106 protein-coding genes, 1 pseudogene and 1 riboswitch (2 of these 108 running past the window's edge) are annotated in these 112,556 nt (G+C 67.1%); of the genes and pseudogenes, 41 read left to right on the top strand and 66 right to left on the bottom strand.

What is annotated here, in order from left to right; genetic code table 11:
- Positions 1-484 carry the final stretch of a class I SAM-dependent methyltransferase gene (locus AXA74_RS07195; protein WP_032979203.1) on the top strand. The gene continues 689 nt to the left of window position 1, outside the view, so only the last 484 of its 1,173 coding nucleotides appear in the window; its start codon lies off the left edge, out of view; the stop codon is at positions 482-484.
- Here the strand turns inward: AXA74_RS07195 and AXA74_RS07190 are convergent.
- Complete coding sequence (locus AXA74_RS07190; protein WP_029579832.1) at positions 481-1,572, bottom strand: tRNA CCA-pyrophosphorylase; 1,092 nt, start codon at positions 1,570-1,572, stop codon at positions 481-483. The two genes, AXA74_RS07195 and AXA74_RS07190, sit on opposite strands and share 4 nt — an antisense overlap.
- Positions 1,569-3,686 (bottom strand): lytic transglycosylase domain-containing protein, encoded by a 2,118-nt coding sequence (locus AXA74_RS07185; RefSeq protein WP_029579833.1) that lies wholly within the window; start codon positions 3,684-3,686, stop codon positions 1,569-1,571. The genes AXA74_RS07190 and AXA74_RS07185 overlap by 4 nt, the downstream gene beginning before the upstream one ends.
- A gap of 57 nt (positions 3,687-3,743) precedes the next feature.
- Here AXA74_RS07185 and AXA74_RS07180 point away from each other — a divergent pair, with 57 nt between their 5' ends.
- The 5 genes from AXA74_RS07180 (at position 3,744) to AXA74_RS07160 (ending at position 8,653) form a co-directional block, all read left to right on the top strand.
- Positions 3,744-4,421 (top strand): 5-formyltetrahydrofolate cyclo-ligase, encoded by a 678-nt coding sequence (locus tag AXA74_RS07180; RefSeq protein ID WP_032973081.1) that lies wholly within the window; start codon positions 3,744-3,746, stop codon positions 4,419-4,421.
- Between the two features lie 152 nt (positions 4,422-4,573).
- Positions 4,574-5,998 (top strand): circularly permuted type 2 ATP-grasp protein, encoded by a 1,425-nt coding sequence (locus tag AXA74_RS07175; RefSeq protein ID WP_029579835.1) that lies wholly within the window; start codon positions 4,574-4,576, stop codon positions 5,996-5,998.
- A gap of 2 nt (positions 5,999-6,000) precedes the next feature.
- On the top strand, positions 6,001-6,933 hold the full coding sequence (locus AXA74_RS07170; RefSeq protein WP_029579836.1) for an alpha-E domain-containing protein: 933 nt from the start codon (positions 6,001-6,003) through the stop codon (positions 6,931-6,933).
- A gap of 13 nt (positions 6,934-6,946) precedes the next feature.
- On the top strand, positions 6,947-7,750 hold the full coding sequence (locus AXA74_RS07165) for a transglutaminase family protein (protein WP_029579837.1): 804 nt from the start codon (positions 6,947-6,949) through the stop codon (positions 7,748-7,750).
- A 39-nt stretch (positions 7,751-7,789) separates the two neighbouring features.
- The gene (locus AXA74_RS07160; RefSeq protein WP_029579838.1) at positions 7,790-8,653 is read left to right on the top strand and encodes a proteasome-type protease; all 864 of its coding nucleotides are present in this window, start codon (positions 7,790-7,792) and stop codon (positions 8,651-8,653) included.
- On the opposite strand, the gene AXA74_RS07155 is transcribed toward AXA74_RS07160, so the two are convergent.
- From AXA74_RS07155 to AXA74_RS07140, 4 genes are read right to left on the bottom strand one after another with little or no spacing between them, the layout of a single operon-like run.
- Positions 8,650-9,123, bottom strand: coding sequence for a DoxX family membrane protein (locus AXA74_RS07155; protein WP_032979204.1), 474 nt, complete (start codon positions 9,121-9,123; stop codon positions 8,650-8,652). The two genes, AXA74_RS07160 and AXA74_RS07155, sit on opposite strands and share 4 nt — an antisense overlap.
- A complete protein-coding gene (locus tag AXA74_RS07150) occupies positions 9,086-9,358 on the bottom strand; it encodes an HvfC/BufC family peptide modification chaperone (protein WP_029579840.1) in 273 nt (90 codons plus the stop codon). Before AXA74_RS07150 ends, AXA74_RS07155 begins: the two co-directional genes overlap by 38 nt.
- Positions 9,322-10,137, bottom strand: coding sequence for a DUF692 domain-containing protein (locus AXA74_RS07145; protein ID WP_032963166.1), 816 nt, complete (start codon positions 10,135-10,137; stop codon positions 9,322-9,324). Before AXA74_RS07145 ends, AXA74_RS07150 begins: the two co-directional genes overlap by 37 nt.
- A complete protein-coding gene (locus AXA74_RS07140; RefSeq protein WP_032979205.1) occupies positions 10,122-10,385 on the bottom strand; it encodes a hypothetical protein in 264 nt (87 codons plus the stop codon). The genes AXA74_RS07145 and AXA74_RS07140 overlap by 16 nt, the downstream gene beginning before the upstream one ends.
- A 273-nt stretch (positions 10,386-10,658) precedes the next feature.
- Here AXA74_RS07140 and AXA74_RS07135 point away from each other — a divergent pair, with 273 nt between their 5' ends.
- A complete protein-coding gene (locus tag AXA74_RS07135; protein WP_032963164.1) occupies positions 10,659-11,648 on the top strand; it encodes a tripartite tricarboxylate transporter substrate-binding protein in 990 nt (329 codons plus the stop codon).
- A 50-nt stretch (positions 11,649-11,698) separates the two neighbouring features.
- Here the strand turns inward: AXA74_RS07135 and metF are convergent, their stop codons facing one another.
- The 9 genes from metF to AXA74_RS07090 all read right to left on the bottom strand — a co-directional run bounded on the left by metF (position 11,699) and on the right by AXA74_RS07090 (position 19,996).
- Positions 11,699-12,541 carry a methylenetetrahydrofolate reductase [NAD(P)H] gene (metF, locus tag AXA74_RS07130; RefSeq protein ID WP_032958553.1) on the bottom strand — a complete coding sequence of 281 codons (843 nt, stop codon included), beginning with the start codon at positions 12,539-12,541 and terminating at the stop codon, positions 11,699-11,701.
- The gene (locus AXA74_RS07125; protein ID WP_032958555.1) at positions 12,541-12,876 is read right to left on the bottom strand and encodes a phage holin family protein; all 336 of its coding nucleotides are present in this window, start codon (positions 12,874-12,876) and stop codon (positions 12,541-12,543) included. Before AXA74_RS07125 ends, metF begins: the two co-directional genes overlap by 1 nt.
- Positions 12,877-12,937: 61 nt before the next feature.
- Positions 12,938-14,359 carry an adenosylhomocysteinase gene (ahcY, locus tag AXA74_RS07120; protein WP_029579845.1) on the bottom strand — a complete coding sequence of 474 codons (1,422 nt, stop codon included), beginning with the start codon at positions 14,357-14,359 and terminating at the stop codon, positions 12,938-12,940.
- A 96-nt stretch (positions 14,360-14,455) separates the two neighbouring features.
- Positions 14,456-14,566: riboswitch (S-adenosyl-L-homocysteine riboswitch) on the bottom strand.
- A 52-nt stretch (positions 14,567-14,618) separates the two neighbouring features.
- Positions 14,619-15,662, bottom strand: a complete 1,044-nt coding sequence (locus tag AXA74_RS07115) for a glycosyltransferase family 4 protein (protein WP_032958767.1) — start codon at positions 15,660-15,662, stop codon at positions 14,619-14,621.
- Between the two features lie 69 nt (positions 15,663-15,731).
- The gene (locus tag AXA74_RS07110) at positions 15,732-15,953 is read right to left on the bottom strand and encodes a DUF1289 domain-containing protein (protein WP_032958558.1); all 222 of its coding nucleotides are present in this window, start codon (positions 15,951-15,953) and stop codon (positions 15,732-15,734) included.
- A 61-nt stretch (positions 15,954-16,014) separates the two neighbouring features.
- The gene (locus AXA74_RS07105; protein ID WP_029579848.1) at positions 16,015-16,956 is read right to left on the bottom strand and encodes an alpha/beta hydrolase; all 942 of its coding nucleotides are present in this window, start codon (positions 16,954-16,956) and stop codon (positions 16,015-16,017) included.
- Positions 16,901-17,563: a 3-isopropylmalate dehydratase small subunit gene (gene leuD, locus AXA74_RS07100; RefSeq protein ID WP_029579849.1), complete on the bottom strand. Its 663-nt coding sequence runs from the start codon at positions 17,561-17,563 to the stop codon at positions 16,901-16,903. Before leuD ends, AXA74_RS07105 begins: the two co-directional genes overlap by 56 nt.
- Positions 17,560-18,975: a 3-isopropylmalate dehydratase large subunit gene (gene leuC, locus AXA74_RS07095; protein WP_032958568.1), complete on the bottom strand. Its 1,416-nt coding sequence runs from the start codon at positions 18,973-18,975 to the stop codon at positions 17,560-17,562. Before leuC ends, leuD begins: the two co-directional genes overlap by 4 nt.
- A 37-nt stretch (positions 18,976-19,012) precedes the next feature.
- Positions 19,013-19,996, bottom strand: a complete 984-nt coding sequence (locus AXA74_RS07090) for a Bug family tripartite tricarboxylate transporter substrate binding protein (protein WP_032963162.1) — start codon at positions 19,994-19,996, stop codon at positions 19,013-19,015.
- 122 nt (positions 19,997-20,118) lie between these two features.
- On the opposite strand from AXA74_RS07090, the gene AXA74_RS07085 reads away from it, so the two are divergent.
- Positions 20,119-21,042: a LysR substrate-binding domain-containing protein gene (locus AXA74_RS07085; protein WP_029579852.1), complete on the top strand. Its 924-nt coding sequence runs from the start codon at positions 20,119-20,121 to the stop codon at positions 21,040-21,042.
- Between the two features lie 66 nt (positions 21,043-21,108).
- Here AXA74_RS07085 and metK read toward each other — a convergent pair whose 3' ends face one another.
- Positions 21,109-22,272, bottom strand: coding sequence for a methionine adenosyltransferase (gene metK, locus AXA74_RS07080; RefSeq protein WP_029579853.1), 1,164 nt, complete (start codon positions 22,270-22,272; stop codon positions 21,109-21,111).
- A 276-nt stretch (positions 22,273-22,548) separates the two neighbouring features.
- On the opposite strand from metK, the gene AXA74_RS07075 reads away from it, so the two are divergent.
- Genes AXA74_RS07075 through xerC form a run of 5 tightly spaced genes read left to right on the top strand, consistent with a single transcriptional unit; the run spans position 22,549 to position 26,887 of the window.
- A complete protein-coding gene (locus AXA74_RS07075) occupies positions 22,549-23,403 on the top strand; it encodes a lysophospholipid acyltransferase family protein (protein ID WP_029579854.1) in 855 nt (284 codons plus the stop codon).
- Complete coding sequence (locus AXA74_RS07070; protein WP_029579855.1) at positions 23,400-24,293, top strand: lysophospholipid acyltransferase family protein; 894 nt, start codon at positions 23,400-23,402, stop codon at positions 24,291-24,293. Before AXA74_RS07075 ends, AXA74_RS07070 begins: the two co-directional genes overlap by 4 nt.
- 24 nt (positions 24,294-24,317) lie before the next feature.
- The gene (gene dapF, locus AXA74_RS07065) at positions 24,318-25,214 is read left to right on the top strand and encodes a diaminopimelate epimerase (protein WP_029579856.1); all 897 of its coding nucleotides are present in this window, start codon (positions 24,318-24,320) and stop codon (positions 25,212-25,214) included.
- Positions 25,215-25,238: 24 nt separating this feature from the next.
- On the top strand, positions 25,239-25,907 hold the full coding sequence (locus AXA74_RS07060; protein ID WP_029579857.1) for a DUF484 family protein: 669 nt from the start codon (positions 25,239-25,241) through the stop codon (positions 25,905-25,907).
- An 8-nt stretch (positions 25,908-25,915) separates the two neighbouring features.
- A complete protein-coding gene (gene xerC / locus AXA74_RS07055; RefSeq protein WP_032979206.1) occupies positions 25,916-26,887 on the top strand; it encodes a tyrosine recombinase XerC in 972 nt (323 codons plus the stop codon).
- A gap of 10 nt (positions 26,888-26,897) precedes the next feature.
- On the opposite strand, the gene AXA74_RS07050 is transcribed toward xerC, so the two are convergent.
- From AXA74_RS07050 to AXA74_RS07025, 6 genes are all read right to left on the bottom strand, one after another.
- On the bottom strand, positions 26,898-28,925 hold the full coding sequence (locus AXA74_RS07050; RefSeq protein WP_029579859.1) for a TonB-dependent receptor domain-containing protein: 2,028 nt from the start codon (positions 28,923-28,925) through the stop codon (positions 26,898-26,900).
- A gap of 87 nt (positions 28,926-29,012) precedes the next feature.
- On the bottom strand, positions 29,013-29,951 hold the full coding sequence (locus AXA74_RS07045; protein WP_032958585.1) for a nickel/cobalt transporter: 939 nt from the start codon (positions 29,949-29,951) through the stop codon (positions 29,013-29,015).
- Complete coding sequence (locus AXA74_RS07040; RefSeq protein ID WP_230584608.1) at positions 29,948-30,574, bottom strand: DUF1007 family protein; 627 nt, start codon at positions 30,572-30,574, stop codon at positions 29,948-29,950. The genes AXA74_RS07045 and AXA74_RS07040 overlap by 4 nt, the downstream gene beginning before the upstream one ends.
- Entirely contained in the window at positions 30,574-31,503 is a 930-nt protein-coding gene (locus tag AXA74_RS07035; RefSeq protein WP_080666568.1) for a metal ABC transporter substrate-binding protein, read from the bottom strand. Before AXA74_RS07035 ends, AXA74_RS07040 begins: the two co-directional genes overlap by 1 nt.
- 2 nt (positions 31,504-31,505) lie before the next feature.
- Positions 31,506-32,381, bottom strand: a complete 876-nt coding sequence (locus AXA74_RS07030; protein WP_029579863.1) for a metal ABC transporter permease — start codon at positions 32,379-32,381, stop codon at positions 31,506-31,508.
- A complete protein-coding gene (locus tag AXA74_RS07025) occupies positions 32,378-33,085 on the bottom strand; it encodes a metal ABC transporter ATP-binding protein (protein WP_172899598.1) in 708 nt (235 codons plus the stop codon). Before AXA74_RS07025 ends, AXA74_RS07030 begins: the two co-directional genes overlap by 4 nt.
- A 216-nt stretch (positions 33,086-33,301) precedes the next feature.
- Here AXA74_RS07025 and AXA74_RS07020 point away from each other — a divergent pair, with 216 nt between their 5' ends.
- The 5 genes from AXA74_RS07020 to hslU all read left to right on the top strand — a co-directional run bounded on the left by AXA74_RS07020 (position 33,302) and on the right by hslU (position 37,913).
- On the top strand, positions 33,302-33,799 hold the full coding sequence (locus AXA74_RS07020) for a Fur family transcriptional regulator (protein ID WP_029579865.1): 498 nt from the start codon (positions 33,302-33,304) through the stop codon (positions 33,797-33,799).
- Positions 33,800-34,160: 361 nt separating this feature from the next.
- Positions 34,161-35,276 carry a CobW family GTP-binding protein gene (locus AXA74_RS07015; protein ID WP_032958772.1) on the top strand — a complete coding sequence of 372 codons (1,116 nt, stop codon included), beginning with the start codon at positions 34,161-34,163 and terminating at the stop codon, positions 35,274-35,276.
- Positions 35,277-35,395: 119 nt separating this feature from the next.
- Positions 35,396-35,860, top strand: coding sequence for an RNA polymerase-binding protein DksA (gene dksA, locus AXA74_RS07010; RefSeq protein WP_005016992.1), 465 nt, complete (start codon positions 35,396-35,398; stop codon positions 35,858-35,860).
- A 152-nt stretch (positions 35,861-36,012) separates the two neighbouring features.
- Positions 36,013-36,552 carry an ATP-dependent protease subunit HslV gene (gene hslV / locus AXA74_RS07005; RefSeq protein WP_029579867.1) on the top strand — a complete coding sequence of 180 codons (540 nt, stop codon included), beginning with the start codon at positions 36,013-36,015 and terminating at the stop codon, positions 36,550-36,552.
- 26 nt (positions 36,553-36,578) lie between these two features.
- Positions 36,579-37,913, top strand: coding sequence for an ATP-dependent protease ATPase subunit HslU (gene hslU, locus AXA74_RS07000; RefSeq protein ID WP_029579868.1), 1,335 nt, complete (start codon positions 36,579-36,581; stop codon positions 37,911-37,913).
- A gap of 61 nt (positions 37,914-37,974) precedes the next feature.
- Here hslU and AXA74_RS06995 read toward each other — a convergent pair whose 3' ends face one another.
- Positions 37,975-38,280, bottom strand: coding sequence for a copper-binding protein (locus tag AXA74_RS06995; protein WP_032958598.1), 306 nt, complete (start codon positions 38,278-38,280; stop codon positions 37,975-37,977).
- A gap of 173 nt (positions 38,281-38,453) precedes the next feature.
- Here AXA74_RS06995 and AXA74_RS06990 point away from each other — a divergent pair, with 173 nt between their 5' ends.
- Complete coding sequence (locus AXA74_RS06990) at positions 38,454-39,017, top strand: cob(I)yrinic acid a,c-diamide adenosyltransferase (RefSeq protein WP_029579870.1); 564 nt, start codon at positions 38,454-38,456, stop codon at positions 39,015-39,017.
- A gap of 33 nt (positions 39,018-39,050) precedes the next feature.
- Here AXA74_RS06990 and lipA read toward each other — a convergent pair whose 3' ends face one another.
- The 10 genes from lipA to AXA74_RS06940 form a co-directional block, all read right to left on the bottom strand.
- Positions 39,051-40,046, bottom strand: a complete 996-nt coding sequence (gene lipA, locus AXA74_RS06985; RefSeq protein WP_032958600.1) for a lipoyl synthase — start codon at positions 40,044-40,046, stop codon at positions 39,051-39,053.
- A gap of 56 nt (positions 40,047-40,102) precedes the next feature.
- Positions 40,103-40,762 carry a lipoyl(octanoyl) transferase LipB gene (gene lipB, locus AXA74_RS06980; protein WP_032971713.1) on the bottom strand — a complete coding sequence of 220 codons (660 nt, stop codon included), beginning with the start codon at positions 40,760-40,762 and terminating at the stop codon, positions 40,103-40,105.
- Positions 40,763-40,771: 9 nt separating this feature from the next.
- Entirely contained in the window at positions 40,772-41,047 is a 276-nt protein-coding gene (locus AXA74_RS06975; RefSeq protein ID WP_029579873.1) for a YbeD family protein, read from the bottom strand.
- 54 nt (positions 41,048-41,101) lie between these two features.
- Positions 41,102-41,968, bottom strand: coding sequence for a D-amino acid aminotransferase (locus tag AXA74_RS06970; RefSeq protein WP_029579874.1), 867 nt, complete (start codon positions 41,966-41,968; stop codon positions 41,102-41,104).
- Between the two features lie 103 nt (positions 41,969-42,071).
- A complete protein-coding gene (locus AXA74_RS06965; RefSeq protein WP_029579875.1) occupies positions 42,072-43,343 on the bottom strand; it encodes a D-alanyl-D-alanine carboxypeptidase family protein in 1,272 nt (423 codons plus the stop codon).
- 132 nt (positions 43,344-43,475) lie between these two features.
- On the bottom strand, positions 43,476-44,123 hold the full coding sequence (locus AXA74_RS06960; RefSeq protein WP_029579876.1) for an alpha/beta hydrolase: 648 nt from the start codon (positions 44,121-44,123) through the stop codon (positions 43,476-43,478).
- A 32-nt stretch (positions 44,124-44,155) separates the two neighbouring features.
- Positions 44,156-44,746 (bottom strand): ABC-type transport auxiliary lipoprotein family protein, encoded by a 591-nt coding sequence (locus tag AXA74_RS06955; RefSeq protein WP_029579877.1) that lies wholly within the window; start codon positions 44,744-44,746, stop codon positions 44,156-44,158.
- A gap of 4 nt (positions 44,747-44,750) precedes the next feature.
- Positions 44,751-45,677, bottom strand: a complete 927-nt coding sequence (locus tag AXA74_RS06950) for an MlaD family protein (RefSeq protein ID WP_032979207.1) — start codon at positions 45,675-45,677, stop codon at positions 44,751-44,753.
- Entirely contained in the window at positions 45,664-46,491 is an 828-nt protein-coding gene (locus AXA74_RS06945; RefSeq protein WP_032958605.1) for an ABC transporter ATP-binding protein, read from the bottom strand. The genes AXA74_RS06950 and AXA74_RS06945 overlap by 14 nt, the downstream gene beginning before the upstream one ends.
- Positions 46,491-47,579 (bottom strand): MlaE family ABC transporter permease, encoded by a 1,089-nt coding sequence (locus AXA74_RS06940; protein WP_048939722.1) that lies wholly within the window; start codon positions 47,577-47,579, stop codon positions 46,491-46,493. Before AXA74_RS06940 ends, AXA74_RS06945 begins: the two co-directional genes overlap by 1 nt.
- Positions 47,580-47,711: 132 nt before the next feature.
- On the opposite strand from AXA74_RS06940, the gene AXA74_RS06935 reads away from it, so the two are divergent.
- The 3 genes from AXA74_RS06935 to AXA74_RS24465 are packed head-to-tail and all read left to right on the top strand — an operon-like array spanning position 47,712 to position 49,496.
- Positions 47,712-48,536, top strand: a complete 825-nt coding sequence (locus AXA74_RS06935; protein WP_032979208.1) for a biotin--[acetyl-CoA-carboxylase] ligase — start codon at positions 47,712-47,714, stop codon at positions 48,534-48,536.
- Complete coding sequence (locus AXA74_RS06930; protein WP_029579882.1) at positions 48,533-49,318, top strand: type III pantothenate kinase; 786 nt, start codon at positions 48,533-48,535, stop codon at positions 49,316-49,318. Before AXA74_RS06935 ends, AXA74_RS06930 begins: the two co-directional genes overlap by 4 nt.
- A 13-nt stretch (positions 49,319-49,331) precedes the next feature.
- On the top strand, positions 49,332-49,496 hold the full coding sequence (locus tag AXA74_RS24465) for a hypothetical protein (protein WP_095075224.1): 165 nt from the start codon (positions 49,332-49,334) through the stop codon (positions 49,494-49,496).
- Positions 49,497-49,500: 4 nt separating this feature from the next.
- On the opposite strand, the gene AXA74_RS06925 is transcribed toward AXA74_RS24465, so the two are convergent.
- From AXA74_RS06925 to rfbB, 6 genes are all read right to left on the bottom strand, one after another.
- Positions 49,501-50,712 carry a 3-deoxy-D-manno-octulosonic acid transferase gene (locus AXA74_RS06925; protein ID WP_032958780.1) on the bottom strand — a complete coding sequence of 404 codons (1,212 nt, stop codon included), beginning with the start codon at positions 50,710-50,712 and terminating at the stop codon, positions 49,501-49,503.
- A 72-nt stretch (positions 50,713-50,784) separates the two neighbouring features.
- The gene (waaC, locus tag AXA74_RS06920) at positions 50,785-51,789 is read right to left on the bottom strand and encodes a lipopolysaccharide heptosyltransferase I (RefSeq protein ID WP_029579884.1); all 1,005 of its coding nucleotides are present in this window, start codon (positions 51,787-51,789) and stop codon (positions 50,785-50,787) included.
- 78 nt (positions 51,790-51,867) lie between these two features.
- A complete protein-coding gene (rfbC, locus tag AXA74_RS06915) occupies positions 51,868-52,440 on the bottom strand; it encodes a dTDP-4-dehydrorhamnose 3,5-epimerase (protein WP_029579885.1) in 573 nt (190 codons plus the stop codon).
- Positions 52,437-53,318, bottom strand: coding sequence for a glucose-1-phosphate thymidylyltransferase RfbA (gene rfbA, locus AXA74_RS06910; RefSeq protein ID WP_029579886.1), 882 nt, complete (start codon positions 53,316-53,318; stop codon positions 52,437-52,439). The genes rfbC and rfbA overlap by 4 nt, the downstream gene beginning before the upstream one ends.
- The gene (rfbD, locus tag AXA74_RS06905) at positions 53,315-54,214 is read right to left on the bottom strand and encodes a dTDP-4-dehydrorhamnose reductase (RefSeq protein ID WP_032979209.1); all 900 of its coding nucleotides are present in this window, start codon (positions 54,212-54,214) and stop codon (positions 53,315-53,317) included. The genes rfbA and rfbD overlap by 4 nt, the downstream gene beginning before the upstream one ends.
- Positions 54,211-55,269 (bottom strand): dTDP-glucose 4,6-dehydratase, encoded by a 1,059-nt coding sequence (gene rfbB, locus AXA74_RS06900; protein WP_029579888.1) that lies wholly within the window; start codon positions 55,267-55,269, stop codon positions 54,211-54,213. The genes rfbD and rfbB overlap by 4 nt, the downstream gene beginning before the upstream one ends.
- A gap of 226 nt (positions 55,270-55,495) precedes the next feature.
- Between rfbB and AXA74_RS06895 the strand changes: the two genes are divergently transcribed.
- The 4 genes from AXA74_RS06895 (at position 55,496) to AXA74_RS06880 (ending at position 59,729) form a co-directional block, all read left to right on the top strand.
- On the top strand, positions 55,496-56,746 hold the full coding sequence (locus tag AXA74_RS06895) for an O-antigen ligase family protein (protein ID WP_029579889.1): 1,251 nt from the start codon (positions 55,496-55,498) through the stop codon (positions 56,744-56,746).
- Between the two features lie 90 nt (positions 56,747-56,836).
- The gene (locus AXA74_RS06890; protein WP_029579890.1) at positions 56,837-57,406 is read left to right on the top strand and encodes an SRPBCC family protein; all 570 of its coding nucleotides are present in this window, start codon (positions 56,837-56,839) and stop codon (positions 57,404-57,406) included.
- Positions 57,407-57,493: 87 nt separating this feature from the next.
- A complete protein-coding gene (locus AXA74_RS06885; protein WP_032979210.1) occupies positions 57,494-58,846 on the top strand; it encodes an MFS transporter in 1,353 nt (450 codons plus the stop codon).
- Between the two features lie 10 nt (positions 58,847-58,856).
- Complete coding sequence (locus tag AXA74_RS06880; protein ID WP_029579892.1) at positions 58,857-59,729, top strand: DMT family transporter; 873 nt, start codon at positions 58,857-58,859, stop codon at positions 59,727-59,729.
- A 6-nt stretch (positions 59,730-59,735) separates the two neighbouring features.
- On the opposite strand, the gene clsB is transcribed toward AXA74_RS06880, so the two are convergent.
- The 7 genes from clsB to AXA74_RS06845 all read right to left on the bottom strand — a co-directional run bounded on the left by clsB (position 59,736) and on the right by AXA74_RS06845 (position 67,916).
- Positions 59,736-60,947 carry a cardiolipin synthase ClsB gene (gene clsB, locus AXA74_RS06875; RefSeq protein ID WP_029579893.1) on the bottom strand — a complete coding sequence of 404 codons (1,212 nt, stop codon included), beginning with the start codon at positions 60,945-60,947 and terminating at the stop codon, positions 59,736-59,738.
- The gene (locus tag AXA74_RS06870; RefSeq protein WP_029579894.1) at positions 60,944-61,804 is read right to left on the bottom strand and encodes an endonuclease/exonuclease/phosphatase family protein; all 861 of its coding nucleotides are present in this window, start codon (positions 61,802-61,804) and stop codon (positions 60,944-60,946) included. The genes clsB and AXA74_RS06870 overlap by 4 nt, the downstream gene beginning before the upstream one ends.
- 111 nt (positions 61,805-61,915) lie before the next feature.
- Positions 61,916-63,706 carry an aspartate--tRNA ligase gene (aspS, locus tag AXA74_RS06865; protein ID WP_032963148.1) on the bottom strand — a complete coding sequence of 597 codons (1,791 nt, stop codon included), beginning with the start codon at positions 63,704-63,706 and terminating at the stop codon, positions 61,916-61,918.
- A 40-nt stretch (positions 63,707-63,746) separates the two neighbouring features.
- Positions 63,747-64,382 carry a DUF502 domain-containing protein gene (locus AXA74_RS06860; protein ID WP_032958616.1) on the bottom strand — a complete coding sequence of 212 codons (636 nt, stop codon included), beginning with the start codon at positions 64,380-64,382 and terminating at the stop codon, positions 63,747-63,749.
- 2 nt (positions 64,383-64,384) lie between these two features.
- Positions 64,385-64,699 (bottom strand): FmdB family zinc ribbon protein, encoded by a 315-nt coding sequence (locus tag AXA74_RS06855; protein ID WP_029579897.1) that lies wholly within the window; start codon positions 64,697-64,699, stop codon positions 64,385-64,387.
- A 172-nt stretch (positions 64,700-64,871) separates the two neighbouring features.
- Positions 64,872-66,152: a putative Na+/H+ antiporter gene (locus AXA74_RS06850; protein WP_032979211.1), complete on the bottom strand. Its 1,281-nt coding sequence runs from the start codon at positions 66,150-66,152 to the stop codon at positions 64,872-64,874.
- Between the two features lie 141 nt (positions 66,153-66,293).
- Entirely contained in the window at positions 66,294-67,916 is a 1,623-nt protein-coding gene (locus AXA74_RS06845; RefSeq protein ID WP_029579899.1) for a GMC family oxidoreductase, read from the bottom strand.
- Between the two features lie 202 nt (positions 67,917-68,118).
- Here AXA74_RS06845 and AXA74_RS06840 point away from each other — a divergent pair, with 202 nt between their 5' ends.
- Both AXA74_RS06840 and AXA74_RS06835 read left to right on the top strand, forming a co-directional pair.
- Positions 68,119-68,952 (top strand): 50S ribosomal protein L11 methyltransferase, encoded by an 834-nt coding sequence (locus AXA74_RS06840; RefSeq protein WP_032963147.1) that lies wholly within the window; start codon positions 68,119-68,121, stop codon positions 68,950-68,952.
- The gene (locus AXA74_RS06835) at positions 68,925-70,265 is read left to right on the top strand and encodes an APC family permease (RefSeq protein WP_032979212.1); all 1,341 of its coding nucleotides are present in this window, start codon (positions 68,925-68,927) and stop codon (positions 70,263-70,265) included. Before AXA74_RS06840 ends, AXA74_RS06835 begins: the two co-directional genes overlap by 28 nt.
- Here the strand turns inward: AXA74_RS06835 and dapA are convergent.
- A pseudogene (dapA, locus tag AXA74_RS23835) lies at positions 70,250-71,138 on the bottom strand (4-hydroxy-tetrahydrodipicolinate synthase). The gene AXA74_RS06835 and the pseudogene dapA sit on opposite strands and share 16 nt — an antisense overlap.
- A gap of 289 nt (positions 71,139-71,427) precedes the next feature.
- A complete protein-coding gene (locus tag AXA74_RS06825) occupies positions 71,428-71,937 on the bottom strand; it encodes a GAF domain-containing protein (protein ID WP_032979214.1) in 510 nt (169 codons plus the stop codon).
- Between the two features lie 134 nt (positions 71,938-72,071).
- On the opposite strand from AXA74_RS06825, the gene AXA74_RS06820 reads away from it, so the two are divergent.
- Positions 72,072-73,271, top strand: a complete 1,200-nt coding sequence (locus tag AXA74_RS06820; RefSeq protein ID WP_029579903.1) for an aminotransferase-like domain-containing protein — start codon at positions 72,072-72,074, stop codon at positions 73,269-73,271.
- 77 nt (positions 73,272-73,348) lie between these two features.
- A complete protein-coding gene (ubiA, locus tag AXA74_RS06815) occupies positions 73,349-74,266 on the top strand; it encodes a 4-hydroxybenzoate octaprenyltransferase (RefSeq protein WP_029579904.1) in 918 nt (305 codons plus the stop codon).
- A 56-nt stretch (positions 74,267-74,322) separates the two neighbouring features.
- Here ubiA and AXA74_RS06810 read toward each other — a convergent pair whose 3' ends face one another.
- The 6 genes from AXA74_RS06810 to AXA74_RS06785 form a co-directional block, all read right to left on the bottom strand.
- Positions 74,323-75,453, bottom strand: a complete 1,131-nt coding sequence (locus tag AXA74_RS06810; protein ID WP_029579905.1) for a zinc-dependent alcohol dehydrogenase family protein — start codon at positions 75,451-75,453, stop codon at positions 74,323-74,325.
- Positions 75,454-75,477: 24 nt separating this feature from the next.
- Positions 75,478-76,971: a sugar ABC transporter ATP-binding protein gene (locus tag AXA74_RS06805; protein ID WP_029579906.1), complete on the bottom strand. Its 1,494-nt coding sequence runs from the start codon at positions 76,969-76,971 to the stop codon at positions 75,478-75,480.
- Positions 76,971-78,017: a hypothetical protein gene (locus AXA74_RS06800; RefSeq protein WP_032979216.1), complete on the bottom strand. Its 1,047-nt coding sequence runs from the start codon at positions 78,015-78,017 to the stop codon at positions 76,971-76,973. The genes AXA74_RS06805 and AXA74_RS06800 overlap by 1 nt, the downstream gene beginning before the upstream one ends.
- Positions 78,014-80,128, bottom strand: a complete 2,115-nt coding sequence (locus tag AXA74_RS06795; RefSeq protein WP_029579908.1) for an ABC transporter permease — start codon at positions 80,126-80,128, stop codon at positions 78,014-78,016. The genes AXA74_RS06800 and AXA74_RS06795 overlap by 4 nt, the downstream gene beginning before the upstream one ends.
- An 81-nt stretch (positions 80,129-80,209) precedes the next feature.
- The gene (locus tag AXA74_RS06790; RefSeq protein WP_029579909.1) at positions 80,210-81,238 is read right to left on the bottom strand and encodes a sugar ABC transporter substrate-binding protein; all 1,029 of its coding nucleotides are present in this window, start codon (positions 81,236-81,238) and stop codon (positions 80,210-80,212) included.
- 52 nt (positions 81,239-81,290) lie between these two features.
- Positions 81,291-82,313, bottom strand: coding sequence for an ABC transporter permease (locus tag AXA74_RS06785; protein ID WP_029579910.1), 1,023 nt, complete (start codon positions 82,311-82,313; stop codon positions 81,291-81,293).
- Between the two features lie 339 nt (positions 82,314-82,652).
- Between AXA74_RS06785 and AXA74_RS06780 the strand changes: the two genes are divergently transcribed.
- Complete coding sequence (locus AXA74_RS06780; protein ID WP_080700319.1) at positions 82,653-83,033, top strand: DUF4148 domain-containing protein; 381 nt, start codon at positions 82,653-82,655, stop codon at positions 83,031-83,033.
- A 133-nt stretch (positions 83,034-83,166) separates the two neighbouring features.
- Here the strand turns inward: AXA74_RS06780 and glcC are convergent, their stop codons facing one another.
- Entirely contained in the window at positions 83,167-83,925 is a 759-nt protein-coding gene (gene glcC, locus AXA74_RS06775) for a transcriptional regulator GlcC (RefSeq protein ID WP_032958632.1), read from the bottom strand.
- A 210-nt stretch (positions 83,926-84,135) separates the two neighbouring features.
- On the opposite strand from glcC, the gene AXA74_RS06770 reads away from it, so the two are divergent.
- A complete protein-coding gene (locus AXA74_RS06770; RefSeq protein WP_032963196.1) occupies positions 84,136-86,307 on the top strand; it encodes a malate synthase G in 2,172 nt (723 codons plus the stop codon).
- 66 nt (positions 86,308-86,373) lie between these two features.
- Here AXA74_RS06770 and AXA74_RS06765 read toward each other — a convergent pair whose 3' ends face one another.
- From AXA74_RS06765 to AXA74_RS06740, 6 genes are all read right to left on the bottom strand, one after another.
- Positions 86,374-87,447 carry an ABC transporter ATP-binding protein gene (locus AXA74_RS06765; protein ID WP_029579914.1) on the bottom strand — a complete coding sequence of 358 codons (1,074 nt, stop codon included), beginning with the start codon at positions 87,445-87,447 and terminating at the stop codon, positions 86,374-86,376.
- The gene (locus AXA74_RS06760) at positions 87,440-89,209 is read right to left on the bottom strand and encodes an ABC transporter permease (RefSeq protein WP_029579915.1); all 1,770 of its coding nucleotides are present in this window, start codon (positions 89,207-89,209) and stop codon (positions 87,440-87,442) included. The genes AXA74_RS06765 and AXA74_RS06760 overlap by 8 nt, the downstream gene beginning before the upstream one ends.
- A 90-nt stretch (positions 89,210-89,299) precedes the next feature.
- Positions 89,300-90,394 carry an ABC transporter substrate-binding protein gene (locus AXA74_RS06755; protein ID WP_032958633.1) on the bottom strand — a complete coding sequence of 365 codons (1,095 nt, stop codon included), beginning with the start codon at positions 90,392-90,394 and terminating at the stop codon, positions 89,300-89,302.
- Between the two features lie 116 nt (positions 90,395-90,510).
- Positions 90,511-92,994 (bottom strand): sensor histidine kinase, encoded by a 2,484-nt coding sequence (locus AXA74_RS06750; protein WP_032979217.1) that lies wholly within the window; start codon positions 92,992-92,994, stop codon positions 90,511-90,513.
- A complete protein-coding gene (locus tag AXA74_RS06745; RefSeq protein ID WP_029579918.1) occupies positions 92,981-93,652 on the bottom strand; it encodes a response regulator transcription factor in 672 nt (223 codons plus the stop codon). The genes AXA74_RS06750 and AXA74_RS06745 overlap by 14 nt, the downstream gene beginning before the upstream one ends.
- A gap of 65 nt (positions 93,653-93,717) precedes the next feature.
- Complete coding sequence (locus AXA74_RS06740) at positions 93,718-96,456, bottom strand: cation-transporting P-type ATPase (RefSeq protein WP_029579919.1); 2,739 nt, start codon at positions 96,454-96,456, stop codon at positions 93,718-93,720.
- Between the two features lie 376 nt (positions 96,457-96,832).
- Here AXA74_RS06740 and AXA74_RS06735 point away from each other — a divergent pair, with 376 nt between their 5' ends.
- From AXA74_RS06735 to AXA74_RS06700, 8 genes are all read left to right on the top strand, one after another.
- Entirely contained in the window at positions 96,833-97,879 is a 1,047-nt protein-coding gene (locus AXA74_RS06735) for a Gfo/Idh/MocA family protein (RefSeq protein ID WP_029579920.1), read from the top strand.
- An 8-nt stretch (positions 97,880-97,887) separates the two neighbouring features.
- Entirely contained in the window at positions 97,888-98,457 is a 570-nt protein-coding gene (locus AXA74_RS06730) for an acyltransferase (protein ID WP_029579921.1), read from the top strand.
- A gap of 7 nt (positions 98,458-98,464) precedes the next feature.
- Positions 98,465-99,559 (top strand): DegT/DnrJ/EryC1/StrS family aminotransferase, encoded by a 1,095-nt coding sequence (locus AXA74_RS06725; RefSeq protein WP_029579922.1) that lies wholly within the window; start codon positions 98,465-98,467, stop codon positions 99,557-99,559.
- Complete coding sequence (gene wecB / locus AXA74_RS06720; protein WP_029579923.1) at positions 99,556-100,638, top strand: non-hydrolyzing UDP-N-acetylglucosamine 2-epimerase; 1,083 nt, start codon at positions 99,556-99,558, stop codon at positions 100,636-100,638. Before AXA74_RS06725 ends, wecB begins: the two co-directional genes overlap by 4 nt.
- A gap of 15 nt (positions 100,639-100,653) precedes the next feature.
- Positions 100,654-101,907 carry a glycosyltransferase family 4 protein gene (locus tag AXA74_RS06715; protein ID WP_032979218.1) on the top strand — a complete coding sequence of 418 codons (1,254 nt, stop codon included), beginning with the start codon at positions 100,654-100,656 and terminating at the stop codon, positions 101,905-101,907.
- A gap of 4 nt (positions 101,908-101,911) precedes the next feature.
- Positions 101,912-103,099 carry a DegT/DnrJ/EryC1/StrS family aminotransferase gene (locus AXA74_RS06710; RefSeq protein ID WP_032979219.1) on the top strand — a complete coding sequence of 396 codons (1,188 nt, stop codon included), beginning with the start codon at positions 101,912-101,914 and terminating at the stop codon, positions 103,097-103,099.
- Positions 103,096-103,689 (top strand): sugar transferase, encoded by a 594-nt coding sequence (locus tag AXA74_RS06705; protein WP_032958637.1) that lies wholly within the window; start codon positions 103,096-103,098, stop codon positions 103,687-103,689. The genes AXA74_RS06710 and AXA74_RS06705 overlap by 4 nt, the downstream gene beginning before the upstream one ends.
- Positions 103,690-103,889: 200 nt before the next feature.
- Entirely contained in the window at positions 103,890-105,776 is a 1,887-nt protein-coding gene (locus AXA74_RS06700; protein WP_032958639.1) for a polysaccharide biosynthesis protein, read from the top strand.
- A 10-nt stretch (positions 105,777-105,786) separates the two neighbouring features.
- Here the strand turns inward: AXA74_RS06700 and AXA74_RS06695 are convergent, their stop codons facing one another.
- Together AXA74_RS06695 and AXA74_RS06690 are read right to left on the bottom strand one after the other, a co-directional pair.
- Positions 105,787-106,989: a glycosyltransferase gene (locus AXA74_RS06695; RefSeq protein ID WP_230588836.1), complete on the bottom strand. Its 1,203-nt coding sequence runs from the start codon at positions 106,987-106,989 to the stop codon at positions 105,787-105,789.
- A gap of 7 nt (positions 106,990-106,996) precedes the next feature.
- On the bottom strand, positions 106,997-108,055 hold the full coding sequence (locus tag AXA74_RS06690) for a glycosyltransferase (RefSeq protein WP_032979240.1): 1,059 nt from the start codon (positions 108,053-108,055) through the stop codon (positions 106,997-106,999).
- A 111-nt stretch (positions 108,056-108,166) separates the two neighbouring features.
- On the opposite strand from AXA74_RS06690, the gene asnB reads away from it, so the two are divergent.
- Positions 108,167-110,035: an asparagine synthase (glutamine-hydrolyzing) gene (gene asnB / locus AXA74_RS06685; RefSeq protein ID WP_032979221.1), complete on the top strand. Its 1,869-nt coding sequence runs from the start codon at positions 108,167-108,169 to the stop codon at positions 110,033-110,035.
- Here the strand turns inward: asnB and AXA74_RS06680 are convergent.
- The 3 genes in view from AXA74_RS06680 to AXA74_RS06670 are tightly spaced (at most 8 nt apart) and all read right to left on the bottom strand, a layout consistent with a single transcriptional unit that may run on beyond the window.
- A complete protein-coding gene (locus tag AXA74_RS06680; protein WP_032979222.1) occupies positions 110,015-111,181 on the bottom strand; it encodes a glycosyltransferase family protein in 1,167 nt (388 codons plus the stop codon). The two genes, asnB and AXA74_RS06680, sit on opposite strands and share 21 nt — an antisense overlap.
- Entirely contained in the window at positions 111,174-112,415 is a 1,242-nt protein-coding gene (locus tag AXA74_RS06675) for a glycosyltransferase family protein (protein ID WP_048939712.1), read from the bottom strand. Before AXA74_RS06675 ends, AXA74_RS06680 begins: the two co-directional genes overlap by 8 nt.
- An 8-nt stretch (positions 112,416-112,423) precedes the next feature.
- A protein-coding gene (locus tag AXA74_RS06670; RefSeq protein WP_051593964.1) for an NAD-dependent epimerase/dehydratase family protein crosses the window boundary here: on the bottom strand, positions 112,424-112,556 show its final stretch. Its footprint extends 734 nt past the window's final position; 133 of the gene's 867 nt are visible here — the last part of the coding sequence; its start codon lies beyond the right edge, outside the window; its stop codon occupies positions 112,424-112,426.

The raw sequence follows: 112,556 nt of genomic DNA, 5'->3' as shown, positions 1-112,556 counted from the left end.
GGAAATCAACCTGCAGGCCGAGGCCTGGGTGCGCGAGATGGGCCGCTGGCTCAGGCGCGGCGCCGCCCTGCTGCTCGACTATGGTTTTCCCCGGCATGAGTACTATCACCCGCAGCGCGCGGGCGGCACGCTGATGTGCCACCTGCGCCATCATGCGCATGCCGATCCCTTCGTGGCGCCCGGCGTGCAGGACATCACGGCGCATGTGGATTTCACCGCCATGGCCGACGCCGCGCTCGAAGGCGGCCTGGATGTGCTGGGCTATACCTCGCAGGCGCGCTTCCTGATGAACGCCGGCCTGCTGGAACTGCTGGGCCGGCTGGACCCCGCCGACAGCCGGGCCTATGCGCAGGCGGCCGCACCGGTGCAGAAGCTCCTCTCCGAAGCCGAGATGGGCGAACTCTTCAAAGTGCTTGCCATCGGCCGCGGCGTGCCGGCCGGCCCGATGGGATTCACGCGCGGCGACCGCCGCGGCAGTCTCTAGGCCGCGGCCAGGGCCGCCAGGCGTGCCTGGCGCAAGGCCGGCTTGATGCGCGCGGGCTCGCCCGCGCATTGCCGCGCGATGGCGCCGGCATCGACGCCGCGCACCGCCTCCAGGTCGCCGCGCCATTGGCTGGCATCAACCTCGGCCACGACCGATGCTGTCTCGGCCAAGGCCAGGAAACGCTCGGGCTTGCGCAAGCCGTCGCAACGCTCGATGAGGTCCAGGCGCGCGGACACCGATGCCGCCGGCAAGGCTTGCAGCCACACGGGCAACAGGCGCGCCTGGTCAGCGCACTCGCCCGGCACGCGCAGGCGCGCGGCCAAGGCGTCGCGCCCGGGGCTCAGGCGGGTCAGCAAGGCATAGCGGCCGGGCAGCGGCAGCCCGCGCCGCGCCGCCTCGTCCAGGTCCGGCGCAATGGCTTCCCATTGCGCCAATTGCGGCATCACGCGGGACAGGGCGCCGCAGTCGTCCCAGATGCGCAGCATGCGCGAAGGCATGGCCTCCATGAGGCCGCGCGACAATTCCTTCCAGACGCGCTCGGGCACCAGCGCATCGACCTCGCCCTGGGCCACCATCTCCTGGCAGAGCGCCCGCGTTTCGGGCGCCACGCCGAAATCGGTGAAGCGGGCCGCAAAGCGGCCCAGCCGCAAGATGCGCACCGGGTCCTCGGCAAAGGCTTCGCCCACGTGGCGAAAGCGCCGCGCGCGCAAGTCGGCCTGGCCGCCCAGGGGGTCGACAAGCCGGCCATCCCGCGCGCGCGCGATGGCGTTGACGGTGAAATCGCGCCGACGCAGGTCCTGCTCCAGGCTGACGTCGGCGCCGGTGTAGAAGGTAAAGCCCTTGTAGCCGCGTCCCGATTTGCGCTCGGTGCGCGCCAGGGCGTACTCCTCCTTGCTCACCGGGTGCAGAAACACCGGGAAATCGCCGCCCACCGGGATGAAGCCGCGCCTGACCATCTCCTCGGGCGTCGCGCCCACCACCACCCAATCGCGGTCACCGGCTGGCAATCCCAGGAGCGCGTCGCGCACCGCGCCGCCGACGATGTAGACCTCCAGGCCCGCGGTGGCCGGATCCGGCGTGGCGCTCATGGCGACTTGGCCATGACGGCGGCCGGCGGCACCACATTGCCCAGCCGCTCCTTGAGCGACTGCGGCTGTCCCGTGAACATGGCCGCATAGTAGACGGCGTTGGACATCACATTCTTGACGTAGAGGCGCGTCTCGGTAAACGGGATGGTTTCCGCGAACACTGCGCCCTCGACCGGGTGGCTGAAGGTCGCGCGCCAGTTGCGCGGCCGGCCCGGGCCGGCGTTATAGCCGGCGCTGGCCAGCATCTGCGAGCCGTCCAGGTCGCGCAGCACCATGTTGAGGTATTGCGTGCCGAGTTCGGTGTTGACATCGAAATCGTTGACACTGCCCGGCGTGAAGTCGGTCATCCCTATCTTGCCGGCCACCCATTTGGCCGTGGCGGGCATGAGCTGCATCAGCCCCGAGGCGCCCACATGCGAACGGGCATCCATGATGAAACGCGACTCCTGGCGGATGAGGCCGTAGACCCAGGCCGGGTCCACGTCCAGCGCGCGCGCCTTGGCCGACACGCGGCCCTCGAAGGGCGCGATATAGCGTTGCGAAAAATCGAACTCGCGTTCGGTGCGCTCCGAGGTGTTGACCACGCGGTCATAAATACCCTCGGCCCGCGCCAGCTCGGCGGCAGCCAGCAGCTGGCGGTCATTCATGCCGCGCAGGGCGAAATTCCATTCGGGCACGGCTTCCGAGCGCCAGCCCAGGCGGAACATATGCACGGCGCGCACCAGCGCGGGATTGGCGCGGGCCTCACGCATTTCGGCGTCATTGACCGGCGCGGCCTGGGGTGGCAGCTGGATACGCTGGCCCAGCTCCTCGGTGGCAAGCTGGCCATAGAAATTGAACTGGCCGGCGATGCTGGCGTAGGCGCGCTGCGCCTCGGCGGTCTGGCCCAGCGCGGCCTGCCCGCGCGCTTTCCAATAGACCCAGACTTCTTCATTGCGCTGGGCAGGGGACATCTCGTCTATCGAGGCCACGACCCATTTCCAGTCCACGCGCTGCTGGCGCAGCGCGGCGCGGACTTTCCAGGCGTGGTTGTTGTCCGTCATGCGGATGTGGCCCGCCTCGCGATACCAATCATAGGCGCGCGGATCGAGCGCGACGGCGGCGGCCAGCGCATACTGCCCGCGTACCCAGGCCAGATGGGCACGGGGCAGATGCCGGGCCCATTCGCGCTCCAGATAGGAGTCGGCCACGCTGATATCCGAGCGCGCCAGGCGGGCCAGCGCCAAGGTGATCAGCTCCTTTTCATTGCGGCCCACCGGCGACTTGCCCTGGCGCACCAGCCACTTCATCGGGTCGCGCATCATCAGGTCGTAGGTCTTGACGTCCTGCGGCTCGAACAGATACTGCACCAGCTTGCGCGCGTCCGTGGTCCGGTTGTTTTCGATGGCATCGCGCAATTGCGGCAGGAGCTCATCCCAGCCGAGGATGCGGTCGGCGACCAATTGGTCATACAGCGCCCAGCAGGCCGAACCCGGCGCGAAGACCTTCAGCGCCTCTTCGGCCGTGGCGCGCTTGCCCGTCATGTGGCGCGCATCGAGCACCGCGCAAGCCACCTGGGCATTGCCGGCCTTGGCCGGCGCCAGGCGGCGCACCGTCTCGAAGTCCCCGCTGCGCGCGGCGGCCAGTATCCAGTCGGTGCGCAGCCGGTCTTCGAGGTAGCTGCCGGCGTTGGCGGCCAGGAATCGCGTGAGCTGGCTGTCGGGACGCACGCCATTGGGCGGCGCGGCCAGTTGATAGCGCAGCAGCCAATATTGCGGGTAGGCGCCCAGCACATCAGGTTCGGCCTGGGGCGCAAGCGCGCCCAGCACCGACCACTGCTTGCGCATCATGGCCTCGCGCGCCGCGACCACCGCTTGGCGGGCCGTCGAATCGGGCGACGCGGGCAGCCCGGCCAACACGGCGCGCGGCACGGCGATGGGCCGCGCAGCCTGCTCGGGCGCCAGCGAGGCCTGCAAGGCCAGCGCCGGCCCCGGCGAGGCGGCCGGCTCGGCGCGCTGCTGCGCGTCCACTGGCGCACAGCCCGCGGCCAGCAGGGCCAGCAGCGGCAGCAGGCGCCGCAGCCCGCCCGATGCCAAGGAATTCTGATACCGTTGGGATTGACGCCCCGCTTTCACCGTAGGCTTCATCGTCCGCCCCTTCACGCCTTACACCGCTAGACCAGGCCCGCCCGTATGCAGACCCAAAATACTGGAGAGAATACCGCAGTCGCGCTGCGCGCGCGATTGCGCCGCCAACGCGCCGAGCTGCCCGAAAATCAACGCAGCCGGGGTGCGCTGATGATGCGCGGCCGCCTCTTCACGTGGCTCAATATGGCGCGCGAACGGGCGGCCGGGCTGGGCCGGCCGCTGCAAAGCGTCGCGGCCTTCTGGCCCATGGCCGAAGAGCCGGACCTGCGGCCGCTGTTACAACAGTGGGCCGACGCCGGCATCACCGTCTGCCTGCCCGTGGTGCGCGACCGGGGAGCCGCCCTGGAATTCCGCCGCTGGACGCCGGATGCCCCCATGCAGGCGGGCGCCTATGGCATCGCCGAACCGCGGGATGGCGACCTCGTCGTTCCCGATGTGCTGCTGGTGCCCACCCTGGGGTATACAGCCGGCGCCGAGCGGCTGGGCTATGGTGGCGGCTACTACGACCGCACGCTGGCCGCCCTGACCGCGGCCGGCCATCCCCATACGGCTATCGGTATTGCCTGGGACGAAGGACTGTTGCCGGAAGACTACAAGCCGGCCCCGCATGACGTCCCCCTGGCCGCCGTGCTCACGCCCTCGGGGTGGGTGCCCGAGGCGCCGCTGGAAACCGGCGGCCTGCCGGCCGGCCGCGGCAGCGTGTTTTCGCACATTTTGCGCTAGACGCACCATCCTGAAGCACCGGCCGGCACCTCTTATGGTGCGCGCCGGCGTGCGCCCCGGGCGCCACCGTGCATGCCCAAGCTGGCATGGGGCTTGCTTGATCCTTCTGTAAATGGCGCCGCCAAGGTGGCCGCGCCACCGCAGGAGACAACATGAAGGACGGGCCCGCCATTGCCTTTGACGAGATGTTCGACGCCCAGGGCCGCGTCCGTCCCCACTATGAGGGCTATGCCTATTGGCTGGACGGCCAGCCCGCCGAAGCGATGGCGGCGCGCCAGATCGAGGCCGACCTGAGCTTCCGGCGCGTGGGCATCACCTTTTCCGTGGCGGGCGACGCGGCAGGCACCGAGCGCCTCATCCCCTTCGACCTCATCCCGCGCATCATCGCCGCGGCCGAGTGGCAGCGCCTGGATGCCGGCCTGAAGCAGCGCGTGCGCGCGCTCAACCGTTTCATCCACGATATCTATCACGACCACGATATCGTGCGCGCCGGCATCGTGCCGGCCGAACAAGTCTTTCTCAACGCGCAATACCGGCCGGAGATGCAAGACATCGACGTCGCCGAGGATATCTATTGTCACGTCGCGGGCGTGGACATCGTGCGCGCCGGCGCGGGCGAGTTCTATGTACTGGAGGACAATCTGCGCGTGCCCTCCGGTGTTTCCTACATGCTGGAAAACCGCAAGATGTCCATGCGCCTGATGCCAGACGCCTTCGGCAGCAACAAGGTCCGGCCCGTGGCGCACTATCCCGATCTGCTGTTGGACAATCTGCGCGAAGTCGCCCCGGGCGGCAATGACGATCCCACGGTGGTGGTGCTCACCCCGGGCATGTACAACTCGGCCTATTTCGAACATGCCTTCCTGGCCCAGCAAATGGGCGTCGAGCTGGTCGAAGGCCAGGATCTCTTCGTCGAGCAGAACACCGTCTATATGCGCACCACGCGCGGCCCGCGCCGCGTGGATGTGATCTACCGCCGGCTGGACGACGATTTTCTCGATCCCCTCTCGTTCCGGGCGGACTCGGCGCTGGGCGTGCCCGGCCTGCTGTCGGCCTATCGCGCCGGCCGCGTCACTCTGGCCAACGCCATCGGCACGGGCATCGCCGACGACAAGTCCACCTATCTCTATGTCCCGGAGATGATCCGCTTCTACCTGGGCGAAGAGCCGCTGCTGTCCAATGTGCCGACCTGGCAGTGCGCGCGGCCCGAGGAATGCTCGCATGTGCTGGCGCACATGCAGGACCTGGTCGTCAAAGAGGTCCACGGCGCCGGCGGCTACGGCATGCTGGTCGGCCCCTGCGCCAGCCGCCAGGAAGTGGAAGACTTCAAGCAGCGCGTGCTGGCCAATCCGGCCAACTACATCGCGCAGCCCACGCTGTCGCTGTCGACCATCCCCACCTATGTGGAATCCGGCGTGGCGCCGCGCCACGTGGACCTGCGCCCCTACGTCCTGTGCGGCAAGGATATCCGCACCGTGCCGGGCGGCCTGTGCCGCGTGGCCCTGACCGAGGGCTCGCTGGTGGTCAACAGCAGCCAGGGCGGGGGCACCAAGGACACCTGGGTACTGGAAGACTGACCATGCTGAGCCGAACCGCCGACCATCTTTTCTGGATGTGCCGCTACATCGAGCGCGCCGAAAGCACGGCGCGCATGCTGGATGTCAATCTGCAGATGTCGCTGCTGCCCCAGGATGCGCTTACCCGCGAGAACTCCTGGCGCGCCCTGCTGCGCATCTCGGAGCTGCACCGTCACTACGAGGCCCGGCACGACGCGCTCACCCCGGCCAGCGTGCTGCACTTCATGGTGCGCGATCCCGACAATCCCTCCTCCATCCATGCCTGCCTGCGCGCCGCGCGCGAAAACGCCCGCGCCGTGCGCGGCAGTCTCACCACCGAACTCTGGGAAACCTACAACAGCACCTGGCTGGAACTGCAAAAACACCTGCAATCCGGCCTGCTGGAACGCAATCCGGGCGAGTTCTTCGAATGGGTGAAATTCCGCTCGCACGTCGCGCGCGGCGTCACCCTGGGCACCATGCTCGAAGACGAGGCGCTGTGCTTTCTCCGCCTTGGCATGCACCTGGAGCGCGCCGACAACACCGCGCGCCTGCTGGACGTGAAATTCCATGAAGGCGAGCACGGCCCGCAGAACGAGTTCTACCGCTGGTCGGCCATCCTGAGCTCGGTCTCCGGCCTGGAGATCTATCGCAAGGTCTACCGCGACGTGGTCACGCCCGACCGCGTGGCCGAACTGCTCATCCTGCACGGCGACATGCCCCGCTCGCTGCTGGCCTCGACGCAGGCCGTGGCCGACAACCTGGCCAGGGTGGCCAATGAGCGCTCGGCCGAAACCGAACGCCGCGCCGGCAGGCTGAGCGCGGAACTGCGCTTCGGCCGTGTGGAGGACATCCTGCGCGGCGGCCTGCACGGCTTTCTGGAAAGCTTTCTCGAACGCATCAATGACCTGGGCAACCGCATCAGCCAGGATTTCCTGCTGCCGCTGTCGACCTGACCCCGGAGCCCGCATGAAGCACCTGATCCGCCACGTCACCCACTATCGTTACACCTCGCCGGTGAGCTACAGCATCCAGGTCCTGCGCCTGACGCCGCGCCAGGACGAGCACCAGCGCGCCCTGCGCTGGTTCATCGACGCGCCCGGCCCTCTGCAGGAACAGGTCGATGCCTTCGGCAACATCACCCACACCCTGACCATGACCCGGCCACATGATGAAATCGAACTGCGCGTCACCGGCCACATCGAGATCGACATGCTGCCCGAGGGACGGCTGCCTGACGAAGACCACCGCCTGCCCCTGCATGCCTTCTGCGTGCCCACGCCGTTGACGCATGCCGACGCCGCGGTGCGCGACTTCACTCGGGGCGCGCTGTCGCAAGGCATGAAGACCCCGCATGACGCCCTGACCCTGGCCGAAGCCATTTGCGATCGCGTGCATTACGAGCCCGGCGCCACCGATGTCGGCACGGCCGCCGGCGAAGTCCTGAAACTGGGCCATGGCGTCTGCCAAGACCACGCCCATCTCTTTCTGGCCTGCGCGCGCGGCCTGGGCGTGCCGGCGCGCTACGTCAGCGGCTACCTCTACACCGAAGCCGCCCACGCGGCCAGCCACGCCTGGGCCGATGTCTGGCTCGATGGCCAGGGCTGGGTCAGCGTGGACATCACCAACCGCCAGTTCGCCTCGGACTGCCATTGCCGGCTGGCCGTGGCCCGCGACTATGACTCGGCCTCGCCGGTGCGCGGTGTGCGCAACGGCGGCGGCGGCGAGGTCATGAGCGTTTCGGTGCAGGTCCAGGCCGCCCACCAGCAATAGACCGCATCCCCCACATCCTTCTTTCTTGCCGTCCGCGCCATGACCTACTGCATCGCAGCCCAGCTGAACCAGGGCCTGGTCTTCCTTTCCGACTCGCGCACCAATGCCGGCGTCGACCAGATCAGCATTTTCCGCAAGCTGCATGTCTTCGAGCTGCCGGGCGACCGTGTCATGGTGCTCATGACCTCCGGCAATCTGGCCATCAGCCAGGCCGTGCTTAATGTGCTGGCCCAGGAAAACGCCCAACGGCCCGATTCGATATGGCGCGTGCCCAATATGTTCGAGGCGGCCCGGCGTGTGGGACACGCCATACGGCTGGTCTATGAACGCGATGCGCAGGCGCTGCGCGAACAGGGCGTGGAATTCAATATCAACCTGATCTTCGGCGGCCAGATCGGCACCGCGGCCTGCCGCTTGTTCCAGGTCTATGCGGCGGGCAACTTCATCGAGGCCACACCCGAGTGCCCGTATTTCCAGATCGGCGAGGCCAAGTACGGCAAGCCCATCCTGGATCGCGTGCTGCGCCCGGATACGCCGCTGGACGAAGCCGCCAAATGCGCCCTCATCTCGATGGACTCCACGCTGCGATCCAACCTCTCGGTCGGCTTGCCGCTGGATCTGCTGGTGTATGAGGCCGACGCCCTGCGGGTGACGCATTTCTCCAGCATCGACGAGCACAACGAGTACTTCGCCATGATACGCGGCACCTGGGGGGAAAGGCTGCGCCAAGTCTTCGCCGAGATCCCCGATCCGCTATGGAGCCGGCCCGAAGACCCCGATTCGCTGGTGCCGGCGCACCGTGTGCACCAGCCCATGCGTATCCTGCCGGCCGGGATGGCCGGCAACCGCTATGCCGCGCCACAGCTGCTGGCCCAGGGCGGCGCGCCGACGCAGGCCAATTAGCCCGCTTTCCGCCGGCCCAGCATCAGCCTGTCCACGGAAAAGCTACCGGCACCGCAGGCAAACAAGGCGAACAACATCAAGGCCAGCATCAGGGGCACCTTGAAGCCCAGACCATCATCGGTGTCGATCTGGTTCCAGCCCTTCCAGCCCAAATCGAAATGCACCGCATAAACGGCCACGAAGACGATATAAAGCAACAGGCCGGCGGCCCAGCGCGTGCTCAGCCCGACGATAAGCGCCAGCCCCAGCAGCAACTCAAGAATCCCGGCGGCCAGCCAATTGACATCCGCCGGCAGCCAGGACTGGGGGATAGGCATGTCCAGGCCGCGAAACCAGGCGGGCGCCTGCATCCCCCCGCCCAGCTTGACCCATCCCGCCCGCGCGAACTCCCAGCCCGCCCAGAGGCGCAGCAAGAGCAAGGCCAGGGCCGGCTCATGCCGCCGCGCGCGAGACAAAATCCCGAAACTCATTCTGTAGATCTCCATAGAAGTGCGACGTCCAGGCGGACTGCCGCACAAAGCCCTCGATGAGGAGGCGCCAAGCCGCTTCGCCCATCCCGTCGCGCAGGCCCGGAAAACCCGCATCCACCATCTGGCTTGCGCCTAAATAGACCAGATGGCGGTAGACGCGCATGCCAGCCGCGCTATAGCCGGCCGGCACCTGCTCGCTCAGCCCCCGGACGTAGTCATAAAAGCCTGCAGGCATGCGAGCTCCTCGTTGATGGCCTCGGGTCCGGGCACGTCGTTGTCCCACTCCAGCAGCACAGCAAGCCCGTGCCGCTCGAGCAGATGCCTCGCCCATCGCGCTGTCTCCTCGCCTACCGGCCGGCTGTGGGTATCGATGTACATGCCGAAGCGGGTATCGAATTCATGGCCGGCAACATGGAGGTAGCTCACGCGCGACAGGTCGATGCGGCCCAGGAAAGACCCGATATCGTCGCCACCGTGGTTCTTGTGATTGACGTCGATGTTGTTCAGGTCGAGCACGATGGCGCAATCCGCGCGCTCGGCGATCTCGGCCAGAAACTCCGCCTCGCGCATTTCGCCCACATTGGTGTACCAGGTGCTGTTCTCTATGCCTATGGCCTGGCCCAGGATGTCCTGCGCCTGACGGATACGGTCGGCCACGCGCCGCACCTCGGGTCTCGTGAAGGGAATGGGAAAGAGATCGTAGAGCTGGTGGGCATCGCCGCTGGCGGCGAGATGGTCGGAATAGCGATCGCTGCCTAATTCGCGCATCAGCGCGGCGACCGATCGCAGGAAGCCCGCATCCACCGGCGCCTGGCCGCCAAGATTCAGTGAGACCCCATGCAAGGCTATGCCGCGACCGCTGGCCAGCAGGCGATGCAGGGGGGCGCGATCACGTCGCAACCAGTTCTCGGGGACGACTTCAAAAAAATCCGCCTGTATGGCGGACATGTCCCAAGCGGCCATTTCTCGGCGATAGCCCAGGCCGACCCCTGGCCCGCCTAGCGCTTGACGCATGCGGCATCCTTTTTGCCGCACCCCGCCTCGGGGACGTCGGACGTCGACGGCGCGGTCTCGCCGGGCTTTTTCTTGTCTTTTTTATTCACGTCGCCTGCATCGCGCTGAGGCTGGGAGGTTTCTTTCTTGCCGCAGGTGCCGGCGCCGCAAGCCTGGTCGGCGCCTTGGCCCGCCGTGGCGGCGGAAGCCAGCAGCGTGGCGGCCAGCGCGGCGGCGGCTTTCAGGGAAATGAATGTGGAATGGTGCATGGAGAGCCCCCTGGGTGAGATGTGCCTGGACAGACACAATGTGGAAGTGACGGCTTCATGCTCTCATCCGCCTGGGGAGGGCTCGGGGCGCCAAGCCGAATTTCAGACCGACGCTAGGGCAAATCCCCATTTGGCGCCGCCGAAGTGGGATTTCCGGAATCGCGAATAGCCAGGCCGCCCGCTCTCGCTCACACTAGCCAATCGCCGCCATCGGCCCGCTCGCCCACAAGGCGCGCCGGCGACGGCGGACCAGAAAAACGGAGTGAGACTTTGATGAAGCGTATCCCGATGAGCCGCCGCGCGGCCCTGTTGGCCCTGGGCGGACTGCTGTCCCTGAGCGCCCAGGCGCAAGACAAGAACTATCCCACGCACCCCTTGACCCTGGTCGTGCCCTTCGCGGCCGGAGGTCCCACCGATGTCGTGGCCCGCTCGCTGGGCGCCTCCATGAGCAAGACGCTGGGCCAGCCCATCGTGGTCGAAAACCGCACCGGCGCGGGCGGCACGCTGGGCCCGTCCTTCGTTTCGCGGGCCCATCCCGACGGCTACACGCTGCTCATCCACCACAATGGCATGGCGACGGCACCGGCGCTCTACAAAAAGCTGCCCTACGATCCGCTGAAGGACTTCGAATACATCGGGCAGGTGGCCGACGTGCCCATGACGCTGATGGGCCGCAAGAGCCTGCCGCCCAACGACATGCCGGCCTTCATCGCCTATGCGCGCGCCAACGGCAACAAGATCAACCTGGCCAACGCCGGTCCCGGCGCGGTGTCGCAGCTGTGCGGCACGCTGCTGCAGGATGCGCTGGGCACGCAGTTCACGGAAATCCCCTATGCCGGCACGGCGCCGGCCATGAGCGCGCTGCTGGGCGGCCAGGTCGATGTGTTGTGCGACCAGACTACCCAGACGCTGCCGCAGATCAAGGGCGGCAGCGTCAAGCTCTATGGCGTGACCACGCTGGAGCGCATCAAGGCCCTGCCCGATGCCCCCACCCTGCAAGAAAGCGGGCTGAAGGGCTTCGAAGTCATGGTCTGGCACGGCATCTATGCCCCCAAGGGCACGCCCAAGGCCACCATAGACCGCATCAACGAGGCGCTGCGCATCGCGCTGAAGGACCCCGCGTTCGCCACCAAGATGAACGAGCTGGGCGCCGAGATCGTCCCGCCGGCCAAGCAGACGCCCGAAGGCCTGCATACCTGGCTGCAATCGGAAACGACCAAGTGGGGCGGCATGATGAAAAAAGCCGGCATCGAACCGCAATAAGGTTCTGCCGGCGGGCGGGCGGCTCCCGGCGGGAGCCACCTTTTTTTGCCTTAGAGCTGCAGGTTCTTCCAGATGCCCAGGGTCGCTTCCGACTGGTTCAGGGTATAGAAGTGCAGACCGGGCACGCCATTGTCCAGCAAGGTCTGGCAGAGCTCGGTCACCACGTCCACGCCAAAGGCCCGGATCGAGGCCTTGTCGTCACCGAACTCGGCCAGGCGCAGGCGTATCCAGCGCGGCAGCTCCGCGCCGCACATCTCGGAAAAGCGCGAAAGCTGGCTATAGTTGGTGATGGGCATGATGCCCGGCACGATGGGGATGGCCACGCCACGCGCCTGCGCCCGGTCGACGAAGTCGAAATAGGCGTCGGCATTGAAGAAATATTGCGTGATCGCGGCATCCGCGCCGGCCTGGACCTTGGCCACGAAATGGTCGAGATCGGCCGTGGGGCTGGCGGCCTGCGGGTGCATCTCGGGATAGGCGGCCACTTCGATGTGGAACCAATCGCCGGTTTCCTCGCGGATGAAACGCACCAGGTCGCTGGCATAGCGCAACTCGCCGGCATCGCCCCCCATGCCCGAGGGCAGGTCGCCGCGCAAGGCCACCACGCGATGCACGCCGGCTTCGCGATAGTGGTTGAGGATCTCGCGCAGCTGCTCGCGCGAGGCGCCGATGCAGGACAGGTGCGGCGCCGCGTCGCAGCCGAGGTTGGTCAGCGTGCGCACGGTCTCTTCGGTGCCGGCGCGCGTGGAGCCGCCCGCGCCGAAGGTCACGCTCACATAGCGCGGGCGGATGGCCAGCATCTGCTTGGCCGCGCGCACCAGCCTTTCCTGCGCGGCGATGTCTCGCGGCGGGAAAAACTCCAGGCTGAGCGCGGGAGAGGTTGAGTCGGTCATCAGGGTATGAGTTTGGACAGCAGGCCCGAGATGATGCTGTAGAGAATCGCACCCGCCACGGCCCACCAGAAGCCATTGACCTGGAAGCCGCGCAGGATGGAGCCGGCCAGCCAGAACAACAAGGCGTTCAGGACAATCAGGAAGAGACCGAGCGTGACGATGGTGATGGGCAGCGTCAGCAGCACCAGGACGGGCTTGACCAGCATGTTCAGCAGGCCCAGCACCAGCGCGGCGACGAGCGCCGAGCCGAAACTGGCCACGGCGATGCCGGGCAAGAGATAGGCCACGGCCAACAGCGCCACGGCGTTCAGGATCCAGACCAGAATCAATGCCATATCGATCTCCTGTAAGAAGGGTGGCCACGAGGGCCACTCCTATTGTGCTACATCCCCCGGCTTAGTAGCGGTAATGACCCGGCTTGAACGGGCCATGGACGGGCACGCCGATGTACTGGGCCTGGGCGTCCGACAGCGTCGTGAGCTTGGCGCCGAGCTTTTTCAGGTGCAGGCGGGCGACTTTCTCGTCCAGGTGCTTGGGCAGCACATAGACCTGCCCACGGGTGTAGCTGTCATTGCGCGTGAACAGCTCGATCTGGGCGATGGTCTGGTTGGCGAAAGACGAGGACATCACGAACGAGGGGTGGCCGGTGGCGCAACCCAGGTTGACCAGACGGCCCTTGGCCAGCAGGATGATGCGCTTGCCGTCAGGGAAGATGACGTGATCGACCTGGGGCTTGATCTCTTCCCATTGGCAATCCTTCTCGATCGCGGCAACGTCGATCTCGTTGTCGAAGTGGCCGATGTTGCAGACGATGGCCTGGTCCTTCATGGCTTCCATGTGCGCGCGGGTGATCACATGGTAGTTGCCGGTGGCCGTCACGAAGATGTCGGCGTGGGGCGCGGCTTCTTCCATGGTCACGACCTTGTAGCCTTCCATCGCCGCCTGCAGGGCGCAGATCGGGTCGATCTCGGTCACCCAGACCTGGGCGCGCAGCGCGGCCAGGGCCTGGGCGCAGCCCTTGCCCACGTCGCCGTAGCCGGCCACCACGGCGATCTTGCCGGCGACCATCACATCGGTGGCGCGCTTGATGCCGTCGACCAGCGATTCGCGGCAGCCGTAGAGGTTGTCGAACTTGGACTTGGTGACCGAGTCGTTGACGTTGATGGCGGCAAAGGCCAGTTCGCCCTTCTGCGACATCTGGTAGAGGCGGTGCACGCCAGTGGTGGTTTCTTCGGTCACGCCCTTGATCTGGGCCAGGCGGGTCGAGTACCACTTGGGATCGCGCGCCAGCGTTTCCTTGATGGTGGCAAACAGCACGCGCTCTTCTTCGCTGCCGGGCTTGTCCAGCACCGAGATGTCGGCCTCGGCCTTGGTGCCCAGGTGCAGCAGCAGCGTGGCGTCGCCGCCGTCATCCAGGATCATGTTGGCGTGGCGGTCTTGCGGCCACTCGAAGATCTTGTGGGTGTATTGCCAGTATTCTTCCAGGGTCTCGCCCTTGATGGCGAAGACCGGGGTGCCGGTGGCGGCGATGGCGGCCGCGGCGTGGTCCTGGGTCGAGAAGATGTTGCACGACGCCCAGCGCACTTCGGCGCCCAGCGCCACCAGCGTTTCGATCAGCACGCCGGTCTGGATGGTCATGTGCAGGCTGCCGGCGATGCGCGCGCCCTTGAGCGGCTGGGTGGCGGCGTACTCTTCGCGGATGGCCATCAGGCCGGGCATCTCGGTCTCGGCGATGGCCAGCTCGCGGCGGCCCCAGCCGGCCAGGCCCATGTCGGCGACGATGTAATCGGAAAAGGCTTTGTCGGACACTGCGTTCACGGTGTAGATCTCCACGTAAAGATGAACGGCGCACACTGGGCCGGCCGGCGTGAAGAACCATGAAGACACGGCGCCACCACCTTGCCGGCCTAGCGGCTAAGGTGAGCGCCGTTGCATAGGCGCCGCGCGAGACGCGGCGCCTGGACAAGGATTCCTGAGCCTGGCGAGCCGTCGTGTCCGGCTTTCGTCGCAGCGCTCCTCAGGGATAGCCGGCATTGTAGCGGGTCGGCCGAGTCCGCGGAAACCCCTGCCGGCCGGATCAGACACCCAACGCCTGCTTGCGCGCGCTTTCGGGGGCCGGACCATCGATGGGCACCAGGGCCGAGAGCAGATCCTGGGCGATGGCGTCCCAGCTGCGCGTCAAGGCCCACTCGCGCACGGGGCGCCGGTCCAGCTGGCGCGCGGCCAGGCAGGCGCGTCCCAGATCGTCGTCCAGCGCGCCGGTGACGCCCTGGCTCACCACCGCCATCGGCGCCTCGCTGCGAAACGCCGCCACCGGCGTGCCGCAGGCCATGGCCTCCAGCATCACCAGGCCAAAGGTGTCGGTCCGGCTGGGAAACACGAACACATCGGCCGCGCTATAGAGCGCCGGCAGTTGGGCATCGCCCTGCCCGCCCAGGAAATGCGCGGCGGGAAACTGGCGGCGCAAGCGGGCCAGGTCCGGCCCCGCGCCGGCCACCACCTTGCTGCCGGGCAACTCCAGCGACAGGAAGGCATCCAGATTCTTCTCCCGGGCCACGCGGCCGACCGACAACCAGATGGGGCGCGGCAGATGCGCCAAAACCTCGGAGGCCACCGGCTGGAAGTGCGTGGCGTCCACCCCGCGGGACCAGATCTTCAGTTGGCCGATGCCGCGCGCGGCCACGATGCCGGCCACGGTGGGGGTGGGCACCAGCACACGCTGGGACGGCCGGTGGAACCAGCGCATATAGCGCCAGGGCAGCCCGGCGGGTATGCCCATGCGCGCCTGCAGGTAGTCCGGAAACAGAGTGTGGAACGACGTCGTGAACCGCCATCCCCGCTTGATCGCCATGCGCCGCGCGGCCAGGCCCAGCGGCCCTTCTGTGGCGATATGCAGGGCCTCGGGCACCCAGTCGCCCAGCCGGCGCCGCAGCTGGCGCCCCGGGGTCAGGCACAGGCGCAGGTCCGGCTCGGACGGCGCGGGCACGCTGCGGCTGCCCTCGGGGCTGATGACCCGGACCTCGTGGCCCCATTCGGCCAACAGACGGCACATGGCGGTCCAGGTCCGGACAACGCCATTGACCTGCGGATGCCAGGCATCGGTCACGAGCGCGATACGCATGGTGGGCCCCCATGGAGACAATGGGGTCGATTAGGCCCGCCGCGTATGACAGGGCGAAGACAGGGAACCTCAGGTATTGCGCCGCGGATAGCCCTGGACGCGGATGCGCGCCCAGACTTCGCGTTTTTCTTCCTCGGTCATGAAGACCCAGTTGGCGACTTCCATGGCCGTGCGCCCGCAACCCCGGCAGATATCATCGAACAACGTGGAACAAACGGCCACGCAGGGGGAGTCGCTGGCGGCGAATGCACCGGTCGCGGCGGGTTCGATGGGGTCTTCACGGCTACTCATGGGCGCAAGCTTAGCACCCGGCCTACGTCCCTTTTTGCATAGCCCTATCGGCGGCCGGCGATTACTTGACGGCCAGGAAATCCAGCGCCTCCTCCAATACCGTGGCGGCCGCCTCTTCGGGCAGATAATGGGCGGCGTCTATCGCCCGGCCGTCGACCTGGGCGGCCACCGCGCGCCAAAGCGTCAAAACATCGAAATTGCGTCCGACCGCCCCGCGCTCGCCCCACAGCACGCGCAAGGGCATGGCCAGGCGCTGGCCGGCCTGCCGCGAGGCGCGATCGTGCTCGAGATCGATCGTGGCCGAAGCCCGGTAGTCCTCGCAAACGCCGGTCGCCCAACCGGGCAGGCGCGCGCAGCGCTCGTATTCGGCCAGCGCCCGCGGCGAGAAATGCGCCAGGCCTCCGGGGCGCCCGCCCATGACGCCGCGGACATAGAACGCCGGGTCGCGGGCGATCATGGTCTCGGGCAACGGTGCGGGCTGTATCAGCCAGAACCAGTGGTAGTAGGCCTGGGCGAAGGCCCGGGTCGTCCCTTCGTACATATCCAGCGTGGGCGCGATGTCCAGCAGCATCATGCGTTGGACGTGGTCCGGATGGTCCAGGCCCAGGCGGTGCGCCACGCGCGCGCCCCGGTCGTGCGCCAGCACCGAGAACCGGGGCAATCCCAGGGCCTGCATCAGGGCCAGCATGTCGGCGGCCATCACGCGCTTGGAATGCGCGACATGGCCGGGGCTGGCGGGCGGCTTGTCGCTGTCGCCATAGCCGCGCAGGTCGGCGGCCACACAGGTGAAGTGGCGAGTGAGGGCCGGCCAGAGACGATGCCAGATCGCCTGCGTCTGTGGATGGCCGTGCAGCAGGAGCAAGGCCGGTCCCCGGCCGGCCACGCGGGCGGCCAGCGCGATATCGCCCACGGCGATGCGCCGCGGGGGCAACTCGAAAAAGGCGTCGTCACTCACGATGATGTCCTTGTCGGTCCAGGCGCTGGCGCACCTGGCGCGCCACATCCTTCATCCAGGGCAGGCGCTGCCAGTGCCGCGCCTCGAAACGCGCCACCGCGTCCAGCTGCCGCAACGAGGCGGCCACCATGTCCAGGCCCTCGACGAAACGCAGCCGGTGACGCGGCGACAAAGCGAAATCGTAACGCCTGCCGCCTGCGTCATGCAGCCGGCCCGCCGCCACGTCCACGGTCAGCGCGGCCTGCGCGGGGTCGCTGACCTGGCGCAGGAGGGACTGCACCTGCTCCTCGGGCAAGGTCACCAGCAACAGGCCGTTGTTCATGGCGTTGGAGAAGAAGATCTCGCCGAAGCTGGGCGCGATCACGGCACGGATGCCGAACTGCTGCAAGCCCCATACCGCATGCTCGCGGCTGGACCCGCAGCCGAAGTTGGGGCCCGCCACCAGAAAGCGGGCGCCCGCGTAGCCGGGCTGGTTCAGGACACAATCGGGCCGTGGCCGGCCCTGGGCGTCAAAGCGCAGGTCGTAGAGCAATCCCCGATCCAGGCCGGCCTTGTCGATGATGCGCAGGAACTGCTTGGGCATGATCTGGTCGGTGTCGAGGTTGCTGTAGGGCAGGGGCGCGGCAATGCCGCTCAGAATGGCGTTGGCGTTCATGCCTGGATCTCCCGGCGAATGTCCACGATATGGCCGGCCAGCGCGGCCGCCGCGGCCATGGCCGGGCTCATCAAATGCGTCCGGCCGCCGCGGCCCTGGCGGCCCTCGAAATTACGGTTGGTGGTCGATGCGCAGCGCTCGCCCGGACGCAATACATCGTCGTTCATGGCCAGGCACATGGAGCAGCCGGGCTGGCGCCATTCGAAGCCCGCCTCGATCAGCACGCGCGCCAAGCCTTCGGCCTCGGCCTGGTCCCGCACCGCCCCCGAGCCGGGCACCACCATGGCGCGCACGCCCGCGGCCACGCGGCGGCCACGCACCAGCCCGGCCACCACGCGCAGGTCTTCGATGCGCGCATTGGTGCACGAGCCGATGAAGACCCGGTCTATCGGCAGGCCCTCCAGGCGCGCGCCGGGCGCCAGGCCGATATAGGCCAGCGCCTGGCGGGCCGCCTCGCGGGCCAGCTCGTCCAGCCCATCGAGCGCCGGCACGGGCGCGTCCACCGGCACCGCCTGGTCGGGACTGGTGCCCCAGGTCACATAGGGCGCGATCTCGCGCGCATCAAAGCCATGCTCCGCGTCGAAACAGGCGTCTTCGTCGCTGCGCAGCGTGGCCCAGTGGGCGCGCGCGGCTTGCCAGTGCCGCGCGCGCAGTTGCGGCGCATGCTCGCCCACGTAGGCCTCGGTGGTGGCATCCGGCGCGATCAGGGCCGCGCGCGCGCCGGCCTCCACCATCATGTTGCACACCGTCATGCGGCCCTCGGCCGACAGCGAGGCGACCGTGCTGCCGCACAGCTCCACGGCATAGCCGCGCGCACCCTGCGCGCCCAGGCGATGCACCAGGAAAATCACCAGGTCCTTGGCCGATACGCCGGCGCCCAGCTCGCCATCGACGCGGATGCGCATGGTGCGCGCCAGACGGTAGACCAGGGTCTGCGTGGCCAGGATGTGCTCGACCTCGGAAGTGCCGATGCCGAAGCCGAGCGCGCCCAGGGCGCCGTAGGTCGTCGTGTGGCTGTCGCCGCACAGGACCACCATGCCCGGCAGGATCATGCCGTGCTCGGGCGCGATCACATGCTCGATGCCCTGCAGAGGATCCCGCGTGTCGAACAGGGCGATGCCCTGGCTGTCGCAGTTGCGCTTGAGATTGCGCGCCTGCAGGGCCGCGTCCGGCTGGGCGATCTCGCGCGCCTTGCTGGGCACGGGGTGCGTGGGGATGACATGGTCGACCACGGCCATCTGCTGCCCGGGGCGCAACACCTGCCGCCCCCGGGCAGCCAGGCCGCTGAAAGCCTGCGGACTGGTGTACTCGTTCATGATGTGCAGATCGACGTAGAGCAGCACGTGCTCCTCGTCCAAGGTCTCGACCACATGGCTTTGCACCAGTTTGTCGTAGAGCGTCAGGCCTGGCATGAGAAAACCCTTTGGCCGGCACGCTGCCGGCGCGTCATCAATTGGCGGAAATGCCCGCCGTCTTCACGATATCGGCCCAGCGTTTGACCTCGGAGGCCACCATGGCATCGGTCTGCTGGGGGGTGGAAATCAAGGGATCGAAACCCTCCCGGCTCATGCGCTCGCTGATCGCGGGCGAACGCAAGGCCTCGGCCAGCGAGGTGTTCAGGCGCTGCACCACTGCCTCGGGCGTGCCCGCCGGCGCGCTGACCACGAACCAGGTTTCAAAGACATAGCCGGGCAGGCCGGATTCCGCGACCGTGGGCACATCCGGCAAGAGCGCCGAACGCTTGGCGCCCGTCACGCCCAGGGCGCGCAGCTTACCGCCGTCGACCTGCGGCTTGGCGGCCGAGAGCACCGGAAAACTCATCTGCACCTGGCCGCTGATGGTGTCCAGCATGGCCGGGCCGCCCCCCTTGTAGGGCACATGCAGGATCTGGGTGCCCGATACCGACTTGAACAGCTCGGCGGCCATATGGAAGGTACTGCCCGTTCCGGCCGAACCGAAGCTCAGTTCATTGGCCGGGCGGGCGCGCACATAGGCCAGCAACGCCTTGACGTCACGCACGGGCAGGTCATTGTTGACCGTCAGCACATGCTGCGACGTGCCGATGGTGCCCACGGAGCGCAAATCCTTTTCGGTGTCGAAGGGCATGGCGGGAAACAGCGCCGGATTGATGGCCAGCGACATGGTATTGACCGCCAGCGTATAGCCGTCCGGCCTGGCTCGCGCCACGGCTGCCATGCCGATATTGCCCGACGCGCCGGCCTTGTTCTCGACCACGATGGACTGGCCCAGGGCCTTGCCCCAGGCATCGGCCACCAGGCGCGCGGCGATGTCCACGCTGCCGCCGGGCGCGAAAGGCGCCACCAGCGTGATCGGCCGGCTGGGGAATTCCTCGGCCATGGCGGGCGAAGCCGCCAGGGCCAGGCAACAGCTCCCTCGGGCCACAAGCGCGGCAAGCACGGAAAAACGTTGCATGGTTGTCTCCTGTTATGGACCGTCGAGCGCGGCCGTTGTCATGGTCCCGCCAGTGTAAATACCAAGTTAAAACATATAATTAATGTGTTTTAAAACCTTTATTAAATTCAATTTAATAATCCATGGACGGTATCTCGGATCTGGCTTTCTTCGGCCTCCTGGTCAGGCAGGGAAACCTGTCGGCGGCGGCGCGAGAACTCGGCATCACACCGGCCGCGGTCAGCACGCGCCTGGCCAACCTCGAGCGCAGGCTCGGCGTGCGGCTGCTCAACCGGACCACGCGCCGCATACATGTCACCCAGGAAGGCGAGCTCTATCTGGCCGAAGGCGCCCGCATCCTGGCGGATCTGGACTCGTTGGAGCGGCGGGTGACCAATACGCGCGAGCAGCCCCAGGGCCTGCTGCGCGTGAACGCCACCTTCGGGTTCGGCCGCGCCCATGTGGCGCCGGCCATCTCCGCCTTCGCCAATCGCTACCCCGATGTCGAGGTGCAGCTGCATCTGAGCGACCGCGGCGCCAACCTGCTGGAAGACGGTTTCGACCTGGCGGTGCGCTTTGGCGAGATGCCCGATGCGCGGCTCACGGCGCGCAAGCTGGCGTCCAACCGGCGCCTGCTCTGCGCGGCGCCCGCCTATCTCAGCCGCCATGGCGAGCCGCGCGCGCCGGCCGAACTGCCGCGCCACCGTTGCATCGTCATCCGCGAAAGCGAGCTGGCCTATGGCACGTGGCACCTGCGCGCCGGCCAGCGCAGCGAGACCATCAAGGTGCGCGGCCCCCTGAGCGCCAACGACGGCGAATGCGCGCTGCAATGGGCCCTGGACGGCCAAGGCATCGTGATGCGTTCGGAATGGGAAGCCATGCCCTATCTGCGTTCGGGCCGGCTACGCCAGATTCTGCCGCAATGGCAGACCCCGCCGGCCGACATCTACGCCCTGTATCCCCAGCGCCTGCACCTGCCCGCCAAGACCCGCGCCCTGGTCGATTTCCTTGCCGAACGCTTCGCGCCGCGCCTGCGCCCCCCGGGCGCCGAAGACGCGGTCTGGTGAGCCGCCCCGCCCGCGGGCGAAAAAAAACCCTGGCATCGGCTGCCAGGGTTTTTGCCTTGCGGAATATCAGGCCGATTTCTTGAGCGCCTGGACCTTGTCGGTGGCTTCCCAGGAAAATTCCGGCTCCGAGCGGCCGAAATGGCCATAGGCGGCCGTCTTGGTGTAGATCGGGCGCAGCAGGTCCAGCATGTTGACGATGCCCTTGGGACGCAGGTCGAAGTGCTCGCGCACCAGCTTGGCGATCTGGTCGTCGGGGATGACGCCCGTGCCTTCGGTGTAGACCGTGATGTTGATGGGCTCGGCCACCCCGATGGCATAGCTCACCTGCACCTGGCACTGGCGCGCCAGGCCGGCGGCCACGACGTTCTTGGCCACATAGCGGGCGGCATAGGCGGCCGAGCGGTCCACCTTGGACGGATCCTTGCCCGAGAACGCGCCGCCGCCATGGGGGCAGGCGCCGCCATAGGTGTCGACGATGATCTTGCGGCCGGTCAGGCCGCAATCGCCCTGCGGGCCGCCGATGACGAAGCGGCCGGTCGGGTTGACCAGGAACTTGGTCTGCGGGGTGATCAGGCCGTCGGGAAAGCAGGGCTTGATGATGTCCTCGATGACCGCTTCGCGGATCGAGGATTGCGAAATCTCGGGCGCATGCTGGGTCGACAGCACCACGGTGTCGACCTCGACCGGACGGCCGTCGACATAGCGGAAGGTGACCTGCGACTTGGCGTCCGGGCGCAGCCACGGCAGGCGGCCATCCTTGCGCAGTTCGCTCTGGCGCTGCACCAGGCGGTGCGCATACCAGATGGGCGCGGGCATCAGGTCGGGGGTTTCATCGCAGGCGTAACCGAACATCAGGCCCTGGTCGCCGGCGCCCTGGTTGAGGTAGTCCTCGGAGCTGCGGTCCACGCCCTGGGCGATATCGGGCGATTGCTTGTCGTAGGCGACCAGCACCGCGCAGCCCTTGTAGTCGATGCCGTACTCGGTGTTGTCGTAGCCGATGCGGCGGATGGTATCGCGCGCGACTTGGATGTAGTCGACGTTGGCGCTGGTGGTGATTTCACCGGCCAGCACGACCAGGCCCGTGTTGCACAGCGTCTCGGCCGCCACGCGCGCATTGGGGTCCTGCGTGAAGATGGCGTCGAGAATGGCGTCGGAGATCTGGTCCGCGACCTTGTCGGGGTGGCCTTCCGAGACGGACTCGGAGGTGAAGAGAAAATCGTTGTTAGCCACGATGCGTCCTTACGTACATGTCCGGCGGGAGCCGGCCCTCAAGTTGAACGAGGCGCGTTGCGCCCCGGATCGTCCTTGCAAGGAGGGCATCTGGGCGCGACGCTTTAGCGGATTTGAAGCGGCAGATGCCGCGACGTCGCTCCGCAAGTTGTCGGTTAACTCAGCGACTTCGGGCATTTTAGGCGAAAATGAGCGCCCGGGCGAAGCAACCCTGCCGGCCGTGTCGTTTTTACGGACGGATCCGCGGCCGGTCTCGCCACCCTTTATCCCGAATACATGCTGCTCGCCTTTTTCCGCTTTCTTGCCGTCCTGCCCCTGCCGCTGCTGCAGGCACTTGGACGGGGCCTGGGCAGGCTGGCCTATGCCTGGCCGGGGAAATACCGCCAGCGACTGCGGGCCAATGCCGCCCAGGCAGGCTATCCGGCCCCGGCCTTCGCCCGGCGCGCGGCCGGCGAGATCGGCGCCATGGTCCTCGAATCGCCCTGGATCTGGTTCCGCGAGGCCGAAAGCCTGCGCAAGGCCCGGGTAGACGAGGCCAATGCCGCGGTCGTCGACACGGCGCTCGCCGAAGGGCGCGGCATCCTCTTTCTCACGCCTCACCTCGGCGGCTTCGAGATCACGGCCCGCTACCTGGCGCGCAAAATGCCGCTGACCGTCATGTTCCGTCCGCCGCGCAAGGCCATCCTCGGCCCCCTGCTGGAGACAGCACGCAACAACTCCGCCATGCACGCCGTGCCGGCCAATATGCAGGGCGTGCGCGAATTCGTGCGCGCCCTGCGCCGCGGCGAGGCGGTGGGCCTGCTGCCCGACCAGGCGCCCGGCGTGGGCGAAGGCGTGTGGGCGCCTTTCTTCGGGCGCATGGCATACACCGTGACTCTGCCCGGCAAACTCGCCACCCAGGCCCGCGTGCCCATCATTCTGTGCGCGGCCCGGCGCCTGCCGCGGGGCCAGGGCTGGCAGCTGGACTTCATGCGCGTGCCCGAACCCCTGCCCGAAGACCCGCAAGCCCAGGCCGCGCTGCTCAATCACAGCATGGAAACACTGATCCGCCGCTACCCCGAGCAATATCTCTGGGGCTATAACCGGTACAAGACGCCGCGCGGCGCGCCACCCGCCCCGACTGCCTCATGAGTTCCGACTTCAAGACCCGTGCCCTGACCGGGCTGCTCCGCTGGTTCGGCCGCATGAGCCCGCGCGCGCGCCAGCGCGCCGGCGCCTGCGTGGGCTGGCTGGCGCGCTGCCTGGCGCGGTCGCGCGCCCGCATCGTGCGGCGCAACCTCGAGATCTGCTTTCCCGACCAAAGCCCGCAAACCCGCGAACAATGGGCCCGCGATCATTTCCGCGCCCTGGGCCAATCCATCGTCGATCGCGGCGTGCTCTGGTATGGCAGCCCCGAGGCCATCCGCGAGATGGCCAGCGTCAGCGGCGCCGAGACCATCAACGCGCTGGCCGCCTCCGGCCGCCCGGTCATCCTGCTCGCGCCGCATTTCATCGGCCTGGACGTCGCGGCCACCCGGCTCACCATGGAGGTGCCCAGCGGCGCCACCATGTACACCCCCCAGCGCGACCCGGCCGTTGACGCCATCGTGCGGGCCGGGCGCAAGCGCTTCAACGAGGTCTTCCTGGTCAGCCGCAAGGAGGGCGTGCGCGACCTGATCCGCCATTTCCGCGACGCCCGGCCGGTCTATTACCTGCCGGACATGGATTTCGGCCGCAATGGTTCGGTCTTCGTACCCTTTTTCGGCGTCCCCGCGGCCACCCTGGTCGCCACGGCGCAACTCGCGCGCAAATGGAACGCGGCGGTGCTGCCCGTGCTGGACTTCTGGGATCCGGCCAGCGGCCGCTACCATGTCGAAGTGCTGCCGCCGCTGGACGACTTCCCCGGCCAGGACAGCCTGGAGGAAGCCACCGCGCGCCTGAACCGCGAACTGGAAGGCTGGATCCGCCGCTGCCCGAGCCAGTATTACTGGGTGCACCGCCGTTTCAAGACACGCCCGGAGGGCTCGCCCAAGCTGTACTAGCGCCCGGCTGCCAGAAGATTCGGAATGGGGGATAATCCCTGCATGATCTGGAACTTCACCAAAATGCATGGCGCGGGCAACGACTTCGTCGTCCTCGATGGCGTGCGTCAAACCATAGAAATGACCCCGGAGCGCGCACGCGCCCTGGGCGACCGGCATTTCGGCGTGGGCGCCGACCAGATCCTGCTGGTCGAGCCCGCCACGCGCCCGGATGCGGATTTCCGCTATCGCATCTTCAACAATGACGGCAGCGAGGTCGAGCACTGCGGCAATGGCGCGCGCTGCTTCGTGCGCTTCGTGCATGAGCAGGGGCTCAGCGACAAGAACCCCCTGCGCGCCGAGATCGTAAGCGGCGTCATCGTGCTCGACGAGGGCGATGACGAGCAGGTCACCGTGGACATGGGCTCCACGCGCTTCGATCCCGCCGCCCTGCCCTTCGACGCCACCGGCCTGGCCCAGCGCCAACAGGGCCAGGACACGCTCTACACCCTGCCGCTGGACGGCGCCGAGGTCGAGATATCCGCCGTGGCCATCTCCAACCCGCATGCCGTGCAGGTGGTGGCCGACGTGGACCAGGCGCCGGTCGGCAGGCTCGGGCCGCAGATCGAATCCCATGCCCGTTTCGCCCGCCGCGTCAACGCCGGCTTCATGCAGATCGTGGATCGCCACGCGATCCGCTTGCGCGTCTATGAGCGCGGCGCGGGCGAGACCCTGGCCTGCGGCACCGGCGCTTGTGCCGCCGTGGCCGCAGGCATCCGTCGCGGCCTGCTCGACAGCCCCGTGCGCGTGCAGACCCGGGGCGGCGTGCTGACCATCGCCTGGGACGGCGCGCAGCTGCGCATGACCGGCCCGGCCGAGTCCGTCTTCCACGGCCAGATCGATATCGACAAACTGGTCTTTTCCATGGCGCTGAACCGCTGAGCGCGCCGCATCCATCAAGGCGACATGACCACCATTGATCCGAGCGCGCAAGACATCGCGCATTTCCTCCAGGAGCACCCCTCGTTCTTCGACGAGCATGCGGCGGTGTTCGCCACCCTGCATGTGCCCAATCCGCATGGCGGGCGCGCGATCTCGCTGGCCGAGCGCCAGATCCTCACCCTGCGCGAGCGCAATCGCAGCCTCGAATGGCGCCTGAACGAGCTGGTGCGCAATGCCGGCGAAAACGAAACCATCAGCCAGCAGGTGACGGCCTGGTCGGAGCGCCTGCTGCGCGAGACCGACCCGGGGCGCATCCCGGGCGAAATCACCCTGGGCCTGGCCGAACAGTTCAAGCTGGACCACGCCGGCCTGCGGCTGTGGAACCTGCCCGGCGTGGCGGGCGATGGCGGGCACGGCTATGGCGCCGCCGTCTCCGATGACGCGCGCACCTTCGCCGACAGCCTGAAGACGCCTTATTGCGGCACCGACACCGGTTTCGAGGCGGTGCGCTGGCTGGACGGCACGCCCAAGTCCCTGGCCCTGGTGGCGCTGCGGCTGCAGCCCGATGCCCCCAGCGTCGGCTTGCTGGTGCTGGGCTCGGACGACGCCACCCGCTTCACGCCCGAGATGGGCACGGCGTTTCTTGAGACCATCGGCCGCCTGGCCTCGGCCGCGCTGCAACGCCTGGCCTGAACCGGCCCATGGACCAGGATGCCCATGCCGCGCCGCTCGAAGCCTGGCTGCGGCATCTGCAGACGCAACGGCGCTATGCCGGACACACGATCGCCGCCTACCGCCGCGATCTCGCATCCCTGGCCGAACTCGCACGGCAGGCCGGCCTGCCGCTAGACGCCCTGTCCACCGGACATATACGCCAGGCGGTCGCGCGCCTGCACGCGCAAGGGCTGGGCCCGCGCAGCCTGGCGCGCCGGCTGGCGGCCTGGCGCGGCTTCTATCATTGGTGGGCCCCGCAACAGGGGCTGGCCAGCAACCCCGTGGCGGGCGTGCGCGCCCCCAAGGCACCGCGCTCCCTGCCCAAGGCGCTCTCGGTAGACCAGGCCCAAGCCCTGCTGGATCACGCGCCGGCCCGCCTGGCCACGGATCCGGCCGGCCTGCGCGATCACGCCATGTTCGAGCTGTTCTATTCCAGCGGCCTGCGCCTGTCGGAACTGGTGGGCCTGGATACCCACTACCAGCGCCATGCGGGCACGGAGCCGCGCGGCTGGCTCGACCGGGCGGAAGCCGAGGTCGTGGTGCTGGGCAAAGGCGGCAAGCGCCGCAGCGTGCCCGTGGGCGCCGCCGCGCTGGCCGCCCTGGACAAATGGCTGGCGGCGCGGGCCGCCCTGGTGGCACCCGCGACCCCGCCCGCCGATCGGCATGCGCTGTTCCTGGGCGCGCGCGGCGCGCGCATCTCGCCGCGCGTGGTCCAGCAGCAGCTGGCCCGCCTGGCCCAGGCCGCGGGCGTGCCCGCGCACGTGCATCCCCACGTCCTGCGCCACAGCTTCGCCAGCCATGTCCTGCAATCGGCCCAGGACCTGCGCGCCGTCCAGGAATTGCTGGGCCACGCCAATATCGCGACCACCCAGGTCTACACGAGGCTGGACTTCCAACACCTGGCCAAGGTCTATGACCAGGCGCATCCACGCGCCAACCGGAAAACCGGCAAGGACTGAAGCCGGCCCCTTAGTAGGTCATGCGTACGCCCAGCAACACCGAACGGCCGGGCAAGGGCGCCGAGGTGGCCAGAAAGGAAGCGTGGTTGTAGGCCAGCTTGTCCAGCAGGTTGTTGCCTCGCAGGTAGACGTCATACTGGGCCCCTGCCGCCTTGAAGCGATAGCTCACCACGGCGTTGACCATGGAATAGCCCGGCGTCTCGCTTTCATAGCTGGCGATGTCCTTCTGGCGGAACACATAGGCGTACTCGACGCCGCCCGACCATTGCTGCCACTTGAGATTGGCGCGCGCCCCCAGGCGGGCGGCGGGGATGCGCGGCAGATCGCCCTGCCCGCCCGTCAGCTTGCCGCGCACATAATCGCCGAACACGCCGGCCGAGAAAATGGACGTGAACTGATGCTTGATCTCGCCCTCCACGCCGGTGAACTCCGCGTCCTGCTGCGTGTACTCGATCAGGCGGAAATCCTCGAAGCGGTCCAGCGTGTTGGCATAGATATAGTTTTTGACACGATTGTGGAAGGCGCTCAGGCTGAAGGTGGTATCGCCTTCATGCTTGCGCAGCGTCAGGTCGATATTGCGCGAGGTCTCGCGGTCCAGCTTGGCATTGCCGATCTCGTAGGTATTGGTCGCCAGGTGCACGCCATCGGCATAGAGCTCCTGCGCCGAAGGCAGGCGCTGCGAGCGCGATACGGACAGCGCCAGCGAGTAGCGGGGGGCGAAATCCCAAATCGCCGCGGCCGACAGCGAAGTACCCGACAGGCTGGACTTCTCCTGCCCGCCCACGGGCGAGACGCTTTGCCAGTCCTGGCGCGCGCCGGCCTCGAAGCGCCAATCGGCCAGGCGGTACTCTTCGAGCAGGAAGATACCGTTGGCGCGCGTCTTGCTGCGGGGCAGGAAGGCTTCCTCCCCATCGGCGCGGAAATCACTGAAGGCCGTCTGCACGCCCATCACGCCGCGCAGCCCCATCCACGGCTTGTGCTCCAGCTCCAGGCGGGCGTCGAAACCTTCGTTCTTGAAGCGCGTGCCGACCTTGCCGCCTTCGATCTCATCATGCTGGTAGTCGGTGAAGCCGCTGCGAAAGCGCAATTTGGCAAAGCCGGGCAGCGGATCGAGGTATTCGGCGCGCAGATCGACACGGTTGCTGCGCAAGCGCACGTAGGGAATGTCGCCGTCCTCGCCATGGTCGTGGTCATGCGCCTCGCCGTCGTCATGGCCGTGGCCACCGCAGTGCAGATGATCGCCGTGCGGATGGCAACTCTCGTACTCGTGGTTGTGTCCGGGCAGGCCGTACTTGCTGTCGATATGCGTGAACGCCACGCCGACATAGCCGCGCGGCCCTATCCATGACATGCCGATCGAGCCCTGCGTGGATTCGCTGTACGAACCGGCCAGCTTGCCGCCGGGCCAGTCAGGCACCTCGTAGTCGCTGCTGCGGCGCTTGAGGCCCTCGACGCGCACGACGAAGTCGTCGGTGCCGCCCGTGATGCCGAAGACGCCGGCGCGCTCCTTGGTGCCCGTGGCGCCGCGCAGCTCGGCCTCGGCCGCCAGGCCGCCCTCGGGCTTTTCGGTCGGCACGCGCTTGTCGAGCACATTGACCACCCCGCCTATCGCGCCGCCGCCATAGCGCAGCGTGGCCGGTCCGCGCAGGACTTCGATACGGTCGGCCAGCAGCGGCTCGACGGTGGTGGCGTGATCGGGCGAAATGGCCGAAGCGTCCATCAATTGCGAGCCGTCGGAGAGCACGCTGACCCGCGGCGCCGTCTGTCCGCGGATGACGGGCCGGCTGGCGCCGCCGCCGAAGGTGTCCGCGTGTACGCCCGGCAGGCCATCGAGCGTGTCGCCCAGGGTTCCCTGGCGGCGTTCGACCAGTTCCTGGCCATCGAGGATGGTCGTCGGCAGGGCCGTGCTGTTCAAGTCCAGCCCGAGCGGATCCGCCGAGACAGTAATGGGGGCAAGCGCGGGCGCATCGCTTGCCTGGGCAAAGGCGGCGGGGGTGGCGAATGCCAGGGTCAGCGCAACATGGCGGGAGAGCCTCATTCCTCTTTCCTAAATGTTATATCATTCCAATTTGGAACGAGAATGATATAACATTCCATATCGAAGGCAAGAAAAAACGGAGCAAACTCAGCCCGCCCCGGCGATCTGCCCTCCCAGCAGCAACAGTCCCAGCACAAAGACCGCCAGCGCCGCCAGCGACTCGATGCCATACCGCAGCCGGGCGGCCGCGCGCGGCGACAAGCGCGGGCTGGCGGTCAGCGCCCGGCGCGACCAAGCCGCCGCCATGGCGAGCAGGGCCACGGTCAGGCCGGTGCCCAGGCCCATGGCCAAGGCGGCCACCATGCCCGCGCCGAACATGCCTTGCGACAAGGCGAACACCAGCACAATGAGCGCGCCGCTGCAGGGCCGCAGGCCCACGGCCGCGATCGCCGTCCAGGCGCGGCGCCAATCCAGCCGGCCGCTCATCAGCGACAAAGGCGGCACATGGCCGCAGCCGCAGGCCGCATGGTGCAGATGGCGCCGGGCGCCGCGCGGCGCGCTCCCCCAGGGGCGGATGGCCTTGACCCACAGCAGCCATGCTCCCAGGGCCACGATGAGCCCATGGGACGCCGTCTCCAGCCACTGCGTGCCCGCATTCATGACCTGGGCGGTCACATTCAGGCCCCCCGCCAACAAGGCCACCATCAGGATGGCGACCACGGCCTGCACCAGCGCCGAGAACAAGGCCAGCACGGCGCCATTGCGCGCGCTTTGGTGGTTGGCCAGCACGAAAGCCGAGATCACGGCCTTGCCATGCCCCGGGCCCAGCGCATGGAAGACGCCATAGGCAAAGGACAGGCCGACCAGCAGCCAGGAGCCTTCCTGCTGCCAGGCGCGCACGGCGCTGGTGAGCTGGCGATAGAAATGCGATTGCCAGACCGAGACCTGCGCAAACCACTGCGCCAGCCAGCCGCCCGTGGGCGCCGCGCTTTCGGGCACGGCGAAGGGATGGGATTGCGCCCAGGACGGGCCGCCCGCCAGCAACAGGACCGCCATCAAGACGGCCAGGCACAGCCCGCGCCTCATGGACAGCGCAACTCGTTGCGATGCGTCAGGCCCTTGGTGATGGCGAACAGCTCGTCCGGCAAGGTATCGACATCGGAAGGGATGGCCGCCAGCTGCTGCAGGGTCTTCCAGTCCAGCGCCTGCGGCGGCCGATAACTCTGCCGGCAATTGGCCGGCGCATCGCGCAGGCGCCAGGCCTGGGGCGCATCGAAGGCATAGGCCACGAAATACGTGGGATCGAAGACGTCGATGGTCAGGCCCTCGGGCCCCGGCGCCACCGGCTGGGCCAGCGGCAGGGTGAAGGACAAAGACAGGCGCTTGCCATCCCAGCCCACATCGCTGTCGCGCGGCGCGGCGAAGGCCAGCGTGGCCCCCTGCCGCATGATCCGCGTGAAGTAATGCGATATCGGCTCGCCCAGCGAGGCCATCCAGTCCTTCGCCATGCGCTGGCGCGTGCCAGGCGACAGGCTGCCGTCGGCCTCGCGCGGCAAGCCTTGCGTGGCATAGGCGCCGAACATTTCATCAAAAAGCCAGGTCTGGCGCAGGGCCGACACCCTGCCCTGCGCATCGAAGACGACTTCGGCCTCGGCGTCTATCCACATATGAGGGTGGGCCCATCCCGCCAGCGGGGCCGACGCCAGCATCAAGGCCGCAAGGCCTCGGCCAATTGCTGCACATTCCATTCAAACATTCCCACATAGGTCGCGCCCGGTTGGCCGGGCTTGGCCAGCGCATCGGAATAAAGCGTACCACCGAGCCGGGTGCCGGATTCGCGCGCGACCTGCTCGGCCAGGCGCGCGTTGCCGATGTTCTCGATGAAAATGGCCGGCACCTGTTCGCGCTTGACCCGCTCGATGACGGCGGCAAACCCGGCGGCCGAAGGCTCGGACAGGGTCGACAGCCCCGCCACCGGAATGAAGCGCACGCCATAGGCGTCGCCGAAATAGCCGAAGGCATCATGGGTGCTGACCACTTTGCGGCGCGCCTCGGGAATGGCCGCGAAGGTCTGCCGCACCTTGGCCTGCAGGGCCTGCAGGCGGGCGACATAGGCCTCGGCGCGCTGGCGGTACTGTTCGGCGTGCGCCGGATCGGCCTGGCCCAGGGCGCGGCCGATATTGCGCGCGTAGATCATGCCATTGCGCAGGTCCTGCCAGGCATGCGGGTCCTGCGTGCCATGGTCGTGGCCATGATCATGATCGTGGCCGTCGTGATCATCGTGCGCTTCGGCGAAGCGGCGCGGCTTGACGCCCTCGGAGGCCGTCACCTGGCGCCCCTTGAAGCCCGAGGCCTCGACCAGGCGCGCCAGCCAGGGTTCGAAACCCAGGCCATTGACGACCAGCAGGCGGGCGCCGGCCAGCTTGCGCGAGTCGGCCGCGCTGGGCTCGAAGCCGTGGGCATCGCCGTCGGGCCCGATCAGGGTCTGCACCTCGACATCCGGGCCGCCGATCTCGGCGGTCATGTCCTGCAGGATGGAAAAGCTGGTGACCACCTTGACCGGCGCCGCCCAGGCCGCCGCGGCCGGCAGGACGGACAAAACGGCGATCGCCGCGCAACGCGCCCAGATAGGCTTCATGTTCACACCTCTTTGGAGAAAGCCGGCCCGTGCCGGCGGCGGCACAAGCCGCCTTGCGGGCCCAGCGTCAGGGAAAGGAGATAGACCAGGCCGGCGGCCAGGATGATGGCGGGCGAGGCCGCCAGGTCGAAATGAAAGGACGCCAGCAGGCCGGCCCACGAGGCCAGCGCGGCCAGACCCACGGCCAGGGGCATCTGCGTGGCCACCCGCCGCGCCCAGAAGCGGGCGGCCAGCGCCGGCAGCATCATCATGCCCACCACCATGAGCGTGCCCAGGATCTGGAAACCGGCGACCAGGTTGACGACGACCAGCGCCAGAAAACCGAAATGCGCCAGCCAGCCGCGGCCGCCGGCCGCGCGCAGAAACCCCGGATCGAAGCACTCGGCCACCAGCAGGCGGTAGAGGGCCGCCAGGCTGAAGAGGGTCAGGGTGCTGACCAGGCCGGCCAGCCACAGCGCGTCATTGCCCAGGCCCAGCACCGTGCCGAACAGCACATGCAGCAGATCGACGTTGGAGCCGCGCAGCGACACCAGCAGCACGCCCAGCGCCAGCGATATCAGGTAGAAGGCCGCGAAGCTGGCGTCCTCGCGCAGCGGCGTCAGCCGTGTCACCAGGCCGGACAGCAGGGCCACCGCCAGGCCCGTGACGATGCCCCCCGCCATCATGGCGCCCAGCGACAACCCGGACAGCAGATAGCCCGCGGCCACGCCGGGCAGGATGGCGTGCGACATGGCGTCGCCCATCAGACTCATGCGCCGCAGGACCAGGAACACGCCCAGCGGCGCGGCGCCGAACGCCAGCACCAACGCGCCGGCCAGCGCGCGCCGCATGAATCCGAAGTCGAAGAAAGGCGCCGCCAGCGCCTGCCACAGGCTCATGCGTACCCCAGGTGCCCGTGCGCCAGGCGCTCGGGCGCCAGCACCTCGGCGGTCGGCCCCCAGCCCAGCACCCGGCCGGACAAAAGCAGCGTCTGGCCGAAGTACTCCCTGACCAAGGCCATGTCATGCAGCACGGCGATGACGCTGCGCCCTTCGGCATTCAGGGCGCAAAGCAGGGCCATGAGCACGCGCGTGGTCTGCCCGTCCACGGCGGCGAACGGCTCATCGAGGATCAAGATGGGCGCGTCCTGCATCAAAAGGCGGGCGAAGAGCACGCGCTGCAGCTGTCCGCCCGACAAGGCCTGCAGCGGACGCTGCGCCAGCTGCTCCAGGCCCACCCGGCGCAGCGCGAGATGGGCCCGCGCGGTCTCGCCCTCGCCCACGGCGCGCCAGGCCCCGATCCGGCGCCAGCCGCCCAGCACGACGGCGTCGAGCACCGAAATCGGAAAATCGCGCTCCAGCTCGGCGGCCTGCGGCAGCCAGGCCACCGTGTCGCGGCCGCGCCGCAGCCGACCCGCCATGGGCGCCAGCACCCCGGCCAGGCCTTTGACCAGCGTCGACTTGCCCGCGCCATTGGGCCCCACGATGGCGGTCATGCAGCCGGGCGCAAACCGGCCGCTGACCTCGCGCACGGCGGGTTGTCCGCGCCAGCCGAAGGTGGCGCCTTCGAGCTCGATGGCCGCGGCGTTCAGGACATGGCCCATGCGAGCAGGCTCCAGATCAGCAGGGTGGCGGCCAAGGCCCAGCCCATGCGCCAGGCCACGCCATGGCGCAGGAGCGAAGACGAATAAAACAAGGACATGACGCAGCGGGGGTAGATAGTTTTATTATGTTATATCATAACAAATTGGGCGCCAGACCCCGCGGCAAGAGGTTTTCTGATACCTTCGCCTCATTCCTGAACCGCCCCGAACCCTTATATGTCAGCCCCTGCCCGCAACAGCCGCGCCGACGCCGTCGGCGAGCAACTCCGCCTGGCCGAATCGCTCTGTGCCGAGCGCGGCCGCCGGTTGACGCCCATCCGCCGCAAAGTCCTGGAGCTGCTGCTCACCCATGGCCGCAGCCTGAAAGCGTATGAGCTGCTGGAAGCCATGCGCGCCGTGCATCCGGGCGCGGCCCCGCCGACGGTCTACCGCGCCCTGGACTTCCTGATGGACGAAGGGCTCATCCACCGGCTGGACGCGGTCAACGCCTGGACCGCCTGCCACGACGCCGCGGGCGCCCCGCACGACCTGCTGGTGGTCTGTACGGGTTGCGGCGCGGTGGCCGAAGTCAGCGACCCGGCCATGAGCCGGCAACTTGCCGAGCGCGTGGCCCAGACCGGCTTCGCCCTGGCCACGCACGAGACCGAAATCCGCGCCCTCTGCCCCCAATGCCAGAAGAAAGCGCCGGCCGCGCCCCACCCTCACCACCACTAGTTCCGTCCCCTCTTGAAATCGGCGGACTTGCCCCCATTTGCAGGGATTACCCGATATTGGTCGGCTAAGGGCCGCGATCTGCGCCAAAAAAGACGCTAGGGCTGTTACGGGGTTTGCCCCTGGCAGCCGACTGTGCTGTAATCCTGCGTCCGGTCGCGATTGACTGCCCAGTGCAGACCCATCTCGGCAGCCCCAACTCAAGCCGCGAGTTGTCGCATTCACGTCGCAGGCGAGGGCTGGCACCGCGCGGGGCTCACCCCCCGGCAAGCCAGCCGCAGGCGGCGGCTCTAACGATATGGCAGACGCCTATCGGGCCAGCATATTGCCCACCCCGCAGCCGATTTACGCATCCAGCATCGCCATGAACACCCCGCGCAGTTTGGACAAAATGGTTCCCGTCACGATCCTCACCGGCTTCCTCGGTGCAGGCAAGACCACCCTGCTCAAGCGCATCCTCACCGAATTCCACGGCCGCCGCGTCGCCGTCATCGAAAACGAATTCGGGCCCGAGAGCATCGACAACGACCTGCTGGTGCAAGACAGCGACGAGGAGATCATCGAGCTGTCCAACGGCTGCGTCTGCTGCACGGTGCGCGGCGACCTGATGCGCACGCTCAACGACCTGCGCGTCAAGCGCGAGGCCGGCCAGCTCGCCTTCGAGCGCGTCATCATCGAGACCACCGGCATGGCCAACCCCGGCCCGGTGTGCCAGACCTTCTTCATGGACGACGACATCGCCGAGTACTATCGCCTGGACGCGGTGGTGACGGTGGTCGACGCCAAGCATGGCATGGCCACGCTCGATGCCCAGACCGAGGCCCAGAAGCAGGTCGGTTTCGCCGACCGCATCCTGGTGTCCAAGCGCGACCTGGTCAACGACGCCGACTACGAAGCCCTGCGTGCCCGCCTGCTGCGCATCAACCCGCGCGCGCCGATCACGCCGGTGCATTTCGGCGAGGCCGACCTGAAGTCCATCATCGACATCAGCGGCTTCAACCTGAACTCCATCCTGGACATCGACCCGGACTTCCTGGCCGACGAGCATCCGGATGCCAAGCATGCGCATGACCATCATGACCATGATCACGGCCATGGCCACGATCACGACCATGACCACGAAGGCGAATGCGGCGCGCATTGCAACCACGGCCATCACCATCATCACCACCAGCACGACGACGAGATCGGCGCCTTCGTGTTCCGCTCGAACAAGCCTTTCGATCCGGCGCGCCTGGAGGAATTCCTGGGTGGCGTGGTGCAGGTGTACGGCCCGGACCTGATGCGCTACAAGGGTATCTTGTACATGAAGGGCATCAACCGCCGCATGCTGTTCCAGGGCGTGCACATGATGATGGGCGCCGAGCCCGGCAAACCCTGGACCGCCGCCGAGAAGCCGTCCACCAAGATGGTCTTCATCGGCCGCAAATTGCCGCAGGAGATTTTCACCCGCGGCCTTGAACAGTGCCTGGTGGGCTGACGCCCGTCCCGGACCCGTAGAACCGTACTGCAAGGAAAACCTTAGCGCCAGTACACAACAGGCCTGCCGGGCGGCATCCCAGGATGCCGCTACGGATTGATTCATAGTGGAGTGTTTTCATGGCTACGAAGGCAGCAACCAAGAAATCAAGCAAGTCGACGAGCGATACGGCGATTGATCTGCCCAGCGAAGAAGAATTGCTGGCCATGCCCGAGTCCGACTATATGAACGAGCGCCAGCTGGCGTTCTTCAAAGAGCGGCTCAAACAACTCGAACAGGACATCCTGGCCAATGCCGGGGAGACCACCGAGCACTTGCGCGAAACCCAATTCGTGCCCGATCCGGCCGACCGCGCCACCATCGAAGAAGAACACGCCCTGGAGCTGCGCACGCGCGACCGCGAGCGCAAGCTCCTGAAGAAGGTGCAGCAGGCCATCGCCCGCATCGATAGCGGCGAATACGGCTGGTGTGAGGAAACCGGCGAGCCCATCGGCGTTCCGCGCCTGCTGGCCCGCCCGACCGCCACGCTGTCGCTGGAAGCCCAGGAGCGCCGCGAAATGCGCCAGAAGCTCTACGGCGACTGATCTGTCCCCAGGGCCGATAGGGGCTATGCTGGTGCAAACCGGCATAGCCCTTTTTGTTTGCCGCCCGAGGCATAAAAAAGGGGCCGCTTGCAGGCGCCGCCTTGAAATGCAGGACGGGCGCCCCCAGATACGTCCTTCAAAGGAAGGAAAGCATGGAACAATTTCACGCCACCACCATTGTGTGCGTCCGCCGCGGCAACCGTGTCGCGCTGGGCGGAGACGGCCAGGTGACCCTGGGCAATATCGTCATCAAGGGCACGGCACGCAAGATCCGCCGCCTCTACCATGACAAGGTGCTCGCGGGCTTTGCCGGCGCCACCGCCGATGCCTTCACGCTGCAAGAGCGTTTCGAGGCCAAGCTGGAAAAACACCAAGGCCACCTGATGCGCGCCGCAGTCGAGCTCACGCGCGACTGGCGCACCGACCGCGTGCTGCGCCGGCTCGAAGCCATGCTCATCGTGGCCGACGCCGAACACACCCTCGTGCTCACCGGCAACGGCGATGTGCTGGAGCCCGAACATGGCCTGGCCGCCATCGGGTCGGGCGGCGCCTATGCGCAGTCGGCCGCGCTGGCCCTGCTGCGCAATACGGAACTGGCGCCGGAAGCCATCGTCAAGCAGTCGCTGGAAATCGCCGGCGACCTGTGCATCTACACCAATCAGAATCACGTGATTGAAACGCTGGGCGGCTGACGCCGCCCGGCCCGAGGACCCAAGCCATGTCCGCATCGACCATGACGCCCGGAGAGATCGTCTCCGAACTCGACAAGTACATCATCGGCCAGAACCGCGCCAAGCGCGCGGTGGCCGTGGCCCTGCGCAACCGCTGGCGCCGCCAGCAGGTCGCCGAGCCCCTGCGCCACGAAATCCATCCCAAGAACATCCTGATGATCGGCCCGACGGGCGTGGGCAAGACCGAAATCGCCCGCCGCCTGGCCAAGCTGGCCAACGCGCCCTTCATCAAGATCGAGGCCACCAAGTTCACCGAAGTGGGCTATGTGGGCCGCGACGTCGACACCATCATCCGCGACCTGACCGAATACTCGATCAAGCAGACGCGCGAACTGGAAATGCGGCGCGTGCGCAGCCATGCCGAAGACGCCGCCGAAGACCGCATCCTCGATGCACTGGTGCCGCCGGCGCGCAACGCCATGGGCGAACCGCAGCGCGACGACAGCAACACCACGCGGCAGACCTTCCGCAAGCGCCTGCGCGAAGGCTCGCTGGATGATCTCGAGATCGAAATCGAGATCGCCCAGCCCATGCCGCAGCTCGATGTCATGACCCCGCCCGGCATGGAAGACATGGCCGAGCAGCTGCGCGGCATGTTCGCCGGCCTGGCGCGCGACAAGACCAAGCCCAAGAAGATCAAGGTCAAGGAGGCCTTCAAGCTCATCGTCGAAGAAGAAGCGGGCAAGCGCATCAACGAAGACGATTTGCGCGCCGCGGCCATCGCCAATGTAGAGCAGAACGGCATCGTCTTCCTGGACGAGATCGACAAGATCGCCGCCCGCCAGGAAAGCGGCGGCGCCGATGTGTCGCGCCAGGGCGTGCAGCGGGACCTGCTGCCGCTGGTCGAAGGCACCACGGTCAACACCCGCTACGGCATGGTGCGCACCGACCACATCCTCTTCATTGCCTCGGGCGCCTTCCATCTGTCGCGCCCCTCGGACCTGATCCCCGAGCTGCAGGGCCGCTTCCCGATCCGGGTTGAGCTGGACTCGCTGTCGGCCGAGGACTTCGTGCGCATTCTGTCGGAAACCGATGCCTCGCTGGTCAAGCAGTATTCGGCCCTGCTGGCCACCGAAGACGTGCACCTGGAGTTTACCGAGGAGGGCATCAAGCGTCTGGCCGAGCTGGCCTTCTCGGTCAACGAGCGCACCGAAAACATCGGCGCCCGCCGCCTGTACACCGTGATGGAAAAGCTGCTCGAAGAGTTGTCTTTCGATGCCACCGCCAACAGCGGCCGCGCGGTCAAGATCGATGCGGCCTATGTGGAGTCGCAGCTCTCGGAAGCCGCGGCCAGCCAGGACCTGGCGCGCTACGTGCTCTGACAGCGTCCGCGCCGACGGAACCCCGGCCATTGGGCCGGGGTTTTTTTTGCCTGGCGGCCCCCTATTTCGAGATCTCGGTCACCACGTACTTGCCGTCCTTGCGGGTCGCGGTGAAGCGGACTTTATCACCGGGCTTGATATTGTTCAGCAAGGCTGGCGCGGCCTGGTAGACCAGGGTCATGGCCGGCAGGTCCAGGGCGGCGATCGCATCATGCTTGAGCGTGACCGTGCCCGCCGAAGCGTCGACCCGCCTGACCTCGCCGCTGGCCTGGGCGGATTGCGCCAGGACCTGGGGACTGGCCAGGCTGACGAAGGCCATGGCCGTCGTCATGGCCATGGACATGGTGTGTTTGCGCGAAAACGCCATAATGAAAACCTCCTGCCAGGCCCGGACCGGGCCTTCGCCTCAAGAATACCGCGATCACGGCGCCTCCGATCCGCACCAAACGCAGCCAAGCACTGCGATTCGCAACATTCATGACAATCCGCTGCGTATCCTAGAATAGCGGGCCCCGCCTCCCAACCCACAAGGACCCCGCCATGGCAAACCGCCTCTCCGTCATCGCCACCCGCACCGGGGATGACGGCACCACCGGACTGGGCGACGGCAGCCGCGTCGCCAAGGATGACGCCCGCATCATCGCGATGGGTGATGTGGATGAATTCAATAGCGCGCTGGGCTTGTTGCGCTGCGAAGCGCTACCCGATGCCGTTTCATCCGACCTGCTGACCATGCAGCATGATCTCTTCGACATGGGCGCCGAACTCTGCATCCCCGGCCACGTCGCGCTCGCCGAAGACCAGGTGGCCTTCCTGGATGCGCGCCTGGCCTTCTATAACGCCGCCCTGCCCGCCTTGCGCGAATTCATCCTGCCCGGCGGCTCGCGTGCTTCCGCGCTGGCGCACCTGGCTCGCACGGCGGCCCGCCGCGCCGAGCGCTCGGTGATCACGCTGGCCGCCCAGGCCGTGGTCAACGCGCCGCTGCGCCAGTATCTGAACCGCAGCTCCGACCTGATGTTTGTGCTGGCCCGCTACCTCAACCAGGCGGCAGGCCAATCCGATATCTATTGGAGCAGCCGCCACGCGCGCAATACCGCCGGCTGAAATGCAAAGCGCCCCTTGCGGGGCGCTGCGGGATCAGTTCACGCCGGCGGCGTGCGCCTGCTCATCGGCATGGTAGGAAGAGCGCACCATGGCGCCCACCGCCGCGTGGCTGAAGCCCATGGCGTAGGCCTCGCGCTCGAACATGGCGAAGGTGTCCGGGTGCACATAGCGCAGCACCGGCAGGTGGTGTTCCGACGGCTGCAGATACTGGCCGATGGTGATCATATCCACATTGTGCGCGCGCATATCGCGCATGACGTCGAGGATTTCCTCGTCGGTCTCGCCCAGGCCCAGCATGAGGCCGGACTTGGTCGGCACGTCCGGATGCAGGGCCTTGAACTCGGCCAGCAGCTTGAGCGAATGCAGGTAATCCGACCCCGGACGCGCCTGCTTGTACAGACGGGGCACGGTTTCGAGGTTGTGGTTCATCACGTCGGGGGGGCCGGCATTGAGAATGCCCAGCGCCCGGTCCAGTCGGCCCCGGAAATCCGGCACCAGCACCTCGATGCGGGTGGTGGGGGAGAGTTCGCGGATCTTGGTGATGCATTCGACGAAATGCGCGGCGCCGCCATCGCGCAGGTCGTCGCGGTCCACCGATGTGATGACGACGTAGGAAAGCTTGAGGGCGGCGATGGTGCGCGCGAGGTTTTCCGGCTCTTGTGCGTCCAGCGGATCGGGGCGGCCATGACCCACATCACAGAAGGGGCAGCGGCGCGTGCACTTGTCGCCCATGATCATGAACGTGGCCGTGCCCTTGCCGAAGCACTCGCCGATATTCGGGCAGGAGGCTTCTTCGCATACCGTGTGCAGATTGTGCTCGCGCAGGATGCGCTTGATGTCGTAGAAACGCGAGCCCGGCGCCGCGGCGCGCACGCGGATCCACTCGGGTTTCTTCAGACGCTCGGCCGGAATCACCTTGATGGGAATGCGTGCCGTCTTGGCCTGCGATTTCTGCTTTTGCGTCGGATCGTAGGCGGACACAGCGCTGGCGCTGGTGTCGTTCGAGGGGGCATCAAGCGGCGTGGACATGGGACACCTTCTGGACCGCCTCGGGCGCGGCGGCCGGGAACAAAAATGGCATTTTACTACCCCGGCACCGGCGCGCCCGCCGCCCGTGCCCGCTGGCCCAGCCGCCTGGCGAGTTCGTCCGCCAGGGCCTGGCCCGCATCGCGCAGGCTACAGGATGCGCCGCAGGACGCCATGTCCGTGGTGCGCAGGCCTTCGTAGCCGCAGGGGTTGATACCGGAAAAAGGCGCCAGGTCCATGGCCACGTTCAAGGCCAGGCCATGATAGGCGCATCCATTGCGTATCTTGATGCCCAGGGCAGCGATCTTGGCCAGCTCGCCGCCGGGCTGCGCGACGTAGACGCCCGGCGCCCCGGGCTTGCGCTGCGCCGCGATGCCGGAGCGGCCCAGCACGGCGATGGCGGCGTCTTCGAGCAGCATGACGTAGTCGCGCACATACATGCCGGCGCGGCGCAGGTCGAACAAGGTGTAGGCCACGACCTGGCCCGGGCCATGATAGGTCACCTGGCCGCCGCGGTCGCAGCGCACCACCTCGATGCCGGCGGGATTCAGGATATGTTCGGCCAACCCGGCCTGCCCGAGGGTATAGACGGGCGCATGTTCGCACAGCCAGATCTCGTCGCGCGTGGCGGGCCCCCGGCCGGCCGTGAAGGCCTGCATGGCCTGCCAGACATCGGCATAGCCGGCGCCGGGCGCAAGCCAGGCGACCTTGACTTCCATGCCCACGGCTTACAGAACGATGGACACCATGGGGTGGCCATGCAGCGCGCGGTAAAGCGCATCGAGCTGTTCACGCGAGACAGCCCGCACGGTGAAGGTCAGGCCGAGATAATTGCCTCCCTTGCTGGGGCGCATCTCGACCGACGCCGGATCGAATTCAGGGTCGAACTGCAGGACGACTTCGGTCAGGGTCTGGGCGAAATCCGGGTGGTGCTTGCCCATCACCTTGATGGGAAAGTCAGACGGATATTCGATGAGGGAGTCTTCGGGGGGAATATGCATCATGAGCGTTTGCCTCGCCGCCGGATGGCACGCCGGCCATCCGGCCTGGGGCCGCGGTCAGAGCGCGGCGATACGGGCATCATAACCCGCGCGCAATAGGCGATAAACAGGGCCGGGCTTGCCGCCGCCCACCGGCTTGCCGTCGATCCGCGTCACGGGCAGCACTTCCTTGGTGGCCGAGGTCACCAGCACCTCATCGGCGCTTTCGACTTCGGCGCGCGGGATGGGCCGCGCCTCGAAGGGCACGCCGGCCTGCTCGGCCAATTCGGCCATGAGCCCGTAGCGGATGCCTTCGAGGATGAGGTTGTTCTTGGGCGGCGCCAGCAGCTTGCCATCGCGCACCACCCAGATATTGCTGGACGAGCCTTCGGTCAGGAAACCGTCGCGGTACTGGATCACTTCATCGACGCCGGCCTCGACGGCCTGCTGGCGGGCCAACACATTGCCCAGGAGCGACACGGACTTGATCTCGCAATGCAGCCAGCGCTCATCCTTGATGGACACGACCGCCACGCCCTGTTCGCGCTGCTGGGCCGAGGGAAGGACCATGGGCGTGACCATGCCGAAGACTGTCGGCGTGATGGCCTGGGCCGGAAAAGCATGATCGCGCTTGTAGACGCCGCGCGTGATCTGCAGGTAGACGATGCAGTCCTGGGTGGTCGCGCCGGCGATGAGCCGCTCGATCACGGCGGTCAGGGCCGCGCGGTCCATCGGCATGGGGATGCGGATGGCCGCCAGGCTGCGCTCGAGCCGGTTGAGGTGTTCGGCCATGCGGAAGGCCTTGCCGCGATAGGCCGGCACGACCTCGTAGATGCCATCGCCGAAGATGAAACCGCGATCCAGGACCGAAATCTTGGCCTGGTCGGCGCGGGTGAATTCGCCATTGAGATACACCAGGCTATCGCCCGGCATGCCCGGAATCATGAACAGCTCCTAGAAGGAAAGTGACCGCGTGGGCCATGAGGCGAACGGAGGGTTCCGTTCGCCGCTTACATGCCGGACATAGCTTACACCCGCGCGCGCGGGCTTACTGGAACCAGCGCCTGACGGTGTCGGCCATGCGGCCGAAGAAGCCGGCGCGCTCGACGTCCTCCTGGACGACCAGGGGTTCGACGCGCAGGACCTTGCCATCCAGGGTGAGCTGCAGCGTGCCCACTTGCTGGCCCTTGGCCAGCGGCGCGACCAGCGGGTCGGTACGCTGGGCAACGGGCTTGATCTCGCCGCCCTTGCCGCGCGGCACGGCCAGCCAGATGGGATTGGGCGGGCCGAGCTTGACGTTTTCGGCCTTGCCTTCCCAGACGCGCGCCTCCAGGCCGGGCTGGCTCTTGTCGTAGAGCTTGACCGTATCGAAGTTCTGGAAGCTCCAGTTCAGGAGCTTGAGGCTTTCTTCGGCGCGCGTGGATTCGCTGTCGGCGCCCACCAGCACGGTGAGCACGCGGCGGTCGCCGCGCAGGGCGGTGGACACCAGGCAGTAGCCAGCCGAATCGGTATGGCCCGTCTTCATGCCGTCGACCGAAGGATCGGCCCACAGCAGGCGGTTGCGGTTGGGCTGCGTGATCTTGTTGTAGGTGTAGCTCTTTTGCTTGTAGTAGTGGTAGTACTCGGGATGATCGGCCACCAAGTGCGTGGCCAGCGTGGCCAGGTCGCGCACCGTGGTGATGTGCTGCGGGTCGGGCAGGCCGGTGGCATTCATGAAGTGCGTGCCCTTCATGCCCAGGCGCGCGGCCTGTTCGTTCATGAGCGCGGCGAAGGCACTCTCGCTGCCGCCCACGGCTTCGGCCAGCGCCACCGAGGCGTCATTGCCGGACTGCACGATCATGCCCTGGATGAGCTCGTCGGCGGTCACGGGCTTGCGGGGCTCGATGAACATGCGCGAGCCGCCCGTGCGCCAGGCATGTTCGGACACGGGCACCTGCTGCTCCAGCGTCAGGCGTTTTTCGTCGAGGGCGTTGAACACGACGTAGGCCGTCATGATCTTGGTGAGCGAGGCGGGCTCGACCTTCTGGTCGGGATTGGAGGCGGCCAGCACTTGGCCGCTGTTGACATCGACCGTGATCCAGGCGCGCGCGGCGACGGTGGGCGCGGGCACCGAGGCCAGCTCGCCCACGGGCACCACCGTGCCCGCCGGCGCCGCCGTGGCCGGCGTGGCCACGGAAGTCGCGGGCGACACGGCGGCCGGGGCCTGTTGCTGGGCGGCGGCCGGCAGCGCGGCGGCCAGCATGACGGCCAGCACGGCACTCGAGATCACGCGACGGGAGAATACGGTAGGGGCAAGGGCAGATTGGGACAAGGTCTTCATCGGCTAGGAGGTTCAAAGAGGGCCGGCCGCGAGCACGGCGGCACAACATTATAGGCAGCGTATCCGACACAACCGCGGGCCAAACGTTCCCGGCATGGCGCAAACATGCAACGCGATGCAACGCCGCGGAATTCAGCCCAGTGCCAGTTTCAGGCGCTGCGCGACCAGGTTGCGCAGCGTGATGAGTTTGCCGTGGAAGAAATGCGAAGCGCCGGGAATCACGACGATGGGCAGGTTGCGCGGCCGCGCCCAATCCATGGCCTCGCCCAGCGGCACGACCTCGTCGTTCTCGCCATGCACCAGCAACGTGTCTTCGGGCAGGTCGACCTCGCGGAACTGGAAACGCCCCACGGCGGGCCCCATCAGCATGAGCGCGCCGGGCTGGGCGCCCTGCTCGGCCAGCGTGGCATAGACTTGCGCGGCCACCGCCGTGCCGAAGGAAAAGCCGCCCAGCACCCAGGGCGCGCCGGCCAGATCGGGCAGGGCCTGGCGGATCTGCGGGATCAGGCCCAGCATGTCTTCGGTCTCGCCGACGGCGCGATCGAACTCGCCCTCGGATGCGCCCACGCCGCGGAAGTTGGGCCGCACCACCACCAGCCCGGCGCTCACGCAAGCGCGCGCGATGGTGGTGACGACCTTGTTGTCGCGCGCGCCGCCGTGCAGCGGATGCGGATGCAGCACCAGCGCCCATCCGCGCGGATCGCCGTCAGGATAGTCCACGGCGCATTCAATGCGCCCGGCGGCGCCGGTAAAAGCGAGGATGTCGGTATGTGCAAACATGGGCCTATCCGCAAAAACGCAAAACCGCGATGTTAACCGGCCCTTGGCGGCAAGACCGAGGCCAGCCAGGCGGCCAAGTCGTCGGCCGCGGCATCGGTGGCCTGGCGCAGCGCCGCCACGCCGCCCGCGGCATCCTGCGTCGGCGCGGCGGCCTGGCGGGCGAAACGCCGCTGGCCCAAGAGCTTGCCGTCTCGCAGCAATACCGCCTGCAGGGCGACCTCGCCCCGGCTGGAGGCGCCGTCCGGCGCGAAGACCTGCTCGAAGCGCGTCAGGGTGACGCGCAGTTGCGGCGCGCCGGTACCAGCGCTGTCGCTGAGCACCGCGCCTTCGCGCGAGAGCCGGTCCTGCAGGCGCTGGCGCACCAGGCTGGACGGCGGCTCTGTCCAGCGGAAACCGGCATAGGCCTTGGGCGTGGTGCTGTCGCCCACGCGCCAGATCACGCCGGTATCGCCCAGCGCGGCGGAGGCGGAATAGGCCAGCACGATGGCGGTGCGCGGCGGCAGCTGGGCGGCCGCCGGCGACTCGGGTCCGAGGTCGAACAGCGAAGCCTGGGGCGCCACGCGGCCCACGCCGCAACCGCTCAACGCCAAGGCCAGCACCGCGGCCAGGCAGATCTTGTTCATGCGTTCATCTCCTAAAGCCGGCAAAACCGGGCTCGCCCGGGCCGGGCTCGACAGGCGCGGGCCCGAACAGGATGGATTGCGGCGTATCGCCCACGCGGCGCAGGGCCGACTGGGCGCTGCGCGCCGCGCCATTGACCGACTGCGCCATGTCGGTGACGGCCGGCAGGGTTTCACGATCCAGGCGCGCCGCGGCGCGGGCGATCTCCTGCAGGCTGCGGCCGGCGACCGACAAGGGGCCATCGGGGGCATTCAGGCGCGCCAGCGACTGGTTGGCCGATTGCATCAGCGCGGAGGCATCGGCCGAGACCTTGCCCAGCGAGTCCACCAGCGGGCCCACCTTGCGCAGCGCCGGGGCGAGATCGCGGCTGGCGTCCCTGAGCTGGGTGCTGATTTCGGCCGTGTTCTTGAGCGTGAGGCTGAGGGCTTCGATATTCGACGGGCTCATGAGCTGGCGCAGCTCTTCGGCGGTGTCCTCGAACTTGGCCAGCAGCGCCGAGCCGCGTTGCTCGAGCCGGTCGAACAGACCCGGCCGCAAGGGGATGTCGGGCGGCTGGTTGTCCTGGGCCACCAGCAACTCCGTCGAACCGCCGTTGTCGCGCAGCTCGATATTGGCCTGGCCGGTCACGCCCTGCACGCCCAGTTCGGCCCAGGTCGACGCGGTGATGGGTGTATTGGGAGAGACGCCGATGCGGATGCGCACCTCGCCTGGCCGGCTGGGATTGAGCATCAGCGATTGCACCTTGCCCACCGGCACGCCCTGGTAGCGCACGGTCGATTGCGCGGTCAGCCCGCTGACCGGGGCCGAAGAAACGATGTCGTAGACCTTGACGGTGGAGCGGTCGCGGCCGACCCAGACGGCCACCAGCGCGGCGGCGGCCAGCAACACCAGGGTGAAGATCCCGGCCAGCAAGGCATGACTACGGTTTTCCATTGCCTGCGTCCTTTGGTGCAAGGTCCCCGAGCGCGCGCCTGCCCCGCTCGCCCAGGAAGAAACTTTGAATGAAAGGGTGGTGGATCTTCAGGATCTCGGACACCTTGTCGCAAGCGATGACACGCTTGTCGGCCAGCACCGCCACGCGCGTGGCCAGCGCCAGCAGGGTGTCGAGATCGTGGGTGACCATCACCACCGTGAATCCCAGCTGCCGGTGCAGGCTGCGCACCAGCTCGACGAACTCATCGGAGCGCAGGGGGTCCAGGCCCGCGGTCGGTTCGTCCAGGAAGAGCAATTCCGGGTCCAGCGCCAGCGCCCGCGCCAGGGCGACCCGCTTGATCATGCCGCCGGAAAGATCCGAAGGGCTCTTGAGCGCGTCGCCGGCATTGAGGCCGACCATGTCCAGGCGGCACATCACGACGTCCTGGATGAGGTCTTCGGGCAGGGTGCGCAATTCGCGCAGGGGCAGCGCCACGTTATCGAATACCGACAGCGCCGAGAACAGCGCGCCCGCCTGGAACAGCATGCCCCAGCGCTCCGAGAGGCGGCGGCGCTCGCTCATGCCCAGCGTGGAGATGTCGCGTCCCAGGATGCGCACCTCGCCGCGGGCCGGCCGGGCCAGCCCGATGATCTGCCGCAGCAGCACGGTCTTGCCGGAACCCGAACCGCCCACCAGGACCAGTATCTCCCCCGGGTAGACCGTCAGGTTGAGATTCTCGTGCACGACATGGTCGCCGAAAGCCGTGCGCAGGCCGGTGACCGAAATGACGGGCGTGAGCGTCAGGCAGTCCTCGGGAATGGCCGGCGTATCCATCAGATGCCCATCTTGCTGAAGATCACGGCGTACAGCGCATCGACCAGGATGACGCCGGTGATCGACGTCACCACCGATGTGGTCGTGCCGCGTCCCAGGCTTTCGGTGTTGGGCTTGATGCGCAGGCCGAAGTGGCAGGCCACCAGGGCGATCAGCACGCCGAAGGACACGCCCTTGAAGATGCCTATCCAATAATTGGTGAGCGTGATGGCGCCCGGCAGCGACTCGATGAACCACTGTGCCGAAATGCCCAGCTGCATCTGGGCGGCCAGCATGCCGCCCATGAGGGCCATGGCGTCGGTCCACAGCACCAGCAGGGGCATGGTGATGGCCAGGGCCAGCACGCGCGGCAGGATGAGCCGCTGGCTGTGCGAAATGCCCATCACGTTCATGGCGTCCAGCTCCTGCGTGACGCGCATCACGCCAATCTGGGCCGTGATAGCCGAACCGGAACGGCCCGCCACGAGGATGGCCGCCAGCACCGGTCCCAGCTCGCGCACGATGGACACGCCCAGCAACCGCACAATGAAGCGGTCGGCGCCGAAGATCTGCAATTGCTGCGCCGACAGGTAGGAAAGCACCACGCCGATCAGGAAGCCGACCAGGGCCGTGATGCCCAGGGCCTGGGCGCCGGTGCGATAGACCTGGGCGGAGATCTCGCGCCAAGGGCCACGCGAAGGCCGCAGCAGCAGGCCCACGAAGTCGAGCATCAGCTGGCCCAGCATGCGTATCAGCGTCAGGCCATTGCTGGCCGCGTCGAACACGGCCTGGCCGATGGCCGCCAGCCAGCCCAGCCGGTCGGGCTGGGGCGCTTGCGGCGCATCGCCGCCCGGATTGGCCGCCAAGGCGTCGAAGACCTCGCGCTGACCCTCGGTCAGGCGCAGCCGCTCGGGCAGGCGCTCGCCCCAGGCCCGCCACAGCAGGTTGGCCCCGATGGTGTCCAGGCGCTCGATGCCGCGCAGGTCCCAGCGGGTATTCTCATTGGCCTGGGCCAAGGCCTCGCGGCGGGCCTGCACCTGACCGCGGACGGCCAGGGCCTGCAAGCTCCAGTCGCCCCCCAGATAGACCACGGCGCCGTCCCTGCGCATGGGCGGCGCCTGGCAATCGCGGTCGGGCAGTCGTTGCTGGTGCATGGCGTGGGAGAAAAACGGTGATTCTGGCCGTTACACATCATATAACGTCCAGATGAAAGACCGCGTTGCCCTACAATTCGGGCCATCATGTCTGTTCAAGCCCTCGACCTGCCCGCGCCCGATGCGCTGCAACGCGCCGTCCAGGCGCGCCTGCCCGGCTTCGCCCATGTGCAATGGGTGGCCAGCACCGGCTCGACCAATGCCGACCTGCTGGCACGCGCGCGCCACAGCCGCGACGCCAAGCCCTGGCTGCTGGGCGCCCATCTGCAAGAAGCCGGCCGCGGCCGCGCCGGCCGCGCCTGGCAGAACCGCAGCGGCGCCACGCTGATGTTCTCCTGTGCCTTCGATGTGCGCCTGCCTCCCGCCCAGCTGCCCGCGCTCTCGCCCCTGGCGGGCCTGGCGGCCTGCGAAGCCCTGCGCCGCCTGAGCGGCCATGACGGCGTCTGCGTGAAATGGCCCAACGATGTGCAATGGCATGAGGCCAAGCTGGCCGGCGTGCTGGCCGAGACCACCCGCAATCCGGACGGCGACGGCTATACCGTCGTCATCGGCATGGGCGTGAATCTGCGCGATGCCGATACGCTGTCGGCCAGCCTGGGGCGCGCCATCGCCGACTGGACCCAGGTCGAAGGCGGCGGCGTCGCCGAAGCCGCCGATATCGTGCAGGCGGCGGCCCTGGCTTGGCAACAGGCCGTGGCCGAGCTCGAACAGGCAGGCTTCGAGGCCTTTGTCGAGCGCTACGCCAGCGCCGACGCGCTGGCCGGCCGCGCCGTCCATGTGATCGACCGGGGCGAGGTCCTCCATGCCGGCCAGGCCGCCGGCGTGGATGCCATGGGGCGGCTGCAGGTGCGCGGCGACCGCGGCCTGGTCAGCGTGTCGGCCGGCGAAATCTCGGTGCGCGCCCAGCCATGATCCTGCTCATCGATTCCGGCAACAGCCGCCTGAAGCTCGGCTGGCTAGACCCTCGGACCGGCGCGCGCGAACCCGAACCCGTGGCTTTCGACAACCTGGACCTGCGGGCCCTGGGCGCCTGGCTGCAGGCCCTGGCGGACAAGCCCACGCGCGCCATCGGCGTCAATGTCGCGGGCCCCGCAAGGGGCGAAGCGATCGCCGCGGCCCTGGCGGGCTGCGGCATAACGTGGATGCGCCCGCGCCGCGAGGCCCTGGGCATGACCAACGCCTATCGCAACCAGGCGCAGCTGGGCGCGGACCGCTGGGCGGCCATGCTGGGCCTGCGGATGCGCCTGCCCACGGGCCACCCGCCCGCCCTGCTGGCCTCCTTCGGCACGGCCACCACGCTGGACACCCTGGGCCCGGACAATGAGTTCGCCGGCGGCCTCATCCTGCCCGGCCCGGCCATGATGCGCGGCTCGCTGGTGCATGGCACGGCCAATCTGCCGCTGGCCGAAGGGCCCGTCACCCCCTATCCGACCGAAACCCATGAGGCCATTGCCACCGGCATCGCCGCAGCCCAGGCCGGCGCGCTGGTGCGCCAATGGCTGGCCGGCCATGACCGCTATGGCCAGGCGCCGGAAGTCTATGTCGCCGGCGGCGGCTGGGCCGAGGTCCGACCCGAGATAGAACGGCTGCTGCTGCTGGTCGGCGCCAGCCGCGGCGCCGCACCCCGGCCCGTCATTCTCCAGGCCCCCGTGCTCGATGGCCTGGCCGCCCTGGCCGCCGACGGCTCCAACTGACAGACGAGGGCCCATGCGCATCCTGTTTCTCGTGATCCTGCTGGCCAATCTCTGGGCCTACGGCCTGGGACAAGGTTGGCTGGGGCCCCGCCCCGATGACGAAGGCCGCGATCCCCGCCGCCTGAACCAGGAACTGAACGCCGATCACATCAGCCTGGCGCCCAAGCGCCCGGGCTGAGGCGTCACTCCTGGATGCCCAGCATGTCGCGCAGGGCATGCAGGCTGCGCGCCACGGCGCCAGTATGGGCAGCCGTCCAATCGCGCGCGGCGCAGGCGCGGCGCTGCAGCAAGGCCGGATCGGCGAGCCACTGGGCGGCCAGTTGCAGCGCCTGGCGCGCATCATGGACGCGCTCGGCCGCGCCGGCCTCGATGGCATCGCGCGTGGCCTGCTCGAAATTGAAGGTATGCGGGCCGGTGATCACCGGCGTGCCCGCCGCGCAGGCCTCGATCAGGTTCTGCCCGCCCAAGGGAGCGAAGCTGCCGCCGATGACGGCCACGTCGGCCGCGGCGTAATAGAAAGGCATCTCGCCCAGGGTGTCGCCCACCACCAGGTCGATCCCGGCGCCAGGCACGGCCTGCGATACCGAACGCCGCACGGCCCGCAGGCCGGCCGCCTCGGCCTGTGCCCAGGCCTGGTCGAAACGCTGGGGATGGCGCGGAATCAACAGATAGAGCGGACGAGGCTCGGGCAATGCGCGCATGGCCTGCAGAAACAGCGCATCCTCGCCCTCGCGCGTGCTGGCGATGGCCACCACCGGCCTGCCGGCCGCATCGCGCCAGGCGTGGCCGTCGCGCAATTGCGCCGGCGGCAGGTCGACATCGAACTTCAGGTTGCCGGTGACCGAGACCGCGCTCGCCCCCGCCTCGCGCAGCCGCTGGGCGTCCGCCTCGGTCTGGGCCAGCACTTGGTCCAGGCCGGCAATGGCCTCGCGCATGACCGCGCCCAGGCGCCGGGCCGCCCGCAGCGAGCGCGCCGAGAACCTCGCGCTGACCAGGGCCATGGGCAGGCCCCGGGCCCGCGCGGCGGCCAACAGGTTGGGCCAGATTTCGCGCTCGATGATCAGGCCGCAGCGCGGGGCGTGGTGATCGAGAAAACGCCGGGTCGCGCCCGGGAAGTCATAGGGCAGCCAGGCCTGGCGCAACTGCCCGGCCGCGATGGCCTGGCCGAACAGTCGCGCGCCTTCGGCGCGGCCGGTTGCCGTCATATGGGTCAGCAGCACGGGCAGGCCGCGCGCCAGCAGCGCCGCCACCAGCGGCTGGGCGGCGCGGGTCTCGCCCAGGCTGACCGCATGCACCCACACCGCGCCTTGGGTGGCGCCGGCCTCGGGATGGCCGAAGCGCGTGCGGGCCAGCACCTCCCATTGCCCGGGCACGCGCCGCGAGCGGCGCCACATCCCTAGCCACAGCAGCGGCGCCGCGACGCGAAACAGGCCGGTGTAGAGGCTGCGCCGCAAGTCCGCCCCCGCTCAGTGCGCCGCCAGCGCCTGCTCCACCGCGGCCATCACGGCCTCGCGCGAGGGCGAAGCGCCGCGGTCGCCGAGGCTGGCGGTGTAGTTGGCGCCCACCAGCGGCGTGCGCACCGGCGTGGAGGCGCGATAGATGCCTATGGTCGGGCGGCCCAGCGCCGCCGACAAATGGGTCAGCCCGCTGTCCAGGCCCACCATGAGGCGCGAACCCGCCAGCACGCGGGCCACGGAGGTCAGGTCCATGCGCGGCAGCACTTCCACGCCCTCCATGCCGGCGACCAGCAGGCGGGCGCGTTCGGCCTCCTGCTCATTGCCGGCCAGCAGGCGCAAGGCGCAGCCGGCATCCTGCAGGCGGCGGAACACGGCGCGCCAATCGTCCTCGGGCCAGAGTTTGTCCTCGCGGCTGGCCGAGGGCATGATGACCGCATAACCGCGATCATTGTTCAGATGGTGCAGGCGGCGCCCTTCTTCGGGCGGCGGAGGATCGGGCGGACGCGAAAAAAAGGCCTGCAGGCCGAAATCCGGCGCGCCGCTATAGGTGTAGCCGAAGGTCTGGGCCGCCAGCTTGCGCTGGCGGATGACGGCCGGCTGCCAGAACTCCACGCGGTGCCGCACGTTATAGAACAGCGAGGCCAGGGGCTCGCGCGCCGAGCGCCAATCCAGGCCATGGCGCGTGCCACGGGTCTGGCGCACCAGCCAGGCCGATTTCAGCAGGCCCTGCATGTCCAGCACGATGTCATAGGGCTCGCTGCGCAGCCGCTCGGCCAGCGCGCGGCGTTCGGCACGGACCTGATCCGACCACCAGGCCTTGCGCCAGCGCCGATGGGCAACCTTGATGACATTGCCGACAGCCGGATGCCAGCCGGGAATCTCGGCGAATGCTTCTTCCGCTATCCAATCTATCTGGGCATCGGGCACGTGGCGCGCAATGTCGGAAATTGCGGGCAGCATGTGCACCAGATCGCCCAAAGACGACGTGCGAACGATCAATATGCGGGTAGGCATCAACGCTAGGCGCGCCCGGCAAGCGGGCGCTGGATCTTGTAAACCTTCGGAATTTACAACAATTAGCCGACCGGCTGGTCAGGCGGGCAGTTGCCCCGCCCCGCGGGCTTCTTGCAGCCCGGGCGCCTGCCGGTCTCGCGCCGAGAGCCGCGTGGGCCGGGCCGGCCATTGGATGCCGATGGCGGGATCATCCCAGCGCAGGGCGCGCTCATGCGAAGCCGCATAGTAGGCGGTGACCTTGTACTGGACTTCGCTGCCCTCGGCCAGGGACAGGAAACCGTGGGCGAACCCGTCGGGTATCCAGAGGCTGCGGCGATTGCCGGCCGAGAGCCTGACACCCAGCCACTGCCCGAATGCCGGCGAGCCGGGCCGGATATCCACCGCCACGTCGAATATCTCGCCGGCGACCACGCTGACCAGCTTGCCCTGGGCATGCGGGGCCAGCTGGTAATGCAGGCCCCGCAGCACGCCCAGGCCGGACGAGGACTGGTTCTCCTGCACAAAGGGCGCGGGCGCGGGCAGTCCCAGTTCGCGCAGGCCCGCCTCGAAGACGTCCTGGCGAAAGCGTTCGGCGAACCAGCCGCGCCCATCGGCCAGCACCTCGGGCTCGACCAGCACCACTCCCGGCAGCGCGGTGGGGATGAGTTTCATGGCCGGCCTTCCTGCAAGACGCGCGACAGATACTGGCCGTAGCCATTGGGTCCCATGCGGCGCGCCTGGGCGGCCAGCTCCCCGGCATCGATCCAGCCGGCGTGATAGGCGATTTCTTCCAGGCAGGCGATCTTCAGGCCCTGGCGCTGTTCTATTGTGCTGACGAAATGCGCGGCTTCCATCAGGGCCTCGGGGGTGCCGGTATCCAGCCAGGCGAAGCCGCGGCCCAGCAGTTCGACGCGCAGGTCGCCGCGCGCCAGGTATTGACGGTTGATGTCCGTGATCTCCAGCTCGCCGCGCGCCGAGGGCGTGAGGTGGCGCGCCATCTCGATCACGTCATTGTCATAGAAGTACAGGCCCGTGACGGCATAGCTGGAGCGCGGCTGCGCGGGCTTTTCTTCGATGCTGACGGCGCGCCGGTTGTCATCGAAGGCCACCACGCCATAGCGCTGGGGGTCGCGCACATGGTAGCCGAACACGGTGGCGCCGGCCGGGCGCGCGGCGGCCGCCTGCAGCAGCGGCGTGAAATGCTGGCCGTAGAAGATGTTGTCGCCCAGGATGAGGCAGACCGGGTCGGGACCGATGAAGTCTTCGCCGATGAGAAAGGCCTGCGCCAGCCCCTCGGGCGCGGCCTGGACCGCATAGCTCAGGCGCAGGCCGAAGGCCGAGCCGTCGCCCAGCAGTTTGCGGAAACCCGGCAGGTCCGGGCCGGTGGTGATGAGCAGGATGTCGCGGATCCCCGCCAGCATGAGCACCGACAGGGGGTAGTAGATCATGGGCTTGTCGTAGACGGGCAGCAGCTGCTTGGACAGACCCAAGGTGGCCGGATACAGGCGGCTGCCGGTGCCGCCGGCCAGCACGATGCCTTTCGTGATCATGCCGCAGTCCCCCAGGGGCTGGCCCGCCAGTCGGACAGCAAGCGGTCCACGCCGGCGCGCCAGTCCGGCAGGCGCAGACCGAAGACGGCCTGCAGGCGCTCGCAATCCAGCCGCGAGTTCAGCGGCCGCGGAGCCGGCAGCGGATAGTCGGCGCTGCGGATGGGGTGGACGGTGCGCACCGCCAGCGGCCAGCCCAGGCGGCGCGCCTGGGTGATCACGTATTGGGCGTAGCCGTGGCGCGAGACCTGGCCTGCCGCCGCCAGATGATAAAGACCCGAGACCGACGGCTGCCCACGCGCCTGGCGCAAGGCCAGCGCGGTGATGTCGGCGATCAGGTCCGCGCTGGTCGGCGCGCCGACCTGGTCATCGACCATGCGCATCTCCTCCTGGCCTGCCGCCAGGCGCAGCACGCCGCGCGGAAAGTTTTCGCCATGCGGGCCATAGACCCAGGAGGTGCGCAGCAGGAGATGATGCACCCCGCTGCGCCCCACGGCCTCGTCGCCGGCCAGCTTGCTTTGCCCATAGCGGTTCAGCGGCGCGGCGGGACTGTCTTCGGTGTGAAACGCTTGCCCGGCGCCGTCGTAGACGTAGTCGCTGGAGTAATGCACCAGCCAGCCGCGTCGCGCGCGCATCTCCCGGGCCAGCAGGCCGGGGGCCTCGGCATTGACGCGCATGGCCAGCCCGGGCTCGGCTTCGGCGCGGTCCACGTCCGTGAAGGCGGCGGCATTGACGATGACATCGGGGTCGGCCTGGCGCACGGCCCGCTGCAGCGACGCCGGGTCGGCGAGGTCGAGGCCGGACTCGCGGCCCAGGGCCAGCAGCGGGCCCAGGGGGGCCAGCGAACGGCCCAGCGCCCGGCCCAATTGCCCGTCCTTGCCCAGCAGCAGGATCTTCATGGGCCTTCCTTGTCTATCCAGCGGGCACGATAGGCGCCGCTTTCGACATCGGCCACCCACTGGGGATGATCAAGATACCAGGCCACGGTCTTGGCCAGGCCGCTGGTGAAATCCTCCGCGGGCGTCCAGCCCAGCTCGGCGGCCGCCTTGCCGCTATCGAGGGCATAGCGCCGGTCATGCCCTGGACGGTCGGGAACATGCGCGATGAGATCGCGGTAATGCCCCGCCGCCGGCGGACGCAGCGCCTGCAGCAAATCGCACAGCCGCTGCACCACATCCAGATTGCGCAGCTCGCAGGAGCCGCCGATGTTGTAGGTCTGCCCCGGCCGGCCATGGCGCAGGACCGCGCACAGCGCCCGCGCATGGTCTTCCACATAGATCCAGTCGCGCACCTGGTCGCCCGCGCCATAGATCGTCAGCGGCCAGCCGCGCAGCGCCGACAGCAGCATAAGGGGGATCAGCTTCTCGGGAAACTGGCAGGGACCGTAGTTGTTCGAGGCGTGGGTCACCAGCACCGGCAAGCCATAGGTGCGCTGCCAGGCGCGCGCCAGATGGTCGGCGCCCGCCTTGCTGGCGGCATAGGGCGAACTGGGTGCGTAAGGACTGGTTTCAATGAAACGCCCGGCCCGATCGCCCAGATCGCCGAAGACCTCGTCGGTCGATACCTGCAGGAAACGGAAGTTCTCGCGCGCCGGCCCCGCCAGACCGGCCCAGTATGTCCTGGCCGTCTCCAGCAGGACATAGCTGCCCACCAGATTGGTCTGGATGAAATCACCCGGGCCGTCGATGGAACGGTCGACATGCGATTCGGCGGCCAGGTGCACGACCGCCTCGGGACGATGGCGCTCGAACACGGCCTGCAAGGCCGCGCGGTCGCAGATATCGACACGTTCCAGGGTATGCCGGGGATGCGTCCCGCATTCTTCCAGGGACGCGATATTGCCGGCGTAGGTCAGCTTGTCGACGTTGACCACGCTGTCCGGCGTGTCACGGACGATGTGCCTCACCAAGGCCGAGCCGATGAAACCGGCACCGCCGGTAATCAGGATTTTCATGAATACATGTGCCGCAAGGCCGCGGCCGGACCGGCCGCCGCCAGTCATTGTAGCCAGAGGCCTTGAGGGCGCCCCTATGTCCCCAGATTCATAAATCAGACATACTCCGAGAACGTCTGACGAAAATTCGAGGTGCGATTCCCTATAATTCGCCCGCCTTGCGCCGCGCAAGCGCCGCGCAACCCTAGTGGCCAGCCTCTGGCGGGCACCGTCCCACACCATCCCGATGCTCAACCGTTTGTCCTCCTGGCTGCTGGTCGCCTCGATCACCGCAACACCCGCCCTGCTGTTGACCACCTCCAGCGGCGGCAGCGCGGCGTTCTATCTCGCGATCCTGCTCTGCCTGGCCGTGCTGGCCAGCGCCGGGCAGTGCCCCGATCTGCGTGATTACCGCAAGCTCTGCCTGGCCGCCTGCGCCCCCCTGGCCGTGGCGCTATTGAGCAGCACCCTGCACGCGGGCTGGAGCAATGCCAGCCTGGAGCGCGGCCTGCGCCTGGCCCTGGGCCTGCCGCTGCTGCTGGCCGCCATGCAGGCCGTCGGGCCGCAGCGCCTGAAACATGCCCTGTGGGGCGTGCTGGCGGCCGGTTGGGCCGGCACCGCCACCTTGCTGGCCCTGGTCCGTGGCGACCTGGCCCAGCGCCCGCTGACCGACGAATACAACGCCGTGGGCTACGGCAACCTGCTGCTGCTGTTCGCGGTCATCACCCTGCTGTCGCTGGGCTGGCGGCTCACGCGCCACGCGCGCCTGGAAACCGCCATCAAGCTGCTGACGCTGGCGGTGACCTTCGCCGGCTTCGTCCTGACGCAGACGCGCAGCGGCTGGCTCGCCATGCCCGTCTTCGTGGCGCTGGCCCTGTTGGTCTTTGCCCGCATCCGGCGTCCGCTGCGCCTGTTGGCGGCCGTGATCGGCGCGCTCGCCGTGCTGGTGGCCCTGGGCTCCCTGAGCCCTTCGCTGCGCGACCGCGTCGAACAGGGCCTGGAGCAGTACCACGAATGCAAGACCGCCCCCACCGGCGACACTTCCATCTGCATCCGCCTGCAGCTCTGGCGCGCGGCCTGGGGCATGATGCTGGACAACCCCGTCAAGGGCGTGGGCCCGTCGGGCTTCGCGCCCAGCCTGCGCGAGCTGGCCGCCCACGGCAAGGTGTCGCCCTACGTGGCCGAAGGCTTTGGCGAACCGCATAACGACATCCTGGAGGCGCTGGCCCTCTATGGCATCCCGGGCGGCGTGGCCTTGCTGCTGCTCTACGCGGTGCCGGCCCTCCTGTTCATGCGCCGCCTGGGCCGCGACCTGCCGCAAGCCGTGCGCGCGGCCGCGGCCATGGGCGTGGCCGTCTGCCTGGGCTTTGCCCTTTTCGGCCTGACCGAGCTCATGTTCCGCGGCATGCGCACCGTGGGCTTTTACGCCATGCTGGTCGCCCTGTTTGCCGTGCTGTCCGATCCGACGCGCCATTCCGCCCAGAAAAGCCAGGCATAGCGCCCGGCGGCGATTGGTAGCACAATAGTCTCAAAGACCCGGGCCCGACCTGGGCCCGGATGCTGGGATCACAACAGCAAGGAGACAGCCATGCGCATAGCCGATGCCCAATGGATTCCCTCCACGCCGCACCAGACCTGGGACGCGCTTTTCGATCCCGCGGTCCTGCAGCGTTGCCTGCCGGGATGTATCCGTGTTTCCCGCCTGACCGACACCGAGTACGAAATCACGGTCCGGGCCAAGGTCGGCGGCATAGACGCCGAGTACGAAGGCGAGATCCTCGTCTCGGATCTCAACCCCCCCGAAAGCTGTTCCCTGGCCTTTGACGGCAAAGGCGCCGCCGCGGGCCTGGCCATCGGCACCGCCCAGGTGCACCTGAGCCCCAAGGACAACGGCACCCGCATTTCCTATACCGTCGCGGCCATGGCCGGCGGCAAGCTGGCCGCGCTGGGCGAGCCGGCCATCATGAAAGCAGGCGGCAAGATCGTCGACAAGTTTTTCAATGGCTTCATCGACCATATGGCCGCCCAGCCCCGCATCGCGCCGCCGCCTCCGCCGGCCGAACCCGAACCGCGCGGCCTGGCCTCTTCGCGCTGGTCCTGGGCGGTGGCCCTGGCGGTGGTCATCGTGCTGGTGGGATATCACACACTGTTCAAATAGGCGACAGTGGCCGGTGATATTCTTGCCGGCATGACTTCTCCTGCCAACCATTCCGAAACATCGCCGCACTCCCGCCATGATCTGCTCATGGCCATGGCCGGCGTGTCGGCCACCGTCGTCCTGGTGGCATTTGACTCCACCATCGTCAGCACCACCCTGCCCCGCGTGGCCGAAGCCCTCAACGGCATGGCCCTGTACGCCTGGGTGGGCACCGGCTATCTGCTGGCCACGGCCGCCTCCATCCTCATCTTCGGCCGCCTGGGCGATATGTTCGGGCGCAAGCCGCTCATGCTGGTCTCGGTGTCCCTGGTGGCCCTGGGTTCCATTGCCTGCGGCCTGTCGCAATCCATGGAACAGCTGATCGCCTTCCGCACCCTGCAGGGGGTCGGCGGCGGCATGATGATTGCCACGGCCTTTGCCGCGCCAGCCGATCTCTTTCCCGATGCGCGCGAGCGTGTGCGCTGGATGGCCCTGGTCTCGGCCGCTTTCGCCATGGCCAGCGGCATCGGGCCGGTGCTGGGCGGCGCGGCGACCCAGGCCCTGGGCTGGCGTGCCGCCTTCTTCATCGCGCCCATCTCGGCCGTCGTCGCCCTCTTTCTGCTGGCGCGTTACTTCCCGCGCATCCGCCAGGCCCATGCCCAGGGAGGCCGGATCGATTGGCTGGGCGGGCTGTTGCTCATCATCGTGGTGGGCGCGCCGCTGGCCGCCATGGAGCTGGCCTTCGCCCCGGGCGACAGCGCCCGCCCCATGCTGGCTGCCGGCCTGGCCATCGCCGGCGTGGCGGCGGCCTGTTGCCTCATCCCCTATGAGCGGCGCGTCGCTTCGCCCATCTTCCCGCTGCGCATCCTGTCCGGCCCGGAGCCGCGCCTGCTCAACCTGGCGGCGGTGGCGGTCGGCGCGACCATGTTCATCCTGGTCTTCTACAGCCCGCTGCTGCTGCAGCAGGAGCTGCACTACACCCCCAGCGAGGCCGGCCTGCTGCTCACGCCCCTGGTGGCGGCCATCTCGCTGGGCAGCATCATCAACGGCCGGCTCTTCCCCAAACAATCCGAGCCGCAGCGGCTGATGGTCTTCGGCGGCCTGCTGCTGGCGGCCGGTTCGGCCATGGTGCTGGCCATCGGGAACGGCACATCGACCTGGTGGATCGTCGCCGCCTTTGCCGTCAACGGCACGGCGCTGGGCTTTCTGCTGCCCAACCTGACGCTGTTCATGCAGATGCTGAGCGAACGCCGCGATGTGGGCGTGGCCTCGGCCCTGGTGCAGACCACGCGGGCCATCGGCAGCGCCGCCGGCACCGCGCTGGTGGGCATCGCGATCTCGCACACCTCTGTCCTGGTCGGCGTGAGGATAGGCCTTACACTATGCGTCGCGCTTTCCTTGCTCGCGGCCGTGATCGCGCATCGCGTCAAGATGAAGAACGTCATCACCAGCCGCTCCTGATCCGATGGCCATGCAACGCCGAGACCTCCTCGAACTCATCGCCCTGGCCGCCGCCTGGGGCGGATCTTTCCTGTTCATGCGGGTCGCGGCGCCGGAGTTCGGGCCGGCGCCCTTGATCGAGCTGCGCGTCGGCCTGGGCGCGCTGGTGCTGCTGCCCCTGGCCATCCTCCGCGGCCGCCTGGGCATCATGGCGCGCCACTGGAAAGCCATTTTCACGGTCGGGCTGTTCAACGCCGCCTTGCCCTTCCTTCTCTATGCCTACGCCTCCCTCTCCCTGGGCGCGGGGTTCCTGTCGGTGGCCAACGCCGTCACCCCGGTCTGGGGCGCGGTGATCGGCTGGCTCTGGCTGCGCGACCGGCTGCCAGCCATGCGCGTGCTGGGGCTGGCGATAGGTTTTCTGGGCATCGTGGTGCTGGTCTGGGACAAGCTGCAGTTCCAGCAGGGCGGCACGGGCCCGGCGGTGCTGGCGGCCATCGCCGCGCCCTTCTTCTATGGCATCGCCGCCAATTGGACCAAACGCTTTTTGAGCGGCGTGGACGCCTTGGCCAACGCGACGGGCAGCATGCTGGGCGCCTCGCTGGTGCTGCTGCCCCTGGCCATCGCCCAATGGCCCGAGCAGCCCGTCTCCGCCCAGGCCTGGGCCGCCACCGTCCTGCTCGCCGTGCTGTGCACGGGCGCGGCCTATGTGGTGTTTTTCCGCCTGATCGCGGCGCTGGGCCCCACGGCGGCCGTCAGCGTCACCTTCCTGGTGCCGGTCTTCGGCGTCTTCTGGGGCGTGACGCTGCTGGGCGAAGCGCTCACCCCCAGCATACTCGCCGGCGCCGGCATCATCCTCGTGGGCACGGCCCTGGCCCTGGGCTTGCTGCGGCCGCGCGCGCCCTGAGCGCCGTCAATATTTGTCGGAACGCCCGGTCAGCGCCACGCCGATACGCAAAGCCGTGTAGGCCAGGGCGTCGATCACGCGCAGCGGCCAGCCCCGGCGCTGGTAATCCAAAGGGCGGATGAACTGCCCACCCTCCGCGATGGCCCGCTCCAGCCGCTCTTGCAGGTCCCAGGCAAAGGGCTGGTCGTCGATCACGACATTGGCTTCGCGCGCCAGCAACAGGCTGAAAGGATCCAGATTGGACGAGCCCACGGTGGCCATGTTGTCGATCACCGCCACCTTGGCGTGCAGATAGGCCGGCATGTACTCGTATATCTCGATGCCGTCGCGCAGCAGCTGGTCATAGAGCGAACGGGTGGCGAAATACTGCAGGCGGTACTCGGGCTTGCCTTGCAAGAGCAGGCGCACCCGCACGCCGCGGGCCGCCGCCCGCGCCAGCGCGCGCCGGAACTGCCGGCCCGGGAAAAAATAGGCATTGGCGATGAGCACGTCGCGCCGGGCGTGCTCGATGCCATAAAGATAGGCCCGCTCGAAGGTCTGGCGGAACCGCAGGTTGTCGCGCAGCACCAGCGCGGCCCGCAGGCTACCGCGGGATTGGGCATGATGCGGATGCGGCCGGCGCAGCCGCAAACGCCGCCAGTCCGAGGGGTGGCGGCGCAGGCGGGCCCAGTTCAGCCTGACCCACAGGAGATCCTGGGCATAGATGATCTGCGGCACCAGCGGCCCCTCGATGCGCACGGCAAAATCGAAACGCGGTCCGGCAATACCGTCCGCCGGATCGAGATCATCGTAGTCGTCGACGATATTGATGCCGCCCACGAAGGCGATGGCCGCGTCGATGACGGTCACTTTGCGGTGCAGCCGGCGCAGCCGGCTGCGCGAGAATTTCAGCCGCCCCAGCCAGCGCGGTTCGGGCCGGAACACACGGCAATGGCCACCGGCCTCGTTGATGCGCCGCATCACTTCCGGCGCCGTGGCCGCGCTGCCGAAGCCGTCGAGCACCACCCTGACCTTCACGCCGCGGCGCGCGGCCCGCTCCAGGCAGTCCAGCACCTGCCGGCCGGTGCGGTCCAGGATGAAGATATAGGTTTCCAGGTGGACGCTGACGCTGGCCTGGTCAATGGCCGCGCACAGGGCGGGGAAGAAATCGGCGCCGTTTTGCAGCAGGCGTATCGCATTGCCGTCTGTCCATGACAGGCGGACGATGTCGGCCTTCACGGCAGCTCGAGCTCCGTGAGCAGGGGCGCATGATCGGACAAGCGCGCCCATTGGCGCCCGCGCAGCACGCGGGCGCTGCGCACGGCAAACCCGCGCTGGTAGATGCGGTCAAGGCGAAACCACGGAAACACGGCGGGAAACGTGCGCGGCGGCGGCAGCGGGCAATAGGCCCCGCCCATGCCCAGCTGGTTGCTGCGCTCGATCACCGCGCTGTTGCCCGGCACGCCGCGCAGGACATCGCTCAGGCGGCGCATGGAATCGCGCAGGCGGGGCAGCTCGCCGCCCGAGCTGCGCGGCGCGTGCGAAAACACTTCGTACAGGCCGAGCTGCTGCACGAACTGTGGCGCCAGCTTGTCGCCCCAGTCGTTGAAATCGCCCGCGATGAGCAGGGGCGCGCCATCGGGTACCTCGGCGCGTATGCGCTCGATCAGCGCCTGGATCTGGCGCTGGCGGCTGCTGGCGAACAGGCCCAGGTGCACCACCAGGCAGTGCACCTCGGTGCCACCCACATCGATGCGCGCGTGCAGCAAGCCGCGCTGCTCCAGCTTGTGGTCGGAGATGTCCTGGTTGAAGTGGTCGAGGATGTGGTAGCGCGACAAAAGCGCATTGCCGTGGTCGGTCGCATCGCGCACGGCGTTGCGGCCATAGGCCACGTTCAGGCGCAGCGCGGCCGCGAGTGATTCATGCTGCGCGTGCAGGAAGGAAGAGGTTTCGTTGCGGCCCTGGACTTCCTGGAGAAACACCAGGTCGGGGCGCAGGCCATACAGGCCCAGGCGCAGGTCGTTCAAGGACTCATGGCGCCCAAGGGACGAGCGGCCCTTGTGGATGTTGTAGCTGACGACGCGAATAAGCGACATAAACCGTATGACGCCTCATCTGTCAGGAGTACCGGCAAGCACGGCCCGGACCCTCCTGAGGCCGCGGGCCGTCGCGGCGCCGCGTCACGCGGCGCCGCATACAAGCTTACTTCATTTCACTTCGGTGTTGCGCAGGCGGATATGCAGCTCGCGCAATTGCTTGTCATCGACCGCCGAAGGCGCTTGCGTCAGCAGATCCTGCGCGCGCTGCGTCTTGGGGAAGGCGATCACGTCGCGGATCGATTCGGCGCCCGTCATCATGGTCACGATGCGATCCAGGCCAAAGGCGATGCCGCCATGCGGAGGCGCGCCGTATTGCAGCGCGTCCAGCAGGAAGCCGAACTTCTCGCGCGCCTCTTCGGCGCCGATCTTGAGGGCGCGGAACACCTTGCTCTGCACTTCCTCGCGATGGATACGCACCGAGCCGCCGCCGATTTCCCAGCCGTTGAGCACCATGTCGTAGGCCTTGGCGAAGGCCTTGCCCGGATCGGTCTCGAGGAAATCCTCGTGCCCGTCCTTGGGGCTGGTGAAAGGATGGTGGGCGGCGGTGTAGCGGCCTTCTTCCTCGTCGTACTCGAACATCGGGAAGTCCACCACCCACAGCGGACGCCAGCCGCCGGTGAACAGGCCGGTCTTCTTGCCGAATTCGCTGTGGCCGATCTTCACGCGCAGCGCGCCAATGGCGTCGTTGACCACCTTGGCCCGGTCGGCGCCGAAGAAGATGATGTCGCCGTCCTGGGCGCCGCTGCGCTTGAGCAGCTCGGCCAGCGCGGCGTCGTGCAGGTTCTTGACGATGGGCGATTGCAGGCCGTCGCGGCCCTTGGCCGCTTCATTGACCTTGATGTAGGCCAGGCCCTTGGCGCCATAGATGCCGACGAACTGGGTGTAGGCGTCGATCTCGCTGCGCGAGAGCTCGGCGCCGCCCGGCACGCGCAGCGCGACCACGCGGCTGCCAACCGTCGTGGCGGCCGAGGCGAAGACCTTGAAGTCCACGTCGCGCATGACGTCGGTCACGTCGGTGAACTCCAGGTTCACGCGCAGGTCCGGCTTGTCCGAGCCATAGCGCGCCATGGCCTCGGTCCAGCTCATGATGGGGAAGGGATCCGGCAGGTCGACGTTCTGCACCACCTTGAAGACATGGCGGATCATGCTCTCGAAGACAGCACGGATCTCGGTCTCGCTCAGGAAGGAAGTTTCGCAATCGATCTGGGTGAATTCCGGCTGGCGGTCAGCGCGCAGGTCCTCGTCGCGGAAGCACTTGGTGATCTGGTAGTAGCGGTCGAAGCCCGACACCATCAGCATCTGTTTGAACAGCTGGGGCGACTGCGGCAGCGCGAAGAAGTGGCCGGCGTTCACGCGCGAGGGCACGAGGTAGTCGCGCGCGCCTTCCGGCGTGCTCTTGGTCAGCATCGGCGTCTCGATGTCGATGAAGCCGAGCTGGTCCAGGAACTTGCGGACCTCGATGGAGACGCGGTAGCGCAGCATCAGGTTGCGCTGCATCTGCGGGCGGCGCAGATCGAGCACACGGTGCGTCAGGCGGGTGGTTTCGGAGAGATTGTCGTCGTCGAGCTGGAAGGGCGGCGTCACCGAGGGATTGAGGATCTCGACTTCGCGGCACAGCACCTCGATCTCGCCGGAGGCCAGTTCGGCATTGGTGGTGCCCTCGGGGCGTTCGCGCACCAGGCCGGTCACGCGCACGCAGAACTCGTTACGCAGACGCTCGGCCGTGCCGAAGGCTTCGGCATTGTCCGGATCGAACACGATCTGGGCCAGGCCGGCGCGATCGCGCAAATCGATAAAGATCACCCCGCCGTGGTCGCGGCGGCGGTTCACCCAGCCGTACAGGGTGACAGTCTGGCCGAGATGGTCACGGCAAACCTGGCCGGTATAGCAGGTACGCATGCGGGATAACTCCGTTGATAGGCTTGTGAGCGTAAAAAAATCATGGCTCGGCGCGGGGCGCCTCTGCCGGTGAATGGGGATGCATGCCGGAGAGGTCCGGCGGCGCCACCACACCCATGGAAACGATGTACTTCAATGCCGCATCGACCGACATATCCAGATCGATCACCTGGTCGCGCGGCATCATGAGGAAAAAGCCCGACGTCGGATTGGGCGTCGTCGGCACATACACACTCAGGTGTTCACCCGGCAGGTAGGAGGCCACCTCGCCACTGGGCGCGCCCGTCAGGAAGGCGATGGTCCAGGAGCCGGCGCGCGGATACTGGATCAGCACGGCCTGCCGGAACGCCCGGCCATTGGGCGCCAGGATGGTGTCGCTGACCTGTTTGACCGAGTTGTAGATGGAGCGTACCAGCGGAATGCGTCCAAGGATACGCTCCCATTGGTCGAACAGGCTGCGCCCGAGCAGATTGGCGGCCAGCACGCCCGTCAGAAGCACCACCGCGATCACCAGCACGAAGCGGAAACCCGGGATCTCGACGCCGAACAGGGATTCGGACGACAAAAACCCGGGCACGAAACCTTCGAGGGTGGCCACCAGCAGGCCCAGGACCCAGACCGTGATGGCCAGGGGCACCCAGATCAGCAGGCCGGCGATGAAGTACTTCTTGAACACGATCAGGTCGGCGCGCTGGACGTGGCCGGGGCTGCCGGCGCACTGGCGGGCGCGCTGGCCGAAGAGGCGCTCTCGCCGCCCGCGCTGCTGCTCTCGGAAGGCGCGGCCTTGCCCGTGGCCGAATTGCCCGAGCTGTTATTGCGGAAATCGGTCACATACCAGCCCGAGCCTTTGAGCTGAAAACCCGCCGCGGTCACCTGCTTGGCGAAACTGCTTTTGCCGCACTCCGGGCAATCCGTCAGCGGCGCATCGGAAATCTTCTGCAGCACGTCCTTCGCGTAGCCACAGCTGCTGCACTTGTAAGCGTAAATAGGCATGAAATGAGGGCTCCTGGCCTCAACGGCAAATGAGTCCGGCCCGGGCAGTCCTCCATCAAGCGCGAGGAACCATCCGGGCCCAGCCGAAAAAGTACGGGAAAGTGTTGAATTTTAGCGGGTTTTGCGAACGCATCCGGCGCCGGCGTCCGCCCCCGCCAATGATACGGCCCCTTTATGTCGGCAAAAGAAACATCCCAGCCGCGACCAGGGTGGGAACCAAGGCGGCCAGAAACAGTTTTCCGGAGGAAATGCTGCCGTCGGGGAAGTGGTTTTTCAGCAGGGCGAAGCCGGCCGGATTGGGCGCGTTGGCGATGACGGTCAGGCCGCCGCCGGTCACCGCCCCCGCCACCAGCATATAGCGCCAGGCTTCGCTGGTGCCTTCGACCAGCGAGCCCAGATAGGTCAAGGCCGCGTTGTCGGTGATCGCGGTCAGCGCGGTGGCGCCCCAGAACAGCACCGCCGGCTGCAAGCCGCCCAGCAGATCCTGCAGCCACCACTTCTGCAGGCCGCCCAGGACCACCAGGCCGGCCAGGAAGAAGCCCACCATCAGCCCCTCCTTGATGAGCAGGCGGTTCTGGTGGCGCTTGTAGGCTTCGGCAAAGCCGATGAACATCATCAACAGGCCGAGAAAGACCGCCGGATGGTGGGCCGTCAGCACCACGCCCACCAGGAACAGCACATGGATGAAGATCACCGGCCCCGGCACGGCCGGGCGCGCATGGCTCACCTCGGCGGCGGCGCTGCCACCCGAACCCTGGCTGCTCGCCAGCAGGGCCTGGCGGCAGACCAGGGTCAGCACGCCCGCGTTCAGGCAGACGGCCAGCGCGGCGCGCCAGCCAAAGTGCGTGGCCATGAAAGCGGTATCCCACCCGAAGGTCGAGGCGACCATGAGCACGGGCGGCGCGGCATAGGAGGTGAGCACCCCGCCGATGGACACGTTGACGAACAGCACGCCCAAGGCCAGGTACTTGAAGCCCGCATGGCCGTGCACGCGGAAATAGCCATCGCGCAGCAGCAGGGCGGCCAGCGTCATGGCGGCGGGCTCGGTGACAAAGGAGCCGCCCAGCGGCACCACCGACATCACCACGAAAAAGGTCGCCAGCTCGCGGCGCATCGGCAGCAGCCGCGCCAGGCCGCGCACCAGCAGGTTCACCAGTTCGAGGATGGGCCGGCTGGAGGCCACCACCATGATCACGAACACGAACAGCGGCTCGGTGAAGTTGCGCGTGTCCATATAGCGCACGGCGGTTTCGCTGCCCTGCATCGCGGCCATGACCACGATCAGCACGAAGGCCCAGACGCCGAAGACCGCCTCGACTTCGGACAGCAAGTGCCAGACGCCGGCATGGGGGCCGTTGCGGTGCGCCAGCCGGGCGAACACCGGGACGGAAAACGTGTGCAGGACAGCCACGGCGAACAACACGGTGGCGACGATCTCGATAGGGTGGTTCATGCGGAATCTGCGGACCGCCGGCCTGTCTGGCGGCGCGTCCGGCGCACATTGGACAAGCCGCGAAATATAACGCACGGCCCGCGGGCGTCCGCCGGCGCGGCCGTCGGCGTTTTCCCGTAGAACGGCCCGCGCCGGCCGGCTTCAGGCCCGCGCACGGCGTACCATATCCGCGCCTTTCTCGGCGATCATGATGGTGGGCGAATTGGTATTGCCCGAGGTGATGGTGGGCATGATGGAAGCATCGATGACGCGCAGCCCGCTGACGCCTCGGACCCGCAGCTGAGGATCGACGACAGCGGCCTCGTCGCTGCCCATCCGGCAGGTGCCCACCGGATGGAAGATGGTGGTGCCGATCTCGCCGGCCGCGCGCGCCAGATCCTCGGCGCTTTGCGCCTGCGGACCGGGCTTGTATTCCTCCGGCCGGTAGCGGGCCAGGGCGGGCTGGGCGACGATGCGCCGGGTCAACCGGATACTGTCGACCGCCACCTGCCTGTCCGCTTCGGTGGACAGGTAGTTGCACTGGATCTCGGGTGCCACCTGGGCGTCGGGCGAGACGATGCGCACATGGCCGCGGCTGGTGGGACGCAGATTGCAGACCGACGCGGTGAAGGCGGCAAAGGGATGCAGGGGCTCGCCGAAGCGCTCCAGCGACAGCGGCTGCACGTGGTATTGCACATTGGCGCGCGTCTGCGCGGCGCTGGAGCGCGCGAATGCCCCCAGCTGCGAGGGCGCCATGCTCAGCGGGCCGCTGCGCGACCAGGCGTATTGCGCGGCCATCAGCGCCTTGCCCCACCACGTGCCGGCCATGGCGTTCAGCGTCCTGGCATTGGAGACGCGATAGACCAGCCGCAGTTGCAGATGATCCTGCAGATTGCCGCCCACCCCCGGCGCGTCGTGCACCACGGGCAAACCCAGCGCCTGCAGATGCGCGCCCGGCCCCACGCCAGAGACCTGCAGCAACTGCGCCGATCCGATGGAGCCCGCGGCCAACAGGACTTCGGCCCGCGCCTGGGCCAGGCAGCGCCGGCCGCTCTCATCCAGGAACTGCACGCCCCATGCGCGCTTTTGCTCGAATACGATGCGCTCGGCGCGCGCGCCCGTCATCACATGCAGGTTGGGCCGCTGGCGCGCCGGCCGCAAAAAAGCCTTGGCCGAAGTCCAGCGCACACCGCCGCGCTGATTGACCTCGAAGTAGTCGCAGCCTTCGTTGTCGCCCTGGTTGAAATCCTGGATAGGCGCGATGCCCGCCTGGGCGGCGGCCTCGCGGAAGGCATCGAGCAGGTCCCAGGACAGGCGCTGGCGCTCCACCCGCCATTCGCCGCCGGCCCCGTGGAAAGCGCTGGCGCCGGCATGATGGTCCTCGCAGGACTTGAAATAAGGCAGCACCTCATCCCAGCTCCAGCCGCTGTTGCCCATGGCGGCCCAGCCGTCATAATCGGCCCGCTGTCCGCGCATATAGATCATGCCGTTGATGGCGGAACTGCCGCCCAGCACCCGGCCGCGGGGATAGCCCAGGCTGCGCCCGCCCAGGCCGGGATCGGCCTGGGTGCGGTAGCACCAGTCGGTGCGCGGATTACCGATGCAATACAGGTAGCCGACGGGGATGTGTATCCAGTGCCAGTTGTCCTTGCCGCCGGCTTCCAGCAGCAGGACCTTGACCGAGGGATCCGCCGAAAGCCGGTTGGCCAGCAGGCATCCCGCCGACCCCGCTCCCACGATGATGTAGTCGAAAACCAGGTCGGTCGTGCCGGCGGGCGCGGTCATGAGGGGCTTGTCTCCAGGGTGTTGTAACGCAAGCGTCGTTGTGCGGCAGTTGTAGACCAGGCCGCCGCGGCTGCCAACCCGTATCGTCCCCAGCTTTGGAACCTTCGTGCGGTCTGATGGTCAGCCTGTATTCAGCTCTGCGTCAGCAAGCGCCACAATAGCCGCATCGGCATGCCGGCGCCGGCGTCCCCGGGAGAATGGAATGCAAGTGCTTACTTACGAACTATCCCGCAAAAAGGCCTGGCTTTGCCTGGCGGCGGCCGCCGTCCTGTGCGGCGCCGCGCCCGCCCAGGCGGATTCGCCGCCCGCCTTTGTCGAACTGGATGTGCCCTATGTCCCGACGCCGCCGGAGGCGGTGGCGCTCATGCTCGACATGGCCGGGGTGGGCGAGCGCGACACCGTCATCGACCTGGGCTCGGGCGACGGCCGCATCGCCATCGCCGCGGTGCGCGATCGCGGCGCGCGCCGCGCGCTGGGCGTTGACATCGATCCGGCGCGCGTGGCCGAGGCCCAGGCCAATGCGCGCCGCGCCGGCGTGCAGGACCGCGTGGACTTCAGACGGCAGGATCTGTTCGATACCGATATCTCCCAGGCCACGGTGCTGACGATGTATCTGCTGCCAGACGTCAACATCAAGATGCGTCCGGTCATCCTGGACAGGCTGGCGCCGGGTTCGCGCGTGGTGTCGCATGCCTTCACCATGGGCGAGTGGAACAGTGACCGCCACGAAATCATCAATGGCCGCTCGCTCTATCTCTGGATCGTGCCGGCCAAGGTGGCGGGCACCTGGCGCCTGCAGGAGCCGGCGCGCGGCGAGCTCACCCTGACGCTGACGCAGGCGTTCCAGCGGATCGAAGTCCGCGCGCAACGCGACGGGCAGGCGGTCACCGTGTCCCGGGCCAGCCTGCGCGGCACCGAGCTGCGCTTCACCCTGGAGGAACAGGGCCGCCAGCGCGAGTATGTGGGCGTGGTCCGGGGCGACGCCCTGGTCGCGGCGGACGAGGCCGGCTGGCGCGCGCAGCGCCTGACGCCATGAACGCCGCCCCGCGCCTGTCGGTCCTGGACGCCGTCGCCGTGCTGGTCGGCGTGGTGATAGGCATCGGCATCTTCGGCTTTCCGCCACTGGTGGCCCAGCACGCCAGCTCGGAGGCCATGTATATCGCGCTCTGGAGCGCGGGTGGGCTGGTCATGCTGGTGGGCGCCCTGTGCTATGCCGAACTGGGCGCGGCCTATCCTGGCGCCGGCGGCGAATATCTCTATCTGGCGCGAGCCTGGGGGGCGCGGCTGGGCCTGCTGTTCGCCTGGGCGCGCTGCACCGTGATCCAGACCGGCGCCATCGCCGTCGTGGCCTTCATCTACGGCGATTACGCCCAACAACTGCTGCCGCTGGGCGCCCATGGCCCAGCGCTGCACGGCGCCTTGTCGGTGATCGTGCTGACCGCGCTGAATATCGCCGGCACCCGGCCTTCCAAGCGGCTGCAATGGATCTTCACCCTGTTGACGCTGGCCGCCCTGGCCGCCGTCATCATCGCCAGCCTGCTGTCGGCGTCGCAGGCAAGCGCGGCCGCGGCCCCCGCTCCCTTGAGCGGCCATCCGGCCGGCCTGCTGGGCATGGGCATGGTGTTCGTGCTGCTGACCTACGGCGGCTGGAACGAAGCCGCCTATCTGAGCGGCGAACTGCGCGACCCGGCGCGCAATATGAGCCGCGTGCTGCTCACGGGCACGGCCGTGGTCGCGGGCGCCTATCTGCTCATCAACCTGGCCTTGCTGGAGATCTTCGGCTTGCAGGGGCTGCGCGACACCCAGGCCGTGGGCGCGGCCGTGATGCAGCTGGCCGCCGGCCCCTATGCGGCGGCCTCGCTGAGCCTGCTGGTCTGCGCCACCGCCCTGTCCACCATCAACGGCACCATCATGACGGGCGCGCGGCTCTACTATGCGCTGGGCCGCGACGTGCCACGGCTGGCCGTGCTGGCCAGCTGGAGCGCGCGCGGCCAGACGCCCGTGCGCGCCTTGCTCGCGCAAGGCGGCATCACGCTGCTGCTCATCATCGCCGGCGCCGTCAGCCAGAACAGCGTGCAGACCCTGGTGGCCTATACCGCGCCGGTATTCTGGCTCTTCATGCTGCTGGTGGCGCTGTCGGTGGCGCGCCTGCGCCAGCTGGACCCGGACCGGCCGCGTCCTTTCCGCGTGCCCTGCTATCCCCTGCCGCCCCTGCTGCTGGCGCTGACCTGCGCGGGCCTGGTCTATTCCAGCGCGGTCTATGCGGGCGCGGGCGCGCTGCTGGGGCTGGCCGTGCTGGCCGCCGGCCTGCCCCTGCTGCGGCTGGCGCCGGTTCAGGCGCGCGGATAACGCCGGTCCAGCTCGGCGGCGGCCGCCTCCAGCTGGCTGATCAGCGCCAGGCGCCGGCGCCATGGGCGCGCGCAGTTGCTCGCGCAACAAGCCCTGGCGCGCCAGCAGGCCCTTCAGGGGCGCCGGGTTGGGTTCGGCGAAGAGCAGGCGGATCACGGGCGCCAGCGCGTGATAAAGCTGGCGGGCCAGCGCCACTTGCTGGGCCTGCATGGCCTGGTACATGGCCACGAAGAGATCAGGACGCACATGGGCGGCCGCCGCGATCAGGCCGCTGCCGCCCATGGCCAAGGTGGCCAGCACCTGCATATCCTCGCCGGCCAGCACCTGCAGCCCGCCATGCGCGATCACGGCCTGGGTCTTGTCCAGCGAACCGCCGCAGTCCTTCACGGCGCGGATATTCGGATGCCCGGCCAGCGCCAGCAGCGTGGCGGTCTCGATCTGCGCGCCGGTGCGGTAGGGAATGTCATAGACGATGAGCGGCACGGACGATGCATCGGCCAGCGCGCGGAAATAATCCGCCAGGCCAGCCTGGCCGGGACGCACGTAATAGGGCGCGGGCGTGAGCAGGCCGGCCAGCGGACGCGAGGTAAACACCGCCTGGCGGCGCAGCACGTCGCGCTGGTGGTTGCCGGCCAGGCCCATGACGACCGGCAGGGGGCCGGCCTCGTCGAGCACGGTGTCCAGCACCACCAGCTGCTCATACTCGTCCATGGCGGCGGCCTCGCCGGTGCTGCCGCAGACCACCACGCCGTCGACGCCGGCCTGGCGGTACTGCCGCATCAGGCGGCGCAGGGAAAACAGATCGGGGCCATCCTCATCGAACGGCGTCACCAGGGGAACCCAGACGCCATGAAAGGACACCGGGGCGGCCACGGGGGTGGCGGTTTCAGCTTGAGCTAGGGTCGACACAAATCACTCCTTCGGGTTGAGCCCGTACAGAAGTGCGATGTCGAGTGAGAGACTGGATTGCGCGTGGGCCGCGCAGCCGGATCTGCCGCTGTTCCGTCGCCCATCTGACGGAACAGCACGCTCCGGTCAGATGAGCGGCTGTTTTTTGGATTTCAGGCCGAACGCAACCCCCACGCGCGGAGCGTGGCTGACGGTAGCGGAGATTCGGGCCTGGTTCATGAAAACAGGAAAAATGAAAGATGCGGCGCCAAATCTACGCCGCGCCCTGGCCCTTGTCAACGCGCAGGCTGTCGAGAAACACCTGGCACAAGGCCTCCATGCCTTGCCTGTCCTCTTCGTCGAAGCGGCCCGGCAAGGGGCTGTCCACATCCCATACGCCCAGCAGATGCCCATCCTGCACCAGCGGCACGACGATTTCCGAACGCGACGCGGCGTCGCAGGCGATATGGCCCGGAAAAGCGTGCACATCCGGCACCAGCTGGGTGCGCCGCTGGCTGGCCGCGGCGCCGCAGACCCCGCGCGACAGGGCGATGCGCACGCAGGCCGGCTTGCCCTGGAAAGGCCCCAGCACCAGTTCCCGCCAGTCGTAGAAGTAAAAGCCCGCCCAATTGATCGCCGGCAGGGCCTGCCAGGCCAGGGCCGCGAAGTTGGCGGCATTGGCGACGCGGTCATGCTCGCCTTCGAGCAGGGCCCGCGCCTGCGCGGCCAGCTCGCGATAAAACTGGGGTTTGGATTCGGTCGAGAGCGCGGCGGCCTGAAACATGGCTGAATGTAACTAAAATTAACTGTACCGGAAGAAATCGTGCCGGGTGATTTTAGACCCGCCCCCGGGCCCGCCCTCGCGTTGTGCAACAATAAAAACCGCAAGCACGTTTCCTTCCTTTCTACAAGCTCCCCATGGACAAGCCTTTCGAACCCGCGTGTTCCTTCTCGGAACGCGCCCAGCAACTCACCAGTTCCGCCATCCGCGAAATCCTCAAGGTCACTGAACGGCCCGAGGTCATTTCCTTTGCAGGCGGCCTGCCGGCACCCGGCGGCTTCCCGGTGGAAGTGGTACGCGCGGCGTTCGACAAGGTCCTGGCCACCAATGGCCGCGCCGCCCTGCAATACGGCCCGACCGAGGGCTACGCCCCCTTGCGGCAATGGGTCGCCGACGACCTGAACAGCGCCGGCGCCAATGTCAGCGCCGACCAGATCCTCATCGTGTCGGGCTCGCAGCAGGCGCTGGACCTGTTGGGCAAGGTCCTGATCGACAAGGACAGCAAGGTGCTGGTCGAAGACCCCAGCTACCTGGGCGCGCTGCAGTCGTTCAGCCTGTACCAGCCGCGCTATGTGCCGGTGCCCACCGATGACGGCGGCCTGATCCCCGAGGCGATCACCCCCGAACTGGCCGCCGGCGCGCGCTTTCTGTACGCCCTGCCCAATTTCCAGAACCCCACGGGCCGCACGCTGGACCGCGCGCGCCGCGTGGCGCTGGTGCAGCGCGCCGCCGAGATGGGCCTGCCCATCATCGAGGACGATCCCTATGGCGAACTGCGCTATGCCGGCGAGCCGCAGCCCGGCCTGCTGGCCCTGGGCGCCGAGGCCGGCGCCACGGTGATCCGCCTGGGCACCTTCTCCAAGGTGCTGGCGCCCGGCCTGCGCCTGGGCTATATCGCCGCGCCGCGCGCCATCATCCACAAGCTGGTGCAGGCCAAGCAGGCCACCGACCTGCATACCCCGACCCTGACCCAGATGGCCGTCTACGAAATCGTCAAGGACGGCTTCCTGCAAGAGCACCTGCCCAATGTGCGCGAAATCTATCGCAAGCAGGGCCGCTGCATGCTCGAGGCCGTCGCGCGCGAGTTCCCCGCCGGCGTAAGCTGGACCAAACCCGAGGGCGGCATGTTCCTGTGGGTGACGCTGCCCGAGCACATCGACAGCGCCAAGCTGCTGGCCGAGGCGGTCGAACAAAACGTCGCCTTCGTCCCCGGCGCGCCCTTCTATGCCGGCACGCCGCGCGCCAACACGCTGCGCCTGAGCTTTGCCACGGTGCCCGAAGACAAGATCAACGCCGGCATCGCCATCCTGGGCAAGCTGCTGCGCCAGTACGTCTGAGCCCCTGGCATGCGTTATAGTCGGGCGCGGCGGCCTATCCCGCCGCGCCCTTCTTTTTGCTATCGATAGTGCCCACAGTGAACACCCCCCAAACGACCGACCTGAGCGACATCGTCTTCGACGACTGGGTCGAGCGCTGGCTGCCCCGTTCCTGGCGGCCTTATGCCCGCCTTTGCCGCCTGGACCGGCCCATCGGGACCTGGCTCACCCTGCTGCCCTGCATCGCGGCGCTGGTGCAGGCCGCCGGCGGCTGGCCCGACCTGCAACGGCTGATCGTCTTCTCGCTGGGCGCGCTGCTCATGCGCGGCATCGGCTGCACGGTCAACGATATGTGGGACCGCGATATCGACCAGCATGTCGAGCGCACGCGCTTCCGGCCCCTGACCAGCGGCCAGCTCGGCATGCGCCAGGCGGTGTGGTTCCTGCTCGGCCAGCTGCTGGTCTGCGCCTCGCTGCTGTTCTTCATCAATGACCTGAGCCGCTGGTGGGCGCTGGGCGTGCTGCCCTTCGTCTTCATCTATCCCTTCTGCAAGCGCGTGACCTACTGGCCGCAGGCCGTGCTGGGCGTGTGCTTCAACTGGGGCATGCTGATGGCCTGGACCGACACGCAGGGCCACCTGCCGCTGGCCGGCGTGGCCATGTGGCTGGGCGCGGTGTTCTGGCAGATCGGCTACGACAGCATCTACGCCTATGTCGACGTGCGCGATGACCGCAAGCTGGGCCTGCACTCCACGGCCATGCGCTTTGGCGAACAGGGCAAGCTCTGGATCGGCGGCTTCTACCTGGCCTCGGCCCTGCTGTGGACCTGGGCCGGCTACGACATGGGGCTGGGCTGGGGCTATTTCGCGGGCATGGCCGTGGTGGCCCTGCACCTGGGCTGGCAGCTGGCCGTCTTCGACCTGCAGCGCCCCGACCGCAACTTCATGCTGTTTCGCGCCAACCTCTGGACCGGCGCGCTGCTGATCGTCTCGGCCCTGGCGGGTACCCTGCTCTAGCGCCCGCCGGCCCAGGCCGGCATGCCCTGGCCGCCAGGGCATGGTCGGCGCAGGGCCTAGACCTCGAACTCGATGACTTGCCGGATCGCCTCGCCGCGGTGCAGCCGGTCAAAGCCGGCATTGACGTCCTGCAGCGTAATGCGATGCGTCAGCAGCTTGTCCACGGCCAGCTTGCCGCGCTTGAACAGCCCCAGGAAACGCGGAATGTCGCGCGAGGGCACGCCCGAGCCGAGATAACTGCCGCGCAGCGACCTCTCTTCGGCGACCAGGGTAAGCGGCGAGATATTGAGCACCGCCTTGGGATTGGGCAGGCCGGCGGTGATGGTGGTGCCGCCGCGGCGGGTAAAGGAAAAGGCGCTTTCCAGCGCGCGCGCCGAGCCGGCGAACTCCAGGGCCGCGTCGACGCCGCCCTGGGTGGCCTCCTTGATCTTGCCGGTCAGATCCGGATCCCCGGCTTCGAAACAATGCGTGGCGCCCAGGTCGCGCGCCAGGTCCAGCTTGGCCGGCAAGGTGTCGACCGCCACGATGGTCTCGGCGCCCGCGGCGGCCGCGCCCAGCACGGCAGCCAGGCCCACGCCCCCCAGACCGACCACGGCCGCCCGGCCGCCCGGCGCGACCGCGCCGGTGTTGAACACCGCGCCGGCCCCCGTCAGCACCGCGCAGCCCATCAGGGCGGCAATGTTCAAGGGGACTTCGCGGTCTATCTTCACCAGGCTGTTGCGCGACAGCACGGCGTGGGTCGCGTAGCTGGACACACCCGTCAAGTGATAGACCGGCTGCCCATCGCGCGACAGCCGCGTGCCGCCGCCCAGCATTTCGCCCCGCCCATTGGCCGCCGCGCCCGGCTCGCACAACGCCGGCCGCCCCGCCTGGCAAGGCACGCAGTGGCCGCAGGACGGCACAAAAACAAACACCACATGGTCGCCCGGCACGAGGTCGCCGACCCCCTCGCCCACGCGCTCGACAATGCCAGCGCCCTCATGGCCCAGCACCATGGGCACGGGGCGGGGCCGGTCGCCATTGATGACCGACAGATCGGAATGGCACAGGCCGGCGGCGGCCACCCGCAGCAGCACCTCGCCATGGCGGGGTTCGGCGAGGTCGATTTCGCAGACATTCAAGGGGCGGGTCTGGGCGTAGGGGCCGGGTCGGCCGATTTCCTCCAGCACTGCAGCGGTGATCTTCATGACATCTCCTTCGGTGGCGGCGTATCAATGCACGGCCGCATACATGATTTTTTCTTCGGTGGCCTCTTCGATGCCGAACTCCTCGACCACCCGGCCCTGCCGGGCCACCAGCACGCGGTCGGCGAGATTCATGATTTCGGGCAGATACGAAGAAATCACCACCACGGCCAGACCGCTGTCGGCCAGCTCATTGATCACCGCATGCAGCTCGGCGATCGCGCCCACGTCCACCCCGCGGGTGGGCTCGTCCAGGATAACGAGCTTGGGCCGCTGGACCAGCGATTTGGCGATGACGACTTTCTGTTGGTTGCCGCCCGACAATTCGATCACCTTGGCGTTGTCGTCGATGGCGCGGATGTTCAGGCGCTGGGTCCAGAATTTGGACAAGGCCATCATCTCGCTGTGCGACACCAGGGGCGAGCGGTTCAGGTCCGCGCCCAGCAGGCCGGTGTAGATATTCTCGGCGATGGACTTGGTTTCGAAAAAGCCCTCCAGCTTGCGATCCTCGGTGACGTAGACAATGCCGTCCTTGACCGCCGGCCGGGGCGTGCGATAGCGCACCGAGCGTCCTTCCAGCCGCAGTTCGCCGCCATGGAAGAAATCGCGCTTGACGGCGCCGGCGATGATCTTGGCCGTCTCGGTGCGGCCCGAACCGATCAGGCCGAAGATGCCCGTGATCTGCCCGCCATAGACCGAGAACGAGGTGTTGCGCACCATGCGCCCCATGGACAGGTTCTGCACGCTCAGGACCTTGGGCCCGTAGGGCCGCGCTTTCCGGGCCGTCTTCTGGTAGATCTCTTCGGTGAGCTTGCGCCCGACCATATGGGAAATGATGCGGTCGCGGTCAAAGGCGCCGGCGCGGTCGGTGACAATATGCTGGCCGTCACGCAGGATGGTGATGCGGTCGGAAATGGCCAGCGCCTCTTCCAGCGCATGGCTGATGAAGATGATGGACACGCCATCGGCCTTCAGGCGATTGACCAAGCCGAAGAAGTGGTACTTCTCTTCGGGCGTGAGCGTGGCGGTCGGTTCGTCGAAGATGATGACGCGCGCCTTGTGATGCACGGCGCGCGCGATCTCCACCATCTGCTTCTGCGCCGCGCCCAGCTGGCTGACGTACTTGGTCGGATCGACATTGAAGTTCAGCGACTGCAGGAACTGTTGGGCCGATATATAGATGCCGCGCAGCCGATTGAACAGCTTCTCGTTGCCGAGATAGATGTTCTGCGCCACGGTCAGCGACGGCACCAGCGAGGTCTCCTGGAACACCATGGCAATGCCGTTGCGCAAGGCGTCGACAGGCTTGGAGAAGGCCAGCCGCGCGCCCTTGAACAGAACCTCGCCCTGGGTGGGGCTGTGCACGCCGGCGATGATCTTGGTCAGCGTGGACTTGCCCGCGCCGTTTTCCCCCAAGAGGGCATGGATCTCGCCCGGCATCAGGTCGAAGCTCACTTCGCGCAAGGCGGCAACGCCATGGAATTCCTTGGTGACTTTGCGCAACTCGACGATAGCTTCCATCAGTCCCTCCCCGCGTCCAGGCACAGCACTTCGTTGCCGCCCTTGGAGGCGATCCACAGCTTGCCTTCGTATTCGAGCACCGAGGTCACGCCATGCCTGCGTCCGCCCGCGCGGCTGTGCAGGCTCTGCACGGCCTCGAAACGGGCATCGAGCTCCACCACCAGGCCGTAGGACCGGGTAGGCGACCAGGGCTTCAATATGCCCATCTGCTTGAGCGCGCCCCCCTGCATGGGTTCCAGAAACGAATCGCCTGAACGCAAGGCCGGCGCGATCCAGTACTGTGGCTCCACCTCGGCCATCATGGCCTGGCGGTAGGCCGGCTCGCGCAAGACCAGTTCCAGCAGGGGATTGCAAGGCGCGAATAGCGCCAGCCATGCGCCGCCGCCCGCGGCCGGCGCCAGGCCCGCCGGATAGCCGGGCAGGTTCTCGCTCAACTGGACAAGCTTGCCCGCGCCGTCGATCCGCAGCAGCCGCCGGGTCCAGCTCTCGCTGACGACCACGCCCTGGGAGACGGGCAGCAGGCCAAAAGGAAAACCCAGTCTGTCCGCCATGACCTGCAGGCGTCCGCCCGCGATGTCGTAGCGCAGCACCTGGCCGCTGCGGCGCATTTCCAGGAAATCGCGCGACCAGGCGGCAAGGGGATGGACGGTCGAGCCCACCGCGATCCACAAGGCCCGCTCCGACTCGTAGGCCAGGGCGGTCACGCAGGACAGCGCGGCCAGGGCCGGCGGTGACCCGCCGTCGATGTGGATGCCGCCGCCGTCGATGGCCACGGCGAGGGATCCGGACGGCGAGGCCGCCATCGCGGTGATCGGCCCGGGCATGCGGGCCTGCTCGCCCGAGGGCGACATCAGCGCATCGCCCTCGGCCCATAGCACCTGGCCCTGCCTGAGCGCCAGGGCCCCGGGCTGCCTGGCGGGCAGGCCGGCCGGCGCATCCTCGAGCCGGTTATTGGGCTTGAGCGCCCCATCCAGCGGCGGCACGGTCAAGGCCGCGCCGCCCCGGCCCAACAGGCGGTCGGAGACCGACTTCAACAGGCCCATCATGCCGTCTTCCCCCAATAATCCGACCAGGCAGACCAATTCGGATCGGCATCGGGCAAACGCACGCGGCCGATCCGGTTATTGGTGATGCCGCCCAGATAGAGCCATCCCTTGTGCTCGCGCATCGACGTGATCATCGGATGGTTCTTCGCTCCCCGGTCCCACAAGGACTCCAACACCTCGCCCTGTTCGTTGAAGCGGATGACGCAGCCGATGTTCAGATTGGGATAGAGCCATTGGTCAAAAGCGATGCGGCGCGACATCCGCCGCCGGAAGTCCGGCATGCGCAGGGCCACATCGAGCGCGGGCGAACGCATGCCCATGATCGCGCACCAGTATGTGCCGTCGGAGGCGCGGTTGATGTTGTCGGGATAGCCCGGCAGCCTGTCGACCACGATGTCCACCTTGCCGGCGCGCGGACCGCTGATCCACAGGCGGCTGATGCGGCAGGCCCAGCTTTCGGCAAACAGGATGGATTGTCCGTCGCGCGCCGTGCATACCCCGTTGGGAAACACCAGCTTGCGCACCGCCGTATGGGTCTTGCCCGTGGCCGGGTCATGGCAGATGATCCGGCCATTGCCGCGGCTCTCCAGCGCATCCACCGGCCAGTCGTGCATCTCGTAGCGCACCGTCGCCTCCGAGAAATAGATTTTCCCGTCGGGCGCGATATCGCAGTCGTCGGCCAGGCGCAGGCGGCTGTCGTCCACGATGGACAGGCGCGACCGGTTGGTCTCGTCCGTCAACTTGGACACCTCGCCTTGCTGCGTGACTTTGTACAGGCCCATGCCGCCGATGCAGACCACCAGGTTGCGGTCGCGGTCCAGGCTCATGCCCAGGGGCGAACCGCCGATATGGGCGAAGACTTCATGGCGCGTGTAGTCGGGCGGGAAGAATCGCACGATGTCGCCGTGGCGCGTGCCGCAATACAGCACGTCGTCCTCGTCCAGGATGACATCCTCGGGGCTTTCCACCTGGCCCAGGCCGATGATCTCGACATCGGCCAGCCGGTCGTTGGGCGCCAGCGGCCCTTCCTTGGTGCTGCGCGGCTCGGGCAGCTCGATCAGGGTCGGCGAGACATAGACCTTGTTGAGCAGTTTGTCGCGGTTCTTCAGCCAGCGCACATCGATGAAGACGGCGAAAATCAGCGTCAGCCCCAACACCATGGGGCCGGACCCGGAGTTCAGGCCCAGGCGCAGCACGCCGTTGGTCATCACGAAGACAATGACCGCGCCGATCAAGGCCTTGACGACCGATCCGCGCCCGCCGCCCAGCGAATTGCCGCCAATGATGGCGGCCGTGAGCGCCATGATCTCCAGGCCCATGCCGGTATCCGAACCGGCGCCCGATAACCGGGCCGCGTAGAGCACGCCGGACAGGCCGCAGAGCATGCCTGACAGCGTATAGGCCGAGCAGACAATGCCGCGCACCGGCAGGCCGATGTTGTGCGCCGACCGGCGCGAGCCCCCCACCGCCATGGCGCGCCAGCCGGGACGCGAGCGCGTGATGAGAATATGCCCGATCAGCGACACGACGATGAGCAGCACGAATGCGAAAGGCAGGCCCAGCACGTCGCCCATGCCGATCAGGTCCCACACCTCATCGGAGAAGAAGCTCATGGACATCGCCTGCACATACTTCAGCAGCAGCATGTCGACGATGGCGCGCACGATGATGAGCGTGACCAGGGTGGTCAGAAAGGCCCGCAGCCGCAGATAGCCGATCAACAGGCCATTGACCAGGCCGACGGCGCCGCAGACCAGCACCGTGGCGGGGATGGCGGCCCACAGCGGCCAATGCGCCAGATTCAGCAGCGCCAGGGCCGTGAAATTGCCCAGGGCGAAGTTCGATCCCACCGATAGATCGATGCCGCCGACGATGATCACCACCATCATCGCCAGGCAAATGAGTCCGAACTCGCCGAGCTGGCGCGACATCATCGAAAGATTGCCGGCCGAGAAGAAATTCGGCAGCAAAAGGCCGAAGACCACGATCACCGCCACCAGCACCAGAAAGGGGATGGCGTTGTCTATCCATTTTTTCGAGAGAATCTCCCCGATCACGTGATCGGGGATGAAGCGATATCTCAGCTTCTTGAGCGTACCTACCTGAGCCACTGCGTACCTCATGCAATAGGTGTTCCGCCGCCGAAACGGCGGACCAAGCGAAAGCGAAGTCGTTTGCTCAAGCCAGCCGCGTCAGCGCAGGATCTTGGCGTATTCCTCGGGGTTGAAGCAGGTCCCGTCCTTGACGTCGGCCTTTGTCATATAGCGGTAGGGCGAATACATCTGGGTCTTGATGGCGCCGCCGCCCTTCTTGTTCTGCAAGGCCACCATGATGGCCGTCCAGGCATCGCGGCCCATGCCCACGGCGTCATAGTTGTAGACCGCCGAGAAGGTGCCGTCCTTGAGCTTGTCGCACATGGATTGCGCGCCGCCGCCCGAGGTGATGAAGAAAACCTTGTCGGCCAGCCCGGCCTGCTTGATCGCCGCGCCCGTGCCCACGCCCTGTCCGTCCCAGACGTCGATGACGGCGCAGAGATCCGGATTCTGCTGCAACACCGTTTCCGTGATGGAACGCGCCTTGGATGCATCCCAGTCGGCGGCCTGGCTGGAGACGATCTTGATGTCCGGGTGCTTGGCGAACACCTTGTTAAAGCCCTGGACCTGATAGAAGCTCACGCCGCCGGTCAGCACCCCCTGCACGATGGAAACCTTGTGCGAGGTATTGGTGCCCGCGCCGCATTTCTCGACCACCTTGTTGGCGATGGCCTCGCCCATGCCGATGAAATCCGGCGCGACGACCGCATCGGTCTGCACCGCGCCCGCCATATTCATCTGCACCACCACGATGCCCTGCTGGTTGGCCTGCTTCATGAGGCGGGCCAGCGATTGCATGTCCGGGTTCTGCGTCAGGATGACATCGGGACGTTCGGCCAGCAAGGCGGTGAACCCCTGCACCATGGCGCCCGTGTTCCAGTTCGGATCCTGGGACGTGAACTTCATGCCATAGACCTGGGCCTGCTGCTTGACCACGCCGCCCCAGGCCTGCGCCAGGTCAAAACCGATGGAGATCGGAAGATAGGCGATCTTCTTGTCCTTCAGCGCCTCCAGCGCCGGGGCGCGAAAGGGGTCGTTCATGACCTCCTGCGCCTGCGCGGCCGCGCCGCTGCCTAACAGGATCGCCGATACTGCCAGCCCGGCACTTACGCGCTTGATGACTCCCATCTTTGTCTCCTTGACGTTTTGCTTATTGAATTGAAGCGCTTCAAACAGAAGCTCAAATATCACCCTGCTGTCCCGTCTGCTCATCGCGCGGGTTCAGCAGGCTGTCGACGACGATCGCCAGCAGCAGGATCAGGCTCTTGATGACGTTCTGCACTGTGTACTGGATGTCCATGATGGTCATGCCATTCATGAGCACGCCGATGAGCAGGGTGCCGACCAGCACATTGCGCACATTGCCCCGTCCGCCCGACAGGCCCACGCCGCCCAGCACCACGACCAGGATGACGTCGTAGATCATGTTGGAGTTGACGACGCGGGTGTTCATGGCCGCCACCGAGGTCGCGGTGATGATGCCGGCCAGAAAGGCGATGGCGCCCGAGATCACATACTGCATCACCAGCATGGGCCGCAGAGGAATGGCGCTCAGGCGCGCGGCGGCCGCGTTATCGCCGATGGCATAGATGAAGCGGCCCGGCTTGGTATAGCGCAGGAAGGCCCAGACGGCGATGGACACGATCAAGGCGACGATGACAGGCGCGGGAATGCCCAGCACATAGCCTTGGCCGAGGGACTTGATCCAGCCGATGTCCTGCGGCATGTAGACCACGTCGGTGGCGGTAATGAGTTGCGAGCGGCCGTAGCCGTATACGACCGTGCCCATGGCCAGCGTGGCGAACAGCGGCGGAATCTCGGCGTAGGCGATCAGGATGCCGCTGATCAGGCTCATCAGGACCGCGAAGCCCAGGCCCAGCGCCAGGGCCAGGCCCAGCGACGTGCCCGTGGCCTGCAGCTGCAGGGCCCAGGCGACCGAAATGGCCATGATGGCGACCATGGAGAGATCGATGCCCCGGCCCAGCACCACGATCAGCATGCCCACACCGAGGATGCCCAGCACGGCGACGCTGCGCAGCAGCGACAGCATGTTGGATGTGGAAAGGAAGTTCGGCAGGGCAAGGACGAACACGCCGAACAGAAGAAGGGTCAACAGGAAGACGATGCGTTCCTGGTTGAGATACCGGGTCAGGTCCAGGCGCCGGCCGGCCTGCGGTAGATCGGGATGACTGCCTTGCACCACGTTCCGTCCTCCAGGTTTTTTTGCAGTTTTATAAGTCCAACCGCCTGGGCTGGGACTTATTCATTGGTGAACGGTCACTTCGACAACTTTGAATAGACGGGCGCGGCGTTATCGGCGCAGGCGGCCGGCCGGCCTGTGTGGGCGGCGGCGCATACCCCCACTGATGGGATTGTTATTGTTGAAATATCCCGATTAGCGCCAAATTTGGAATAATGTTTTCTGCCGCCTAGGGTTTATCCCAGGTCTCGATAGGCAGAGAATGACTTCACCGGGACACAAACAGAGGCGCTGATTGACCCCCGCCCCCGTTTGCATCCTCACCCCTACGGAGGATTTACCATGAAGTCGCTCGCTACTGCTGTAATGCTTTCCATGGCCGTGATGGCCGGTGCCCAGGCCGCCGATGTCGAACCCAGCCGCGCCCAGGTGCAGGCCGAACTCGCCCAGGCCAAGGCCTCGGGTCAGTACACCTTCGGTGAAGAAGCCTACCCCGCCGCCATCGCGCAGAACGCCACCCTGTCCTCGGCCCAAGTCCGTGACGAACTGGCCCAGGCGCAACACGCCGGCCTGGTGACCACCGCAAACCTGGATTACCCGCCCGTGGCCGCCACGGTCGACAGCCATGTCAGCCGCGCGCAAGTGCGCTCCGACCTGGCCCAGGCCAAGGCCGAAGGCATCGTCACCTACGGCAATCTGGACTATCCGCCCCAGAACGGTTGATCGGCCGCGCCGGCTCTCCCCCCGCCCCGGCGCACTGATTTCCCAAGGTCGACGCCCGCCTCGTGGACTGCGCAAGCAGCCCCCTGGCGGGCGTAGGCCTTTCTGGCCGGGGCTTTGCGGCGCGCGGCCCCGCTCAGGCCCAGCCTTCCAGGCGCAAGGTGGCGCGCACCAAGCGCTCGCCCTCTTGCTCGATTTCATTCAGGCTTTGGCGCACGCTGTTGACGTGCTCGGTCGCGGCACGGTGCGCCTGGTCGGGCTGGCGCGCCATCACCGCATTGAACAGCCGGGTATGCTGCCGGTCGATCTGCCGCTTGTGCGGCTCGCGGTGATAAAGATTGTTCACGCAGGCAAAGACCGAACCCAGCATCAGGTCGGTCAATGACTGCAGCGTGTGGACCAGCACCGGATTGTGCGAAGCCTCGCAGATGGCCAGATGGAAGGCATGATCGAGATGGGCGTGCGTGGCGCTGTCGGTCGGTTTCAGGTGGGCGGCCACCATGGCCTCGTAGCGCCGCCGGATCAGGATGAAATCCGCCTCGGTGCCGCGGATGGCCGCCAGCCTGGCCGACTCCCCTTCCAACAGGGCGCGCACCTCCAGCAAATCGTAGAGCGTGCGCGGCTGCGAGTGGAATAGATGCACCAGCGGGCCAGCATCGACCTTGGCGATCTGCGACACAAAAGAGCCGCGTCCCTGCTCGGTGCGGATGATCTGGCGCGCCCGCAGCAGCTGCAAGCCCTCGCGCAGGGCGCTGCGCGATACGCCCAGTTTCTCGGTCAGCCGCCGCTCGGAAGGCAACGGCTGCCCGGCCTTGAGCACGCCATCGACAATCAGCTGCTCTATCCGCTGCGCGACCCCCTCGGCGACCTGGCCCCGCTTGCCGGCCTCATCCATCTGCAGATTTCCCACTGGTATGACCAGTTCCCGCCCGCTTCCGGACAAGGACTCCATATACGTTCAAGTAACTGAAATAAAACCATAAAAATCTTTTTTCCGCCAATACGGCAGCGCACAAACTGGTATGACCAGTGGCTCGGGATATGGACAGCCAGGGCGGCAGGGCCGATGATCCCGCTATCCCTTTTGACTTCGCAGAGCGACACCATGACCGAACGCATCGCTGGCCTGCAGGTGGCGGCCTCCCTGTATCAGTTCATCGAAAAAGAAGCGCTGCCCGGCTCGGGCCTGGACAGCCAGGCCTTCTGGGAGGGTTTTTCCGCCCTCATCCATGACCTGGCGCCGCAGAACCGCAAGCTGCTGGCCGAGCGCGACCGCCTGCAGGCCGAACTGGATCAATGGCATCGCAGCCACCCCGGTCCGGTGCGTGATCCCGCCGCCTATCGCGCCTTTCTGCAGAAGATCGGCTATTTGCAGCCGGTGCCTGCCTCGGTGCGCGCGCGCACCGAAAACGTTGATGACGAAATCGCCCGCCAGGCCGGCCCGCAGCTGGTGGTGCCGATGTCCAACGCCCGCTACGCCCTGAACGCCGCCAATGCCCGCTGGGGCAGCCTGTACGACGCCCTCTATGGCACCGACGCGATTCCGGACAGCGCCGGCGCGGCCGGGCCGGCCTACAACCCGCAGCGCGGCCAGGCCGTGATCGAACGCGCGCGCGATTTCCTGGACGAGGCGGCTCCGCTGGCGCGCGGCTCGCACCGCGCGGCCACCGGCTATGTGCTGCGCGGCGCCCAGCTCATCGTCACCACCGCGCAAGGCGACACGACGCTCAAGCACCCCGCCCAGTTCCAGGGCTATCGCGGCGATGCCGCCGCGCCCTCGGCCATCCTGCTGGCGCACAACGGCCTGCACTTCGAGATCCAGATCGACCGGCAGCACACCATAGGCGCCACGGACGCGGCCGGCGTGAAAGACGTGCTCATGGAAGCCGCGCTCACCACCATCATGGACTGCGAAGACTCCGTGGCCGCGGTCGATGCCGAAGACAAAACGCATATCTACCGCAACTGGCTGGGCCTGATGCGCGGCGACCTGACCGAGTCGGTCACCAAGAACGGCAAGACCTTCACGCGCCGCATGAACCCCGACCGCGACTATCTCGCGCCCGACGGCAGCGCCTTCACCCTGCCGGGCCGCTCGCTGCTCTTCGTGCGCAACGTCGGTCACCTGATGACCAATCCGGCCATCCTGGACCGCGACGGCCACGAAGTGCCCGAAGGCATCATGGACGCGGTCATCACCTCGCTGGCCGCCCGGATCGATCTCACCCAGAAGCGCAATTCACGCAAGGGCTCCATCTATATCGTCAAGCCCAAGATGCACGGGCCGGCCGAAGCCGCCTTCGCCGATACCCTTTTTGCCCGCGTCGAAGACCTGCTCAAGCTGCCGCGCCACACGCTGAAGATGGGCATCATGGACGAAGAGCGGCGCACCAGCGTCAACCTGAAGGCCTGCATCGCCGCGGCGGCCGACCGCGTGGCCTTCATCAACACGGGCTTCCTGGACCGCACTGGCGACGAAATGCACTCGGTGATGCAGGCCGGCCCCATGATGCGCAAGGGCGATATGAAGTCCAGCGCCTGGATCGCCGCCTACGAACGCAGCAATGTGCTGGTGGGCCTGGATTGCGGTCTGCGCGGGCGCGCCCAGATCGGCAAGGGCATGTGGGCCATGCCCGACCTGATGGCCGCCATGCTGGAACAGAAGATCGCGCACCCCAAGGCGGGTGCCAATACCGCCTGGGTGCCCTCGCCCACGGCGGCCACCCTGCATGCGCTGCACTACCACCAGGTCGATGTCCAGGCCGTGCAGCAGGCGCTGGAAAAAACCCGCCTGGCCGATGTGGCCGATGAGCTGCTGGCCGGCCTGCTCACCATCCCGGTGGGCGACCCCACCGCCTGGAGCGCTTCGGACATCCAGCGCGAACTCGACAACAATGCCCAGGGCATCCTCGGCTATGTCGTGCGCTGGGTCGACCAAGGGGTGGGCTGCTCCAAGGTGCCCGACATCAACAACATCGGCCTGATGGAAGACCGCGCCACGCTGCGCATCTCCAGCCAGCACATCGCCAACTGGCTGCTGCATGGCGTGGTGAGCCATGAGCAGGTCCGGCAGACCTTCGAGCGCATGGCCGCGGTGGTGGACCGGCAAAACGCCGGCGATCCCAACTACCTGCCCATGGCCGGCCACTTCGACAGCTCCTACGCCTACCGCGCCGCCACGGCCCTGGTCTTCGAGGGCCTGGAGCAGCCCAACGGCTATACCGAGCCGCTGCTGCATAAGGCCCGCCTGGCTTTCAAGGCGGCCCACCGCGCCTGAAGCCGGCGGGCAAAGAAAAAGCCGCCCGGCCGCAAGACGGCTGGGCGGCTTTTTCGCTGTACGGCCCTAGCCTCGCGGAAACACCCAGACATTGCTGGCCGGCAGGGCCAGACGGTATTGCCCGGCCTCACGGCCCTGGGGGCCGTAGGCGCGCAGGGACAGGCCATCCTGTCCGCCCGCGCGGAACAGATACTCCCAGCGGTCGCCCAGATACATGCTGGTGATCAGCGGCAGATCCAGGTGGTTGCCCTCGGGGTCATCCTGCATGCGCACCTGTTCGACGCGGATGACGGCGGTGGCCTCCTTGCCCGCGGCCACGCCCTCGGCCGCATGGCCCCAAAGCGCCCAGCCCTGGCCCTCGATGCGCGCGCGCCCGTCGCGCACCTCGGTCACGCGGCCGTCCAGCCGGTTGTTACTGCCCATGAACTCGGCCGTGAACAGGGTCGCCGGCGAGCCGTACATTTCCTGCGGCGTGCCTTGCTGCTCGATCTTGCCGTTATTCAGCAGCAGGATGCGGTCGGAGATCGCCATGGCCTCGCTCTGGTCATGGGTGACCATCAGCGCCGACAGCCCCAGACGCACGATGAGTTCGCGCAGGAAGGCCCGCGCTTCCTCGCGCAGCTTGGCATCCAGGTTGGACAGCGGCTCGTCCAGCAGGATGACCGGCGGGCTGTAGACCAGGGCGCGGCCGATGGCCACGCGCTGTTGCTGGCCGCCGGAGAGCTGGTGCGGGTGGCGCTGTCCCAGCTTGCCCAGGCCCAGCTGGTCCAGCACATCCTGAACGCGCTGGCGCACTTCGCCGCCGGCCACGCCGCGCAGCTTGAGCGGATAGGCCACGTTGTCGAACACGGTCTTGTGCGGCCAAAGCGCATACGACTGGAACACCAAGCCCAGGTTGCGGTCCTCTGCCGGCACTTCCTTGCGCGCCGCGCCGTCGTACACCAGGCGATCGCCGATGCGGATACGCCCCGCCTTGGGGCCTTCGAGGCCGGCGACCGCGCGCAGCAAGGTCGTCTTGCCGCTGCCGGAGGGGCCGAGCAGGGACACCACTTCGCCCTGGCGCAAGTCCATGGACACGCCCTTGAGGACAGGGTTGTCTCCGTAGTCCAGGTGCAGGTCTTCGACGGAAAGCTCAATCATGAAGTTTGACTCCGAAACGCAGAGCGATGCCCAGGCCGACCACGACCAGGACGATATTGATGAAGGAAAGCGCGGCCACGATGTCGATGGCGCCCGAGGCCCACAGCGACACCAGCATGGAACCGATGGTCTCGGTGCCGGGCGACAGCAGATAGACGCCGGTCGAGTACTCGCGCTCGAAGATCAGGAACATCAGCAGCCAGGAGCCGATCAGGCCATACTTCGCCAGCGGCACGGTCACATGCCGGGTGACCTGCGCGCGCGATGCGCCGGTGCTGCGCGCGGCCTCTTCCAGCTCGGGCCCGACCTGCAGCAAAGTGGAGGAAATCAGACGCAGGCCATAGGCCATCCAGACCACGGTGTAGGCCAGCCACACGCTGAAAATGGTGCTGCGCAAGGCGCGCAGCCACTCGACGACGTTCTCGCGCAACCATTCGGCGAAGGGCAGGGCCGACAGCCATCCGTCTTCGAGCGAGTTGTCCAGCCACATCGGCACGAAGAGAAAGACCCACAGAAAGGCCAGGCCCGCCAGCAGTCCGGGCACCGCGCGCGGCACCAGCACGCTGTAGTCCAGGAAGCGGGTGACATTATCCGGCTTGCGATGCATGGCCAGGCCGATGAACAGATAGCAGAACACCGCCAGCGCGCCGCCGAACACCCCGATGGCAACCGAGTTGATGATGGCGCGGATCAGGTTGGTCTGCGAGAACACCGTGCGGAAGGCGTCCAGCGACAACACATCGAACAGCGACACGCCCATGCCCCAGTTGGAGACAAAGGCCCGCAGCAGCACGCCGATCAGGGGCACGACGATAGTCACCAGCAGCCAGAAGGCCACGACGCCTCCGGCCACCCAGCGCCAGCGGCCCAGCGGCAGGGGACGCGCGCGCGAGGCCTTGCCCTTCATGGTGACGAAGCGGTTGGCCGTGCGCATCAGGCGGCGCTGCAGCATCACCAGGGGAATGGTCATGGCGATCAGCACCACGGCGACGGCGGCCATCAGGTGGTACGAGGGAATGCCCAGCTTGTTGGTGAGCTTGTACAGATAGGTCGCCAGCACCAGGTTGCCCTCGGGGTCGCCCAGCACCAGGACCAGGCCAAAGACCTCCAGCCCGAGGAAGAAGAGCAGCACCGTCGCGTACAGCATGGCCGGACGCACCATCGGCAGGCTCACCGACATCATCACGCGCAGCGGCGAGGCGCCGGCCACGCGGGCCGCTTCCTCCACGTCCGAGCCCATGCTGCGCAAGGCCGACGAGATGTAGAGATAGGCATGCGGCACGTGCGTCAGCCCGGCGATGATGACGATGCTGGTGAGCGAATAGATGTTCCAGGGGATGAAGCCCAGGAGCTGCTGCGCCCACATCGAGAAAAAGCCCACCGGCCCGGCGGCCACCACATAGCCGAAGCCCAGCACCATGGGCGAGACGAACACCGGCACCAGGATGAGCGGCTCGATCCAGCGGCGTCCCGGCAGGTCCGTGCGTATCATGAGAAAGGCCAGCATCCCGCCCAGCGGAATGGCGATGGCCGCCAGGCCGAAGGCGAGGATGAACCCGCTCCTGAGGGCCTTGTAGAAATCCGGATCATCAAAGATGAAGTGAAAGGCGTCCAGGCTGAAATGCTTGCTGGGCGCGAAGAACGGCGCCGACAGGAAACTCTGGACGATGATGAACGACAACGGCACATAGATCGCCAATGCCGTAAGCAGCACGACGACGCCGCGCGGCAGGGATTGCCATTTTCTGAGCAATGACTGCATGGAAAATCCTGTCTTCTGGAGAGGGATGGCCCGAGCCCGCGCGCTACAGGCCCGGGGACGGGCGCGCGCGCCCGTCCCCGCCGCGCGGACTTACTTGCCCGCGGCAGCGCGCCACTGCTTGATGAACTCGAGGCGCTTGTTCTGCTCGAGGTACTCGAGCAGGGTTTCGTTGACGGGGATGGGCTTGAGCGCCGTGCCCAGCTTCTTGGTCATGCCGTCGACGTCGTTGTCGCCTTCGATGTCATCGCGGATCGAGGCCATGTCGGCGCGGTTGGCCACGATGTCCTGGCCCTTCTTGGACAGCAGGTAGTCCATCCACAGCTTGGCGGCGTTCTTGTTCTTGGATTTCTTGCTGATGAAGGCCACGCGCGAGAGCACCAGCGCGTAGTCGGTCGGGTAGACGATGCCCAGCGAAGGATCGTTCTTGGCGCGCGCCTCGGCGTAGGAACCAAGAATGTTGTAGCCCACCAGGTTTTCGCCCGAGGACACGCGCTCCATCATCGTGCCGGTCGAGGACTGCACGATCAGTCCGCCCTTGGCCGTGTCGCGCAAGGTGTCGAAGTAATGCGCATCATTGGCCTTGTCCTGCACGGCCAGCATGAAACCCACGGCCGACTTTTCGATGTCGTAGGTCGTCACCTTGTTCTTGAACTTGTCCGGCTGGCTGGCGACCAGCTTGGCCAGCGCGGTGTGCGTGGTCGGCACTTCGTTCTGCGGGATCAGGCGCTTGTTGTAGATGAAGACAGCCGGCTCATAGGTGGTGCCATAGGCCGAGTCCTTCCACACCGCCCAGGCCGGCAGCTTGCCCGCCTCGGCCGAACGGTATTGCAGGGCGTAGTCCGTGGCCAGTTTGAGCGCCGAGTCCATGGACGAGCTCCAGACCACGTCGCCGCTGGTGCTGCCCGAGGCCTGCTCGCTGATGTAGCGGTTGTACAGCTCGGTGCTGTTCATGTCGTTGTACTCGACCTTCACACCCGGGAAGGCGGCCTCGAAGCCCGCGATGATGGGCGCGGCGGCCTTGGTGTCGGTGGTCGAATAAATCACGACCTTGCCTTCCTTCTTGGCGCCGTCGACGATCTTCTGGTAATCGGCCGGATAGCCGTCGGGCACCTGGGCGCCGGCGCTGCCGGCGGCGAACGTGAAGGCGGCCGCCAGCGTGGCGGCCAGGCAGGATTTGGCGAACATGGCTGTCTTCTCCATTGGAATGATGAAACTGGTTCTAGGACCAGCCTGGGCGCATCTTAGGTTTCGCAGTCTGTCGGCGTCCTGTCATCGCGCCCGCCTCCGCATCGGGAAAACCCCTAGGGCCGATTGGCCCTGCCCGGCACATCCGGCGTATCCGTCACCAGCCGCATCCAGTTCTGCACGAAGCGGGATTGCCGCTGCTGGTCCAGCCCGACCAGCAGCGCCGGGCTGAGCACGATGGGCTGCACGATGCCGCGCGCCCGCGCCTGCAGCGCATCGGCCGTCCAGGGGCCGGGCGTGCCCTGCACCAGCGCTCCCAGCGCCGCATGGTTGGCGGCCACCTGCTGTCCCGCCGGCGACAACAGCCAATCCACCATGGCGCGCCCCAGGTCCGGATTGGGCGCGCGGCGGGCGATGAGCACCGAGCGCGCCAGCACCAGCATGTAGTCCTGGGGCAAGACCACGCCGATGGCGTCGCCCGCGGCCTGGCGCGCCAGCGCATAGGAACCCAGCAGGTTGTAGCCCAGGTCCAGTTCGCCACGCTCGATGGCGTCGAGCAGCTCGCCGCTGGTGGTCGCCAGGCGCACGCCGACCTGACCGAGCGCGTTGGCCAGGCCCCAGAAATTGGACGACACCAGCTCATCCTGTTCCGCCAGCACATAGCCCACATTGCTGGCGGCGATGTCGTAGGTGCCCACCCGGCCGCGCAGGCTGGCGCCCTCCCGCTCCAGGAGGCGCAACAGCGCCTGGCGCGAGTGCGGCGCGGTCTCTTCGGTAAACCGGCGCGGGTTGTAGACGATGACCGCGGGCTCGAAGGTGAAGCCATAGACCTCATCGCGCCAGACCGCCCAGGACGGCAGGCTGCGCGCATAGGGCGAGGCATGGCTGAGCGCATAGCCGTCATTGGCCAGCCGTATCTGCAGATCCGGCGCCGAACTGATCAGCACATCGACGTCCTTGAGCCGGCCGGCCACGGCCTCCTCGTAGAGTTCGCGGCTGTTCATTTCGCGGTACACCACGGTCACATCGGGGCGCTCCGATTGGAAGCCGGCGATCAGGGGCGCGATGACCGGCGTGTCGGTGGGTCCGGCCACGGTCAGCACGCGACTCGAAGGGCGCGGCGCCGGGTAGCGGCTTTCCTGGACGACTTTGGCCGCCTCGGCCGGCGCCGGCCACAGGCCAGGCAAGAGACAGCAAGCGGCCAGCAGGGCCGCGGCCAGGCGCGCGCGCCCTTGCGCCATCGGCAGCACGACGCGCGCCAGCAGGCCGCCGCCCGGCCTGTCCTGCAGCCACAGCGAGCCCCCATGGGCCTGCGCCACCGAGCGCACGATGGCCAGGCCCAGGCCCGAGCCGGGCTGGTCGCTGGCGCCGCGCTCGAAGCGCTGCTGCACGCGCTCCCTGTCGGCCGCTGGAATGCCAGGCCCACGGTCCGATACCGTCAGGGCCAGGCGATAGCCGGCCACGGGCGTGACCTGTATCTCCACCAATGAATCGGGCGCGTGGCGCAAGGCATTGTCCACGAGGTTGCGCAGCATCTCGCGCAAGGCCACCCGGTCGCCCATCACGCGCGCGCGCCGCAGCTGCGGCGCGATAGTGATGCGCAGGCGCTGCGCGTCCAGCGGGCCGATGCGCCTGCGCGTCTCGTTGACCGTCTCGGCCACGCCCACGGCCACGCGCTCGCCGCGCCCCAGGCGGTGCGCGATGGTGGCGTCCATCAACAGTTGGTTGATCAGCTGGCTGGCCTGTGTCGCATTCTGGTGGATGCGCGCCACGCGCTCGCGCAAGCGCTCCGGATCCTTCTCTTCCAGCGCCACCTCGGCCTGCGCCCGCAGCGAGGCCAGCGGCGTGCGCACCTGGTGGGCGGCATCCGCCACCAGCGTATTGAGGCTGTCCATCATGGCCGACAGGCGCTGCATGAAGGCATCCAAGGCCCCGGACAGGCGCCGGACTTCACGTGGCACGGGCGCGCGCAACGGCGCCAGGTCGTCCGGCTCGCGATGGCGCAGTTCGCGCTCGACCACGGCCAGCGGCGCGAACGCGCGCTGAATGCCGAACCACAGCAAGGCCAGGGCCACCCCCACCACGATCAGGAGCGGCCACAGGCTGCGGTTGAGAATCTCGGCGGCCAGGGCCTGGCGCGAGCCCAGGGTCTCTGCCACGCGCACGGTCACCCAGCCCGCATGCTGGCTGGCCGAGACCAGCCGGCCCACCGTGGCCACCCGTATCGCTTCATCGTGGTAGCGTTCGTAAGCAAAGCGCGGCACGGCCGAATCCGCCAGCGGCAACGTGGGCGCCAGGTCGGCATAGCCCGTGATGGCCCGGCCGGTGCCATTGAGCACCTGGTAGAACACCCGCTCGCTGCCGGGCAGCATGGCCAGCGACGAAAACGGCGGCTCGACCGTCACGCCGCTGTCGTCGATCTGCACCGAGCCGGCGATGGTCAGGGCCGCGGCGGCCAGCAGGCGGTCGAACGCCTGCTCGGCCGCGCGGTGCCCATAGGCACGCAGGAAGAAGAACAGCGCCACCGAGGCGCAGGCCAGCGAGAGCAGGGCCAGCATGAAGACCCGCCGGCGGATCGAGAATCCGTCATGACGGCTCATCTTGACGCGCCTGATAACCGACGCCACGCACGGTGACGATATCGATGCACGCCCCCGCGAGCTTCTTGCGCAAACGCGAGATCAGCAGCTCCAGGGCATTGAGCGACACATCCTCGGCGTCAAAGAGCTGCGCCATCAGGCGCTCCTTGGCCACCGTCTGGCCCTGGCGGGCCAGCAGGATCTCCAGCAGGCGGAATTCCCGCCGGCCCAGTTCCAGCAGATGTCCGTCGAGCGTCACGGCCCGGCTGGCCGTATCCAGGGTCAGGTTGCCAAAGACCGCCACGCTGGACGTCTGCCCGCCCGGCCGGCGCATCAGGGCGCGCAGCCGCGCCTCCAGCTCGCGCAGGTCGAAAGGCTTGACCAGATAATCGTCGGCGCCCAGATCCAGCATATCGACCTTGTCCTCGATTTCGGCGCGCGCCGTCATGACAAGCACGGGCGCCTCCAGTCCGGCGGCGCGCAATTCGCGCAGCACGGCATAGCCGTCCTTGCCCGGCAGCGTGATGTCCAGCACCAGTGCGTCCCAAGGCTCGGCGCGCCCCCATTGCACCGCCGCCAGCCCGTCGCGCACCCACTGCACGCTATGGCCGGCATTTCGCAGCTTGCTCTCCACGGCATCGCCCAGGTCAGGATTGTCCTCGACCAGCAAAATGCGCATGTCTCCTCTCTTTTTTCATGGCTCCCGCGGACGCAGTGTAGCCCGCGGTGTCTTTCAATCGGCCTTCATTTTTCACCGCGCAGGCGCCGGCCCAGAGGGGTATGGCGGATCACGGCCTTTTCCAGCTCGGCTCCCAGGAAAACCAGCAGGCCGGCGCCCATGACGTCCAGCCACTCGCGCCTGCCCAGGGGCGCCGAGCCGAAGACCGCATGCATGAAAGGCGCATAGGTGTACATCAGCTGCAAGAGCGTGCATGCGCCGATGGCCAGCCAGACATGGCGGTTGCCGAACAGGCCTTCTCGATTGAGCACCGAATCAAAGATATGGCGGCTGTTGACGAGATAGAACATCTCGGCCATGACCACGGCATTGACCGCCATCGTGCGCGCCCGCTCGATATCCACGCCGTCGCTCAGCTCCCACAGGAACAGGCCCAGCGCGCCGGTCATCATCAGCACCGAAACAAAGAAGACCCGCCAGACGAAAAATCCCGACAGCAGGGGGTCGCCGGGCGGGCGCGGCCGCTGGCGCATGATGCCGGGTTCGGCCGGCTCGAAGGCCAGGGCCAGGCCCAGGGTGCTGGAGGTTACCAGGTTGATCCACAGCACCTGCGCCGGGGTCAGCGGCAGCGTCAGCTGAAACAGGATGGCCGCGATCACCAGCAGCGCTTCGCCGCCATTGGTGGGCAGCATGAAGAGCACGAACTTCTTCAGATTGTCATAGACGGCGCGCCCCTCGCGCACGGCGGCGGCGATGGTGGCGAAGTTGTCATCGGCCAGCACCACGTCGGAGGCCTCCTTGGCGGCCTCCGTGCCCTTGTTGCCCATGGCCACGCCCACATCGGCGCGCTTGAGCGCCGGGGCATCGTTGACCCCGTCGCCAGTCATGGACACCACCTGGCCCCGCGACTGCATGGCCTGCACCAGCCGCAACTTGTGCTCGGGGCTGGCGCGCGCGAACACATCCACGCCCAACACCATCTCGCGCAGCGTGCGGTCGTCCATCAGCGCCACCTCCGAGCCGGTGACCACCGGCTTGCCCACCCCGATGGCCAGCTGCGCGCCGATGGCGCGGGCGGTCTCGGCATGATCGCCGGTGATCATCTTGACCTGGATGCCGGCGCGGTGGCAATCGGCCACGGCGGCGATGGCCTCGCCGCGCGGCGGATCCATCATGCCCACCAGGGCCAGCAGCAGGAAATCCGATTCCGTGTCGGCAAAGGCCAGCTGCGCGCCGGCCGGGCGCGCCCGCCTGCACGCCAGCGCCAGCAGGCGCAGGCCCTTGGCGGCCGTGTCGGTGGCCATGCGGCGCCAGTAATCGACATCCAGGGGCTGCTCCACGCCGTCCAGCCCCATCTGGGCCCGGCACATGTCCAGCACCCGCTCGGGCGCGCCCTTGACGAAGATCCAAGGCTCGCCGGGCACGGGTTCATGGAAAGTCGCCATGAAACGATGCTCGGACTCGAAGGGAATCACGTCCAGGCGCGGCCAGTCCTGGCGGCCGGCCTGCGCGGAGAAGCCCGCCTTTTCGCCCAGCACCAGCAAAGCGCCTTCGGTGGGATCCCCCTCCACGCGCCACTGCCCCTGCTCCTGGCGCAGGACCGCATCATTGCAGAGCACCCCGGCGCGCACGCTCAGGGCCAGCGCGGGATAGGCGGCCGGATCGATGCGGCGCGCGTCGACTTCGCAATATCCCTCGGGGGCATAGCCCACGCCCTGGACATCGACGGCCAGGCCGGCGCAGACCACGCGCTGCACCGTCATCTCATTGCGCGTCAGCGTGCCTGTCTTGTCCGAACAGATGACGGTCACCGAACCGAGGGCCTCGACCGCCGGCAGCCGGCGCACGATGGCCTTGCGCCGGGCCATGCGCTGCACGCCCAGGGCCAGCGTCACGGTCATGATGGCGGGCAGGCCCTCGGGAATGGCCGAAGCGGCCAGGGCGACCACCATCATGAACATTTCCGCCGGCGGATGGCCCAGCCACCAGACCCCGCCAGCGAAGAGCAAGGCCGACATCGCCAGGATGACCAGGGCCAGCACCCGCCCGAAATGGTCCACCTGCCGCAACAGCGGCGTAGTCATATTGTCGATGCCGGCCAGCAGCTGGTTGATCCGTCCCAGCTCGGTCTGCATGCCCGTGGCCACCACCAGGCCCCGGGCCTGGCCGAAGACCACCACCGTGCCGGAATACGCCATGCCGTACCGGTCACCCAGGGGCGCGTCCTCGGCCACCGGCGCGAGCTGTTTTTCCACCGGCAGCGACTCCCCGGTCAGGGCCGCCTCGTCCAGGCGTAGTTCCTTGACCTCGACCAGCCGCAGGTCGGCCGGCACACGGTCGCCGGATGCCAGGATGACCTGGTCGCCCGGCACCAGGTCGGCCGCGTCGATTTCCTGGCGCAGGCCGTCGCGCACGACCACCGCGCGGGGCGACAGCATGGCGCGGATGGCGTCCAGCGCGCTTTCGGCCTTGCCCTCCTGCACGAATCCGATCACGGCATTGATGACCACGGCGGCAAACAGCACGCAGGTGTCTATCCAGTGGCCCAGCATGGCCGTCACGACGGCCGCGCCCATCATGACGTAGAGCAGGATGTTGTGGAACTGATGCAGGAAACGCATCAGGACGCCGCGCCGGCGCGCCTGGGCCAGGCGATTGGGACCGAACTCGGCCAGCCGGGCGGCCGCCTCGGCGCTGGTCAGGCCGCCAGGCCGGGCCTGCAATGCTTCTTCGGCCGCCCGCGGCGGCAGGCTATGCCAGTTCAGGGCGGGCTGGGATTCGGAACCATCGCGGCGGTCGGTCATTGGATATCTGACACCCTCTTGAATGGAAGCAAGCCGCCCCCGGGCGAACTCGTCTCATATGATACTGACGATGTCAGCGCGGCCTTTTGCGCCCGGGCAAATACTTCAAAAAATAAAAACTAGACACAGCAAATAACAATGGCTCTCATTGACGCGGAATAATCCGGCCAGACTTTCCGCTTTACATGCCCGCGGCATGGTTATCACTGGCGCAACACCCGCATTTCCACGGCTGGGCCGCCGGTAGGAAAAAGGCTTCAAACCTTGGGACAATCGCTGGATTCACGGTAATATTCAGCGCTATTCCGTGCAATATCTCAGTCCTGATGCGCCGGATTAAACCTACAACAATCAACGCGCGCCAAATCGCACCAAAATGACCCCTATTTCCGATCGCAAAATCCGTTTTGCCTTAGTAGGCTGTGGGCGAATTTCCAAGAACCACATCGCCGCCATCGCCCAACACAATGATCGCGCCGAGCTGGTGGAAGTGTGCGACATCGACCCGGCAGCCCTGAAGGCAGCTGCCGACGCAACGGGCGCCAAGCCCTATGCCTCGCTGACGGAACTGCTGGCCAACAGCACCGCCGACGCCGTCATCCTCGCCACGCCCTCGGGCCTGCATCCCTGGCAGGCCATCGAAGTCGCCCAGGCCGGCCGCCACGTGGTGAGCGAAAAGCCCATGGCCACCCGCTGGGAAGACGGCAAGCGCATGGTCAAGGCTTGCGACGACGCCGGCGTCCGCCTGTTCGTGGTCAAGCAGAACCGCCGCAACGCCACCCTGCAATTGCTCAAGCGCGCCGTCGACGAAAACCGCTTCGGCCGCATCTACATGGTGACGGTCAATGTGTTCTGGACCCGCCCGCAGGAGTACTACGACGCGGCGCGCTGGCGCGGCAAATGGGAATGGGACGGCGGCGCCTTCATGAACCAGGCCAGCCACTACGTGGACCTGCTGGACTGGCTCATCGGCCCGGTCGAGAGCGTCTACTCCTATACCGCCACCCTGGCCCGCCGCATCGAGGCCGAGGACACGGGCGTGGCCGCCCTGCGCTGGCGCCATGGCGCCATGGGCTCCATCAACGTCACCATGCTGACCTACCCCCAGAACCTCGAAGGTTCCATCACCATCCTGGGCGAGAAAGGCACGGCCCGGGTCGGCGGCGTGGCGGTCAACCGCATCGACGAATGGAAATTCGCCGAGCCGCACCCGGACGACGACAAGGTGCGCGAAGCCAGCTACGAAACCACCTCGGTCTACGGTTTCGGCCACCCGCTCTACTACGACAACGTCATCCGCACCTTGCGTGGCGAATGCGAACCCGAGACCGACGGCCGCGAAGGCCTGCAATCGCTGGCCCTGCTGACCGCCATGTACCGTTCGGCGCGCGACGGCGTGCGCGTTCCCCTGCCCCTGGACTGAGGCCCGACATGAGCATCCATTCCAGCGCGATCGTCGACGAGGGCGCCCGCATCGGCGCGGGCACCCGCGTCTGGCATTGGGTCCATGTCTGCGGCGGCGCCGAGATCGGCGAGAACTGCTCGCTCGGCCAGAATGTCTTCGTGGGCAACCGCGTGCGCATCGGCAACCGCGTGAAAATCCAGAACAACGTCTCGGTCTATGACAACGTCTTCATCGAAGACGACGTCTTCTGCGGCCCGAGCATGGTGTTCACCAACGTCTACAACCCGCGCGCGGCCATCGAACGCAAGAACGAATACCGCGACACCCTGGTCAAGCAGGGCGCCACGCTGGGCGCGAATTGCACCATCGTCTGCGGCGCCACCATCGGCCGCTATGCCTTCATCGGCGCCGGCGCGGTGGTCAACAAGGATGTCCCCGACTTCGCGCTCATGGTGGGCGTGCCGGCCCGGCAGATCGGCTGGATGAGCCGCCATGGCGAACAGCTCGACCTGCCCTTGACCGGCGACGGCGAAACCACCTGCCCGCATACCGGCGACCGCTACATCCTCAAAAACGGCATCTGCCAATTGGCTTGAGTCAGCTATGCAATTCATCGACCTGAAGAAGCAATACCAGGCCCTGCGCGATCCGATCAATACGCGCATCCAGCGGGTCCTCGACCACGGGCAATACATCATGGGCCCCGAAGTCAAGGAACTCGAAACGGCGCTGTCGGCCTACACCGGGGCCAAGCACTGCATCACGGTCGCCTCGGGCACCGAGGCGCTGCTCATCGCCCTGATGTCGCTGGGCGTGAAGGCGGGCGACGAGGTGATCACCACCTCCTTCACCTTCGTGGCGACCGCCGAGGTCATCGCGCTGCTGGGCGCCGTGCCGGTCTTCGTCGATGTCGAACCCGACACCTGCAACATCAAGGTGGCCGATATCGAAGCGCGCATCACGCCGCGCACCAAGGCCATCATCCCCGTGTCGCTCTACGGCCAGTGCGGCGACATGGACGAGGTCAACGCCATCGCCGACAAGCACGGCATCCCGGTGATCGAGGATGCCGCGCAAAGCTTCGGCGCCACGTACAAGGGCAAGAAAAGCTGCAACCTGTCGACCATAGGCTGCACCAGCTTCTTCCCCAGCAAGCCCCTGGGCTGCTATGGCGACGGCGGCGCCCTGTTCACCAATGACGACGCGCTGGCCCAGGCCATGCGCGAAATCCGCGTGCACGGTCAATCCGGCCGTTACTACCACACCCGCATCGGCGTGGGCGGCCGCATGGACACGCTGCAGTGCGCCGTCGTGCTGGGCAAGCTGGAACGCTTCGACTGGGAAATCCAAGAGCGCCTGCGCATCGGCGCGCGCTACCAGGAGCTGCTGGCCGACCTGCCGGCCGGCGCGCGCACGGTGACCGTGCGCCCGGACCGCGACAGCGTCTGGGCCCAGTTCACCGTCATGGTGCCCAACCGCGAGCAGGTCATCGCCAAGCTCAAGGACGCCGGCATCCCGACGGCGGTGCACTACCCGCGTCCCATCCATGCCCAACCCGCCTATGCCCATTTCGCGGCCGGCGACACGCCCGTCTCGGACGCCCTGGCCGCGACGGTCATGAGCCTGCCCATGCATCCCGACCTTGACGCGGCGACCCAGGACCAGATCGTGGCTGCCCTCAAACAAGCGCTGCAATGAGCAAGAAAGTCCTTACCGTGCTAGGGGCCCGGCCCCAGTTCATCAAGGCCAGCGTGGTGTCGGCGGCCATCGCCGGCCACCCGGGCCTCGATGAAGTCGTGGTCCACACCGGCCAGCATTTCGACGCCAATATGTCGGATGTCTTTTTCGAGGAGTTGGGCATGCAGCCGCCCAAGCACCACCTCGACATCCACGGCGGCGGCCATGGCGACATGACCGGGCGCATGCTGATCGCGCTGGAGCGCGTCATGCAGGCAGAACAGCCCGACATCGTGCTCGTCTATGGCGACACCAATTCCACCCTGGCCGGTGCGCTGGCCGCGGCCAAGCTGCACATCCCCGTCGCCCACGTGGAAGCGGGCCTGCGCTCCTTCAATATGCGCATGCCCGAGGAAATCAACCGCATCCTCACCGACCGCGTCTCGCGCTGGCTCTTCACCCCCACCGACAGCGCCACCCGGCACCTGGCCGACGAAGGCATCCGCGGCGACAGCGTGGTGCAGGTCGGCGACGTCATGTTCGACGTGGCGCTGCACCATGGGCGCCGCGTAACCCAGGACGGCGGCGCGCTGGCCCGGCTCGGCCTGGCCGCCGGCGGCTATATCCTGGCCACCATCCATCGCGCCGAGAACACCGATGATCCCCGGCGCCTGAACGTCATCGTCAATGCGCTGATGACGCTGTCGGCCGAGCGCCCGGTGGTCTGGCCGCTGCACCCGCGCACCCGCGGCATCCTGCAGCGCCTGGGCCTGCTGGAGACGCTGGCGGCCCGCGTGCGCCTGATCGAGCCGGTGGGCTATCTCGATATGGTCCAGCTCGAAAAATACGCCGCGCTCATCACGACCGACTCCGGCGGCGTGCAAAAGGAAGCCTTTTTCCACCGCGTGCCCTGCGTGACGCTGCGCGACGAAACCGAATGGACCGAGCTGGTCGAGGCAGGCTGGAACCGCCTGGCCCCGCCCGCCAGCGAGCAGGACATCGTCCAGGCCGCCCGGCGCGCGCTTGAAGAAACGCCCCAGGAAGTCCAACCCTACGGCGACGGACAGGCCGCAAGCAAGATCGCCGACACCCTGGCCTGACCAGGGCGGCTCATCATGCGCATCCTGCTGATCAACCACTATGCCGGTTCGCCGCACTACGGCATGGAGTTCCGCCCGTACTACTTCGGGCGGCAGTGGTTGGCAGCAGGGCATGAGGTCAAGATCGCGGCGGCCACGGCATCACATATCCGCGCCCACAAGCCGCCAGCCCGGGGCCGGTTGACGCGCGAGCCGATAGAAGGCATCGAGTACCTCTGGTATGACACGCTGCCCTACCAGGGCAATGGCCCGAAACGCCTGCTCAACATGCTGCAGTTCAGCGCGCGCCTGTACCGCCTGCCCCAGGACCTGGGCGGCTGGCGGCCCGACATTGTCATCGCCTCGTCCACGCATCCCTATGACGTCCTGCCCGCGGCGCGCCTGGCGCGCCGCGCCGGCGCCCGGCTGGTCTTCGAAGTCCACGACCTCTGGCCGCTGACGCCCCGGCTGCTGGGCGGCTTCGGCGCCTGGCACCCCATGATCGCCAGCATGCAATACGCCGAGGACTACGCCTACAAGCACGCCGACCTCACCGTCTCCATGCTGCCCTGCGCCCTGCCCTATATGCAGGGCCGCGGACTCGATCCGGCGCGCTATGCGCACGTCCCCAACGGCGTGCCCGTGGCCGAGTACAGCGCCCCCGACTTCGACAACCCCGATTACCAGCGCGTGCGCGCCCAGATCCAGGCCCTGCGCGAACACTGCGATTTCGTCGTGCTCTACGCGGGCACCCACGGCCATGCCAACGCCCTGGACATGCTGCTGCAGGCCATGGCGCGGCTGCGCCAGGCGCCGGTCGGCTTGATGCTGCTGGGCAGCGGGCCGGACAAGGCCGCCCTGCAGGCCCAGGCCCGCGAGCTGGGCCTGGAGCGGGTGGTCTTCGCCGACCCGGTGCCGCGCCCGGCCGTGCAGGCCGTGATGACGCACGTCGACGCAGCCTATATCGGCCTGCGGCGCAGCCCGCTGTTCGCGTTCGGCGTCAGTCCCAACAAGCTGTTCGACTACATGCTGGCCGCGAGCCCCGTGATCCAGGCGATCGAAAGCGGCAATGACATCGTGCGCGACGCGGCCTGCGGCGTCTCGGTGCCCGCCGAGGATCCGCAAGCCCTGGCCCAAGCCATCCTCCAGCTGCGCGACACCCCACCGGCCGAGCGCCGCCAGATGGGCGCGCGCGGCCGCCAATACGTCCTCAGCCATCACGACTACCCCGTGCTGGCACAGCGATTCCTCGACGCCGCGCTTGCGCGGCCGGCCCCTACCGAGCACTGAAACCATGAGCGACTTCATACCCTTTGCGCTGCCCGATATCGGCGAGGAAGAGATCCAGGTCGTGGCCGACGCCATGCGTTCGGGCTGGCTCACCACCGGCCCCAATGCGAAAGCCTTCGAGCAAGAGTTCGCCGCCTACCTGGGCCAGGACCTGCAAGCCATCGCCGTCAACTCCGCCACCGCCGGGCTGCACCTGGCCCTGGAAGCCATAGGCGTGGGGCCCGGCGACGAGGTCATCACGACGACGCACACCTTCACCGCCAGCGCCGAGGTGGCGCGTTATCTGGGCGCCGAACCTGTCCTGGCCGACATCGACCCGGCCACGCTGTGCATCTCGCCAGCGGCCATCGAACGCGCCATCACCCCACGCACCAAGGCCATCATTCCGGTTCACTATGGCGGGCTGTCCTGCGACATGGACAGCATCCTGGACATCGCGCGCCGCCACGGCCTGCGCGTCATCGAAGATGCCGCGCACGCCCTGCCGGCCAGCTGGCAGGGCGTGCGCATCGGCGCGCTGCAAAGCGACCTCACCGTCTACAGCTTCTATGCCACCAAGACGCTGGCCACCGGCGAAGGCGGCATGGTGGTCACGCGCGACCCGGCGCTGGCCAAGCGTTGCCGCGTCATGCGCCTGCATGGCATAGACCGCGACGCCTTCGACCGCTTCACGTCCAACAAGCCCGCCTGGTACTACGAAATCGTGGCGCCCGGCTTCAAATACAACCTGACCGACACGGCCGCGGCCATGGGCCGCGTGCAGCTGCGCCGCGCCCAGGCCATGCGCGACCGCCGCGCCGCCATCGCCGCGGCCTATGACCAGGCTTTCGCGGACCTGCCCCTGGTCCTGCCGCCCTGCCCCGGCCGCACCCCGGGCGTGCAAAGCCACCCTCACCGCCGCGACGACGAACACGCCTGGCATCTGTATGTCGTCCGCCTGCAGCCGCAGGCGCCGCTGCGGCGCGACGATTTCATCGTGCGCATGACCGGCAAAGGCATAGGATGCAGCGTGCACTACGTGCCGCTGCACCTGCAGCCCTATTGGCGCGACCGCTACCAGCTCACCCCCGGCATGTTCCCGCACTCGCAGGCCGCCTTCGAAGCCATGGTGAGCCTGCCGCTGTACTCGCGCATGAGCCAGGCGCAGGTGGACAAGGTGATACGCACGGTGCGAGAACTGCTCGCGCCATGATCAAGCGGGCATTCGACCTGGTCTGTTCCGCCCTGGGGCTGCTGCTGCTCTCGCCGCTGCTCCTGCTGGTGGCCATCGCCATCAAGCTGGACAGCCCTGGGCCGGTATTCTTCCGCCAGGAGCGCATCGGGCGCCACGGCAAGCCCTTCCGCATCCACAAGCTGCGCAGCATGACCCAGCGGCAATCCGCCCAGGCCAGCCAGATCACCATCGGCGCCGACGCGCGCATCACCCGGGTCGGGGCGCTGATCCGTCGCTGGAAGCTCGACGAGCTGGTCCAGCTGATCGATGTCTTCCAGGGCCATATGAGCCTGGTGGGCCCCCGCCCCGAAGTGCCGCGCTATGTGGCCTTGTATCCGTCCGACGTGGCCAGCCTCGTGCTGTCCGTGCGGCCCGGCATCACGGACCCCGCCTCCATCCATTTCCGAAACGAAAACGAATTGCTCGGAAAGGCCGAGGACCCCGAAAAGATGTACCAGGAAACCATTCTCCCGGAAAAACTCCGACTCCAGTCCGCCTATGTCCGGGAGCAGTCCTTTTTCGGCGACATCGCCATCATCCTGCGCACTATCGCCAGCATTGGGCGCTAGACGCGGACATCGATTCGCTGGAGCATGGCCCGACGGCCGCGGCGCCCGCTCCCGGGCACGATTCACCGCGGGCGCCTCTTTGGAAGACGCAATCCCGCGCCTGGCAGATTTTCATATTCCCCGGACCGGCGCGCGCCGGCCATCCCCCCGGGCAGTCGCTAAAATTACCGCATCACCGCCCCTTTGGTCCGCCTCCCCTGATGATTCTTCCGTATCCTGTCCGGCGCCTGTTCGTCGATCTGCCACGGCCCGTCAAGCAGCTGCTTGCCGTCGTGCTCGACGCGGTGATCCTGCTGCTCGCCTTCCATTGCGCCCTGTGGCTGCGGTTCGAGCTGTTCTTCGTCACCCAGCAGTATCTCCTCCTGTCGCTGCTGGCCTGTGCGGGCGGCATCGCCGCGCTGGCCGCCTTCGGCGTCTACTTCTACATCCTGCGCTACATGAGCGAACGGGTGGTCGCGGCCATCCTGGGGGGCATCATCGTCTCGGTGATGGTCGTCACCGCGGGCAATACCTTCCTGCAACTGTCCACGCTGTCGCGCGGCGTGCTCATCATCTACGCCGCGCTGGCGCTGGTCGGCCTGATAGGCGTGCGCCTGTGCGCGCGCAAGCTGCTGTTTCCCGCCGATCACCACATGGCCGACCCCCGCATCCCGGTCCTGATCTACGGCGCCGGCGGCGCCGGCTCCCAATTGGCGGCCGCCCTGCGCGCCGGCCCCTACTACCGCCCGGTCGCCATGCTGGATGACGATCGCCGCAAGCACCGCCTGGTGGTCGCCGGCCTGCGCGTCTACCCCCCCAACCAGCTCTCGCGCCTGATCGACCGCCACAACGTGCGGCAGCTGCTCATCGCCATCCCCTCGGCCACCCCGCCCCAGATCCGCGCCATCGTCGAAGCCGCCGAACCCTACCGGCTGCGCATCCGCCTGGTCCCCAGCATGCGCGAACTCATCGACCCGGCCAACGGCGTGCGGCTGCGCGATGTGCAGGTCGAAGACCTCCTGGGCCGCGATCCCGTGGCCCCGATCGCCTCCCTGCTCGGCCAGTGCGTCACCGGACGCAGCGTCATGGTCACCGGCGCGGGCGGCTCGATAGGCTCCGAACTCTGCCGCCAGATCCTCGCGCTCAAGCCCAGCAAACTGGTCCTGCTCGAAATCTCCGAACCCGCGCTCTACACCATTGAACAGGACCTGCGCCTGCGCTACCCCGGCATCGACATCGTCGGCGTGCTGGGCTCGGTGCGAGACGCCCACCACTGCCTGGCCCAATTGCGCCGGCACGGCGTGCAGACCATCTATCACGCGGCCGCCTACAAGCACGTGCCCATCGTCGAACAGAACGTCGGCGAAGGCATACGCACGAACGCCTACGGCACCCTCAGCATCGCCGAAACCGCCATCCAGGCCGGCGTGCAGGACTTCGTGCTCATCTCCACCGACAAGGCCGTGCGCCCCACCAACGTCATGGGGGCCTCCAAGCGCCTGGCCGAACTGGTGCTCCAGGCCCACGCCCAGGTGCAGGACCGCACCCGCTTCTCCATGGTCCGCTTCGGCAATGTGCTGGGCAGCTCGGGCAGCGTGGTGCCGCTCTTTCGCCGCCAGATCCTCGACGGCGGCCCCATCACCCTGACCCACCCCGAAATCACCCGCTACTTCATGACCATTCCCGAGGCTGCCCAGCTCGTGCTGCAAGCCGGCGCCATGGGCGAATCCGGCTCGGTCTTCGTGCTCGACATGGGCGAGCCGGTGCGCATCCGGGACCTGGCCGAGCGCATGATCCGCATCTACGGCCTGACCGTCAAAAACCCCGAACAGCCCGACGGCGATATCGAAATCCGCATCACCGGCCTGCGCCCCGGCGAAAAACTCTACGAAGAACTGCTCATCGGCGACCACTCGCAAGAGACCCTGCATCCGCGCATCATGCGCGCCACGGAATACAACATCCCCTACGAAACCCTGATGAGCCAGCTGCGCATGCTGGACCGCGCCCTGCAGGCCGGCGACGTGCATGAGATCGTGACCCTGCTGCGCCAGATCGTGCGCGAATACGCGCCGGTGGAAAACGGCTGCGTCGGCGCCTGCGCCTGAGGCGGCCGGGCTACAGCGAGGCCAGCAGCTCGGCCAGCTTGCGGTGGTTTGTGCTGGTATTGAAGAAGCGCCGCTGCGCGTCGCAGGCGTCCTGGCGCATGGCGGCATAGGCGTGGCCGTCGGCCAGCAGCCGCGCCATGCGCTGCGCCACTTCGGCCGCATCGAGCTGTGGCGGCACGCTCAGCCCGCCACCGTGCGCCAGCATTTCCGGCACCCCGCCGACCGCGGTGGCGACCACCGGGATGCCGAAAGCCATCGCCTCCATGATGGACACCGGCTGGCCCTCGGATAGGCTCATATTCAGAAAGAAACTCGCCGGCGTCTGCGCATACTGGCGGCGAATGGCCTCATTGTCCGTCTCGCCGGCGAACACCATCGCCAGATTGTCCGGCGCGGTAAACGCCGCCGGCAGCAAAGCCTGCTCGCGCGTCGCGCCATAATGGGTCCAACGCACCCGGGCTTGCGGCAGGCGGCGCGCCAGGGCGGCAGCCACTTCGGCAATGAGATCCAGGCGCTTGACCGCCGCCGGATAGGAACAGGACACCAGATGGATCTCGCCGGCCGGCGGCGCCGGATTCATGCAGATACCGCTCTCGACGCCCAGGGGCAGCACAACCATCCTCGGGCATCCCCCCGGATACCGCGCCTCCAGATAGGCGCGCCCCTCTTCCGACAACAAGACCACAAGGTCCATCAGCGGCAGGGTCGAGCGGCGGTAGGGGATATAGCCCTGGTTGTCCGCGCGCTCTTCATAAAGATCGTAGCCATGGGCGCGCGTGACGCGCAGCAGCTTCGCTTGCCGCAACAGGCTGGCTCCCGTCGCCTCGCCCTTGAACCAGTAGGTGTAGATGACATCGAACTGCTGCAAACGCCCGGCCATGCGCAACACCGCGCCGGCGCGCAGGCTTTCCTTGAGGAAGTGCAGCCAATGGGCCGGGCGCCCATGCCCCATGCAGCGCCGGGCCTCGGCCCAGAACGACCGGGTCCCCAGCGCACGGGCAAAGGTCAAGGGCAGCTGCCACGGCCGGTGCAAGCGCGCCAGCCCCTGGTCGACATGCACCCGCGCCGGCAACGACGGATCCGCGTGCCGCAAGGGCCGCAGCGGCATGAGCGTCACCTCGTGGCCATAGGCCACCAATGCCTTGAGCTCCGGCAGGATGAAGCTGCGCTCCCGGGCCCGCGTATCCGGATAGCCGTTGGTGATAAGCGCCATCCTTTTGCTACCGGCCATCCCGGACCACCTGCTCCAAAAAAGCCAGACGCTGCGATTCCTTGCCAGCGTAGCCCACGCGACGCTCGACATCGTTGCGATCGGGCAAACGGCCACGCCAGGACTGGACGAATTCCCGTATCGGCTGAACCGCCTGCTCCACATTGTGCTCGGTATTGCCGATGTTCAGCCAATACCCGGCTCCATCGAGGTCTGCATCATCGTAACCACCGATGACCGGTATCCCGTAAGCCAGACACTCGCGGGTTTTCAAGGGCGCCGCCTCGCGCATGTTTTTTCGATGCAGCGCCAACGTGCCCAGGGCCACATCGGTCTGCTCATAACGCTTGACCAGATCCTCGCCATAAAGCGCTCCATGGCAGAACAGATTGTCCGGCCCGTTGATGGACAATTGCGGCACCACGAGATGGAAATCAAATTCAGGCAAAAGATGGGCCAGCCGCAGCACCTTGTCCACACCATGCCATGATTGCCCGGGGGACCCGACCAGCAACAGCTGGGGGCGCGCATGCTGCGGCGGCACGCGAGGCCGGACCTTGGCCAGGTCATAGCCATTGCTGACGACGATCCGTCTTGCCTCGGTGGCTGGTACATCCTGCGCCAGCTCCCGAGTCACCGCGATCACACCGCGCGCGGCCCGCGGCAGAAAGCCGCGCGAAAAGCATTCAATCGCGTACTTCAGGGAAGAAACGGCACGATACTCGTGACGCGCAATGGAGTTGTATTCGATGACCAGGGGAGCGGCGTCCAGGGCCGCCACCGCACCAGGCCACCAAAGCATCTGACGCACATAGACGATGTCCGGCCGCCAGTCGTGCAAGGCACGGCGGGTCGTCTCGTTGGCCAGGGCGGCAGCCAGCATCGGCGGGCGCACCGGTCGCGATACCAGGAATGTAATGGACGATGTTTCGTCCGGTCGAGGCGTAGCCAAGACAAAGTGCCTGACCTCGTGGCCTTGCTCTCGCCAGTATCGCGATTGCGCAGTTATTTTCTTTGCGACGCCGGATCTGCCGTCCGGTACTTCGTAGGTCAAATAGGCAATTCTCATCGCACGGACCGAAAGACGGCGCCAAATCGAGGCCATGATAACATCACTACCCTCCCGGCAACTTCGGCCCTATCCCGGTCTGTGCTTGCACCAATCCGGGGTCATTCGGACATGTGTGGAATCCTCGGCGGTTGGTGGCGCGATGGCGCCTTTCCGGAAACTCGGCTCACCTCGGCCCTGCGCTCGCTGGCCCACCGCGGCCCGGACGACCACGGCCAAGCCTTGTTTGCCGCCGGGGCTGGCAACTTGGCCCTGGGCCACAATCGGCTCTCCATTATCGATCTCACCAGCGCGGGCCATCAGCCCATGCGACGGGCCGGTCTGCATATCGTCTTCAACGGCGAGATCTACAACTACCGCGAGTTGCGCCAGACCCTGGCCGCGGCTGGTCAGGTCTTTGATACCGATACTGATACCGAAGTCTTGCTGGCGGCGTGGCTTCAATGGGGAGAGCGTTGCCTGACCCGCTTCGTCGGCATGTTCGCTTTTGCGCTTTACGACGAGCGCACGACCCAGTTGGTATTGGCGCGCGATGCCTTTGGCATCAAGCCGCTCTACTACAGCCTCGACGCGCAACGCTTGGTCTTCGCTTCGGAACTGCCAGCGGTCCGCGTCCTTGATCCGCTGCTGAACAAACTGGACTGGCAACAGGCTTATGACTATTTGAGCCTCGGGCGTTATGACCATGGGCAGCGCAGCTTTATCGATGGCATCGTCCAGTTGGCCCCTGGATCGTTGCTGCGCCATGACTTGTCCACAGGGAAGATACTCGCGCAAGAACGCTGGTGGCGGCCCGAGGTTTCGCGCCGCTTCGAAGGCAGCTTCGAACAGGCCGCCGAACAATTCCGGGCCGGCTTTCTGGACAGCGTACGTCTGCACCTGCGCAGCGACGTGCCGGTAGGTGCCGCGCTATCCGGCGGACTGGACTCCTCGGCCATCGTATGCGCCATGCGTCATCTTGAACCTGGTTTGCCGATTCACACCTTCAGCTATATCGCCCCCCCGCCAAATTCGGAAGCCCGCTGGGTGGAACTGGTCAATGGCCACTGCGGCGCAGTCGGCCATTCGCTGACACTGGACGCGCCTGAACTGGCCGCCGACCTCGATGAACTGGTCCGCTGCCAGGGCGAGCCTTTCGGCAGCACCAGCATCTATTCCCAGTATCGGATCTTCAAGCTGGCACGCGAACATGGCATCGTCGTGACACTGGAGGGCCAGGGCGCCGATGAGTTGCTGGCCGGCTACGAAGGCTATCCCATGCAAAGGCTTGCCAGCCTGCTGGGCGCCGGCCATTTCGCTGAGGCCATGCGTCACGGCGCCGCTCAAGCGCGGCTGGGCCGCAATGCCCGCAATATGTGGGCACAAGCCATCGCCCTGACCTTGAGCCCCAAGGCGCTGGCGGCCCTGCGCCAAGCGTTCGCGCCGACTCCCGACTGGTTGGACCGGCAGGTGTTGCGGGAAGCCGGCGTGGCCGCGGCCGCCCCCCTGGAGAGCTTGCGCATCCCTCGGGGCCGCCAATTGATGGGAGCCATGGCCCGTGCCCTACAGGACGATGGCCTGGGCGCCCTGCTACGGCACGGCGATCGAAACTCCATGCGTTTCAGCCTGGAGAGCCGCGTGCCCTTTCTGACGCTGCCGCTGGCCAACTTCCTGCTTGGCCTGCCGGAGGATTTCCATCTTGCGGCCAACGGCCAGACCAAGCGACTCATGCGTCATGCTCTGCGCGGCCTGGTTCCCGACGCCATACTGGACCGACCCGACAAAATCGGCTTTGCCACGCCGGAGAAAGCCTGGCTGACCGCCTTGCGGCCGCAATTACGTTCGTGGCTGCAAGCCGGGCCCGATATCCCCTTCCTGCATCGTCCCCGTGTGCTGGAACGCTTCGACGCAATGATGCAAGGCCAACTACCCTTTTCCTGGCAAGCCTGGCGTTGGGTGAATTTCCAGAGATGGCTGACGCTATGCGCGGTTCAGCCTTGACGCCACAGCGCTACGATAGTCCTCGATCAAGCCTGCTGCAATACGCATGGGATCATGCCATTTCTCGACAAAGGCCCGGCTGGCGAGGGCTCGCGCGTGCAGGTCTTTGCGCGGCATTTCCAGGACAGCTCGCAGCGTCTGCTCGATCTCATCGGGCCGTGAGCGGATGAACGGCAAGTCCTGCGCCATACCTTCCGGCAGATAGGCCAGGTCCTCATCTCGTATATAGACGATCACCGGCTTGCCCAAGGCCATCAGTTCTACGGCTAGGCCGCCATACCACCCTGCAAACAACTGATCCACCAGCACATCTGCGCGCTCATATTCCAGGCGCGCCTGGGCATTGGCCATGTTCTCGACCAGGATCAATTCGAAGTGGTAGCCCTGCGCCTTGAGGCGCTCCAGCGCGGCCAAGACCAGCTCCGTGCCCTTGACTCCGCGATGACTGGGTGCATGGACGATGCGTAAGGGCCTGTCCTCCCGCTGGTTGTAGACGGGCAACCACTCATCGAGGAAAACATGGCCATATGGCAGGAAGCGCGTGCGCGCGGGCAATACCCGCAGAAGGTCCGGATTGAGCGCGTAGATCATGTCACACCAAGCGTCCATACGGCGTATGGACGCCTGCTTGAAGCGATCGCTCGCGGCGCTGTAATACTGCGGTCCGACCTGGCTGGCAATGTGGATCTCAAAATTCTGGCGCTGATACGCGCCTTGACGCGCATCGTCACCTTGATAGGTCATGAATATCGGGATGCCACGCCGGCGCAAACTGGCCAGCTCCAGGTACTGAAGTCCCCAAAGGTACTTGGCGCGTAACCAGTAGGCAATACGATGCCAGGGCCGGGCGAAACCGGTCATCTGCCATTGGTGCGGTTGCGCCACCGTCGTGCCGAAGTTGTAGTGCACCACGTCGAACTTGGGCAGGATGCGGAAAATCGCATGCCAGCGCTTGCGTTCGCGCCGCCATTTCCCATCACCGGGCTGATTCAGCACGATATCGGTTTCGTAGCGCAGATAATTCTGATCTGCCGCCAACGCGACACTCTTGCAGCCCAGGCGGTTCAGCGCGCGGCTAAGGCCCTGAGGATTGCCGCCGACCGTTGTCGGCGCATGCACCACACTCAGGGGATTTACTTCAGTCATGCCTGGACTCGAGTATGGGATGAAAGTAATTGATCAGGTCCACATCTTTGCCGCGCCAGACACGATCCAGCACAGCTTCATACATGGCCGCGCTGGCTGCATAGGAATGCCGCTTTTCGACGAAGCGTCGCGACGCCTGGCCTAGCCGTGCCCAGTCTGCGCGCCGCCCGATCAGCTCCAGCAGCACACTCTTGATATTGCGCTGGTTGGCCGACACGATGGGACACTCATCTAGATACGAATATGTCCGAAACAGTTCTGTTTCAGACGTGCCATCCACAGGACTCAGCACCACCCGTCCCAAAGCCATGGCCTCCTGGGCGGCAAGGGCATAGCCCATCACGAGCTGGTCCACATACAGATCCGCCCGCGCGATGCGCGCCAACGCCTCTTCGTTAGACACGCCCTCGATAAGATCCAGCTCGATGGGGTGTCCTTCCGCCACAAGGTCCCGCACAGCCCGCAACAGGAACTCCGTGCCCTTGACTCCCCTATGATTGGCGGCATGGGCGATCCGGATAGGCCCCTGAGTCGTGGGCCAGGCAGCAGGTTGGATAGCCTGCGTATCCACTGGGTAGCATGTCAGCGGCAGCATGTCCCAACGCGGCAGATTGGCAAAATGCGCCAGGCATCCCAGTACGACGTCTGCATGCACGACGCTACGGCGCAACCGCTGCTGAATCTCCTGTGCCCGATTTCCCAGGCCTGGGTAACTCATCATCAAGCCGTGCCGCCAGACAGGAACACCCAAGGTGTCATAGACAAAAGCGTCGCTTCCATAAGGCAGCAGGACGAGCTTCTTGCCAAACGCCTTGAGCAAGGCAAACTCCCAACGCGCCAATGGCGTCTGGCGCAACACGCCGCCATCGAAATAACAAAAAAATACGTCGTAATTGCGCAGCGCCTTGAAGAAGAAGCCATATGCCATCAGGCGCCGTTGCCATGCACCGATTATCCCACCTGCCTGCGGCACGAGCACGTGGTCAAAATCTTCGCGCCGGTTTATACGATAAAGATCCACCACCGCGGTATCGCTCTCATAGCCTGCCTCGCGCATGGCGCGCGCCATATAGGTCAGCGATTTGATGGGTGTGGACTGCCATAGCAGCCGCGGTCTGTCCTGCGGACCCCTACGGGAGCGCAACACCCAGGCCAGAGCCAGAGCCGCCGCCACGGGCAGCAACAGTAGGCCGTCAAGCGTGACGCGCAGTAGCTTGATCAGGGTCCGCTTCATGCCTGTCGCTAGCCGTTCAACACGGGCAACATCCCCGTGACACCGGAGGCAAAAGGCGTAAATGCGTGATCCGGCGCCTTGCCCCGCAGCGCCGCCAGACTAGGCGATATCCGCTGCGCAGCCCGCTCCGTGAGCTCGTAC

This window comes from Bordetella hinzii LMG 13501 (assembly GCF_001548475.1).
Classification (GTDB): Bacteria; Pseudomonadota; Gammaproteobacteria; order Burkholderiales; family Burkholderiaceae_B; genus Bordetella; species Bordetella hinzii.
The sequence above is the reverse complement of the archived record's forward strand: the minus strand, read 5'-3'. Positions and strand labels throughout refer to the sequence as shown.

Coding starts and splice junctions, on each gene's coding strand:
- AXA74_RS07190 (WP_029579832.1), bottom strand. CDS start 1,572: ATGAGCGCCACGCCGGATCCGGCCACCGCGGGCCTGGAGGTCTACATC.
- AXA74_RS07180 (WP_032973081.1), top strand. CDS start 3,744: ATGCAGACCCAAAATACTGGAGAGAATACCGCAGTCGCGCTGCGCGCG.
- AXA74_RS07175 (WP_029579835.1), top strand. CDS start 4,574: ATGAAGGACGGGCCCGCCATTGCCTTTGACGAGATGTTCGACGCCCAG.
- AXA74_RS07170 (WP_029579836.1), top strand. CDS start 6,001: ATGCTGAGCCGAACCGCCGACCATCTTTTCTGGATGTGCCGCTACATC.
- AXA74_RS07165 (WP_029579837.1), top strand. CDS start 6,947: ATGAAGCACCTGATCCGCCACGTCACCCACTATCGTTACACCTCGCCG.
- AXA74_RS07160 (WP_029579838.1), top strand. CDS start 7,790: ATGACCTACTGCATCGCAGCCCAGCTGAACCAGGGCCTGGTCTTCCTT.
- AXA74_RS07155 (WP_032979204.1), bottom strand. CDS start 9,123: ATGAGTTTCGGGATTTTGTCTCGCGCGCGGCGGCATGAGCCGGCCCTG.
- AXA74_RS07150 (WP_029579840.1), bottom strand. CDS start 9,358: ATGCCTGCAGGCTTTTATGACTACGTCCGGGGGCTGAGCGAGCAGGTG.
- AXA74_RS07145 (WP_032963166.1), bottom strand. CDS start 10,137: ATGCGTCAAGCGCTAGGCGGGCCAGGGGTCGGCCTGGGCTATCGCCGA.
- AXA74_RS07140 (WP_032979205.1), bottom strand. CDS start 10,385: ATGCACCATTCCACATTCATTTCCCTGAAAGCCGCCGCCGCGCTGGCC.
- AXA74_RS07135 (WP_032963164.1), top strand. CDS start 10,659: ATGAAGCGTATCCCGATGAGCCGCCGCGCGGCCCTGTTGGCCCTGGGC.
- metF (WP_032958553.1), bottom strand. CDS start 12,541: ATGACCGACTCAACCTCTCCCGCGCTCAGCCTGGAGTTTTTCCCGCCG.
- AXA74_RS07125 (WP_032958555.1), bottom strand. CDS start 12,876: ATGGCATTGATTCTGGTCTGGATCCTGAACGCCGTGGCGCTGTTGGCC.
- AXA74_RS07115 (WP_032958767.1), bottom strand. CDS start 15,662: ATGCGTATCGCGCTCGTGACCGATGCCTGGCATCCGCAGGTCAATGGC.
- AXA74_RS07110 (WP_032958558.1), bottom strand. CDS start 15,953: ATGAGTAGCCGTGAAGACCCCATCGAACCCGCCGCGACCGGTGCATTC.
- AXA74_RS07105 (WP_029579848.1), bottom strand. CDS start 16,956: ATGTGGCGCGCCAGGTGCGCCAGCGCCTGGACCGACAAGGACATCATC.
- leuD (WP_029579849.1), bottom strand. CDS start 17,563: ATGAACGCCAACGCCATTCTGAGCGGCATTGCCGCGCCCCTGCCCTAC.
- leuC (WP_032958568.1), bottom strand. CDS start 18,975: ATGCCAGGCCTGACGCTCTACGACAAACTGGTGCAAAGCCATGTGGTC.
- AXA74_RS07090 (WP_032963162.1), bottom strand. CDS start 19,996: ATGCAACGTTTTTCCGTGCTTGCCGCGCTTGTGGCCCGAGGGAGCTGT.
- AXA74_RS07085 (WP_029579852.1), top strand. CDS start 20,119: ATGGACGGTATCTCGGATCTGGCTTTCTTCGGCCTCCTGGTCAGGCAG.
- AXA74_RS07075 (WP_029579854.1), top strand. CDS start 22,549: ATGCTGCTCGCCTTTTTCCGCTTTCTTGCCGTCCTGCCCCTGCCGCTG.
- AXA74_RS07070 (WP_029579855.1), top strand. CDS start 23,400: ATGAGTTCCGACTTCAAGACCCGTGCCCTGACCGGGCTGCTCCGCTGG.
- dapF (WP_029579856.1), top strand. CDS start 24,318: ATGGGGGATAATCCCTGCATGATCTGGAACTTCACCAAAATGCATGGC.
- AXA74_RS07060 (WP_029579857.1), top strand. CDS start 25,239: ATGACCACCATTGATCCGAGCGCGCAAGACATCGCGCATTTCCTCCAG.
- xerC (WP_032979206.1), top strand. CDS start 25,916: ATGGACCAGGATGCCCATGCCGCGCCGCTCGAAGCCTGGCTGCGGCAT.
- AXA74_RS07050 (WP_029579859.1), bottom strand. CDS start 28,925: ATGAGGCTCTCCCGCCATGTTGCGCTGACCCTGGCATTCGCCACCCCC.
- AXA74_RS07045 (WP_032958585.1), bottom strand. CDS start 29,951: ATGAGGCGCGGGCTGTGCCTGGCCGTCTTGATGGCGGTCCTGTTGCTG.
- AXA74_RS07040 (WP_230584608.1), bottom strand. CDS start 30,574: ATGCTGGCGTCGGCCCCGCTGGCGGGATGGGCCCACCCTCATATGTGG.
- AXA74_RS07035 (WP_080666568.1), bottom strand. CDS start 31,503: ATGAAGCCTATCTGGGCGCGTTGCGCGGCGATCGCCGTTTTGTCCGTC.
- AXA74_RS07030 (WP_029579863.1), bottom strand. CDS start 32,381: ATGAGCCTGTGGCAGGCGCTGGCGGCGCCTTTCTTCGACTTCGGATTC.
- AXA74_RS07025 (WP_172899598.1), bottom strand. CDS start 33,085: ATGGGCCATGTCCTGAACGCCGCGGCCATCGAGCTCGAAGGCGCCACC.
- AXA74_RS07020 (WP_029579865.1), top strand. CDS start 33,302: ATGTCAGCCCCTGCCCGCAACAGCCGCGCCGACGCCGTCGGCGAGCAA.
- AXA74_RS07015 (WP_032958772.1), top strand. CDS start 34,161: ATGAACACCCCGCGCAGTTTGGACAAAATGGTTCCCGTCACGATCCTC.
- dksA (WP_005016992.1), top strand. CDS start 35,396: ATGGCTACGAAGGCAGCAACCAAGAAATCAAGCAAGTCGACGAGCGAT.
- hslV (WP_029579867.1), top strand. CDS start 36,013: ATGGAACAATTTCACGCCACCACCATTGTGTGCGTCCGCCGCGGCAAC.
- hslU (WP_029579868.1), top strand. CDS start 36,579: ATGTCCGCATCGACCATGACGCCCGGAGAGATCGTCTCCGAACTCGAC.
- AXA74_RS06995 (WP_032958598.1), bottom strand. CDS start 38,280: ATGGCGTTTTCGCGCAAACACACCATGTCCATGGCCATGACGACGGCC.
- AXA74_RS06990 (WP_029579870.1), top strand. CDS start 38,454: ATGGCAAACCGCCTCTCCGTCATCGCCACCCGCACCGGGGATGACGGC.
- lipA (WP_032958600.1), bottom strand. CDS start 40,046: ATGTCCACGCCGCTTGATGCCCCCTCGAACGACACCAGCGCCAGCGCT.
- lipB (WP_032971713.1), bottom strand. CDS start 40,762: ATGGAAGTCAAGGTCGCCTGGCTTGCGCCCGGCGCCGGCTATGCCGAT.
- AXA74_RS06975 (WP_029579873.1), bottom strand. CDS start 41,047: ATGATGCATATTCCCCCCGAAGACTCCCTCATCGAATATCCGTCTGAC.
- AXA74_RS06970 (WP_029579874.1), bottom strand. CDS start 41,968: ATGATTCCGGGCATGCCGGGCGATAGCCTGGTGTATCTCAATGGCGAA.
- AXA74_RS06965 (WP_029579875.1), bottom strand. CDS start 43,343: ATGAAGACCTTGTCCCAATCTGCCCTTGCCCCTACCGTATTCTCCCGT.
- AXA74_RS06960 (WP_029579876.1), bottom strand. CDS start 44,123: ATGTTTGCACATACCGACATCCTCGCTTTTACCGGCGCCGCCGGGCGC.
- AXA74_RS06955 (WP_029579877.1), bottom strand. CDS start 44,746: ATGAACAAGATCTGCCTGGCCGCGGTGCTGGCCTTGGCGTTGAGCGGT.
- AXA74_RS06950 (WP_032979207.1), bottom strand. CDS start 45,677: ATGGAAAACCGTAGTCATGCCTTGCTGGCCGGGATCTTCACCCTGGTG.
- AXA74_RS06945 (WP_032958605.1), bottom strand. CDS start 46,491: ATGGATACGCCGGCCATTCCCGAGGACTGCCTGACGCTCACGCCCGTC.
- AXA74_RS06940 (WP_048939722.1), bottom strand. CDS start 47,579: ATGCGCAGGGACGGCGCCGTGGTCTATCTGGGGGGCGACTGGAGCTTG.
- AXA74_RS06935 (WP_032979208.1), top strand. CDS start 47,712: ATGTCTGTTCAAGCCCTCGACCTGCCCGCGCCCGATGCGCTGCAACGC.
- AXA74_RS06930 (WP_029579882.1), top strand. CDS start 48,533: ATGATCCTGCTCATCGATTCCGGCAACAGCCGCCTGAAGCTCGGCTGG.
- AXA74_RS24465 (WP_095075224.1), top strand. CDS start 49,332: ATGCGCATCCTGTTTCTCGTGATCCTGCTGGCCAATCTCTGGGCCTAC.
- AXA74_RS06925 (WP_032958780.1), bottom strand. CDS start 50,712: ATGTGGCGCCGCTCGCGGCGCGTGCCCGGGCAATGGGAGGTGCTGGCC.
- waaC (WP_029579884.1), bottom strand. CDS start 51,789: ATGCCTACCCGCATATTGATCGTTCGCACGTCGTCTTTGGGCGATCTG.
- rfbC (WP_029579885.1), bottom strand. CDS start 52,440: ATGAAACTCATCCCCACCGCGCTGCCGGGAGTGGTGCTGGTCGAGCCC.
- rfbA (WP_029579886.1), bottom strand. CDS start 53,318: ATGATCACGAAAGGCATCGTGCTGGCCGGCGGCACCGGCAGCCGCCTG.
- rfbD (WP_032979209.1), bottom strand. CDS start 54,214: ATGAAGATCCTGCTGCTGGGCAAGGACGGGCAATTGGGCCGGGCGCTG.
- rfbB (WP_029579888.1), bottom strand. CDS start 55,269: ATGAAAATCCTGATTACCGGCGGTGCCGGTTTCATCGGCTCGGCCTTG.
- AXA74_RS06895 (WP_029579889.1), top strand. CDS start 55,496: ATGCTCAACCGTTTGTCCTCCTGGCTGCTGGTCGCCTCGATCACCGCA.
- AXA74_RS06890 (WP_029579890.1), top strand. CDS start 56,837: ATGCGCATAGCCGATGCCCAATGGATTCCCTCCACGCCGCACCAGACC.
- AXA74_RS06885 (WP_032979210.1), top strand. CDS start 57,494: ATGGCCATGGCCGGCGTGTCGGCCACCGTCGTCCTGGTGGCATTTGAC.
- AXA74_RS06880 (WP_029579892.1), top strand. CDS start 58,857: ATGCAACGCCGAGACCTCCTCGAACTCATCGCCCTGGCCGCCGCCTGG.
- AXA74_RS06870 (WP_029579894.1), bottom strand. CDS start 61,804: ATGTCGCTTATTCGCGTCGTCAGCTACAACATCCACAAGGGCCGCTCG.
- aspS (WP_032963148.1), bottom strand. CDS start 63,706: ATGCGTACCTGCTATACCGGCCAGGTTTGCCGTGACCATCTCGGCCAG.
- AXA74_RS06855 (WP_029579897.1), bottom strand. CDS start 64,699: ATGCCTATTTACGCTTACAAGTGCAGCAGCTGTGGCTACGCGAAGGAC.
- AXA74_RS06850 (WP_032979211.1), bottom strand. CDS start 66,152: ATGAACCACCCTATCGAGATCGTCGCCACCGTGTTGTTCGCCGTGGCT.
- AXA74_RS06845 (WP_029579899.1), bottom strand. CDS start 67,916: ATGACCGCGCCCGCCGGCACGACCGACCTGGTTTTCGACTACATCATC.
- AXA74_RS06840 (WP_032963147.1), top strand. CDS start 68,119: ATGCAAGTGCTTACTTACGAACTATCCCGCAAAAAGGCCTGGCTTTGC.
- AXA74_RS06825 (WP_032979214.1), bottom strand. CDS start 71,937: ATGTTTCAGGCCGCCGCGCTCTCGACCGAATCCAAACCCCAGTTTTAT.
- AXA74_RS06820 (WP_029579903.1), top strand. CDS start 72,072: ATGGACAAGCCTTTCGAACCCGCGTGTTCCTTCTCGGAACGCGCCCAG.
- AXA74_RS06810 (WP_029579905.1), bottom strand. CDS start 75,453: ATGAAGATCACCGCTGCAGTGCTGGAGGAAATCGGCCGACCCGGCCCC.
- AXA74_RS06805 (WP_029579906.1), bottom strand. CDS start 76,971: ATGGAAGCTATCGTCGAGTTGCGCAAAGTCACCAAGGAATTCCATGGC.
- AXA74_RS06800 (WP_032979216.1), bottom strand. CDS start 78,017: ATGATGGGCCTGTTGAAGTCGGTCTCCGACCGCCTGTTGGGCCGGGGC.
- AXA74_RS06790 (WP_029579909.1), bottom strand. CDS start 81,238: ATGGGAGTCATCAAGCGCGTAAGTGCCGGGCTGGCAGTATCGGCGATC.
- AXA74_RS06780 (WP_080700319.1), top strand. CDS start 82,653: ATGAAGTCGCTCGCTACTGCTGTAATGCTTTCCATGGCCGTGATGGCC.
- glcC (WP_032958632.1), bottom strand. CDS start 83,925: ATGGATGAGGCCGGCAAGCGGGGCCAGGTCGCCGAGGGGGTCGCGCAG.
- AXA74_RS06770 (WP_032963196.1), top strand. CDS start 84,136: ATGACCGAACGCATCGCTGGCCTGCAGGTGGCGGCCTCCCTGTATCAG.
- AXA74_RS06765 (WP_029579914.1), bottom strand. CDS start 87,447: ATGATTGAGCTTTCCGTCGAAGACCTGCACCTGGACTACGGAGACAAC.
- AXA74_RS06760 (WP_029579915.1), bottom strand. CDS start 89,209: ATGCAGTCATTGCTCAGAAAATGGCAATCCCTGCCGCGCGGCGTCGTC.
- AXA74_RS06755 (WP_032958633.1), bottom strand. CDS start 90,394: ATGTTCGCCAAATCCTGCCTGGCCGCCACGCTGGCGGCCGCCTTCACG.
- AXA74_RS06750 (WP_032979217.1), bottom strand. CDS start 92,994: ATGAGCCGTCATGACGGATTCTCGATCCGCCGGCGGGTCTTCATGCTG.
- AXA74_RS06745 (WP_029579918.1), bottom strand. CDS start 93,652: ATGCGCATTTTGCTGGTCGAGGACAATCCTGACCTGGGCGATGCCGTG.
- AXA74_RS06740 (WP_029579919.1), bottom strand. CDS start 96,456: ATGACCGACCGCCGCGATGGTTCCGAATCCCAGCCCGCCCTGAACTGG.
- AXA74_RS06735 (WP_029579920.1), top strand. CDS start 96,833: ATGACCCCTATTTCCGATCGCAAAATCCGTTTTGCCTTAGTAGGCTGT.
- AXA74_RS06730 (WP_029579921.1), top strand. CDS start 97,888: ATGAGCATCCATTCCAGCGCGATCGTCGACGAGGGCGCCCGCATCGGC.
- AXA74_RS06725 (WP_029579922.1), top strand. CDS start 98,465: ATGCAATTCATCGACCTGAAGAAGCAATACCAGGCCCTGCGCGATCCG.
- wecB (WP_029579923.1), top strand. CDS start 99,556: ATGAGCAAGAAAGTCCTTACCGTGCTAGGGGCCCGGCCCCAGTTCATC.
- AXA74_RS06715 (WP_032979218.1), top strand. CDS start 100,654: ATGCGCATCCTGCTGATCAACCACTATGCCGGTTCGCCGCACTACGGC.
- AXA74_RS06710 (WP_032979219.1), top strand. CDS start 101,912: ATGAGCGACTTCATACCCTTTGCGCTGCCCGATATCGGCGAGGAAGAG.
- AXA74_RS06705 (WP_032958637.1), top strand. CDS start 103,096: ATGATCAAGCGGGCATTCGACCTGGTCTGTTCCGCCCTGGGGCTGCTG.
- AXA74_RS06700 (WP_032958639.1), top strand. CDS start 103,890: ATGATTCTTCCGTATCCTGTCCGGCGCCTGTTCGTCGATCTGCCACGG.
- AXA74_RS06695 (WP_230588836.1), bottom strand. CDS start 106,989: ATGGCGCTTATCACCAACGGCTATCCGGATACGCGGGCCCGGGAGCGC.
- AXA74_RS06690 (WP_032979240.1), bottom strand. CDS start 108,055: ATGAGAATTGCCTATTTGACCTACGAAGTACCGGACGGCAGATCCGGC.
- asnB (WP_032979221.1), top strand. CDS start 108,167: ATGTGTGGAATCCTCGGCGGTTGGTGGCGCGATGGCGCCTTTCCGGAA.
- AXA74_RS06680 (WP_032979222.1), bottom strand. CDS start 111,181: ATGACTGAAGTAAATCCCCTGAGTGTGGTGCATGCGCCGACAACGGTC.
- AXA74_RS06675 (WP_048939712.1), bottom strand. CDS start 112,415: ATGAAGCGGACCCTGATCAAGCTACTGCGCGTCACGCTTGACGGCCTA.